The following is an 81,739-nucleotide window of genomic DNA, read 5'->3' as shown; positions in this document are numbered from 1 at the left end:
TGGCCGGCCGACCAATGATCTGAATAATTTTTTGCATTCTAGAAAAAAGCAATGATGTAAATGGTGTAGCTTCAATTGATGCGTAAGAGGCTTTGATTTGTCGCACCAACCCCTGAAAATAATGCAAAGCATCTTTTTGTTTGTCCTGAGCCTCTATGATTTCATCAATTTTTTGTTTAAGTTCATGGTATCGCGCAACCAGAATACATCAAATCAATCCCACAAGCTGTTATAATTCCATGATCACAGCTTCGTATTGAATAGCGCTTAAAATTACCAGAGTCGCGCATGACAATAAGACCACAGTCATAAAGGCGTGAAAGTAAAAAACTAACACGCGATTCACACCGTTGAATGTCATAACTAAGTTGTCGATTGCTTTTAAAAACGATAGGAACGCCGCCTTTTTCAAATGAATCTCTTGAAGCTGTATTCAATAAAGCCAAGAGAAGTTTAGCTTCTGTCTCTCGTATAAAACCAGCCCTCTCTAATTTTTTAACCAATCCAATTAATTGTCCACGACTTACAGAGCCCATTTCAGCATTTTCTGCTAATTTTCTAAATTCTATATGATGCGCACTTAACTTTCTTCCGGAGACTTTATTAACCATAATTGTTTTAACCTCTCAGTTAGAGGCAAAAAAAATGTGAAAAATACCCCTTTTCTACAAAATTTCTCTTGCAGAATCTGATAAGTTAAATTAAATTAGGAAATGATTGGTTTTAATTTAACTATGCCGTATAGGTGTTTTAGAAACCCTTCTGTTGTGGCAGTTGGGTTTTTATTTTTTTGCCATTATATTTCCCTCACTTTGAAACGACTCATAGCTTTGAAAAAAGCATGTCAAGATGACAGACTATATTAAAAAAAAGATTTTCAACATGGTAAAGATTTCAAGCAACTATTTTTTTATAACAATACAACCAATTGCAACCTGTCATAATAGCGAAGCGAAATGACGTATAGGGGAAAGGAACCCGCTCCCATATAGCGCTGTAGTGAGCAACCTATACGAGTAAGTGAGCTTTAAATAAAAACAATTTTCCAAACAGATTAATTTTCCATGATGAGAATTGTCCATCAAGCCCTATAGGGCTTTTGGTTCAACTTTAAAGCTATTAAGGCTCATGATGGAATTGTCTTCATTTTTAAAGAGCACTGAAGAGAACGCTTGGTTAATTATGATCAATGGGATTATAGCTTCCATGATCTCTTCGCCAATCTTCTGGTTGTTGAAATTGGCTCGACCACAAGCCATTTTTTTCTTTTTGAGCGGTCAATTGTAAATTTTTATAGTCTGCGGGGGATGGAAAGTTATGCTGATCTTTTGTCAAAACCATCAACCCTTCTGCAAGCCCCAAGCGTGCCAGATCAACTCCATCGACAAAACATTGTGCATAATGAACTTGTCGAATGACACGGGCTTGCCGACAGGTAACATTTTTATCGATTGTTTTTGAGACAAGCCACGCCGTGACAAAAGCCCCACAGGGCCACTTAACACCATTGCGGGTAGCAAATTGCCTCGTTTCACAGGTTTCCACACCATAGAGACGGATATCACGGACGATTCTTTTTCTCCACCCCTCATCTGTTGGTGTGATCATTTTAAAGCTCACACCACTTGTGACCTGAATAGCACCTGAATAAACAGGGACATTTTCTTCATAAAATTCTGTTGATAATGATTCTAAAGACAAAGGCATTTCTTGTTTATGATCATGATTGCGTACGGTTAAATCTGGTTCTTGAGACTGTTTTTCCACGACCTTTTTTATGTTTTGCACAACAGGGCTTTGCATAAAATCTTCAGAGTTTTGACGAAAATAAGAAACAGCTGCAAGAATAAAAAAAATAAAAATCAGATATTTAAATGCTGATCGAGAAGTTTTTTTTAAAAATATCATTTTGTATATTATAAATAATTTTGTTTATTTTACTCTAAAAAATAAAATACTATAAATGAAACAGTAGAATTTTTTATTTTATTACGTTATACATTACAGTAAATTAATGTTAAGTAATTTTTAATTTTTAATATGCGGGGAAATTTTCATGAAAAACATGAATAATTCGTTCAATCGTGAACACACCTTACAAAAATCAATTTTATCAAACACCCAAAAGAAATGGCTAACAACAGTATTAATGCTTTTTATTGCTTTCCTTGTACTCAGTGAGCCAGCATTTGCAGAAGGCTTCGAAAAAATTGAAACTGCTCTTGATAAAATAATTGAAACCTTAACAGGAAAAATTGCCACAGCAATTGCCACCATTGCGGTTGCTGGTGTTGGGCTTGCCTGGATAGCTGGTTATGTTGAAATGCGTAAAGCTTTCTTCGTTTGCGTTGGCATTGGCATTGTGATGGGTGCATCGCAAATCGTAAACATGCTTTCCCATTAATCTTTAGCATTTTCAAAAACCATGAAAGAGCGTGAGAAGTTAACGGAAGATACGTTATTTCTTGCTTGCACGCGCCCTGCAATGATTGCAGGCGTAACGGTGGAAGCTATGGGATTAAATGCGATAGGATCGATGATATTGTTTATTATGGCAGGCAATATTTTTCTTTTAACCATTGGTGTTGCCATCCATTTCATATTCAAAGAAATCCTAAAGCATGACCATAATAAATTTCGTATTCTTCTGACATGGCAAAAGACAACTATTTTTGCCAGAAATTCTAGTCTATGGGGTGGGGGAAGTATTTCTCCATTACGATTAATTCGTAATTATGAGGAATTAAAATGAAAACAGCCGAGCGCAAACGTGAAAAGCAGCCAGAGGCGATCATTCCTTATGTTCGCCATGTCAATAAACACATCATTGCGCTGGATTCACGCGCTCTCATGAGCGTTATTAAACTTGAAGGCATTAACTTTGAGACAGCAGATATCATTGATCTGAATGTGCTTCACGAACAGCTCAATAATCTGTTTAAGAACATTGCGGATGAACGGATTGCGCTTTATAGCCATATTATCCGAAAGCGTGAAACTGTTTATCCGGATGGGACTTTTAGATCAGCATTTGCCAAGCAATTAGATGATAAATATCGTGAGCGAATGGTTTCACAGGAGCTTTATCGCAATGATCTTTATCTTTCGATTTTGTGGAATCCACACGTTGATAAGACGGATAAATTAGCCGAATTTTTCAAACGTTTAGGCAAAGCCAAACAAGAAAAGACGGAAGTTGATGAAGAATCCGTTCGCAAGCTTGAAGATATTACGACAGATCTTATTCAAAATTTAGAGCGTTATGGTGCAAAAAGATTAAGTCTATATGAGCATGACGGTAACATTTATTCGCAGCAAAGTGAGTTTATTCACCAACTGGTAGGTGGTCGTCGTGAACGCATACCCCTCACATGGGGGACGATAGCGTCGACTGTTTATTCCGACCGTTTGATTTTTGGGAAAGAGGTCATAGAGATACGCACTGAGGCGGGCCAGCGTTTTGCTGGCATGTTTGGTTGGAAAGAGTATCCAGCCAAAACCAGAATAGGCATGGCGGATGGTTTGCTCACCCTTCCCTTTGAATTTATTTTTACGCAATCTTTTGTTTTTAAGAGCAAAAATGTTGCCAAGCAGATTATGGGTCGCAAACAAAACCAGATGGTCAATGCCGGAGATCGTGCGGGCTCACAAATCATGGAGTTGGATGATGCGCTTGATGATCTTGAATCGAATCGTTTTGTTTTAGGGGAGCATCATTTATCGTTAGCGGTTTTTGCTGATGAGCCACAAGAGTTAGCGGATAATCTTGCCAAAGCGCGTTCTCGTCTCACAGATGGTGGTGCAGTCATTGCGCGGGAGGATTTAGGGTTAGCGGCGGCGTGGTGGGCACAATTGCCTGGTAATTATGCCTATCGCACCCGCTCTGGCGCGATAACCAGCCGCAATTATGCAGCGCTTTCACCTTTTCATTCTTTTCCGGTTGGCAAAATAGATGGCAATGTGTGGGGACCAGCGGTAGCGTTGATGAAGACTTCAGCTGGTTCACCGTTTTATTTTAACTTTCACTTTGGTGATTTAGGCAATACCTTTGTCTGTGGTCCGTCAGGTTCTGGTAAAACGGTTATTGTTAATTTTTTACTAGCGCAACTTCAAAAGCATGATCCGAATATGGTCTTTTTTGATAAGGATCGTGGAGCAGAGCTTTTTGTCAGAGCGGGTGGCGGCACTTATATGCCCTTGAAGAATGGTAGACCGACAGGCATAGCACCGCTAAAAGGCTTAGACTATAACAATCCAGCAGATAGAGTTTTTTTACGCCAATGGATTATAAAGCTTGTTTCGTCTGAAGATCAAAAGATCAGTGAATCAGAAAGACAAGATATCACGGCAGCGGTTGACCAACTTGCTCTATTACCTAAGGAACAACGGACCATATCGGCCTTACAAATGTTTTTTGACACCACGCACAGGGAGGGCATATCGGGGCGTTTAGAAAGATGGTGTAAAGGCAATGCCTTGGGATGGGTTTTTGACAATCCGGATGATGACATAGGGATTGATGCAAAATTTATTGGTTATGATATGACGGATTTTTTAGACAATGACGAAATTCGTCCACCATTAATGATGTATTTATTTCATAGGATTCTGTCTCTGATTGACGGGCGTCGTATTATCATTGTCATTGATGAGTTTTGGAAAGCGCTAGAGGATGATTCCTTTAAAGCCTTTGCACAAGACAGGTTAAAGACCATTCGGAAGCAAAATGGTTTGATGTTGTTTGCCACGCAATCACCCAAAGATGCGATTAATTCGACGATAGCTCACACCATTATAGAGCAATGTCCCACTCAGATTTATTTTCCCAATCAAAAGGGCAACCACGCAGATTATGTAGAGGGTTTTAAATTATCCGACAGGGAGTTTAACCTAATACAAGCAGAATTAAGCCGGGAGTCACGGCGTTTTCTCATCAAGCAGGGGCAAAATTCTGTTGTAGCAGAACTGAATTTACGCGGTTTTGATGATGAAATAGCCATTTTAAGCGGCACCACGAAAAACATTGAACTTCTCGAAACGATTATGGAAGAAGTGGGTGCCTCTCCAGAAAAATGGCTTCCCATTTTCCAAGAAAGGTCAAAACAATGAAAAAACTTTTATGGGCAACAGCCTTCTGTGCAATTTCTTTAGGCTTAAAAACAAATGCATTTGCTTTTGGCGATATTGTATTTGATCCCACAGCTGCTGGAAAATTAGCTGAACAAATTCGGCAAGGCACACAACAGCTTGAACAATTAAAAGGTCAACTTGAGCAAATGAAACAACTCTATAGCTCCTTAAATGCCAAGCCTGACATTTCGGCATTGAAAGAAATGTTTAACAAGCAAGGGAGCAATGGCGCTCTACCTTCTGACTTTAACCACTTTCAACAATCGATGGGCAGTGGCGGCGGCGGCGGCGGCGGAAGCAGCAGCAAAAACGCACAAAAATGGCAAGAAGAGCTTAAATATAAAGAGCCCTCAGGCGGAGCAGGATCAAAAGAAGCGGTAGATGCTTTTTACGCAGAGGAAGTCAAAAAAGCCGAACAACGTGTAGTAGGACAAGCCGCCACAGGCCAAGACGTCTACGAAGAAGCCAGTGAAACACAAAAAAAGATTAACAAGCTTCTTGATGAACTTGGAAACACTGATGAGGCTGGAAAAATTCAAGGCATTCAAGCACAACTAGAAGCGATACAAGCAAAACTGCAAACACAAGTTCTTCAAATGCAAGCCGCCGCGATGATTCAACAAGCAGAAGAAAAAGCGGCCGAAAGACGTGAAATGGAAGAATTTAAAGCACGAACCAAAGCTTTAGCTCAAAAAATGCGTGGTCAATAAAGGGTAAAAAAGAGGGGCTTGAACATGAACAAGATCATCATCACAACATTACTACTTTGCACAGGGCTCATCACCGCTGGCTGTGAAAAAACCTATAGCGTAGAAGAATTAAAAAAAGACAAAAAACTGATGGAAGAAGTACTCGTGAAATGTTTGACATCAGGGGATCTTAAATCGAAAAATTGTAAAAACGCAGAGCAAGCTGAATTTGAAACCCGTAAAAAATGGGGAGGTTTTGGCTCTACAAATGATGAGCAGCAAAAATCTGAAAAACAAGGGGACAATCACTAATCATGAACAAGATCATCATCACAACATTGCTACTTTGCACAGGGCTCATCGCTGCTGGATGTGAAAAAACCTATAGCGTCGCTGAATTTAAAAAAGATGAAAAATTACGCCTAGAGTGGGATGCTAAATGTGGATTTGCAGGGACTTCAAAAAATTGTGAAAACATGCGGTTAGCATTCTTAGAACTTGAGAAGGAACGTCAGGCAAAAGCTAAAGAAATATGGAATGCTACATTTGGGATAAAAGAGCATGCTGAGGAAGAACAAAAAGCGAAAGAAAAAGCAGAACAACAACAGGACAATCACTAATCATGAATAAAGTTCTCATAACAACATTCTTGCTTTGCACAGGGCTCATCACCGCTGGCTGTGAAAAAACCTATAGCGTCGCAGAATTTAAAAAAGATAAAAAACTGATGGAAGAGTGGAATGCAAAATGTGGATTCGCAGGAACTGCCAAAAATTGTGAAAACTTAAGGTTAGCGCAACTTGAACTTCAAAAAGAATATGAAGCAAAAGCGGAAGAGAGAGAGCGTGAACGCGAAGAAGAATATCGCAAAGAAATGGAAGAATATGACGCAAAAATAGAAGCTGAACATCAAAGAAGACAAGCTGAAATAAAAAAACTAAAAGCTGAACAAAAAGCAAAGGAACAAGCTGAACGAGAAGCAGAAGAGCGCGCTAAAAGAGAAGCGGAGCGGAAACAGGATAATAATTAAGACACAATAAAGAGCGGAGCATCTAAATGGCTGTAGAAACAAAAGGCATATTCACTGATAGAGATGATATGTTAACGCCACCCCTTACAGAGGTAACGGATAACATCTATTGCACTTTAGCTGCTCAACTTAAAAAGCTGTACGCACTTTATACTTCATTTATGGCAACATTATGTCACTGCCCTAGATTTATCATCACTGGTTATAAAAACCAGAACACAAGCATAATTTAAAAATTGTGCTCAAACCTTGTAAAACTGAAAGAAAGAAGGGGAAATATTGATGAATAAAGTTCTCATAACAACATTGTTGCTTTGCACAGGACTCATCGCTGCTGGCTGTGAAAAAACCTATAGCGTCGCTGAATTTAAAAAAGATAAAAATTTACGCCTAGAGTGGGATGCTAAATGTGGATTTGCAGGGACTTCAAAGAATTGTGAAAACATGCGGTTAGCATTTTTAGAACTTGATAAGGAACGTCAAGCACAAGCAGAAGAAAGAGCGCGTCAAGCGGAAGAAAACAATCGCAAAAGAGATGAAGAATTTGAAGCTAAACAAAAAGCTTGGATTGAAAAAATGAGAGAAAAGAATCAGAAAAGATTAGCTGAAGAAAGAGCAAAACTACGCGCGGAAGAGGAACAAAGAGCAAAAGAGCGCGCGGCAAAAGAACAACAAAATAACCATTAAGACACAATGAAGAGCGGAGCATCTCAATGGCAGTAGAAACCAAAGGCGTATTCACTGATAGAGATGATATGTTAATGGAGCCCCTTATAGAGCTAACGGATAACATCTATTGCACTTTAGATGCTCAACTTAAAGAGCTGTACACTCTCTATACTTCATTTATGGCAACATTATGTCACTGCCCTAGATTTATCATCACTGGTTATAAAACTAGAGCCTAGCATAATGTAAAAATTGTGCTCAAACCTTGTAAAACTGAAAGAAAGAAGGGGAAATATTGATGAATAAAGTTCTCATAACAACATTGCTACTTGGCACAGGACTCATCGCTGCTGGATGTGAAAAAACCTATAGCGTCGCTGAATTTAAAAAAGATGAAAAATTACGCCTAGAGTGGGATGCGAAATGTGGATTTGCAGGAACTTCAAAGAATTGTGAAAACATGCGGTTAGCATTTTTAGAACTTCAGAAAGAATATGAAGCAAAAGCAGCAGAAAGAAGCCGTAAAATTGACGAAGAAAATCGCAAATCAATGGAAAAATTTAACGCTGAAATGGAAGCCGATCTTGCAAGAATGAGAGCTGAGACTAAAAAAAAATTAGCTGAACAAGAAGCAAAGCGACGTGCTGAGGAAGAAAGAAGAGCAAAAGAGCGCACAGCAGAAGAACAACAAAATAACCATTAAGACACAATGAAAAGGGGAGCATCTCAATGGCTGTAGAAACCAAAGGCATATTCACTGATATAGACAATATGTTGATGAAACCACTTACAGATACAATGGATAAAACCATTGTTAATCTCTCATCAAGCTTAGGTGCTCCGCTTAAACTGTCTTGTACGCTCTATATTATATTTATGGGCTATAATATCATCTATGGGCGCTCTTCCATGCCCTTATGGGAATTTATAGTGACAACTTTTAAACTCGGCATCGTTGTTGCACTTGCTACAAACGCCGCTTATTATAATGAGTGGGTCAGTGGGATATTTTTCCATGATCTGCCGAATGCCATTGCAAATGCCACCCAAGGTGCCCATGTGGATCGAAATGTATGGGATAATATGATGGGTCAAGCTGGAGCACAGGTTTTGGACGCCGCAAACAAGTACACAGGGCTGACTCAAATGGGGATGTTTATTGCGACATGGATTGCTGGTTTTATCTGCTTAATTGTTTCTGCCTTTTTTTGTCTAGTCGGTTTTGTTGTTTCATTATTTGCTAAATTGGGTTTGTTTCTTGTCCTATCAATAGGACCAGTTTTTATAAGTCTCTATATGTTTTCCTCAACCAGAAAATTCACAGAAGCATGGTTAGGGCAAGTGGCAAACTTCATCATTTTATATGTGTTAGTCGTGCTGCTTGGTGGCTTATATGTCAAGATTTCGATGAATATTTTTTCAAGAGGTGTTGACAATATCTTCACTACTTTACTTCAGTTCTTGGTTGTTGGTCTTGGTGGTATTTTTCTTTTCCTCAGACTCCCTGATATCGCATCAGGTTTAGCTTCTGGGGGGGCTTCTCTTACAGGCTCAGGACCAGTTGCTAAAACAACAGCTCAACTAACGGGTAAAGCTGCTAAAGCAACAGCCAACACGATAGAGAAGGGCTTTAAAAAATTAACATCACTCTTAAAGCATCACTTTTAAAAAAGGTCTAAGTTAAAATGCGGGAATTAAAAAAAATTGGGGTTATTTTATCATTTCTCTTTCTCAGTGGCTGTATGTCCTCATCACACACACTGAAGTCACTTCCAAAGTGTGATGGATATTCTAAACGTCCACTCAACCGCTCTATGTGGAATTGGGAAGGGAAAAAACCCACACCCACACCCATCATCATCAGTAACAACACCACCCCCTCACCCTTAAAAGAGGGAAAGCTGGAAATGCTTCTGGCACAAAAGTTAACGGATGAAGAAATGAAATCCTATAAAAATTGCGGGCAAAAAGCATGAAAAAAAAAGACGTAGAACAATACATTGCTGAAGCGCGCTCCTTTGATCAAGATCGCATGCTCGCCGCACGATGCACCACCCGCGCCTCACTCACCATCGCTGCGATAGCCGTTATCGTCGCGGTCATGTCATCCTTTGCGGTCATCACCCTCACACCACTTAAAACCGTGGAGCCTTTTGTCATCCGTGTGGACAATTCAACCGGCATCACAGAAGTGGTGGAAGCCTTAAAAGAAGCACCCACCAATGTCGATGAAGCCATCACACGCTATTTTGCCGCAAAATATGTCCGCTCTCGTGAAGGCTTTGCCGTAGAAGAAATACAAAACAACTTTAAAACGGTCTCTCTCCTCTCTTCCACTGAAGAGCAGGAAAGATTTGCCAGCTGGTACGGCGCAAGAAATCCACAAAGCCCACAAATTCTCTACAAACATGCCACCGTTACAATAACGATAAAATCAATCTCCTTTATCAATCAAGATGTTGCTCAAGTGCGCTATTACAGAACAATCCATGATAATGACAACAACAAAGAATTCATTACCCACTGGGTTGCAACGCTCACCTTCGAATATATTAACGCCCCCATCTCTGTCCAAAACCGCCTGATAAATCCTCTTGGGTTTATTGTTAATGAATATAGAACTGATCCGGAAGTGGTCAACTGATCATGACAAAAAAAATCCTTTTTCTTATTCTCAGCATCCTCGTCCTTTCTCCTACACCTTGGAGTAACGCCAGTGTTTTTCCCACCCGCGCGCCGAGTGATAGCCGCATTCGCTTTATCAATTATGATGCTTATAATGTCACAAAAATTATTGGCTCCATCCGCTCTTCCGTTCAGATAGAATTTTCTGCCAATGAAGAGATTGCGCATGTCGCCATTGGCAACAGCGTTGCATGGGAAGTCGCACCAGCAGGCAATATTCTCTTCCTCAAAGCGCGCGAAGTCCAACCCATCACCAATCTCCAAGTCGTCACCACAAAGCTTGATGGCTCAAAACGCTCCTATCAATTTGAACTGATCATCAAAGATGGAGAAATTTCCTCTGGACATGAAACCTATTTCCTCGTGAAATTTCGCTACCCCCAAGAAGAAGCAGAACAAAGAAGACTTGCCGCCCTTCTGCGACAAGAAAAAAAACAAGCCCAACAAATTGATAATGTCTTTAACGCTTATGAAACCTACGGACCACGCAATTGGGCTTACACCGCACAAGGCTCAAGCAACCTTGAACCCTCCTCTGTATACGACAATGGCAAAACCACAACATTCACCTTCCCTGAAAACCAAGAAATCCCTGCCATTTACATCGTGAGCAGTGACGGTACAGAATCGCTGGTTCCCAAAACCACAAGAGGCAACATGGTTATTGTCCATGCCATTAGCGCACGCTTCACCCTAAGACAGGGAAGAAATGTCCTCTGCATCTTTAACGAAGCCTATCAACCAAAAGGCATCAATCCAGACACCGGAACAACCTCACCATCTGTTGAACGTAAAATTGCATCAGATCTTTAAACATCTTTAAATAAAGCGGGAATTAAAGGGGACCAACACATGAGTGATAAAACCACGAACGAAGATCGAGGCTCCATTAGCGATAAACGCAACAATACCTCACAAAGCCTTGGCAAAAAAATAGTTGTCGCAATCGCCTGTATAGGAGTCTGCGCCTATGTGGTTTGGAACATTCTCTCCTCTCCCGAAGAAAAAAAAGACACTGCAAAACCTCATAAAAAACAAGAAAAAAGCTTTCGCAACACCCTCGCGCCTTTAGAGATCCTCCCCTCCACCCCGCGTGCCAAAATGGCGCCCATAACCCTCCCCCCTCCACAACCACTCGCACCAGCCCCCAAAAAAGACGACCCCTTACTTGATGCCGCAAGACGCGCCCCTGTCTTAGCTTTTGCCAAAGGCTCTAAATCTGAATTAAAAAATGTCGTCAACAATGCTTTCAACCCCCTTGAGAAATTGAATGCCCTTGAAAATCTCTCTCAGATGCAAAATTCTCCTGCCGCTCAAAACACACAAAATTTTGCAACCCTGTTAAAACCCACCACATCAGAAGAAACAAAAGCAAAACTCATCGGCAATAGAAACTTTATCATCGCCATGGGAACCTCTATCCCCTGTATCTTAGAAACCGCCTTAAACAGCGACCAACCAGGCTTTGCCAGCTGCATTATTAACCGCGATATCCTCTCTGACAATGGACGCGTTGTTTTACTTGATAAAGGTACCCAAGTGGTTGGCGAATATCGCGGAGGCATCAAACAAGGGCAATCCCGTCTCTTCGTCCTCTGGACCAGAGCCAAAACCCCAAACGGCATCATCATCCCCCTTGCCTCACCCGCAACCGACAGTTTAGGACGAGCCGGCTTTGATGGCAACATCAACACCCATTGGTGGGAACGCTTTGGCTCTTCCCTTTTACTCACCGTTATTGATAGCGCCACAACCACCCTCACCAACAGAATGCAAAACAAGAATAAAGCAGGGGCAAACAACGCTGGAGGTAGTGGTTTTGAAGGCGCAAACAACATGGGAAAAGATGCAGCAAGTATCGCTCTTGAAAACCAAATCAACATCCCCCCTACCTTAGAAAAATTCCAAGGCGAACTGGTCAATATTTTCGTTGCAAGAGATCTCGACTTTTCCTCTGTCTATAAACTAACGCTCACCCATAAAAGGAACAACGCTTACTCCCGCTCAACCCCGGGCTATTCCTTTTTTCATTAGTCACTCTCACAGTCAATAAAAACACATATAAAACATATAAAGTAATTAAAATCATAGTATGGCCACAGCAAAAAATATAGAACGAGCCTCCATCGTTTTAACAAAATTGAAAATCTTAGATGATTTTCTCAATAATGAAAATTTATTCGAAATTGTCGTCAATCGTCCTGGTGAAGTGATTGTTGAGGGTCCAAACGGTTGGCAAACCCACACCCTTGAAGAACTAACCTACAGCGAGCTAGAAGGTATCGCAAAAGTTGTTGCTGCCTACACAACACAAAAAATCAGTGTAGAAAACCCTGTTCTCTCCGCAACACTTCCCAATAATGAACGCATACAAATTGTCATGCCCCCCGCTGTTGCCCCCAATACCATCAGCATGACAATCCGCAAACCTTCATCACGCACTTTTTCCCTTGAAAGTTTACACGAAAACCAACTGTTTTCTGTAGCAAGAAATGTCACTTTCACCCCCCTTGAACAAATGAAAAAGCGTTCCTGTGAACTCTCCGACACAGAACAAGAACTAACAGACCTCTTCATCGCCAAAGATTTTTGTAAATTTTTAGAACGCGCCGTTATCACCCAACAAAACATCTTAATATCCGGCAAAACCGGCTCTGGAAAAACCACCCTCTCCAAAGCTTTAATTGCCAAAATCCCCGAATACGAACGCATTCTCACCATTGAAGACACACCAGAACTGGTCGTTCCCCATTCCAATAAAGTCCAACTTTTCTATTCAAAAGATAACCAAGGCTTAGCAAAAGCTGGCGCAAAAGAACTCCTTGAATCGGGACTGCGCATGCGCCCCGACCGCATACTCTTGCAAGAGCTACGTGATGGCACAGCCTTTTACTATATCCGCAATGTCAACTCTGGTCACCCAGGCTCCATCACCACTGTCCACGCCTCCACAGCCCTTGCCGCCTTTGAACAAATGACCCTCCTTGTCAAAGAAAGTGACGGGGGCGGTAATTTAGCACGCGATGATATCCGCGGCTTATTAATTTCCATGATAGACGTCATCATCCAATGCAAACGCCTGGAAGGCAAATTTCGTGTCACAGAAATTTACTACGACCCCTTCAAACGTCGAGACGCTTTTTAAAAAAAGCGCAAAGTCAAGTCAATAAACATGAAAAAGAAACTGAAAAGCAACGAAACTATAGGCAAAAGATATCTCTCGCAACATTATATCTGCATATCTGCGCTCTAGATTTATCATCACTGTTTATAAAAACTGAAAGAAAGAAGGGGAAATATTCATGAATAAAGTTCTCATAACAACATTGCTATTTTGCACAGGGCTCATCACCGCTGGTTGTGAAAATCTAAGATTAGCGCAGCTTGAACGTGAGAAGGAACTTAAAAAGAAATATGGAATATGAAGCAATAGACAATATATTTAACGGTGTCCCTCACACCGGACAAGGGATAAAATCATTGCCAATCTTTCATCAAGTGTAGATAGCTCCGTTTAAGGTATCTGCTACAATCTATATTATATTTATAGGCTACAATATCATCTATGGGCATTCTTCCATACCCTTAGAGGACTTTGTAACAACAGCTTTCAAACTTGGCATCATTGTTGTACGCACCACAAACGCCGCAGCTTATAAGAGATTGAGGTTTTGATGAATCAATACAGACAAATGTTCAGACTTCCCAAAATGGGCCGCAATAGATGCCTCTAGCATTTCTTGTTTCTCAACACCCTTCCAGTTGATATGATAACCAGCTTCACGAGCAAGTTGTCCCATAAATTCACGCAAGGTACGCCCATTCCCCTCTCGAAAGGGATGCAACGCATTCAACTCTCCCATGTAATATCCAGCCCTTTGGCTAAATTCATCTATATCAAGACCACGCAGATACTGTTCTTTTGCAAGCTGTTGCGTAATCTTCGGGGCATAACTTTCAATCTGATGATAACTCGCAAACATACTATTGCCTTTGGCAATATCCACTAAACGGATCTCTCCCGCCCATTCATATATGTCACCAAACAGTTTCCTATGCATCTCTTTCATGTAGCTGAGATCAAACTTACCACGAATAGCAGCATGCATAAGTTCAAAAGACCTTAAATAAGCGAAAGTAGATTCTACACGCTCCAATGTGGCTTTGTCTTTAATACCAAACCGATTATATAACACACCAGTTTCAGGATCAGTATAAGGATCACCGCTTCCCTTATACTTCTCCACGTTTTACCCGCTCCATATAATCTTTGAGGATATCACTTATTTCAAGTTCTCCAATAATAACACGCTCCATTTGCTCAACGACTTTTGGATCGGGTTCCAACCCCTCTAAACGTTGGCTTGCCAATGCATTTTTAGCAGCAAAGCGACGTCGTTTAATTTCCTCTTCACTCAACATATAAAAACCTCCCTTCGTTATTCTTCATTATAGCTCAAGTATACTACAAACATAAGGTTTTATTCCTTGCCTTACCGCATCACATCTTTCGACCTTTCACGCGCTCTCGCATTGATTTTCTCTTGTTGTCTCTGTTGCAAAAATTTAACAGCCATTTGAAACTCTTTTATGTATTTTTTATCATGAGACTGTTATTTAGAAGTTGCTTTTGATAAATTATAATTTGTTTGCAGAGCAAGCCAAGCTCGTGCTGTGCTTACACCAGACATTTCAAGCCTAATAGCAAGATGAGCACTAATCGCGGCTTTTCCATTTAAAACGCTAGAAAGGGCTTCTCGAGATATACCAAGCCACTCTGCGGCTTCATTAACCGATAAACCAAATTCTTTTATCACATCTTCACGCAATAATTCACCAGGATGTGGTGGATTTTTCATCATTTTTTAGCACTCCTTAGTGATAATCACGATAATCAACTAATTCGACATCTATGGCCTCAAAGTGAAATATTACACGACAATTTCCATTGATAATAATTAACCCATAATCTTTAAGATCACCTTTTAGCAGATGTAATCAAAAGGACGCATAACTTTAAATCTTTTGGCGATACATCTCCTTCAAGAGCACCTAAAACAGCATGGGCGGTTCTAATCCCTTTAGTCGTATCAGTATTATAGAAGGCTTCAATCCTTTTATGTTTAAATCATAAAATCATAAATTAAGAGAATGTGTAACACGACAAGATACAAAAAATATTGATTATTTTTTATATCACATGGCTTTTTTTACTTTATAAACATTAGAACTGTCATGAAAAAAATTGATTATTCTCATCACCTTATCTTTCAAGAGCAGTACTCACACATGTATCATGATGGGTGATCACATCCATCAACTCTGTCACAACCGTATCCAACACCTCTCGTGCATCCCCTTCGGCCATAAGGCGGATAACTGGCTCAGTTCCAGAAGCACGGATCACCAATCGTGCCTCTTTTCCCAACTGCTTTTCTGCTTGATCAATAGCCGTTTTGACGGGATTTTTTTTCAAAACATTTTTATTTTTAATCGTTACATTTTTTAAAATTTGTGGGACAGGTTCAAACCGTTTACACAATTGGCTCATAGGGGTTTGACTTTCTTTCATACAAGCTAAAATCTGCAAGGCTGCCACCAACCCATCACCCGTTGTCCCAAAGTCACTAAGCACAATATGCCCAGAAGCCTCACCTCCAACATTATATCCCTTTTGACGCATGGCATCGACAACATAACGATCTCCAACTTTTGTTCTGATCAAGTCCAACCCTTTGGCATTCAAAAACCGCTCCAGTCCCAGATTGGACATAATCGTTGTAACAACCCCATTGCACCGTAACCGTCCCATTTTATGCCAATTTTCAGCAATCACAGCAATCAACTGATCCCCATTAACCGCTTGTGCTTTTTCATCAACAATGAGTACACGATCGCCATCTCCATCAAGAGCAATCCCTACATCAGCACGCACTTCATGCACTTTGCGTTTTAAAGAGCTTAAATCAGTTGAGCCACATTTTTGATTAATATTGGTCCCATTCGGTTCATTATGAATAGCAAAAACCTCAGCCCCCAACTCCCATAAAGCACGAGGAGCCGCTTTATAAGCAGCGCCATTAGCACAATCCACAACAATACGCACAGCATCTAAGCGAACATCACGAGGCAAAGTCCGTTTGGCATATTCAATATAACGATAAATATCTCCCTCAACCCGTTTTGCGGAACCAATTTCGGCAGAACTTGCTAAAGATTTTGAAAGATCTGTATCGATCAATTGTTCAATTCTTGCTTCCATATCATCTGAAAGCTTAAAACCATCAGGACCAAAAAGTTTAATGCCATTATCATAGAAAGGATTATGAGAAGCAGAAATCATCACGCCAAGATCTGCACGCAAAGAACGGCAAAGCATTGCAACAGCAGGCGTTGGCACGGGCCCCAATAAAAAAACTTCCATCCCCGCAGCAGTCAATCCTGAAACCAAAGCATTTTCCAACATATAGCCAGATAATCGGGTATCCTTACCAATCACCACACGACACGATTGATGTTGTGAACGAAATAAAACCCCTACAGCCATCCCTACCTTCATGGCAAAATCAGGTGTCATGGGAAATGAATTGGCTTTTCCCCGAATTCCATCAGTCCCAAAATATTTTTGCACCATACCTCGTTCCTTTATCCTTCTTCCCTTGGCTTTTCTTTAAAACGCTAATAGCCCCTCAATAGCCCTTTATACTCCTCACCCTATAAATGATACCATTGGACTTACCCCTCATCTTTTTAGGTCATCAAAAAACCTTTCACCATTGACACATCTAAACGACGCTCAACCAATAATGTTTCTCCTCTGCACACATAAAGCAATATTATTTGCTAAACAAGCTTTACACATCCCTTGAATACACCCAAAATATAGTCTCACATCCTGCCAAACCCGCAAGTCAATTCATTATCAAACCTCACAATCCTCAGTCCAAAGCTGCAAAGTACCCCTATCACTTAACCTCACAACCTTCAGCCCAAAGCCGTAAAGCATCCCCTATCACTTAAACCTTGCAACCCTACCAATACTGTAAGAGAACAGACCGCTTTATCCCCTACTAAAGCTGTCATAATAAACGGCTTTTCTTAATTTTTTTCTTCCATGTTTTGGCAAATATTGCATCAAAGGCGCAAAGCTTTGCTCGCGCCCTTTTCAAAGAATTTAGAAGTTTTCCGAAAACATAGTCACTCAAGTGTTCTTAAAGAATTCTTATTTTCCTTTATCAGATCCCGAAGGTTTTGACTTTTTTTCAACACTGTTTTTATTTTGAGAGTGATTGACTGTTTTTATAGGACCTTTTGCGTTTTGTGCTTTTTTAGACTCAGTATCCTTGGACTTAGTATCACTGGATTTTGCTGTTTTCTTTCCAACAGTGCCTTCTGCCTTGTCGTCCTCCTCACCTTTAACGGATTCTGCTTTATGGAGCACTGTTTTAGCGTCTTTTTCATCGCCCACAGGATCCCCTGCTTTCACCGTTCCAATCTTTGGAACAGAGGAAGTCCGCGGGGCAGCATTTTCATCTTTCTGCGTCCGTGAAGGAGGCTTTCCTGCAATAACTTCGTTAATTTCAGCACCCGTTAAAGTTTCATATTCCAACAAGCCTTGAGCGAGAGCAAACCATTCTTTTCTTTTTGTTTTCAAAATATTGGTTGCATTTTTATAGGCATCATCAATAAGCTTACGCACTTCCATATCAATCATGCGTGCTGTTTCTTCAGAAACATTTTGTGTTCGCGCAACAGAATGACCTAAAAAGACTTCATCTTGGTTATCGCCATAAGCAACATTTCCAAGCAGATCCGAGAATCCCCACCGTGTGATCATGGCACGTGCTAATTTCGTTGCTTGCTCAATATCAGAAGAAGCCCCCGATGTGATATTTTCCTTTCCAAATTTTAACTCTTCAGCCACGCGCCCCCCCATCATGATGGCTAAACGAGAAATCATCCATCGATAACTCATGGAATAGCGATCGCCTTCCGGCAATTGCATCACCATTCCCAATGCCCTTCCCCTTGGAACGATTGTTGCTTTGTGGACAGGGTCAGCAACCGGAACATTGAGAGCCACAATAGCATGCCCTGCTTCGTGATAAGCCGTGAGTTCTTTTTCCTCTTGTGTCATAGCGGTTGAACGACGTTCAGCCCCCATCATCACCTTATCTTTTGCATCTTCGAATTCTTGCATTGTCACAACTCTTTTATTGCGGCTCGCAGCCATAAGAGCAGCTTCATTTACAAGATTCATGAGGTCCGCACCGGAAAACCCTGGAGTTCCCCTTGCCAAAACTTTCAAATCAACATTCGGGGCTAAAGGGACATTGCGCACATGTACTTTCAAGATTTGCTCACGTCCAGAAACATCTGGATTTGGCACCACGACTTGTCGGTCAAAACGCCCTGGTCTCAATAAAGCAGGATCCAGCACATCAGGGCGGTTTGTTGCAGCAATAAGAATAATACTCTCATTGGGCTCAAACCCATCCATTTCGACAAGCAACTGATTTAAAGTCTGCTCACGCTCATCGTTTCCCCCACCCAGTCCAGCACCCCGATGGCGTCCAACAGCATCGATTTCATCTATAAAGATAATACAAGGTGCATTTTTTTTAGCCTGTTCGAACATATCCCGCACACGGCTCGCCCCAACACCTACAAACATTTCAACAAAATCAGACCCTGAAATGGTAAAGAATGGTACATTAGCTTCACCAGCCACCGAACGCGCTAACAGCGTTTTACCGGTTCCTGGAGGACCAACAAGCAAAACACCGCGAGGGATACGCCCTCCTAAGCGTTGAAATTTTTGTGGTTCGCGTAAAAATTCAACAATTTCTTGCAGATCTTGTTTTGCTTCTTCAACGCCAGCAACATCCTTAAAGGTAACACGTCCTTGCGCTTCATTAAGCAATCTTGCCTTTGATTTCCCAAACCCCATTGCCCCGCGAGATCCATTTTGCATTTGTCGCATAAAAAAGACCCACGCTCCTACAATAATAATAACAGGCAACAAAGAAAAAAGGAGATTAAGGAAGATACTATTTCCAGAACTTTCAGGAATAGCTTTAACATTAACGTTTTTGCTTTCCAATTTTTGTATCAAACCAGGATCACGTGGTGCAAAAGTTGAAACAGTTCTCTGTTCGACAGTTTGTCCTGTTAATTTTTGACCTTGAATGGTCACCGATTTCAGCTCGTTATTCTCAACTTTTTGTAAAAACTCAGAATAGGAGACTTCTCCACCACCAGAACGTTGACTATCTCCATTAAAGAAAGAAAACGACACAATTAAAATCAAGGCAATAACTCCCCAAATGAGGAGAGAGCGGTAATTAGAATTCATATTCAGCCCACTTAATCAAATATAGATTTCAAACAGTTCCCCTTAACATATAACCTTGTCAGCCCCTTGCCAAGGGATGAGAGACGGTTTATTCTCTTTTAGAGTTATTTTTCTTTATCTTTTCACCTCAAGATTAAAAAAAGGTTCTACAACATTCACCAGCGCAGTATCTTCGCGTGAGGAAAGCCAATCAAAAGGCGCCATAATTCGCTTGATGATAACGTTTTTATGAATAATCGCTTGAGAAATCAACTCAGGAATATCACACCCTTTATCATTTGAAATCATCAGCAGTGATTGTAAAGAGGGCAAATGAGGCTTTTTAAGATTAAAATTGCTGTTTTTCAATAAAGGTTTCAGCTGTTCTAAATTTGCGGCTCCAACCTTTATAGCCTCAGATCCATGATTGGTAATCTGATAGCGCCCATCCCACATGAGTGTTTCCTCCGGCGCTACAAAAACCTCTTTCATATTGCGTTTTTCACGCCATAAAGCAATGCCATCTTTATTATATTCAATCACACAGCCCGCATAAGTAAAACGCCGCTTTTCGGAAGAATGAAGAGAGAGTTTTTGAACAAGCATGCTTAATTTTTTTGAAGGAAGCAAATAAAATCCCCCACCCATCAACACCGCAAAAAGCCCAACAACGAAAGGGAAACAGGCATGTTTGTGTAAAAGTGACGCAGGCTTTTTGATGAAACAACGCCCATATTGAACCGTAATATCCAGTGCTAAGATTAAATCGGCAATATTTTGCGCGTGTTGACGCCGCCGCAATGCAGCCTGATTTATTTTTTGAGCAATATCCGCAAGCTTTTGCGGAGGAAGAGATTGACGCACACGCACGCGTTCAAAACTGCGATCTTCATTGCTTGGATCATCAATCCACACTTTTCCTTGCACGCTTAAATAATTGCGCAATGTTTGGCGTTTTACACCAAGAAGCGGCCGAATCAAACGTACTTTTCTATGCAGCAATGACTCACGCGGGATACAAGATAAACCACGCTCATATAAGATTCCATCGTTTTTTTCGGCAATATTTTCTCTCGTTTCTCTGGCATGATCTTCATCACACATAGCACCAACTTCACTGCGCAAAGCCCCCCTACTCTTTTGGAGACCCCCCCTACTCTTTTGGAGACGTTGAGAGCGCATTTGATAGGTTTCAACCTGATCATTGAATGTATGGCCGGTCATAATAAGGGAGGCACGTTGTTTTTGTGCTTCCTGAACTAAGAGATTATAGCGTGCAATACGAGCGCTGGAAGCAATATGCGTCTTTGGTTTTTTGCCTTCCCACCGCACAGTGATATGTTTAATGTGATGGTCATGACAAATTTCCGCAACAGTTTCTGCTTCACGCGCTGATTCTTTACGCAATTGATGATCAACCGTAACAGCAATTATTTCTAAAGGAATAGAGAGCGTATCCAAATACTCTTTAACCAAAAACATCAAAGCCAAAGAATCACTTCCCCCTGAGACAGCAAGAATCACTCGTCGACACTGAATAAAATCCGATGTTTTAAAGAGATTTCTTGCTAGTCTAACGCACACCGAAAATGACCTCGTTGCTTATTTTAGAGAGTTACAAAACACAGACTCTAACATTTGATGATGTTTTTTGTTTTTTGCAAAAAGAGCACAATCCTTTTCATTTTTCTCAAGAGCGACCATACTTCTTGCTAATTTCAGCAAAATCTCGGATGTATAGAGCTTCTTTTTATCGGCATACCATGCGGACAGGTAAACTTGTGCTGCTTCATAATAGCGTTTTTGTCCCAACAAAGATTCAGCCAACCAAAACAAAGCATCATCACTCAAAGGATCTTTTTTGTAGCGATTTTGAAAAGCACAAAAGCTCCTTTCAGCCTCAACATAGTTGGCAGAACGAATAAAGTCATACCCTTCCTTATACAACGCTTTAGAAGAAGAAAGAGTGTCACTTTGATCTGCTTGAACCGTTACATCATGCGCTTTTTTAAAAATACCCCCTGTTTCCTTCACAGCATGATCTTTCACATCAGCAACCTTTGTCTGGTTATCCGCACTCAGCTCCTGCACCATCTCTTCTTTTTCAGTCTGAGATTTTTCATCCAAAGCAGCACTTTCAACGGAACAAGAATAAACAGAAGAGTCTTTTTTATCAAAAAGTCGGTGAAACTGCTTGTTAACATTTTTCAAATTGTTATGCTCAAGCACCATCCGTATTTTATGCAAAAGCTTATCTAAATCATAATCTTTAAATAAGTCCTGCTGATTCTCTAAAATAATCCCTTGATACACCGAAACCCCAGCAGCTTTTTTCACCACATCGGAAGCAGCCTTATCAGCAGCGTCTGAAGCTTTTTCCACCACATCGGAAGCAGCCTTATCAGCGGCATCTGAAGCTTTTTCCATCACATCGGAAGCAGCCTTATCAGCGGCATCCGTGGCTTTCTTCACCGCATCGGAAGCCTTATCAGCAGCATCTGAAGCTTTTTCCATCACATCGGAAGCAGCCTTATCAGCGGCATCCGTGGCTTTCTTCACCGCATCGGAAGCCTTATCAGCAGCATCCGTGGCTTTCTTCACCGCATCGGAAGCAGCCTTATCAGCAGCGTCTGAAGCTTTTTCCATCACATCAGAAGCCTTATCAGCGGCATCCGTGGCTTTCTTCACCGCATCGGAAGCAGCCTTATCAGCAGCGTCTGAAGCTTTTTCCACCACATCGGAAGCAGCCTTATCAGCGGCGTCTGAAGCTTTTTCCACTACATCGGAAGCAGCCTTATCAGCAGCGTCTGAAGCTTTTTCCATCACATCAGAAGCCTTATCAGCGGCATCCGTGGCTTTCTTCACCGCATCGGAAGCAGCCTTATCAGCAGCATCCGTGGCTTTCTTCACCGCATCGGAAGCCTTATCAGCGGCATCTGAAGCTTTTTCCATCACATCGGAAGCAGCCTTATCAGCAGCATCCGTGGCTTTCTTCACCGCATCGGAAGCAGCCTTATCAGCGGCATCTGAAGCTTTTTCCATCACATCGGAAGCTTTATCCGTATCATGTGCTGGATATTCAGAAGTCTTTCGAGCCGCACTTTCAGCAAATGAGGTAGAACAAGCTATGAAAACCGCCATATAAAAGATCGTTTTCCAATTGATTTTACGATACATTCTTTTCTCCCCTTAAGAGTTCATTGAATGGTAGAAACAAACAATTTGCTCATTTAATGACTGTTCATATCACTTAGCGTTGTCACAGCACGTCGATTTTGATTCCAACAGGAAATATCATCACACACCGCGACAGGTCTTTCCTTTCCGTAAGAAATTGTTTGAATCCGTTGCGCAGACACACCTAGAGACACGAGATAATTCCGCACAGCAACAGCGCGGCGCTGTCCAAGTGCCAAGTTATATTCACGTGTCCCTCTCTCATCAGCATGACCTTCAATCATAATAGAATAATAAGGATAATGAAGCAACCATTCTGCTTGGCGCGTTAAAATACGTTCAGCATCTGCATTCAATGAAGAAGAATCGAGACTAAAAAACACACGATCACCCACATTAACCGTAAATTCTTGTCCTGAACCTGGTAACACCTGATTTAAACCAGCATCATTCATATAAGCGCCATTCATACCGTGAAATGCACCGGTATTTTTTTTGCCACATCCACCCAAACACAGGGCGAAAAGAAAGAGTATCGCTAAGGAACGAGAGAGAGTATTTTGGGTAGAGCACATAGTCCGTTTTTCCTTTAAAGAAGGGTAAATTCTTAAAAATATTTTTAAGAATAACTGTTAATTCCTAATGAAGACGAAATTTTTTTGTTTTTTGTCATCATTTTTCAGTCTCTGCCAATTTTTCTTCCCTCCCAGTTATTCCTCTAACATTTCCATGATAAATTGAGAAACATTGCCCTGATACGTCCTACCGCTTACGCTTCCTCTTGATCTTCACGATTTTTTTGCAGTGCGTTCAATTTTGCAAAAACTTTATCAGCATCAAAAGTTTTGTGGGAATTGTCTTCACTTTTATTTTCCTCTAGAGCAGCGTTTTCCGTCACAGAGGCGGGAAGCAACGACCTATCTTCTTCTGCAGCAACAGGGCGATTTTTTGCCGCACGCTGGAGTTCAAAATCTAAATCGATTTGCGAACACAAACCAAGCCCTACAGGATCAAGAGGAGACAAATTGGCACTATTCCAATGGGTTCGAAGGCGGATTTGTTCAATTGTTGCTTTTGTTGTCCCAATCAACCTTGCAATTTGTGCATCTTTCAACTCAGGATGGTTCGTAACCAACCATAAGATACCATTGGGACGATCTTGACGTCGAGAAAGAGGGATATAACGTGCTCCTTTACGTTTTTTTTCAGGAATGTGCACCCTTGATTGAGAAATTTTCAAGCGTGCGTTTTGATCCGCCTCCACCCGTGCAATTTCACTGCGCGTCAACTGCCCAGAGTTAATCGGATTGAGACCTTTAATACCATAAGCTGCCTCACCATCGGCAATAGCTTTTACTTCCAAGACATGCAATTTACAAAATTCTGCAATCTGCTCAAAAGAAAGAGCTGTATTATCAACCAACCAAACAGCTGTTGCTTTGGGCATCAAAAGTTGCGTTGCCATTTTTATAAATCCTCTTCTGCGCCTCTTCTATGAGGCAGTTTACCGCCCACTCAAGAGCACTGGAACTTCTTCATTATATGTTCTTATATGTTCGTCTTTTCCACCCACTTTTATAATAAAGCGAGGCATGGAATAAACCACTTTGCCATGAAATTATACTCTATTATAGCGTGATTTTTGCTCAACGACAAGAGATCTCTCTTGGAATGATCCTCAATGAAGGTGTCTTTACCTTTAAGATTAATTTTCTTATAAAGGATTTATTTGATTATTTCACCTCATGCTGTGGCACATTTACTCTGGTGGGATGCGTGATTTTATCGCCTTACATTCTAAAAAAAACTAACCCAGAAGGAAAGCCCTCAAACAGGAAGGAAAACTATGGCAGGCCATTCACAATTTAAAAATATTATGCACCGTAAAGGGCGTCAAGATGCGATGCGCTCGAAAATATTTTCTAAGCTTGCACGTGAAATTACCGTCGCAGCAAAACAAGGTGCTCCTGATCCAGCCATGAATCCACGGTTAAGGCTGGCTGTTCAAAATGCTAAAGCACAGTCAATGCCAAAAGACAATATTGAACGCGCGATTAAAAAAGCGTCAGGAACCGATGTCGAAAATTATGATGAAGTACGCTATGAAGGTTATGGACCAGGTGGTGTTGCCGTCATTGTTGAAGCTTTAACCGATAACCGTAACCGCACCGCTTCAAACGTGCGCGCCGCCTTCACAAAATCAGGCGGAGCCCTAGGGGAAACAGGATCGGTCAGTTTCATGTTTAATCGGATTGGGGAAATAATTTATAAGCCAGAAGCAGGAACAGCAGACAACATCATGGATGCAGCAATTGAAGCCGGTGCCGAAGATGTACAATCCGAAGAAACCGGACATCATATTACCTGCGCATTTGAAGATATTGGTGAAGTTTCAAAAACACTTGAAGCAAAACTTGGTGAAGCAGAATCAATCAAAACAATTTGGAAAGCCACCACCCTTGCACCAATAGATGAAGAAAAAGCTTTATCCGTTTTACGACTGATTTCAACCTTAGAAGAAGATGATGATGTGCAAAATGTTTATGCTAATTTTGATGTCAGCGATGAGATTTTGGCAAAACTGTCCGTATAATTCTCATCATTGAGCTCTCTCTTCATCGATAAGGGACTGAAAAACATCTAATCACCTTGCCTCTTTGGTCATAAATATAAAAGCCCCGCGTAAAAAGCGGGGTCAATCGTGGTCGTGCCCAAGAAAACCACAATCAATCAACCGCAAAAAATAGAACCAATGGCCTCCAAAAGCAGATTGATGAAAAAAGAAAGCATAAAGCAAACCCCGCCCCCTTGAGCGCCCTTGAACACTCAAACAATTTTGATGATAAAAGCGAAAACTCCATCGTCTCACGGCTTTTTACATATCTCAAAGATGATCCCTCTATCGCCTCTCTCTTTGTTTTTTTTAAGAGTCTCCTTGTCCTCCCCCCCCCTCAAGAAGCGAAAATTTCACCCCGATCTGGTCTGTAAACCATTCAGGTTTTCTTAAAGACGCATTCTTCTTCTCACACATAAAATTTAATTGAAACTGAAAGCAATAATTTTATCACATTGATTTATAAGGGCAGTTTAGCGTTATTGAACTTGAATAAGAACCCTTACATAACGTCAAATTCTCTCATTTCAAATCTGTGTGTATGGTGCATCAATTAAAATCATACACTTGCACATTCTTCAGCAGAAAATACCTGTGTGGCATAAAGCTTAAAGGAGAAAAATACCCTTTTACGAACTGTCTCAAAGGCTGTAAGGCGGTTGTAATATGAGAGACGCTTCTTGCATGATACTGCTTGCTCCATTAAGCACCACCATCTTTACGCTTATGGCGTAACAAGGCATTACCATCACACTATTTTCCAGCGCCCAATATTGAAACAACCCTTGCATTGAAACGATTCATAAGAGACATTTTTAGTCCTTATATAATTTTTATTCACACGCTCATCCCACTTGTAACATAAAAGCGAGTGATTTTGATTGATTCAAAATAAGCAGATTTGAAATGAGAAAATCTTACAGTATTTAAAGGTTCTTATTTAAGTTGAATAAAAATAAATTATCATTATAAATCAATGATTTGTATCTGTTATGAAGCCTCAAAAACTTCTAGAGACTTCAATATTCTTTTAAAAGACGCGATTCATCGTCTTGTAAATAGAGCTTATCCACAAGCTTCCTTATCGTTTAAGGAAAACACCTTAAGGGAAAAGCAAAAAGAACCGGTTTGAAAACAACCTGGTCTTTAAGCAAACCAGATCAGAAAGGAAGTCAAAAGATCTATAGCGACAGTTTAGAAAAATAAAAGCAATCGAGAAACCTTAAAACAGCTCCATTTTTTAAGAAATGTTTTTTTAAAAAACGTTTTCGTCTCAAAAAGATTCGGCTATCGATAAATGACAGACGATGGCGGATGAAATTGATAAAAACCACCTCCCCCTCACAAGGGCATTCTTTTAACTGATTCAAGACCATTGAGATTGCGTAGACTCTATAAGTTCTCTGTTTTTATTTTTTTATCAAGTATTTTGTTTTATTGTATATTGAGCAATGGCGACCATGCTGGATCGGAAGCATCATTGGGTGTGGGGAGTTGGCGTTCATTGCGTCCCGTAATGTCAATGGTATAGATTTTGGGTCCCATGCCAGGGTTTTTACGAAAGAACATCAGCACACGACCATTGGGAGCCCAAGTCGGTCCTTCATTGTGAAAACCAGTGGTTAAAATTCGTTCTCCTTGTCCATCAGGGCGCATAACACCGATAGAAAATTGTCCACTTAATTGTTTTGTAAAGGCGATATAATCACCTCTTGGCGACCAAATAGGTGTCGAATAACTCCCTTCGTTTAAAGAAATACGCTGAATATCACTGCCATCGGCATTCATTTTATAAATTTGTGGCTTTCCACTACGGTCTGAGGAAAAGACGATTTGTGTTCCATCTGGTGAATAAGAAGCGGAGGTATCAATGGCGGAAGTTGTTGTCAATCGCGTCATTGTACGGGTCCGCAAATCCATGGTGTAAAGATTTGCACTTCCATCATTTTGCAATAAACTCATGATAACTTTTTGTCCATCAGAAGAAAAACGCGGAGCAATTGTCATGTTATGAAACGTTCCAATCAACTCTCTTTGCCCCATTTCAATTTGTTGTAGATAAACATGAGGGATTTGATGATCCTCATAAGCCATATAAGTGATTTCTTGCCTTTTTGGTGAAAACCGCGGTGTAAGTATCAATTCACTTCCATCAGACATATAAATCAAATTTGCGCCATCTTGATCCATCATAGCTAAACGTTTAATGCGTGCATTTTGGGGACCTGTTTCATCGATAAAAACAATTCTTGTATCAAAATAGCCGCTTTCTCCTGTCATTTCACTGTAGATCTCATCAGCGATCATATGGGCCACACGCCGCCAACGTTCTGTCGCGGTATAAAAACGCCGTCCTTTCAATTGTCGCTGTCCAAAAACATCCCATAGACGAAAATCAATCCTCAACCGTCCGTCGTTTTCTCTCATGACTTGCCCCGTCACCAAACCTTGCGCTTTTATTTTCTGCCACGAAACAAAATGCGGTTGTTTATTTGGATTAGAAATTTTTTCAAAAAACTGTTCCTTATCAATCGGTAAAAAAAGCCCCGATCGTTCAAGATCGGCTGTCACCACAGCCGATATTTTCAATCCAATCGAATCATTGGAAATAAAATCTGTAATTGCAATGGGAATGGGATTAAAATCAGCACTGGAAATTGTTCCTTTCAATTGCGCATAACCCGATGAAAGACTTGAAAGCCACAAACTGCAAGTGACAATAAACCAAGTAAAAACTTTATGTCTTGTTATAGTCATCATAGAATGTGTCCTTTCATTAAGCGATTTTTTCTTTATTTATCATCTTATTTCTTGGAGGGGGTCAACATTAAAGTCAAAACCTTGCCCCCACAGATCATATTGATCACGGGGGAGATCTACATAAGGTTGGCATGAAAAGACAGCCGCATAAACCTGCCTTATCATAATCGCTTGTTGGCTCTCAAGACCGCTCACAGGATCAATGATAGGATCGCCCACCACCATCCCTTCACGGTCTAAATAAAAGCGCAACCGCACGATGGGACGATTTTTTAAATCGCCACCAAGTGCCACAAGTTTAAGCTTCTGTTGAATACATCCCCCCGCAATATTGACCAATGTTTGTGCCATTTTTGTGGTATCATGAATATTTTTTCTTGCCCCCAAAGCTTCTGGTGTATGAGAACGTTTTGCGCCCCCTCCTTGTGAGCGCGCACGATTGAGTAAATTATTTTCTTCCAAAGCTAAAATATCTTCAATGGTCTTTTTCTCTTGATTTTTCTTGTTAAGCTTTGACGTCTTTTGATTCAATGCAGCCCCATTCTTCATTAGAAATTCTTCATTAAATTTTGGTTTAAACTGCGGAAGAAGAGGTTTTTCTGGAAGTGCAATTTTGGGCGCTTGCTTAACAACCTGCTCTTCTAATGCCTTTTGCACCGTTGAAGACAATTCTTTCGGCAATATCCTCTCTTCATTTTTGTGCGCAAGCTCAGGCACAATCTTAGACACTTCCTCCACTGCTTCTACGGGGACTTCAGGAATAAGCTTCGATGTTTCTTCTGGAGTGCTCAAAGGCGCCTCAGGGGTAAGTTTAGCGAGATCTTCTGGGACGCTCAAAGGCATCTGAGGCGCAAGCTTCGATGTTTCTTCCGGGGTGCTCAAAGGCGCCTCAGGGGTAAGTTTAGCGAGATCTTCTGGGGCGCTCAAAGGCATCTGAGGCGCAAGCTTCGATGTTTCTTCCGGGGTGCTCAAAGGCGCCTCAGGGGTAAGTTTAGCGAGATCTTCTGGGGCGCTCAAAGGCATCTGAGGCGCAAGCTTCGATGCTTCTTCCACTGCTTTTGAAATCTCTTCTGTTTTTTCTTCTGTTGGTTCTGTACGTTCAGATATTTCCGATGCGTGCTCACTTGGCGGGGGCGGTGTTGTTTCAACGGGGCGCGGCTTTTCCTTTGGTTGAAAAGGTGCAAGACTATCTTGTTGTCCTTCTCCAATATGGCGAGCATCTTCTATCTCTTGAGGAGAAGTGGTTGGTTTAACGGCGGGGATTGCATGGAGTGGCGCTTCTACAGCGCCTTGTTGAGAAGAAAACTCTTCGCTCAAAGGTGCAAGAGTGATGGGAATTGCTTCTAATGGTTGTGGCAAAGAAACAGAGTTTGTAAATTGAACAACCCCCCAACTGATAAAAATAACATGGACCACAAGGGATAAAGCCAAGCCTCGTTTCATACTATGATAGGAGTCTTTGTTCATTCTTTATGCCTTAATTAATACCTTGTATTTTTTGACTTTTAATCACGCTGTAATCTTTTAAAAACATTTAAAAACAACCAGTTATGGTCAGTTTTATTATTTGTTATTTATTGTGCTAGACTTGCTAGCGCAACTTGAGAAAACCCAGCCTTTTGAATATCTGCGAGCAATTTTAAGACTTGTTGATATTCAACAGTTTTAGCAACCCGCACAAAAATCCGTTGATCTTTTTGTGTAGAATCCGCTTCCAGAAGGGCTTTAAGCTGTGCAATCAACGCTTGTGAACTGTCATAATAATCTTGATGAATGGCAAAGCGCCCTTGCGCATCCAGTGAAACCGTAAGGGGTGTTTTTTGCGCACGGACGGGTCCTGCTTGACTGCGTGGCAAATCCAAAGGAACACCATTCACCAAAAGAGGCGCAGAGACCATAAAAATAATAAGCAACACCAACATCACATCCACAAAAGGGGTAACATTAATCTCACTCATCAGTTGGCTTCGTGAATGATGCCGCCTCCGTGTATTTTTTCGAGAAGAAGAAGCAACAGAAATTCCCATGGGACAAGCTCCTTTTTATAAAGGGGAAGATGCTGTGCGTGTTTCATCAATACGCCGCGAGACAATTGTTGAAAATTCATCAGCAAAATTTTCGATTTGTGCAATGATGCGCGCACTTTCATGGGTCAACTTATTATAGGCAATAACAGCTGGAATTGCTGCAAACAAACCAATAGCTGTTGCTAAAAGTGCTTCTGCAATCCCCGGTGCGACAATGGCAAGAGATGTATTTTGAGAAGCAGAAATAGAAAGAAAAGACTCCATAATACCAATCACTGTTCCAAAAAGACCGATAAAGGGTCCTGCAGATCCTAGTGTTGCAAGAAAACTTAACTTTGATTCTATTTTTTCACTTTCACGTCCCAGTGTTAGATCCATCGCCTTATCAATTCTACTTTGCAAACTGATCGAAGTATGAGTTCCTTTTTCAAGAGATTTTTTCCATTCAACCATTGCTGCCATAAAAACAGCAGATATGCTATTGGTATGTTGGCTTTTACAAGCGACATAAAGATCTTCTAGCGCTTTGCCTGACCAAAATGTCCGTTCAAATTTCTTTATTTCACGCCGTATTCTCCGGTAGGTAAAAATTTTATCAAAAATAATGGCCCAACTCCAAACGGAAGCAAGCAGCAACCCAACCATAACAACTTTAACCACGAGACTTGCTTGCATAAACAAATGCAACATTCCCATTGTTTGCGGATTCATTAGTTCACCATGCGGCATAATTTTTGTCCCTCTAAATGAAAGGTGCACTTCTTAAAATTCTATAAAGCAGATTGTTTTATAGTTTCTAAATTTAAGTAAAAAACTTTAGTCTCACATAAATCTATGCACTAAAACAAGACCTGTTTCTTAAATTTCTTTTAAAAGTGATCATCACAGACATCTCTCAAGACACCGCGCACCCCTTTCACAACGGCCTTAACGACAAGATAACCATAGAGCTTCTCCCTCCACCAATACCTATAAAGCATGAAACCCAATCCCCCTTCTTTCCGTTTATGAAAAGAACGCTCAACCATCTTGACTTGTCCCCCCCTCATCTCAAAAGACGAAAATTCCACCTCGCACCGATCTCGTGTGAACAATCCGGCTTCTCTCAGCCGATTCCTATGGCTGACCATTCATGCGGTCCACTTGCATAAGGCTCTGGAGACAAACCCTGCCCAAAATATTCTTAATCTCTTCCCCTTTCAAAGAACGAAAGTTTCTCCAATCCCATTTCTAAAGCCCCCACAAAACTTCCTTAATTTTTACAGTTCCACATTTTTACGCTTTTCTATCTTGAAAGAAATCAGCAAATAAAACGAACCCTGCACCGTTTTACAAATAATAATCTATCAACAATCCAGTTTTCCTTAAAGCGAATTCCCTCTCGTTGACTTCAGATCCCCGACTCTCAAATAGCACTATTTGACAGTATAATAGCATAGCCAATGCTTTAATTGGTCTTGCCAATCTCTTGAAAGTGCTTTATCAATCAAAAGATATTTTGATCGTCTACGCACCGATCAAGAGGGATTAAAGGTCCTAAGCTCTAGCGTACAAATAAATCCACTGTTGTGGGTGTCCCGGGATTCCGGGAGATTTTGCTATGTCCAGGTGCCAAAAGCACTAAAAGCAAAAAGCTGACTAGAGCTCAGTACCTTTAACTCCCGGAATACCAATGCGAGGGCGCTCGCAACCGGCGGGGGCTTAACATGCAAACCAAAAATTCACATTTTAACGATATTTCTATTGGCAAAAGAATTCGTCATAGAAGAATGTCAATGAGGCTTTCTCAAAAAGAATTAGGAAGCCATTTAGGTGTTAGTTTCCAACAAATCCAAAAATACGAAAAAGGGTTAAACCGTGTAAGCGCAGGACGTTTGCTAGAAATTGCCAACTTACTGGAAGTTCCGATGAGCTTTTTTTACGCGGATATTGCAACAAAAGAAGATAACCTCACAAAAGAACATCATTCCCACTATGATCAAGAAATCTATAGTGAAAAAGAACACACCCTTTTGAAAACTTTTAGAGAACTCCACCCTAAAAAACAAAAGGCAATTTGGTGGTTAATTTCCGATTAGATAAAAGCACGCACAAAGCCCAAATCCTTTATTTCATTTTTACAGATCCACGTTTTTACGCTTTTACATCTTGACAGAAATAAGCAAACGAAACTATCCCCGCACCACTGCGTATCCTCTATCAACACGCCGGCTTCTGGTTCTAGCGGATTTCTCAGCTGATTATTTTATAGGTTATCACCCTCTCTCAAAAAAAGTGTTCCCCAGCCTACCCTAAAATATTCATCCCCCCACTTTCACAAGCCCCCCCTTACATTTACATTGTGCAACGACTACCGCCCTAAAGAGCAGTGTTTTATGACATGATAGGATAAGCGTTTCCAGCTCAAAATTTGTGATCAATCTTGGCACTTAAAAAACTTTATAAAAGACATTTTATGCCTTTCTCAATCCTTTTTATATCCCCTCATCAACCCTGCGTGTGACAAGAAAAAAATGTGACATGCAAGAAATTGATTTTGGTGAATTCATAAAAGAGCTTACAAGCCTTCTCTGAAAATAACAATGTAATAAATGATCATGATTAATAAAGTTTCATCATGATAAGATGACACATTGCCTCAGGCGGATATTGTTTCTCTCATTTTCCTTCAAGTTTCATAAGCCCCCTCGAGCACAAAAAAACCAAAAATAACCCACCATAAAATGCCTCACCCCGTGCCCCTCATTCAATATCCCTTCTATGTAAATCTGATATAATTAAGTCTCATATAATCCCATGCAGCCTCATTGTGCTATGAACGCGCCCTTTTCAATGATGATCTTCATCTCTCTGGCATCATGAGATAATTTTAAAGCTTCTGTAACGTTAAAAAAGCCTTTTTATCCTCTTGACTTCATGAAAACCATCCCTTTCATTTTCTTGGCTCACTTGCAATATTAAATCATTATGACATTGAAAATTATTCATATATTTTTATATTTTTTTCAATGCCTTATATATTATTCTCTTATGAGAGTGTAAGCGAATAATTTTTATGGTTTCAAAATGGAAAAGAGCTTGAAATGAGAAAATTTTACGACACCCACGGGCTCTCATTTAAATTGAATAAAGCTATATTATCTTTATCAATCAAACTGTTGTACATTCAACAACCAAGAATTTTAACCAAGCAGTTTTGCAAAAAGCTCTTTGGGTAAACGTCGCGGTTTTGCTTCTTCATTAATCAGAGCAATTTCAACTTTTGCTGTTACCAACGTAGTCGCCTCATGCACAATCGATTGCTCCATAAAAAAGCGTGCTCCTTGGATATGATTAACACGTGTTTTAACGACTAAAAGATGATCAATTTGGGCTGGTCGTAAAAAACTAATTTCCATATGACGCACAACAAAAAATAGTTTTTCCCCTTCCCCCCCTGCAGCTAACATTTTATTATTAAAACCGGTATCCCGTAAAAACTCTGAACGTCCCCGTTCAAAAAATTCTAGATAACGCGCATGATAAACCACACCGGAAAAATCTGTATCAGCCACATAAACGCGCACCTGAAAATTATGAAAAGCATTTTTATGATTGCTCTTGAAAGGCGTTATTTCTGTCATTGACTTCATGTCCTATAAAATATTATTTAAGATGGCAAATTGTTTATCAATCAAAAGATTCAACATATTTTTGTGTTGAAGTTGTGAAAAGAAAAAACACAAAATTCTCCATCGTCCTAAAGCTTTTCGATCAGAAACAAGAACAGCAGAACACTTCCTGTGCTTATAAGAGCTTACGATAAATCATCCGCACAGTTTTTAAAAAAGATGCCTCAGTCATCTTCCCCGTCCCATAAAGTTGTCTGCAGTGATGCATTATCTTGAGCATCAGAAAGTTGCGTACGCTTTTGTATCAACGTTGAAGCAGGTGCAGCAAGTCCTAAATGGCTCCACGCCTTTTCCGTGAGAATGCGTCCTCGAGCCGTTCTCTGAATAAAGCCTTGTTGGAGAAGATAGGGCTCAACGATATCTTCAATAGCATCGCGTGGTTCTGATAAAGCAGCCGCAATGGTTTCAATTCCCACCGGTCCCCCTAGAAAAGTTTCCGCAATCAGCAGCAAATAACGCCGGTCAAGTGGATCAAGTCCAAGATGATCGACCTCAAGGCGCGAAAGCGCTTCATCGGCGATTTTTTGATCAATTTGTTTTGCTTTTTTTACCAAAGCAAAATCACAAACGCGCCGTAAAAGCCGTCCAGCGATGCGCGGGGTCCCCCGTGCTCGGCGTGCAATTTCATGGGCACCATCATCACTGATCTTGACACTAAAAAGCCGCGCATTACGCTGCACAATATATTCCAGTTCCTCTATCGTATAAAAATTAAGACGAATAGGGATACCAAAACGGTCTCTGAGCGGTGTGGTCAAAAGCCCCAACCGTGTAGTTGCTGCCACTAAAGTAAATTTAGCCAGATCAATTTTAACCGAGCGTGCCGCCGGTCCTTCCCCAATGATCAAATCGAGTTGATAATCTTCCATCGCTGGATAAAGAATTTCTTCAATCGCCGGATTTAAGCGATGAATTTCATCAATAAACAAGACATCTCGTTGTTCAAGATTGGTCAAGAGAGCGGCCAAATCTCCTGCTTTAGCAATGACCGGTCCTGAAGTAGAACGAAAATTAACCCCTAATTCTTTTGCCATAATTTGTGAAAGTGTTGTTTTTCCCAGTCCCGGTGGTCCTACAAACAAAACGTGATCTAGCGCTTCTTGCCGCGTTTTTGCGGCTTCAATAAATATTTTTAAATTGGCCCGTGCCGCCTCTTGACCAATAAAGTCATCAAGAACTTGTGGTCTTAAGGAACGATCCGGATCGTTGGGGAGGGGTGCAGCTCCTAAAAGGCGTTGATCTTCATCTTTATGCATTGTTACCTTTTATTCAAGTAGGAGAAGAAAGCAATTTGAGACTATGGCGGATCAAGAGGGCAGAAGAAATAGTTTCTCCTTCAAGGCTGTTCATGGAAAGAGCAAGAGCCCTGGCTGCTTGCTCACGTTCAAAGCCTAACTTCATCAACGCAGAAAGCGCATCCTGCGCAGGTTGATCAGCCCTCTCATGTTGCGGAATTGAAATAGTCTTGACCGCTTGTTCAAAGGGGAGCGTTTTACTTTTCAACTCACCCACAATTCTTTCGCTGACTTTTTTACCAACGCCCGGTGCTCGACTAATCATCGCTCCATCGTTTAAAGCAATAGCTTGTGCAAGTTCATCTGGTGATAAAGTGCCCAAGATTGCTAGAGCAACCTTAGCCCCTACGCCTGGAACATTTTGGAGCATACAAAACCACTCCTGTTCAGCTCTTGTTGCAAAACCAAAAAGGCGGATTGCCTCTTCCCGAACATGCGTTTCAATAAAGAGACTTAATGCCTCCCCAACAGAGGGCAAAGAAGGACGCAACCGATTTGAGATAAAAACAACATAGCCCACACCATGAACATCAAGAACGATATAATCCTCAAAGATATGTTCAAGCGTGCCCTTTAACTTGCCAATCATATCGCCATCCCAATCACATCGCCATCCTTGCCTGATAAGATTGCTCAATCCTCTTACGATGCATGCTATGGCAAAGAGCAAGAGCAAGGGCATCCGCCGCATCATTACTATCAAATTCAGCCCGTGGGAGGAGAACTTTTACCATCATATGAATTTGTTCTTTAGCGCCATGCCCAACACCAATAACCGATTTTTTCACCTTATTGGGTGCATACTCAAAAACAGGACACTTTGCCTGCGCAGGAACCAATAGCGCAATCGCACGTGCTTGCCCAAGTTTTAGCGTTGCTGTCGCATCTTTGTTGACAAACACATGTTCCACCGCGGCTTCATGGGGCATAAATTGATGCACAACCTCTGAAAGACCTTTATGGATCTGACAGAGTCTGGAAGCCAGATCACACTTTACATCGGAAGAAACTGTCCCTGCCGCAACAAACTGAAGACGATTACCCGCAAGATCGATAACGCCCCACCCCGTATACCGTAGTCCGGGATCAATGCCTATAATACGAATCGTCTCTGCCATAACCCCCAGTTTATACACTTTTCCCCCTTTTGAATAAAGGCTCGCCCATAAAGAAAACAGCAGTAAAACATAAAACCAGTAAAAAGAGGAGCATATATTATGAATTTATACAGTATAACACACGAACAAACAGAAGCTTTATGAGATGTAAAAATGCCATCAAACAAAACAATATACACCTTACAAGAAAGCAAAACCAACGCATAAAAACTCCCCTTTTATCTCATCTTTCCCCTTTTATCTCATCTTTAATGTCATAATGATTAAATCATAGAAAGCAAGCACCGAGAGAATTTTGATATATCAATGGCAAAAATTCTCCTCTCTGGATAATATATGCCACCGAGTCTTTTTTCGTTATACCGCCCAAAAGCGGTTTTTAATAATTCGATTTGTTTTGCCAGCGGATTTTCATCTTCTAAAGTACTGGAAGCAGCTGCTTCTAACCGCGCACGCATATATTTTATGCGTGCCTCTCAAACGGGCGTGAATGAGCAACAAATTGGCGGAAAATTTCCGGAAGTTCGTTCCAATGAGGCGTTTCAAATTCCAATGAGGGGGTATGAAGGGAAACTTTGACGATTTCTTTTTTTATTTGTTCTGATGACATTTCCCCTTAGACAAAAGCCAAAAGAATACCCTTTAAGAACGCCCAAAAGCGGTTTTTAATAATTCGATTTGTTTTCCTACTGGATTTTCATCTTCTAAAGTACTGGAAGCAGCTGCTTCTAACCCCGCACGCATATATTTTATGCGAGCTTCTAAACGCAGTGAATGAGCAACAAATTGGCGGAAAATTTCCGGAAGTTCGTTCCAATGAGGCGTTTCAAATTCCAATGAGGGGGTATGAAGGGAAACTTTGACGATTTCTTTTTTTATTTGTTCTGATGACATTTCCCCTTCACGCTCTGCCCGAAGAAGAAGGAGTTGAGAGGCAATTTGCATCAGTCGTGTACTTAAATACATCGCCTCTTTTGCGTAGAGTGCAGAAATTTCTGCTGAAAGGGAACGCGCGACAACTTTCCCTTCTGAATCGATATAGGCTGCTGTTTTTTCAATCAGCGCCATTGTCTCTTCATAGAGACGATTAAAAGCATTTTCAAAAGCATTATGCTCAATCATGATAATAGGTTCATCATAAGGACGTTTATGTACGCTCACGCTTTTATACTCCAAGGATCAGCACAAAACCACACTGTTCAATATTATATCACTCAATTATATCACTTAACGAACAGAGTCTTAAAAAGTTTCTTTTGTTGCTGTGTGAAATGCTTTTTTTAAAAATGACTACCTCTTTTAATTTTTTTGTGCAATGCGCTTTTTATACTAAGGTTAACGCAGCCGCACAAGGATCATGGGACCGTGTTTTTCTTATAAACGGATCAGTTTCCTTGAAAAAGCCCCCTGCAAAGACTGTCGTTTTTCACAATAATAGGCAACACCAAATTGCAGAGCTATCCCCGTTATCATTAAGAGGGTATCGGAAAAAAAGGTTGCTGTCATCACTGTTTTGATAATTTGTCCAAACATCGCAAAAATAGTTCCTGTTACAAAGACCGGTAAACTATGTTTTCCTAAGATTGCTAAAGGATGTTTTTCTGAAACAGAAAACCATTTATTGACGCACGGCAACGAAAGAATAAGAAAAGATAATGCAAGAACATGGAGCAAACGTGGCAAGCTTAAAAAAGTTTTATTAAAGTTGAGCAATGGGGAAGACCAGCCCAACCAACCCAAAACGCCCCACCAGTTTAAGCGAACCCATAACAGTGCCACCAAGAGATAGCCTGCCGCACACATCACCCAAAAAGACTTAAAAGCGATTGTTTTTCCTTGTTTAAGCGCTAAAGTACTGGTCAAGCCTATGACAAACAAGAATTGCCAAGACAAAGGGTTCAAAAACCATTTTCCCTTTATAGGATAAGAAGGGGGAGCAATTTTATACAGTCCACAGATGAGATAGAGTATAAATGAGCCCAAAAGCAGCCACTTTGTCTGTTTACGCCCCACATATAGGATAAAAGGTGCAAAAAACATCAAAACCATATAAAGCGGCAGAATATTATTATAGCCTAATTGATGTCCCAAGCTTAAACTATGCAAAAATGCTGTAAGCGGCTGTGCGACAAAAAGCCCCATATTGTTCATTGCTAACAGTTTTTCTGTTCTCCATAAGAAAAAGGCCCCTAAAAATAGGCTTAATGTGACAAAAGTAGTCAAAAGATATGCGCCATAGAGCTGCAAAGCCCTATACCAAAATTTACGTAGAATGAAGGAAAAAGGCTTCTTCTGTAACCGCGCATGAAAGCTTAAGCCCAGCGAAACGCCTGAAAGCAAAACAAAAACTTCTGCAGAATCAGAAAAGCCAAAATTTTTATGGGTTATATGCTCATAAAGCGTTCCGGGAATATGGTTGATAAAAATCGTCAATAAAGCTAAAGAACGAAAAACATCAATGCGTGTATCACGACGAAAAGGCTGCGTCTTATGATCAACAACGGCTTGGTATTTCATAAAAATGGACTCCCACGCGTCACAAAACTTTGAAGTTACATAAAATGGTGGTTACCCTTATCGCAAACAAGCATGAAAAGGATGAAACTTTAATTTTTAAGAGTCAAGTTTCTTTTTAAGTATTTATTTTTAAAAGGCAAAAGAACTAAAGTAATCATACGTATATCACAATAAAAAGGCGACATCTTATGCTTAACAATACGCTCATATATCATCAATGGATTCCCATAGGTTACAAAGCTCTTAAAGCCATATGAAGAAGGCGTTGGGATCATCGCAAACAAAGGAAGGATGAAACTTTAACTTTTAAGTATTATTTTTTAAAAGAGATATTATTTTTTTTAAGAGACTGGGATATGGTATGACACAACGAAAAAATAAACAGATTGAATCCCCTCTTTTTCCTCAATTGGTTTTAACCCTTGATGTTCGACGCAATATTCCATACAGCTTTTTGCGTCCTATTTTGCAAACAAAATCTTTTGCCTGTGTCATCCTTTACGATTCTGAACAGCAGAAAGATGATGGCTCTTTTTTACAAAAACAGGCTCAAACTTACGCAGAAGATATTCAAAACAATGATGCCGCTCTTCTTATCGCTGGTGACAGCCGCATTGCTGGACGTATAAAGGCTGATGGATTGCACATAGAAGATGATCTTAACGCTCTTGAAAGCTTTAAAAATCAGCAAAAGGAACAAAAAATCATTGGCTTTGGCAATCTACGCAATCGCCATAGTGCTATGCTTGCAGCAGAAACAGGGGTTGATTATCTTCTATTTGGCAAATTAGGGGCTGATAAAAAACCCCAAGCGCACCCTCGCAATCTTCAGTTAGCTACATGGTGGGCAGAAATTATGGAAACCCCCGCCATTATTCAAGCCGGCAGTGATTTTGCAACTTTTGATGAAGCCTTAAAAACGGGCTGTGAATTCGTTGCCATGGAAGAAGTTATTTTGGGGAACGACAATCCTTTACACCTGCTTCAACTTTGCCAAGAAAAATGTAAAAACACCCCCTTGTAATATGAGAGGGGAATTCATAGACAAAGCGCTAATAAAAATCCAAACATTAACCGTTATATCGCAATAACAAATAAAGAGGATAAAAATGCGTTTTTCTGACCTCAAAACTCAATAAAACTGCTTAATAATTCAATCAAATGAGATGAAAAGGCTAGCATCTTTTTTTGACATAATATATAGAGAGAAAGATCATTAAAATTTTCTAGTTCAATCTCTTATAAAGAGAAGCCATTATGATTGGGGAAGCTCATCATTGTTAATGTTGGTCATGAATACCAACAACAAGTGATAGAGATATGAAGGGGACATAAAAATGCAATATAACGGAACATCTGAAGATCTTAAAAACATAGTTTGCAAGTGTGGATATCAAATCAAAGAAGATAGGCTTCTACCACATCAATCCCCTGGAACACTTCAGATTAAAACCTCTAATGGAGGAGTTATTATTTGGTATAAACAAACAGGAAAACTTCAAATTCAAGGCAAAGAAAACATAAAACAAAAGTTAAAAGAAGATTTAGCAAAGAATATAGAAGAAACATCAACGACTCCTTCCCCAAAAGCTTCTTCTCATATCTCCACCCCTTCTTCAAAAATTTTTATCGTTCATGGTCATGATCATGGCTCCTTAACAAAGCTTGAAAATGCTCTTCTCAAGCTTAGACTCGAACCAAGCGCCCTACAAAATACGAGCGGTAATGGTTTACCTATCATTGAAACTTTGAAAAAAGAAATTTGTAAGGATTCTATAGGGTTTAGTATTGTATTGCTAACGCCCGATGATATAGGCTATGCTAGATCTGACGGTGAAACAAAAGCGCAATTTCGTGCGCGACAAAATGTTATTTTTGAAATGGGCATGTTAACCGCTGTGCTTCCTCTTGAGAGAATTGCTATTTTATACAAAGAAGGCATTGAATTGCCTTCAGATGTTAATGGAGTTTACTACCTTTCTTTTAAAGAAGACGTAAAAGAAACATATCTCAAACTTATGAAGCGGTTAAAGGCAGCTGGCTTCCATATAGATGCAGATGCAATTGATGCATTATGAATTTAAACAATACTCATCTTTAATTTTGAAAGTACACGCCCAAACCACATGGGCACCCCACCACTTCCCACAGACATACACATTCTGTAGACACCAAATTACCCCCCGCTCTTCTTCAAACAGCAAGCGATTGCGCAGATTTTGATGAAGAAACCGCTTGTGAATTCATTACCGTGGACGAAATCATTTTACCGCTTTCAACAAACACGGAGGTAGATGTCATGATTTTGGGGCTCGTTCCAGAGAGGTTGAGAGGCGAGAATAGCCTCTCATTAAAAAAACAAATTTTATAAGTCAAAAAACTATTTTTATTTGCCAATCTTCTAAAATTACTTTACACATCAAAAGGTGTTTTGGTCGCATACGCAACGACCAATAGGGCCTTGAAAACCCGAAAACTCAAACATGAATCTACCCCACTTTGCAGGTATCCTAGAATTCTGGGAGTTTTTGCACTGTCTAGGTGCTTACCAGCACTAAAAGCAAAAAAGGCTGATTAGGTTTCAGTATTTTCAAGCTCTCGGAATACGCATAAGAGGCGCTCGCAACCGGCGGGAGGAAAAATGCAAACCAACAATCTTAATATTGATCTTCTGGTCGGCAAAAGAATTCGCTTGAGACGAAAAAGGCTGGGAATGTCTCAAACAACTTTAGGAAACGCTTTAGGCGTCAGCTTCCAACAAATTCAAAAATATGAAAAAGGCTTAAATCGTGTGAGTAGCAGGGCGTTTAATGGAAATTTCCGATTTCCTTTTTTTATGCGGATATCATGCCAAAACAACAGCCTCCATACCACCATGATGAAGCGATCTTTAGTAGAGAAGAATACCTACTGCTCAAAAAATTTAGAGTGCTAACAACAGTAAAACAGAAAGCAATTTTGCAGTTACTCTCGGATGAGAATGCAAGCTAACATCATGTAACTCGTGCACACCACGTTCTCGATAACGCGATACACACTATAGAGCCTATACGCTCTCTTCTCCTCAACATTTCACGTTTTTCATAAGCAGTTCTTCATAAGCAGTTTATTGTGTATTTGTAAAAATAGCCTCATGGTAGACGCTTTTTTATTTTAGGGTGATGCATATTGATAAGAGAAGGTACCTCTGTTAGTCATTCTTTCATTATCGTTGTAAAGGTGTTTAAAATAGCACTGTTTAAAACAGTCTGGTTCTTATCAACGTTTATGCTATCTTTATAAAGGGACCTAAAAACCTCCCTTAACTGAAATGAAAAATAAGAAAGCCATGGGATTTTGATGCGGCTTGTAATGATGAAAAAAAAATGTGAAAATTCTGATCGATAATGAGGAGGAGATATCGATGATTAAGAGAGGTTTTAAACTGCTTATCCTAGGAATGATAGGGCTTACAAGTTCTGTTATAAATTCTGCTGGAAACACTGATGAATCCGAAAATTTTGAACACTCTTTCAATACGATTCAAGAATCTTCCCCCCCAGAAGAACCTTTTCACCCCTTAAAAGCTGGAGACTATGACCAAGCCTATGACTATTACATCCAAGGCTATTATTTAAAAGCTTTTCGAGAAGCCCTTCGACGCGCTGAAAAAAATGATCCTTTTGCGCAAACGCTTCTTGCCCGAATTTATATGGAGGGATGTGCTGTTCCTGTTGATGGGGCACGGGCTGCTTTATGGTTTGAACGCGCTGCAAAACAAGGAGAACCCCAAGCGCAACTTCGCTATGGGCTTATGTTGTTTGATGGAAATTTTGTAAAACAAAATCAAGAACTTGGTGCACAGTTTATTCGAAAAGCTGTCAAGGCAGGCGTTAAGGAAGCTTATTTTTATTATGGACAATTGCTTCTTTATAAAGCCTCCCAGGAAAAACAAAATCTTCCCGGCGTTTCTTCTTCAAGCCATGAAAATGAAGCCATCGAGCAAGCTTTAAAATGGTACCTAAAAGGGGCTGCTCTTGGAGATGCTGAAGCTGCTTTTGCGGCGGCAAAAATTCTTTCCTTAGGCACATTAAATCGACCAAAGGATGATCGTAATGCCCGCAAACTGATGGAAGCCGCGGCTCAAAATAACCACTTAAAAGCGCAACTTTATTTAGCACAATGGCTGATACAGGGCCGTGGAGGAGAAAAAGATTTTGACCATGCCTTTCATTTGCTGCTTCACAATGCCACCAACATGGTTGCCCCTGCTCAAATTTCTCTTGCAAGACTGTATCGAGACGGCATCGGAACAAAAGGCGATATAATAATGGCAGCAGCATGGTATATGATTGCAAAGGAAGCCAAAATGCAAGCCCCTGATCTTGAAAAAATGCTCCAAGGTATGGACAACAAACAACAAGAAAAGGCGCGCAAAGAAGCAATAAAACTCCTTCCTGTTTTTTAAAACGCTCTGTATCATTTGCTGAACACTATCCAATGTGCAAAATAAGCTATCCGCGACACTGTAAAATCGCGACACTGTAAAATATTGTTCTCAAAATATGAAAAGATCAGAGGATCAAAAGAGCACTGCTTTCTTTGTCTATAAATGAAAAAACATAGTACTTCTCGTTTAAAAAGCTATTTTTTATTGCCAATCTGCTGAAATTACTTTACACATTAATAAAAGGTGTTTTGGTCGCATACATGGCGACCAATAGGGCTCTAAAACCCCGAAAACTCAAACATGAATTTATCCCACTTTGTGGGTATCCCGGAATTCCGGGAGTTTTTGCACTGTCTAGGTGCTTACCAGCACTAAAAGCAAAAAAGCTGATTTGAGTTCAGTGTTTTAGACTCCCAGAATACGCATAAGAGGCGCTTGCACTAAGCGGGGGGCAAATGCAATCTCAAAATCTTAATATTGATCTTTTAGTCGGCAAAAAAATTCGCTTAAGACGAAAAATACTTAAAATGTCTCAAAAAACCTTAGGGGATGCTTTAGGCGTAAGCTTCCAACAAATTCAAAAATATGAAAACGGCTTAAATCGTGTAAGCGCGGGGCGTTTAATGGAGATTTCCGATATCCTCAATGTTCCGATTTCCTTTTTTTATGCCGATATCACCACAAAACAACACCCTCCATACCATCACGATGAAGTCATCTCGAACACTGAAGAATACCTGTTGCTTAAAAGATTTAGAACGCACACCACTCTAAAAAAGAAAGCCTTTTTACAGCTCATTATGGATGAGAATGCAAGCTAACACCACGCACTAGCACACCACATTCTCTATAAAACGAAACGCGCTATAAGGTGCACCACGCTCTTTTCTTACCTCATACACCTTTAAAGGACACAAAGCCCCTTCCCGATCCAATTTCTCAGCAATCAGGCATCTCACAGAACACAACTCCGCTTTCCGTTTCATGGGATTGATTTCACAAGATTATTCGGACAAGTTTCCCCGCACAATATCCACGCGTCATTCTCATAAAACAACGCCTCATGGTTTTACAAAATTTCTATCACCAGTATTTCTATCATCCGTCTCAATGAGATTTTACAACACAACGGAATAAATTTCCCCAAAATCCTCAAAAGTCTCAAAAATTTTTGTGCAATTTTTTAAAAAGCTTGCGTCTTGGCACTTTTTATGGTCTTGCAAAGAACTGAAAAGCAAAAATACATCAAGGTCCCTTTTGTCCTTAAGCTTTTCTCTGCAAAGCTCATAAGAAAACTTATGAGAAAAGACCATGAGAAAATCCATGGTAAGACAGATGAAAAGCCCACAAAGACCATGAGGAAACCGCAAAACGAACAAGAGGTTTTGAACCTAAAAACAACAAAAGAGTTTACTGTTAAGGCAGCAAAAAAAGCGCCGTAAGGACAAAGTAAGAAAACTCTTTTTGCAAGAAGAGAATTGGATAGAAACGATGAAAATTAATGGCAATGAAATTCGCCCTGGTAATGTGATTGAGCATCAAGGAAGCTTATGGGTTGCTGTGAAATGCAACGCCGTAAAACCTGGAAAAGGTGGTGCATTTAATCAAGTTGAACTAAAAAATTTGCTTGATGGTACAAAACTCAATGAACGTTTTCGTTCTGCTGAAACGGTAGAGCGCGTACGCCTTGAACAAAAGGATTTTACCTTTCTCTATCAACAAGGGGATGCCCTCGTCTTTATGGATTCAGAATCGTATGAACAATTGGAATTGCAAAAAGATTTTGTTGGAGAACGTGCTGCTTTCTTGCAAGATGGGATGACTGTCACAGTTGAACTTTATCAAGAAAAGCCTATCGGCATTTCCCTTCCTGATCAAGTTGCTGTCACGATTGTGGAAGCTGATCCAGCTCTCAAAGGACAAACGGTGACCTCCTCTTATAAACCCGCCATTCTTGAAAATGGGATTCGTATTCTTGTTCCCCCTTTTATGAATGCCGGTGAGCGTATCATTGTCGACACCAACGAGTTGATCTATTTGCGTCGTGCAAATGAAAAAGATAAATAAAGGAACAACAAGATGGCCCATTCTGCAATCATGAATGTCATGGTGCAAGCTGCCATGAAAGCAGGACGCTCGCTCGTGCGTGATTATGGTGAAGTACAAAATTTGCAAGTGTCTTTGAAAGGGCCAGCCGATTACGTCAGTCAAGCAGACCGTAAAGCGGAAAAAATTATTTTCACTGAACTGAGCAAAGCACGCCCTAAATTTGGTTTTCTGATGGAAGAATCTAAAGAAATCATTGGAGAAGATTCACAACATCGTTTTATCGTTGACCCTTTAGATGGCACCACAAATTTTCTCCATGGCATTCCTTTTTTTGCCGTTTCCATTGCTTTAGAAAGCCAAGGCAAAATCGTTGCGGGGGTCATTTACAACCCGGTAAGTGATGAACTCTTTACCGCAGAGCGGGGTAGTGGTGCTTTTTTCAATGACCGGCGCTGTCGTGTTTCTGCGCGGCGCAGACTAGAAGATTGTGTCATTGCCACAGGCATGCCTCATTTTGGCCGCCCAGGTCATGGAACCTATCTCATTGAATTGCGCAATGTCATGATGGAAGTTGCTGGCCTTCGCCGTTTTGGCGCAGCAGCCCTTGATTTAGCCTATGTTGCAGCAGGTCGAACCGATGGCTATTGGGAAGACAACCTGCAAATTTGGGATATGGCTGCTGGAATCTTGATGGTTCGTGAAGCCGGTGGTTTTGTCACCGATAAAGAAGGCGGTGATGACATATTCCGCAAAAAGAATATCCTCGCCGGCAATGAACACATTCGCACCAAATTAGAAAGAATTCTCAAAAAAGGTATTTAAACCTCAAAAACAATTTTTAATGTGTCATCGCCAATTCACGGGCTTATTTTAAAGAGACATCTCTCAAGACACCCAAACCCATTTCGCCACTACGTCCGTGAATAATAGATAGTGGTAAATCCATTGATCACCACCACCTCTACGCTTATGAAGTAACAAGCCAGCACCATCGTTATATTTGCCAACTCGTGGATGTTGCCGAGAGCCCTTGCATTAAGAAGGTTCATAAGAGCCATTTTTAATCCTGTCTTATACAAATTTTATCCACACACTCATCCCACTTTTAACGTACAAGCGAATGGTTTTGATTGATTTAACATAGAGAGAGTTTAAATAAGACAATCTTAAGATATTCGAGACTCTCATTCAACATACAAAACAGTGAATTATCATTATAAATCAATGTATCATTGCCATTACCCCATTTTCTGTTGCCAAAGTCATGAGCCACAGTCTCATCAAATTGCGCAATGTGATGATAAAAGCCTTAAATCTTCCTCATTTTAGCACTGCTGCTCTTGATTGAGCCTATATTGCCACTCGCCAAACCAATGGCTTTTGAGAAGACAGCTCACAAATTTGCAATAAAACGATCCACATACTGATAATTCACAAAACCACCGGTTTTGTCACGGATAAAGAAAGTAGCAATGATATCTTCCGCAAAAAAAATATCCTCGCCGGCAATGAACAGATACGCACTAAGCTAGAGAAGAGCCTTTTAAAAAAGCTTAAACTTTATAATCTTTAAAAAACCCGTTAAGGCTCCTTAAAATCGGTCCCCCTCCTTAAAATTTTATAAAATCTTAAAAAAAAACAATGTGGAAGGAAGCTCTCAATTTTCTTTACAGACACAACAGAAAATAACCCATGAGATAATGACAAAACACCTTCACCAAACAATCAACACCCCCCCCTAAAGATTCAATGACAACTTAGCCAATATTATTAAACCTCCTGTTGTTTCATCGACCTCCCCTACAAACACGCTAAAAAGAAACATCGCAACAAAACACTTCAAGAGCAACAAGCACACCAAAAACAAGTCCCCTCCTCCTCTTAAGAAATCCCCCTACACAGCGCAAAAGCTTGCCTCCAAACGCCTCTCCTCTCTGCTAAGAGCTGTCATATATGCCTCTCACTGCTTTTCAATATTTTTTATAAAAATACGCAATTATACAAGTTCCCATGAATATACTCATTCATATAACAACGACCAACCTCTCCCTCTTTTAATTCTTATTCCAAATACTGTATCAAATATGCATGGGATTTATAAAAACGCACATTTTTATTCTCGAGAATTGCTTCCTGCATTTCTCTCATAAACTGTTTTTCCTCATTTTTGAGTTCCTTTTCGAGTGCCTCCACCTTCTCATCACCGAAAATGACTTTTAATTTTTCTTTTGAATTTCCTATTTTGACAAGCATTTTCCAAAAGATCCATTGATTATCACATTTCTTACTTGCCCCCTTCGTCCATTCTCTAACACCTAATTTATAAGCTTCTTCAAATGTTGGAGTCTCTTTAGCAATGCATAAACCCTTTTTCTTTTCCTTATCTCTTTCTCTATAAACATCAATGTCATATCTAACTGTGGAAGAACGACAATCTTCATCAAAGGAAATATATCCTTCTTTCACCGTATCAATAAGCTGCTTATAGTAAATAAAAGTTTTTCTTGCCGCTTTATAAGCATTAGAAATATCATACAATAATGACAGAAGTTCTCTCTTACAAATGCACAGTTCGCAACCAGGTAGACTACCAAATCCTCTCTGTATCTTTTCTAGCGTTTCATATTCTGTGTATTTAGGTATATCTTCAAAGTAGATTTCCATAGATGCTAGCTCTTCATAGAGCCCTGAAGCTTTATCTTTTTGTTGTTGTTCGTATTCCGCTGTAATCATATCATCAATCATATATAACCACCAATGAAACAACAACATCGTAGGCTTATACTGCTTTTTTTTCGTAAGAGGATTTACAAATTTTCGCAATTTTATGCCATTCTGCCTCATTAATCGTACGACTTTACGATAAGTTTGCTTAAAAATTGGGCGCCTCATTAATTCATTTATTCTTTCAATCTGCTCAGTAGTAAATTCTACTCTCAGCGCATCCTCATAAAGAAAAAATGTATCTGCATATCCTTGAGCACAAATATCTTTCACCACCACCGGATGTTGCTGTTCGCTAATTTGAGAAAAGTCTCCAGGACTTTTTATCTCCAGTATACTTCTCTCCCATTGCCTTACTCCCTCATCCCATTGTTTAATCCATTCTTGTGATATTTTTCGCGTTTTTTGAAAAAGCCTTTGCTCTCCCTGTGCAAGAATATTTTGATATATCGCACACTCTCGATCTTTTAGCTGCAGCAATTTCTCATATTGCTCAATTTGTTCACTTAATTGCTTTTTCTGATAATTGGCAAGTGCCAGAATTAAATTCTCTATAAAATAGGCTATAATTGCTACAATTAACAAGGTCTTCATTGAGAATTCGAAATACCAAAGCGCACCGAGTATGATGATAAATAAAATCGTATCGCCGAATCCTGCATTCCAGCCTTTCTCTATTGCCTTCCAAAGTCCGTAAATTATAATTCCTGCTATGATTATTCCTACTATAACTATGACAGTATCGTGATCACTCATTTTGGCTCTCTTTTTTCCTCATCAACATTTCATACAGCTCTCTCATCAATCCCTCGATATAGTATCATTATGTGTATATATGATTCACAATATTCTACATATACTATTTTAATAGAAGTTGTATACAAAATATAGATGTTCCTATTAAGGAATACAACAATTTGTATTTAATTATACTGCTTTGGTGATTGATGCACTTTAAAGAAAAGCCAGCCCTCAAAATTGATAAGCATGACTTAAAAAAGAGTGCTGTTTATTGCCCTTAAAGAGACGGCTCTTGTATCAAGATCTCTTATTCGGGTGAAAATTGCAATTTTGCAAGATAAGCATAAGCGCCATTTTTTGCCACAAGTTCGGCATGGGTTCCCTCTTCCACAAGGACACCTTTCTCCATCACAAGAATACGATCCGCTTTTAAAATTGTTGCCAAACGGTGCGCAATCACCAATGTTGTGCGTTTTTTCATCAGCCCTTCTAAGGCTTCTTGCACAAGTCTTTCACTGTTTGCATCTAAAGCAGATGTCGCTTCATCAAGCAGTAAGAGGGGTGCATTTCTTAAAATTGCCCGCGCAATACCGATGCGCTGCTTCTGCCCCCCAGAAAGCATGGTGCCGCGTTCTCCCACTTGTGTATCCAAGCCATCAGGTAAAGATTCAATAAATTCAAGGGCATTAGCGGCTTTAGCAGCAGCAATAATATCCTCTTCCATAGCATTTTCAGTCCCGAAAACAATATTATCGCGCAATGTACCATCAAAAATAGCAACATCTTGGGGAACATAAGAAATTGCACCACGTAAATCCTTTAAAGAGAGGCGATCAATCTCCACACCATCAAGTCGAATTCTTCCACTTGTTGGGTCATAAAAACGCAAGATTAAAGAAAAAAGTGTGCTTTTTCCTGCCCCTGAAGCGCCAACAAAAGCAACCGTTTCACCAGCTTTGATAGAAAAGGAAAGCGCGCGTAAAATCTTCTCTTGCGGTCTAGAGGGATAAGTAAAATCAACATGATCAAAAACAAGTTCACCTCGAACAGGTTTTGTCAAAGAGACAGGATCTTTAGGCGCTAAAATCATGGGTTGTTCTTGCAATAATTCAGCCAATCGTTCAGCAGCGCCTGCGGCTTGGATTAATTCAGCCCCCAATTCCGATAATTGCGCAAAGGTTGAGGCACCAAAAACGGCATAAAGGACAAATTGCCCTAAAGTGCCCCCTGTCATCGTTCCATTCAAAACATCACGCGATCCAATCCACAACACAGCAACCACACTGCTAAACACAAGAAAAATGGCAAAGCCCGTAAAAAAGGAACGCAAAATCACAGAAGCCCGCGCTGTCTGAAAGGCGCGTTCTACCAACTGAGAAAAACGTGTTGCAACAAGTTTTTCAGCGGTAAAAGCTTGCACCGTGCGAATAGCGCTAACCTGCTCTGTTGCCACAGCATTGGCATCAGCAAGACGATCTTGCGCCGCACGCGTACGCGCACGAACTTTGCGCCCAAAAACCACCAAAGGAATTGCCACAACAGGAATAGCAGCTAGAACCAGCAGAGATAATTTAGCATTGGTGATCACCATCATCACGACAGCGCCGATCACGATAATCAGCTGACGCAAAGCCGTAGAGGCGGTTGAGCCAACGGCCAATTTTATTTGTGTTGTATCTGTTAGAAGTCTTGAAACAATCTCGCCTGAATGCGACCGATCAAAAAAAGCAGGAGAAAGTTTCATAATATGGACAAACACATCACGCCGTAAATCGGCAACAATCCGTTCTCCCAATGTGATAACACAATAATAACGGCAAGCTGAAGAAAAGGCGAGAATCAAAGCTAATCCAAACAAAATTGCGAAATAAAAATTGATATATCCATGGCTTGAATGAGAAAAACCATGATCAAACATTTGGCGGATCGCTATGGGCAAAGCTAATGTGACAAGAGCTGCAACAGATAAAGCAACAAAAGCAAATATAAACAACCAGCGATAGCGCAAAAGATAAGGAACAAAAATGGCAAGCGAAGAGAATGAAGATTTTTTAAGAGAAGGCTTTGTAGATTTTTCTGAATGATGATATAATTTCATAAAACTTCGCTCACTCTATTAAATGATTTAAACACGTGACACAATGATGCATCTTGAACACTTGTTTTTTGATGCATGCTCAGCTATAGGAGTAAATACTTTAATCAGTGTATCAAAAAGACAAAGGAAGCGCACTTAAAAAATCGAGTAAGTGTTCTTTCATTCTATAAACGCAAAAGGTTTGACGCATGAAAGCGAATATTCATCCTAACTATCATAAAATTACCGTTGTTATGACGGATGGAACCCAATATACAACGCGCTCCACTTGGGGAAAAGAAGGGGATACCCTTAATTTAGACATTGATCCAAGAACGCATCCCGCATGGACAGGTGGGTCGCAGACACTTGTAGACCGTGGCGGACGCCTTTCTAAGTTCAAAAATCGTTTTGGCAATATTGGTATGTAAAAAACTCATTCTCATGAGGCACAAAGATTTTAAACAAAACGATTGCCTCGTTAAGCGATGAGGCTTTTTTGTGCTGTAAAGAGTACATTTTAAGATGTTAATTTAAAAACGTATCCAACAGAAATATATCGGTCTCAAACCCTTATAAAGCGTGATGGCTGCGTTTTTTAAATTTAAAGATCATTTGAGATATCAACATAAACCTCCTCTCATGGGGCATAAACATTTCAAATAAAAGGATTGCAAACAGTTCATCTTTTTTGAACTGAAAATACCCATGAAGAGGACATTCTTGCCGCTGCTCAAGCGGCTAATACACTTGAACTTATTCAAGCTTTACCAGATGGCTTGGTGACAGAAATCGGAAAGCGTGGTACCATCCTTTCTTAAAGGCAAAACAACGCATGAGTATTGCACGTGCGATTTTTAAAATGCCCCCTTTGTTGCAATCTGGCACCATCATTAATTTGCCAAATCCCAATGTTGCTACAGCCCTTGGTACTTAAGATATTCCATTATGGGCATTTTACTTTATAGTTTTTATCCATAAGGGCTTCCCCCCGCTTGTAACGTGCAAGCGAATGGTTTTGGTTGATTCAACATAAAAACAGATTTGAAACGAGAGAATTCTCCAATGTTTGGAACTCTCATTCAATATACAAAACAATGAATTATTATAAATCAAAGCGTTGTAGCTTAATTGAGCAACATCTGCTTTAGATGCAAACAGTGAAAAGTTGGTGCAAAAAGCCTTAGAAGGCTTGATGGAAAATCGTATAACTTTGGTAATTGCTCACCGTTTGGCAATAATTTTAAAAGCGGATCGTATTCTCGTGATGGATAAAGGCGTCCTTGTGAAAGAGGGAGCCTATGCTGAACTTGTGGCAAAAAATGGTGTTTATGCTTATCTCGCAAAACTGCAACTTTCACCCAAATAAGAGCTCTTGATACAAGAGCAGTACTTTTAAGGGCATAAATACCACTCTTTACAGCTATGCTTATCAATTTAAAAGGGCTCATGGAAAAAGAGGAGCAAGAATTGAGATGTTTTTCTTCTTAAATTCTGGCTGTTCTTTTCTCTGCGTGAGAAGAATCATTTTTTATAAAAACGCTTCCTTTGTGTGCAGAATATAAAACGATAGCAAGTTAGTCTCTATGGATCATTAAGGTGTGCAAAGAGCTCTCTTCATAACGGCACTGTCATGTTGATTTATAAGGATAAATTCATTGTTTTTCATGAGAGATCATCATATCATGGGATTTTCTCATATCAATGCCTCATAGAGAGTCACACAAAATCTCTTGCTTAGAAATCACAATAGGTAATCAACTAATTCGACATCTATACCCACAAAGCGAAATATTACGTGCCAATTTTCCTTTATAGTCATTAACCAAGAGCCTTCAAAATGACCTTTTAGCAAATAGAGCTAAAAGGATGAATCATTCAAAAATTATTTTATGATATAGCTCTATCACGAGCATCTAAAATACGCCTTTGTTGCTAAATATAAACGACTTTTCCCCTTATAGCGTATTAGTTTTTTAGAAGGCTTTAGACCCTTTATATTAAAATCAAAAAATCATAATTGGATTATATTGCATAAAGATGCTTTCTCAATTTTCCATTTAGCACACGATAACATACCATTTAGGCCCCCTGAGAAGCTTTCTCCCCTTATAGCATAATTTCATAAGCCGCGTGAAAAGAACACAATAAGCCGTTTTGAGGTCTTCTTAAGGTCAAGGACACCGTTAGGCGCCCTGTAAGGTTTTCCTTGAGCTTTTAAGGTCCCCAAGATTTGTTATAGTCCCTTCATTAAATGCAGCTCTAATGTCATGATTTTTGAGAACGATTATTAAGCAATTTGAGAGGCTGTCCGCCTCTCATTTTGATTTATACACAACCAAAGTACGCTCTCTTTATTCAGGGAGAATAAGAACATACCCTGGAGGCGCTAAACGGTATAAGAGAGCATCATACCCCCACATAGCATACATGCTGCAAACAGAAAAAACGCCTTCACCAATTGCTAAGGGTAATGTGAGCGATATACCGGCTTCATCTGCTGTTGCTTCGCGACGTTCTAAGAGATATCCAAAAAAAAAGAAAAGGCACGCGAATCCACTCGCACCCGCAAAGAATTTTAGTACGATATGAACCAATCCACGCATATTGAATAGGATAAGAAAAATTGTAAAAATAAACACTCCGAATATTCCAGCGAATACCCCACATACGATATTGCAAAATTTTCGCATCATAATTGCAGAAACGCTCTTTTCTGCGTATCGATTTTTTTTGGTGCTTGTATTCTTAGAAGATATGCTGTCCACAACTCCCCCCTCGATTTTAAAGCCAAAATGCTACGAAATTAATTTTTTATAATGATATCATCATAAAAGACAAGAAAAATTTATTCATTTTAACGAAAAAAGAAGTGTTTTATTGAGATATATTTTCTTTCGCAAGAGTTATTCAACCCGTTCGTCAATGAAAGATGACCCCCATTGAAAGGAAAGCTATCCTGACGCACAAAAGCTTCATAAGCTGTATGTCTAATCTACTTAGAAATCACAACTCCCCAATCGAGCCGCTTATCTGCTTTTGAAACTGCAATCAAATGGATTCTGATGATGACAAACAGTGATAGCATGAAAAAAGAAAATATCACAATATCAAACTCTTCAATATAAGATCATCTTTATGATTTTTACTTAAAAAATAAGCCCCCCTCATGAGCGATAACACACTGCTGCGCATTCATAAATTTCCTTTAAAGCACCATCTTCCCTTCCTATAAACGCACCTATCCCGCAATCTTACCTCACAATGCCACGCATAAAGACTTTTAAAACGCCCAAGGAGAAAACTCTCTAACAAAGCTTTCAAGCCTAAAACGCTCCCATCATTTTTATCATGATGAGAGTTCCAAAATCACGCAGAAACAGGCAAAATATCCCCGCATTTAAGCATAGAGCAATTCAAACGCTTTCCTTTTCTTGGCTCTTTTGTCCCCTGTTCTTTTGTCTTCTTTTGTCCCCTGTTCTTTTGTCCTTTGTCCTAAAGCGCCAAATGGTTCATCCGCGCACGATGACAAAATGCCTTTTGGGCAACAGCAATATTTTCATGGCGACCAGCCCATGCTTTTAAAGCAGCCGCTTGCAAGGCGCGTCGATCAAGAAAAAGTCAATTTCCAAGGCAAAGCGCCCAAAGAATTCATAGCCGATAAATGTGCCGTTACTTCCTGATCAGATAGCCCGAAAGACAAGAAAAGCAATTCTTAAGAACAGCGGAAGGGACAGTTTGTTTAAGCACACGGACGGTCTTTTCAGCGACCTCTTCAACACCAGCCTTGGCGTACATCCTTATCCCCAATCACCCTATTGGGCTTTAAAATCATTCCCTCTAAAATAACACGGGCTTCAAATAATTCTTTAAAGACAGTTGTCAAAACAGTGCGTGTCACCTCAAAGCAACGAGCAATGGAATGCTGACACGATGATCCATCCATTAGCACAGACCATTCAACAATCGGCATACTCCTATCTCGAAATTATTGAACCCAAAAAAAGAACTATACTCTTATATCAAAGATATCAAAAAACACAATTCGCAAGAGCTTGTGCACTTTGATTGCCTTCTTAGCTAGCAAAACGTTTGCATCAAGGACAATCACCGCACAACCCTTATGGGAATTCAAGTCTAGAGCAATTCAAGCGCTTTCCTTTTCTTGGCTCTTTGTCCATTGTCCTAAAGCAGCCAAATGGTTCATCCGCGCACGATGACAAAATGCCTTTTGGGCAACAGCAATATTTTCATGGCGACCAGCCCATGCTTTTAAAGCAGCCGCTTGCAATGCCCGTCCATAAGAAAAAGTCAATTTCCAAGGCAATGCCCCTAAACTATTCATGGCAGACAAATGAGCTGTCGCTTCTTGATCTGATTGTCCTCCAGAGAGAAAAGCAATTCCTGGAACAGCACAAGGGACAGTTTGTTTAAGCACACGAACGGTCTTTTCAGCCACCTCTTCAACACCAGCCTTGCGCGCATCCTTGCCATCAATCACCATATTGGGTTTTAAAATCATCCCCTCTAAAACAACACGGGCTTCAAACAATTCTTTAAAGACAGTTGTCAAAACAGCGCGTGTCACCTCAAAGCAACGGGCAATGGAATGCTGACACGATGGTCCATCCATCAGCACCTCCGGTTCAACAATCGGCACAATATTGAGTTCCTGACATAAAGCAGCATAACGGGCAAGAGCTTGTGCATTTTGATTAATGGCGCTTCTTGTTGGCAGCGTGTGTGCATCAATGGCAATCACCGCACGCCATTTCGCAAAACGGGCGCCCAAAGCATAATAGTCTTTTAACCGCTCACGGAGACCATCCAACCCTTCAGTAATTGTCTCTTGGGGAAAAGCAGCCAAGGGCTTAGCACCGGTATCCACTTTAATTCCTGGCAAACCGCCCGCCTCCCGAATAAGATCCGTCAACATTTGCCCTGTTGATGCTTTTTGTCGAATGGTTTCATCAAATAAAATAACACCAGAGATAGCACTTTCCATAGCTTCTTTTGCGCTAAAAAGCATTTCACGATAAGCACGGCGGTTATCCTCATTGGACTCAACACCAATGCTTTCAAAACGCTTACCAATTGTTGCCGTACTTTCATCGGCAGCCAAAATACCCTTACCAGCATGCACCAGAGAAAGTGCTATATCTTCAAGACGTTCATTCATAAAAAATTCCTCTTTATTTTATCGCATTTTCAACATCAACAATATGATCATCATACTTGACACAGCCCATGATCTTACAGCTTTTTCAATTTTCCCTTCAACAAAGTCTTTAAGCTTGCATGAGAGCAAGAATACCAGGAAGCACCTTACCTTCCATCCATTCCAAAAAAGCCCCTCCTGCAGTTGAGAGATAAGTAAAATCATTAGCAACACCCGCATGATTAAGAGCAAAAACTGTATCGCCTCCTCCCGCAACTGAAACCAACTTGCCCATCAAACTGCGTTCTGCGGCATGGCGTGCAACGGCAATTGTTCCTTTATCAAAGGGAAGCATCTCAAAAACACCAAGAGGTCCATTCCACACAAGAGTCGCAGCCTTATCTATCGCGCTTTTGATATGAGCAATAGAGCGCGTTCCAATATCCAATATCATGCCATCCGCAGGAATATCGCTAATATCATAAAGACGATGCGGTGCATTTTTTTCAAAGCGAAATCCAACGATAGCATCCATAGGCAATAGAAGCGTACAGTGACATTCCTGCGCTTTTTTAATAATTTTTTTGATGGTTTCCATCAATTCGTATTCACACAGTGACTTCCCCACATGAATGCCTTGCGCGGATAAAAAACTATTGGCCATCCCACCCCCAATAACCAAGGAGTCGACTTTTTCCACCAAATGATTGAGAACAAAAAGCTTACTGGAAACTTTTGCCCCTCCCACCAGAGCGACCACAGGATGCGTTGGATTTCCAAGTCCTTTTTCTAAGGCCTGCAATTCTCCTTGCAGCGATCTCCCCGCATAAGAGGGCAACAAATGCGTTATTCCCTCCACCGAAGCATGGGCACGATGAGAAACCGAAAAAGCATCATTGACATAAAGATCCCCATTATGGGCCAAAGCTTCTGCAAAAGAACAATCATTCTTTTCCTCACCGGCATAAAACCGAACATTTTCGAGTAATACAACACCCCCATTTTGCAATGTCTCCACCGCTATCTGTGCAGCTGAACCAATACAGTCAGGCGCAAAAGCAACCGGCTGTTTTATGATCTTTTCCAGCACCGGTACAACAGGACGAAGTGAAAATTCTGACTCGACCTTTCCTTTAGGACGACCACAATGAGAGAGCAGAATAAGCTTGGCTCCCCGCTTTTGCAGTTCAACGAGCGTTTCTTTATGGCGTTTAAGACGCGTTTCATCGCAAACTTTACCCTGTGCCATAGGAACATTAAAATCCACCCGCACAAGCACACGCTTTCCAGCAACATCAACATCATCAAGTGTACGAAAGCCCATTCGCTATTTCCTCTTCACTTTCCGTTGTTTTAAACAAAAATGCATCGAACAAACCTGCTTAATTTTCTTTCCACTAAAACCTCTTCTTTTCTTTTATAGGTCTCCTCTTTGTTTTTGCATGAAAAGGACCAACAACAGCCCCCTTCTCTCAACTCTCTGTCTGAAAATCAAAAGTATCCATGGTCAAATGTACAAAAGCCCCACATTGCTCTTAATCTTCTCCATTCCATTGTTTCCAACAAATGCATTGGCTCAATTTTATTTTTACTAAAACATTTTTTTACTTTTATGCAAAAGAGTCTACCTTTTTCGTTTTCTGACGTTTTCTCAAAAGTTGGTCCGTGTCAGACATTACTTTTTCAAGCCTTACTCTTTCAAGCAACTTTTAAAAGCGCATAGCACCTCGTATCAAAAACACCTTCAATCTTTCAACAGCATCTTCTCTCTAGCGCATAAAAACAGTAACCTGTCTCGACTTTCTCAAAAGAATGCGCCTTAATTTGTACAAAAGCGAGGTTTTTTCCTATAAAAAGAGGACCCTAAGGTCCTTCTTATGGTATCTATATTGTCTTGGCAAAAGCCACCGCTGTATCACTCATACGGTTAGAAAAGCCCCATTCATTATCATACCAAACGAGAACACGACAGAGCTTACCATCAATCACTTTGGTTTGATCATTGTGAAAAATCGCTGAATGTGGATTATGATTAAAATCACAACTCACAAGCTTTTCTTCCGTAGTGTCCAAAATGCCCTTTAGAGGACCTCGTGCAGCAGTCGCAATAGCTGTATTAATTTCTTCAATTGTTGTGGAACGCTGAGCAGTAAATGTCAAATCAACCACAGAAACATTAGGCGTTGGAACACGAATGGATACCCCATCAAGCAATCCCTTTAATTCTGGCAAAACCAATCCCACAGCTTTTGCCGCTCCGGTTGAAGTAGGAATCATCGAAAGAGCGGCCGCACGCGCACGATAAAGATCACGATGCATGGTATCTAAAACAGGCTGATCCCCCGTATAAGAATGGATTGTTGTCATAAAGCCCCTTTCAATGCCCACCGTGTTATGCAAAACTTGTGCAACGGGCGCCAAACAATTGGTTGTACAAGAGGCATTTGAAACAATACGATGTTCTTTACTTAAAGACTGATGATTAACCCCATAAACAACCGTCAGATCTGCACCCTCTGAAGGCGCAGAAACCAGAACACGCTTTGCCCCTGCATCCAAATGAGCCTTTGCTTTATCACGCGCCGTAAAAATGCCCGTACATTCCAACGCGATATCGATATCCAAATCTTTCCAAGGCAATTGTGCTGGATCACGCTCTGCACAGACCTTTATTAAACCAGTTCCCACATCAATGGCATCGCCCACCACCTTAACATCCTCAGGAAAACGGCCATGAACTGAATCATAGCGCAACAAATGGGCATTTGTTTCCACCGATCCTAAATCATTAATTGCGACCACTTCAATATCTTTTCGTCCACTTTCTATCAGTGCCCGTAAAATATTGCGTCCAATACGACCAAACCCATTAATTGCAACACGAACTGTCATTTCACATGTTTCCTCATCTAATTTTTTAAAGCATAACATTTAAAACACAACAAATGGGCATTTTCCAATCCCAAACCATAAATTCCCAAGATGTCAATATCTCGATAAATCAATCACTTATCCACAACACTGCACAGAGTATAATACCCTACAAACACCCCGCTCATGACAGCACACACTGTCATTTTGTCTTTTCTTCTTCACTCTTTTCCAGCTCTCTTTCAACAATTGCCACGACATTTTCAAAAGTAAGACCAAAATGTGCATAAAGGTCATCAATTGTTCCACTCGCCCCAAAGCTCTCCATACCAATAAAAACCCCATCACAGCCAATAAAACGGTCCCATCCCTGAGCAACAGCAGCTTCAATCGCGATTTTAATCGGCGCATCGCCAATGAGAGCCCGCTGATAGGAGCAAGACTGTTGAGAAAAAAGTTCAAAACAAGGCACAGAAACCACACGTGTTGGGATATTTTTTTCTTCTAAGACTTCACGTGCTTTGACCGCAATTTGCAACTCTGAACCGGAAGCAAACAGTGTCACTTGCGCTTCATCACTGGCTGTTAACAATTCATAAGCACCAAGCATACAGAGATTTTCTTCTTCATACTCTTGACGCAACAGCGGTAGATTTTGTCGACTCAAAGCCAAGGTTGAAGGCGTCCCACGTGCTTTCAAAGCCAATTGCCAACACTCGATTGTCTCCATAGCGTCAGCAGGGCGGAATACAAGATGATTAGGCATAGCGCGCAGGCAAGCCAAATGTTCCACGGGTTGATGGGTCGGACCATCTTCCCCAAGCCCAATAGAATCATGGGTCATGACATAAACCACCCGCAGCCCCATAAGAGAAGACAAGCGCATAGCAGGACGCATATAGTCAGAAAAGCATAAAAACGTTCCACCATAAGGAATAAAGCCTCCGTGAAGAGCAAGCCCATTCATTATGGCGCCCATAGCATGTTCACGAATACCATAATGGAGATAGCGCCCTGAAAAATCCTCCGCCGTGATACTTTTCATCTGGCTGCTTTTTGTATTATTAGATCCTGTTAAGTCGGCAGAACCACCAATGGTCTCACTCACGACTTCATTGATCACTTCCAAAGCCATCTCAGAAGCTTTACGCGTAGCAACAACAGGAGACTCTTCAACAAGCTTCTGTTTATAAGCATCCACAGCACCATCAAATCCCCCCACAAGATCACCACGCATCAACCTTTCAAATTCCACCCGCTCTGAGACAGGAAGATCAGCCAATTTTTCTTCCCACTTTTGTCGCCTTTTAGCGGCATTAAGCCCTGCCAAGCGCCAATTATCAAGAATATCGGCTGGAATAACGAAAGGCTCTGCCTCCCACCCTAAAGCGATACGGGTCTCAGCAATTTCCCGTGCTCCTAAAGGGGCACCATGAACTTTATTGCTTCCCGCTTTATTGGGCGCCCCAAAGCCTATCGTTGTTTTACAGGCAATCAACGTTGGTTTATCACTTTTGCGTGCTGCTTCAATAGCTTGTGCAATAGCGGCTTGATCATGCCCATTTACTTTGAGTATATTCCAACCAGATGCTTTAAAACGAGCACCCTGATCTGTACTATCCGCGAGGGAAATTTCTCCATCGATAGAAATATTATTATCATCCCACAACACGATAAGCTTATTAAGTTTCAAATGTCCTGCCAAGGAAAGTGCTTCTTGCGAAATGCCTTCCATCAAGCATCCATCCCCCACCAAAGCATAAGTATAATGGTTGATAAGATCACCAAAACGGGCATTTTGCAACCGTTCTGCAAGAGCCATCCCCACGGCATTCGCTAACCCCTGTCCCAAAGGTCCTGTCGTTGTTTCAATTCCTGCCACATGCCCATATTCTGGATGGCCTGCAAGCTTTGCCCCTAATTGGCGAAAACTTTTTATATCCTCAAGTGAGATATCTTCATAACCAGAAAGATACAGCAGAGCATAAAGCAACATAGACCCATGCCCTGCTGATAAGACAAAACGATCACGGTTAGGCCAACGAGGTTTTTTAGGGTCATGAGCAAGGAATTGTGTATAAAGAACCGTAGCAATATCGGCAGCTCCCATTGGCAAGCCGGGATGACCAGAGTTGGCTTTTTCAATTGCATCAATAGCAAGAAAACGGATAGCATTGGCCATCTGATTCTGTTGGTGGGTATTTGTCATGAATGATCGACCATTTCGTTAAATACGTTATACTGTTGCTTTTTCCGTATTCTCTTAATTCTCTTTAAATTCCTTAAGAAATACTCTTTTTTCATCATCAGCGTGAGACTTTTTGTCATCACTTCACGTAACACTAATAACACATTCCCCTCACGCATCCTGTATATCCATGTCATTTATGACAATACGCGCAAAAAATCCAGCCTTTAATTTATATCTCACCCCTGCTTTGCTTGATAAAATATCCTACATACTTAAAAATAAAAGAGGCACACTATGAAAATGTAAGTGATTCGTTTTTGCATAACGCATTGATAAAAGATACAATTACTCAAAGGACAAAAGTAATGAACCAAGAGACTACGGTTCTGCAAGACGCTCTAGAGCACCTAGAAAAAGCACTGAGAACCTTAGAGATCACCATAATAAATCGCAACGCCGTTATTGATAAAAATAACGAATGGGAAGAAGAAATTCAACGCATGAATGCTGACCGCAGCCATCTTGCCCAAGCGCTTGACAAAGCTGAAGCCCAAATTGAACGCTTAGAATCCGTTAACAAAGAAGTTTCCAAACGTCTTATTAAAGCAATGGAAACGATTCGTGTCGTCATTGATAGATAAAGGTTTAGATAAATAAAGGTTTGAACGTATGGAAACAGTTTCCGTTACCATTGATGGTAAAAACTATCGCATGGCTTGTAATAAAGGACAGGAAAGTCATCTTATTGCGCTTGCAACTCAATTGGATCAATATATCACCCATTTAAAGAAAAATTTTGGAGAAATTGGCGACCATCGTTTATCGGTCATGGCGGGCATAATGATTATCGATGAAATGGAAGAAATAAAACGAGAAAATAAAAAGTTACAAGAAAACTACGATGCTCTTTTACGACTCCACAATGAAAAGGAGCGCGCTATGGGGAGAATTATGCGTGACACCACACAACGCATTGAAAAGCTCACCAACCAATTGCTCAAAGATGATCAAAGTAGCAAAAACATTCAAGAACAGGAAGACTTTTAAACGCGCATCATCACGAAAAAAAGCAAGCCGATTTGATTTCCACTCCACACCTCAAAAGGCACAAAAAACTCTCTTGAATATTTCATTGATACACAAACACTTCATACTTCAAAGCTTCCGCCTCATACCACCGCGCTTGCAATGAGATATCTCACACAACAAATGACCAAAACCAATGCCCCCAAACCAATGTCATTGTTTAAAAAATCATAATGCCTAAAGCCAATTACTTTTACATAAAAATGGTGCATGAACAGCATACTTTTTAAAATACGTTCACCCATTACTTTATTTTCATGCCTGACCTTCATGATTTTTGGGGATACATAATTTTATTCAATTCTATTTGCTCTATTTGCAAAAGTTTTATCCATTCACAAAAGCTTAAAATAAAAAAAATTTTAAAGCTCTCATTCAAATAGCAAAAGAATAAATTTTCATGATCAATGAATCTCTCGCTTATAAAACATCAATAAAGCGATCTGAAACATATCTAAAAAGATGATAGAAAAAATTTTTCACCATAGGCGCCCCTCTTCAAAAGGAAAGATAAAATTCCCATATCACCGCATCCCACCCCAAAACTAATGCCCAAACGCTATAATACCGTACTGTTTCCACAATGGAAGATCAAAGCAATAATCGGTCTATTAGGACGTTCACGAGAAGTGCGCAGACCCCGTTGTTCCTAAAACCCCATTCAAAGGCGCATGAAAAAACACCATGTGTAAACGGATCAAATCCCCTTCGTTCCATCTGGAGAGACAGAGGCAATACGCAAAAGGTTTGTTGCACCAGGCGTTCCAAGGGGAACACCAGCTGTCACAAGGAAACGATCCCCTCCTTGGCAAAAACCTTCCTGAAAGGCAATGGTAGCTGCACGATCAACCATATCCTCTAAATTCTTCGCATCCCCAGTAACCACACAATGAAGTCCCCAAACGAGTGCCAAACGCCGTGCTGTTTTCACAATGGGCGATAAAGCAATAATCGGTCTATTAGGACGCTCACGAGAAGCGCGCAGACCCGTTGTTCCTGAAGCCGTATAGGCAACGATAGCGGCAAGTGAAAGTGTTTCAGCAATCTGACGCGCAGCAAGAGAAATCGCATCCGTCCCAGTTGATTCTGGTGTTGGATGTTGTGCTCCAACCTGAGCAGCATAAGTGTGATCTTGTTCAATTTGCCGCGCGATTTTATCCATCATAAGCACCGCTTCTTCTGGATAACGACCAGAAGCAGATTCAGCCGACAACATCACCGCATCTGTTCCAGCATAAACCGCAGTCGCCACATCCGATACTTCTGCACGCGTTGGCACAGGAGATGTGATCATTGACTCGAGCATTTGTGTTGCCACCACCACTGGTTTCCCAGCTAAACGGCAAGCTTTAATCAGCTCCATCTGAATCGCAGGAACCTTTTCCAAAGGCATTTCCACCCCGAGATCTCCGCGTGCAATCATAATACCATCAGAAACTTCAATAATCTTTTCTATATGTTCCAAGGCTTGAGGCTTTTCGATTTTAGCCATCAAAGACACCTTGCCTTTTGTTAACCGGCGCACCGCTATAATATCTTCTGGACGCTGAATAAAAGAAAGGGCAACCCAATCAACAGACTGCTGTAACAAAGCCTGAAGATCAGCCTTATCTTTTAAGGTCATCGAATCAAAAGGCAAAATTGTATCCGGAAAACTTACACCTTTTCGATCAGAAATACGGGTTCCAGCAACCACACGACACTGAACAAAATGATCACCACACACTTCAGCGCGCAGTTCCAATTTTCCATCATCAATTAACAAGCGATCCCCTGGTTGAATCGCCGAAAAGACATCCTCATGAGGAAAAAAAACACGCTGTGCATCGCCAGCCACATCGCGATGATCTAACGTAAAGCTTTGCCCGACACGCAAATCTTCTTGACCTTTGTCAAAACACCCAATACGCAGTTTTGGTCCCTGAAGATCCACCAAAATACCAATGGGACGCTGAACCGTTTTTTCAACCTCCCGTATCGATTTGACCAAATCGCTCAATGTGTCACGATCCGTATGACTCATATTAAGGCGAAAAACATCCGCCCCTGCCCTAAAAAGCTTCTCAATCATTACACGAGAAAAAGAAGAAGGACCAAGAGTCGCAATAATTTTTACTTTACGGGTCCGTTTCACGGTGGAGAGTTTCCTGAAAGAGAAGAGGCAACTGAATTGTTGAACAAAGAATCATCCGTCAACTGTACCATCCAACTGGTTTGATTACCGGTATCGATTTCCTTAAACTCAGCCTTTTGATATCCACGTGGGAAACAATCATGAACCCCTTGAATGGTAAATTGGCTATCTTGCACACACATGGTGACAGAGCCTGCCCAGCTTCCTTTTTTTTGTGCTCCTTCTGCATAAAAATAATAAAACCGCGAAGCAAGAGGTCCTTCGATTAAGGTTTTACATTCTGTCACAGGAACCACCCACCAGCCTTCGCTCACCCACCCTGAAAACGTACGATATCCAAGAGCAACCCCTACAGACTGTTGCGTTGTATTACACACCCTAAAGTCAGCCTTTGCACAAACAACAAGGGGAAATAAGAGCAAAATGCTCAAAAGAAAAACCTTTAATCTTTTCTGAAATGCCCAATATTGTTTTTTCAAAATCACAAAACTTCCTCTATAATATCAATTCCCAAAACGCATCATACATCTTTTTTTTCAAAAGCCTTTCAAGTCTTAAAACATATATTTTTATATTTTTCTTTTTATAGCCCTTTTATCAATGCATATATCTTAAAAACTTTACAAAATATTTAAAGTCAATTTGTAAAAAAAACTGTGGTGCTTGATTGATTTTTTATTTTTCAAGCTTTTCCAACATAAATTTAGCATCGAAGAAATAACTTAAAACATATAACCTGGAGAAAAATACAATGAATGATACAGTAACCGATCAAACACACGCTATATCCGTCAACCAATTACGCTCTTTTATCGAACGAATTGAACGACTAGAAGAAGAAAAAAAAACTATTTCCGATGATATTAAAGACGTCTACACGGAACTTAAAGGCTCTGGTTTTGATAGCAAAGCTGTTCGAAGCATTATACGGTTGCGTAAAAAAGAAGAGCACGAACGAATGGAAGAAGAGGCCATCATTGAACTTTATAAAAATGCGCTTGGGATGAGTTAATAACATTGATAACATTGAAAAAATTTTTAAGAAAATGGAAAAAACCGCATGAATACACAAAAATTCTGCCCACTGTGGGTAGTTTGTGCAAAATAACACAAAATTCATATAACTTGTGAGAAGACAACTTCACAGGATACATAGCATTGCAACAGCCCTCACATTTAAAGGAGACCGCAGCAGAAATTCGCTAAACAAAGGTCTGAATTGTTTACAGAAGAGAGATGGTTAAGAATCTTCGTCTTGTTAAGATCGTGAAAAATTCGGCATATTTAGACATCTGGTAAAAAGCCCCTTAAGAGAGCTTTATTCAAATCTTTTATTCAAGTCTATTGACGGGCTTATAAAGGTCATTGATTAAAGAGGTTAGAATATGATCTCTCCATTTTCCAGAAATCATCAAATAATCTCTGGCATAGCCTTCTTTTTCAAAATGAAGGCGCTTTAATAAAAGTTCGCTTTTTATGTTCTCAGGTCTATAATTTGCCATCACTCTATGCAAATGATAAACATGAAAGATATGGCGTATCAGAGCCGATAAACTCTCAAACATAATACCTTTGCCTTGTTGTTTCTCATCAAGAGAAAAACCAAGATGACAGGCTTGAAAAACACCACGAACCACATTTGTGAAATTTACAACACCGATGATTGTATTTTCATTTTTGAGTCGTACGGCATATCGATAGGCTTGCCCTTGTGCGCTTTCATAAGCAAATGCATTGGCGCGTACTTTCCAAGCTCTTAGAGTGTGGTAATCGTCAGATCTCAACGGTTCAAAAGGACGCAAATGATTCGCATTACGCAAGTAATATGCAGACAGTTCAGCAGCATCTTCTACACCAATCAATGTGGAAACCGTTCGCTTTGTTTTAATTGCTATCATTTTCTCCTCCTAGACAGGTCACAATAACACGTTGATTTGTCGTGACATAACGTCAAATACTGTAAGCTTTTCAGATCACAAGGCTTCTCACATAAGAATCAATGAGGATCATTTTCTTGTTCCTTCATAAGCAGGATTGGTATGTTTAAGGTATAAGACAAAAACAAGAGAATGCTTTTTATAAATGCGCTCAAGTGCTACAAGTTATAGCAAAATTGGGGAGTGACAAAGTGTGTGAGAGTGCTGCTTTGCTTGTATACAGAGCATTTTGAAAAACGCACCGCACCACTAATTTTTTCTTTATCAAGATTTTTTTTATCAAAAATTGTGCAAAAAAGCCATTAACCAGCGTTATAATTTTTACCCGTAGTCAAAAGTATGTTTTAAAAAATCTGCTCTTTATGAGCTCAACGGCACTCTCGTAGTTCTTTAATATGTCCAAGCGCTTTATAAAAAGTGGTGACACAATACGAATCTCTTAAAATTCTTAGAGATGAATATCTAAGACTACCGTGAACACGCTTCTATTTCTTCGCGTAAAATTTCAAGTTCTAACCATTCTTCTTGCTTTTGTGTGCAAGTATTTTTCTTTTTTTCCAATGCAGTTGATAAACGCTCAAAACGTTCTTTATCACTGCGATAAAGAGTGGGGTCAGAGAGTTCTTGTTCAATTTTTTTGATTTCATTTTGCAAAACAGCGATTTCTTCAGGCAATTTTTCCAATGCATAAACCTGCTTATAGGACAATTTTTTTCGTGTTCTTTTCTCTCCCGCACTATCCAAGCTAGGATCTGTTGAGGAAGCATGTTTTCCGCTCTTCTCTACGCAAGATTTTGCAGATACTTTACGGTGCAATAATTCTATTTCTTTGCGTTGAAAGGTCAAAGCCTGTTTATTTTGCGCCATCATATCACTATAACCGCCCGCATACAAAACCCAATGACCATCGCCCTCCGGTACCAACATATGCGTTACAGTACGATCTAAAAAGTCTCTGTCATGGCTTACCAACAACACTGTTCCCGCAAAATCAGCAATAAATTCTTGCAACAAATCCAAAGTTTCCATATCTAAATCATTGGTTGGTTCATCAAGAATTAAAAAGTTTGCCGGACGCGAAAGAAGGCGCGCAAGCATGAGTCGTGCTCTTTCTCCTCCAGAAAATTCTTTAAGGGGGGTACGCGCTTGTTCCGGCAAAAATAAAAAGTCTTTCATATAAGAAACCACATGCCGTTCCTGCCCATTGATCACAAGAGTATCACCCCGCCCCCCTGTGAGATAATGTGCCAAAGTTTCTTCTTCATTGAGAATACGTTGCTGATCAAGCAATGCTATAGAGAGGTTATAGCCATGCCTCACCGTTCCACTATCCACGGCTTCTTGCCCAATCAACGTGGAAAGAAGCGTTGTCTTTCCGATACCATTAGGCCCTACCAAACCGATTCGCTCCCCCCGCTGAATGCGTAAAGAGAAATCTTTCACGATAACGCGATCCCCATAGGATTTTGAAATTTTTTTTGCTTCGAGCACCAATTGACCAGAATCATGACTTTTAGCAGCGCTCAACAGTGCACTTCCCGGTTGCCCTTTATAAGTTTTATGACGCTGTCTTAAGTTTTTTAATTCGCTCAAGCGCCTTACATTACGCTTACGCCGTGCGCTCACGCCATAACGCAACCATTGCTCTTCACGGACAATTTGACGCCCTAATTTATGCTGTTCGAGTGCTTCTTCTTCCAGAGCTTTATCGCGCCAATTCTCAAATTCTGAAAAACGCTTTTCCAGTCTTTTTGTTGTACCACGATCAAGCCATACCGTTGAACGCGTGACATTTTCCAAAAATCGTCGATCATGAGAAATCACCACAATCGCTGAACGCAAAGAAGACAAAACCCCTTCCAACCATTCAATGGTTGGTAAATCAAGATGATTGGTCGGCTCATCTAAGAACAAAATATCAGGTTTTGCTGCAATGGCCCGTAACAATGAAACACGTCTCTTTTCACCCCCCGAAAGTGTTTCTAATTTTTCCGCGCCCGAAAATCCTAAATTTGTGCGAAGCATATTGATCCACTGAACATCCGGTGTCTCGTCCAATCCTGCTTCCATATAAGCGTTAATATCTGCAAAATCTGAACAATCCGGATTTTGAGCGACATAACGAAGTGTTACGCGAGGGTGGCGAAAAATTTCGCCCCCATGAGGCTCTAATATGCCTGCGGCAATCTTTAACAGAGTCGATTTTCCACAACCATTACGGCCCACCAGCGCAATACGCGCCCCCTGCTCAACCGATAAACAAGCTTGGTTGAGCAAAGGCGTTATCCCAAAGGTTAGGGAAATGCGGTCAAGCCGCAGCAATGGCACCGCCATTAACGAACGCGACGCGGACAAGGTGCTTTATACATCCCCCCTCTTGCATCACGGTAAGTACATAATTGTCGTACTGGGACTCTTTGCGCACAAGGTGCTTGGTAAACATGTCCTCTGCGAGAACGATATGTGCATAATTGTGAGGCTTGTTTTTGTTGTCTTCTTTGATTTACAGCCTCACCCGTTACTGCTCCAGCCAAAGCCCCAAATGCCGCACCAGTAAGCGCTGCTCCAGGTGTACTTCCACCAATAGCTGTACCCGCCAAGGCACCAATTGCAGCTCCTCCTACACCGTAACGAGCAACGCGTTCATCAGTTGTCGTACAAGCCACCGAACTAAAACCAATCGCAGAGACGACGGCCACTTTTAAAATTGATTTTAACATAGTAAAATCTCTCCTTCTCAAGATCAATACATAATATATTGTTATATATCGTTTATGTCGGCACTCAATCACTAAGCCCCCCCCTGCCTTATTCAAAAATATATTGGAAGAGCTTTACGAAATAGGCACAGACGCTAACAATATAGCTTTTCCAGAACCTAAATGGCAAGAAAAGGTTCCACAAATACGGTTAGAAAGTGTTAAAGAAGAGCCAAATGACACATTTTTATCACAAATTGGCCATTTTACTCCTTCAAGCGTTAAGCCTTGTAAATCAGAAAAACCGATAAGACTAAACAAACATCCTTCAGGCAAATCATATGACACAAGTTTTGGCAAAACCGGCCAACCTTCTTCCAAACCGCTTGTCAACAATACTGAAACACCTTTTTCAGCCATCATCAACGCTTGCGTCATATGAGAAAGGCTATGATCACTTCGCTCCCCCCCCAAAGCACCGCACAAAATAAGCTTTTTAGCACCATTTTGCAGCGCTCTTTCACAAGCCAGAGCACTATCTGTCATATCTTTATCAGAGGGAAAAACTTCACGCGGAACATGGCTATATTTGTCAATCAGAGTCTGATCAGATGAATCGAAATCCCCCAACCATAACTCAGGCGACACGTTAAGTGCTGCCGCATGACGCATCCCACCATCCGCAGCAATCACCCGACTGTTTTGAATTTGATTAAGCAAACGATCAGTGATAAAAAGATCCCCATTTAACAATATCGTAAATGTTGTCATGCCACATTTTGCCTTTCACAAAATTTTCATCTCGAGCATCCCTTTATCCATGAGAGCTATTTTTTATAAACAATAACCATGATATAGCCAAATGAATCCTCATCCCTAAAGCTTCTCTCAAAAAGACACACACGCACGATACAAAGATACAAAAGATACAAATGCAATTTGCCAAATTACTCCGCAGAAATAATGTGCACCATGGTCCAACGCACCTCATTTTTCAACGAAATTTTCTTTTTCACTCGTGCCTGTATAAAGCAACTTTCATCAGTTTAACGTTTCTCCTTTCGGCTTGTCATACACCCCTTTCTCAAAATGATAGACCTTCTTCCACTTCTTCTAAAACGATCAAACATACCAACAATCACAATATCTATGTCACATTAAGTGCTCTGCAACACCCCCGTATTTTACAAATGTATGGTGGCGCCTATCATAATGCAAAACTTGAACGCTTTTTAGCAAAAATTATCCGTAAACTAACCATTGCATCCCACCATTCTCCTCAAAGCTATTCTGTCACAATTTTAAACTCAGAAAATGTCAATGCATTTGCACTCCCCAATGGCTCAATCTACATCACCCGAGGTATGCTAGCACTTGCCAATGATTCTTCAGAAGTTGCCGCAATTTTAGCCCATGAGATGGCCCATATCAGAGCCAATCATGGCATTTTACGCCTACAAAAAAAAGCCCAATTGAAGAAGATGACAAATCATATGTCTCCACATCTTTTTTCTTCTATGGGTAAAAATCACAATCCTATATACAACAAGCAACAACTTGCGCAATTTTCCCGCAATCAAGAGCTGGAAGCTGATTCCCTTGCCCTTGAAATGCTCCAACAAGCAGGATATGATCCATTTGCTTCACCGCGCTTTCTTCAAACAATGGAAGCCTATAGTGCTTTTCAGAATATTTCTGGTATCCCAAATGCTTCCTTAGACTTTCTAGCATCTCACCCAACCACCCCTCAACGCATTCGGCTTGCGATAGAAAAAGCCCATAAAATCAATCAACAAAATAGTGGAAATACTGATCGTGATTCTTTTCTCAAGAGCATTGATGGCATGACTTTTGGAGGAAGCTTTTACACAGGATTTGTACGCGACAATGAATTTATTCATCCAAAATGGCGCATCGCTTTTTCTGTTCCCAACAATTTTACAATAGAATATTCAGCACAAACCGTTTGGGCCAGCGGCCCCAATAAAATTGCGATTCGCTTTGATGCCATTCCCCGACCTGCAGGAGTGTCTGCAAGTGATTATTTGAAAAGTGGGGGGATTATCGGGCTAGACCCATCATCTATCCACCCCCTCATAATTCAAGGGCTCTCCCATCAAGGACATTTAAGTCAAAATTTACTTGGGGCACAAGCCCGTGCGACTCATGAACAATGGCAATTTGATGTGGTTGTCATTCCGTTCAATAATCATATTTTTCGTTTTCTAACAGCCGCCCCCTATAATTCTCAAAATTTTGCAGAAATTGCCCAAAAAACGGTCCAAAGCTTTCACCCTCTTTCAACTTTAGAGTTAAAAAAATTGAAACCCTTAAAGATCAGTATTATCCGCGTTAAACAAGGAGAAAATGTTGCAAACCTTGCCAATAAAATGCAACACATACCAAACAAAGAAAAACTCTTTCGGGTTCTCAATGCCCTCTCACCAACTCAAACGTTACGCGCCGGTACAAAAGTAAAAATTATCACCGAATAAGGTTTTTTTATCTGCGACAATCTTGATTCTTTTCTGTCTTTAATCACACACCCCCCAAAAAAAATATTCGTAGATGCAACCAGCTTCATCACGCCCGACATCCCCTCACCTATATCCCCTAAAAAAGCCTATCGCGGCTTATATAGTGTGAAGATCTTCCAAAATGAACTTATCAAAGAGAGCAAAACGCAATTTCTGCATAAATATTCTCAAACAAACATTACCCTCCAATCTTCTTCTGCTCATAAAGACGGGGCTCAAGGCGCCCCCCCCCAAAGGCGCCCCAAAAGGAGGCGTATAACTTGACAAAGCAAACTGGACCCTCAACCAGAGCTTCATCATGCCCTACGCCCCCACACCTACGCACTCTCCTTCCCCTTCACAAAGTCTTTCACGGCTTATATATCGTAAGCATCTTCTGAATGAACCGTAAGGAGAGCAGAACGCAATTTCTGCAAAGCTCGTGCTTCAATTTGGCGTACGCGTTCTTTTGAAATTCCTAATTTTTCACCCAAAACTTCTAAAGTAGCCCCCTCTTCATTTAAGCGACGAAAGCGAATAATTTCTAGCTCCCGTTCATTGAGAATTTGCAGCGCATCGTAAAGCCATTGCGTACGGCGTTGACCATCAATCACTTGCTCAATTAAAGCATCAGGAAGCGGACTCTCATCGACCAAAACATCCATCTTCGCAATGGGATTATCACTGTTTTCAGAAACAGAAACACTCAAAGAATTATCCGAACTGGAAAAACGAAAATCCATTGTTTCCACATCGCGTACGGAAACACCAAGCTTTTCAGCGATTGTGCGAAAAATATCCTGTTTTGATAAAGCACTATCATCTTGCACCAGTTTTGCACGCAAACGCCGCAGATTAAAGAAAAGTGCTTTTTGCGAAGAACTGGTTCCTCCTCGAACAATTGACCAATTTCGCAAAATATAATCTTGAATAGAAGCCCGTATCCACCATGTTGCATAAGTTGAAAAACGCACTTCCCGATCAGGTTCAAAACGTGCAGCAGCTTCCAACAGTCCCACATATCCTTCTTGTACCAAATCCCCTAGGGGCATTTTGAAGCGTTTAAAGCGGTTTGCAATAGCAATCACTAAACGCATATGAGCTGCAGCAATTTGATGCATGGCATCATCATCGCGTTTATCTTTCCATCGCAGAGCCAAATCATGCTCTTTTTGTCGTTCAAGATAAGGTGCTTGCATAGCAGAACGCATCATATTCCGTCCTAAGCTTTTGTCTGCATCGCTATAATTTTTGCTGCTTTTATAAACAGCATTTGAAAGATTACCCATAATAACCCCTTGCGATTAAAATTATCAAAATTGATTTGGCAACGACATCATTGTTCTTTCTTAAGTTCTTTCTTAAAAAGAACTCAAAAGTTGTCCACTTCTGAGCTCTCTACTTTAGCGTGTAAATTTATAATCGCAATTGTTTTTTTTATGACCATGGTAAAACTTCTTGCCATAAGACATAATTTCACCTGCAAAATACCCCCACAATATGCCTTTTAGTCTATGAAATATTTGAAAAAAACTTTTTCTTAACTTTTCATGACAAAACAGCAAAAAAATAAAATGCTCAGATAAAATACATGCTGTTTTTTTGATGACCGATTCCATTTCCTTTTAATTTTAGAGAATCTGTTTATGCTTTTTACGCTTTCAACTTTACATTACAACCAATAAGTGTAATCTACAAATATAAACTATCCCAACTGAATGAAAACTGAATAAAAAAGCAGCATCTAAGTTTTAAAGACGCAAAAAGAAACATCAAAAAACGACAGAATGATTGAAGCAAGCGCAACAAACGTGTTAAAGAAAGAACAGCATTATGGAGTTGTCGCAAAAGGCTTTTTAGCACTGTCACACTGAGAAAGAAAATGATCATGGATAGCAAGATTGTTCAACAGAATGAGATTCTTCAGGATGATATTCTCATTGAAAAATATGGAAGGGGTAAATTTGAAGGTTTTCGTTTTTATGCCAACAAAAATAATAGTGATCAAACAGCTGAGCATCAATACTCAATAGAGAATGAAAATTTGATTCTTGCGTTTTCCAAACGCGCAACGCGCTTTTGTTCTTGTGCAAATGGTGATTTTACCCTCAGTTCTGATGGCATTGTGCGCTGGATTGGTCAACCTGTGGGACAACTTGTTGCGACAGAAGATTTTTTCAAACCCAAACTGATTGTTTTAGCAGACACGCAACTCATCGGAGAATCCCGCGATAACGTCATAAAACGATTAGAACGCTTTGTAACCTTTCATTTTGAAACGGCTTTAAAGCCCCTTTTTGATTTGCGCAATGCTGATAATTTAACAGATTCAACCAACAATCTTGCCTTACAACTGGTCAACGCTTTAGGGGTTTTACCCCGCCGCGAAGTTTTAGACCTTGTCAAAAACCTTGGGCAAGAATCACGTGCCGTACTTCGACGTCTAGGTGTGCGTTTTGGTGCTTTTCATATCTATGTTGCAGGCATGCTTAAACCTGCTCCGGTCCAAGCCATTACCCTTTTGTGGAACCTTCAAAATGCGGGACAAGACCAAACGGGCTTGGGTGAGATTTTTACAGCGTTATCTGCCGGTCGAACCTCTTTGATTGTTGAGCCTACCTATAACCGCCAATTTTATCAATTAGCCGGGTACCGAATCTTAGGACAACGTGCCGTACGGATTGATATTTTAGAACGTCTTGCCAATCTCATCCGCCCCACCCTTCAGTGGAAACAAGGAAGTGATCCCAAACCCGATGGCGCCTATGACGGCAAAAGCTTTTTTGTGACCCCAGCCATGATGTCCATTCTTGGGGCCAATGGGAATGATATGGAAGAAATCCTCAAAGGACTTGGCTATCAATCATACAGTATAAGCAGTACTATTTTTGAACAAAATCTTCTTGCACACCAAGCCTCTTTTTCTGTCAAGGCGACAACACAAGAAACCCGACCAGCAGAGTTTGTTGGCAATCTATGGCAAACAATCAGTATTTCAGAAACAACACAAGAAGAAAAAAATACTTCATCTCTGAACAGTTTATCCTCTCATATTGAAAAACATCCCCATAAAACCAATTATTTACCAGCAGCTGAACCTGTTGGAAATTTTACCAAGCCCACTCCCCCTCTCGCGGAAGATAAAGTTATTTTATTATGGCATTATAGGCATCAATTTCACCACCACACACAAAAAAAACGTGATAAATCTGGACATAAGTGGAAAAATAAACCGAAGAGCGCTGTAAAAAGAGGGGACAGTGCAAATGGAAATTCCTCTCAAGAAGCAGCTCCACAAACAAAACGTTCTCATAAGTTTCATAAATCTCAAGGAAAGCGTGAAAATTATAAGCCTTTTCAAAAAGAAAAACCTCTTAACCCTGATTCACCTTTTGCAAAATTAGCTGTGCTACGCGATCAACTCACCAACCATAAAGACACACACACATTTTCCTCTAAAGAGCATTAAAGTAACAAATGGAGTTTGATCTTGACCCACGTCGTAACCGACAACTGCATTCACTGCAAATATACGGATTGCGTTGAAGTTTGTCCTGTTGATTGTTTTTATGAAGGTGAAAATATGTTGGTCATTCACCCTGATGAATGCATCGATTGCGGTGTTTGTGTGCCAGAATGCCCAGCAGAAGCCATTATACCTGATACAGAACCAGGACTCGAACAGTGGTTAGAACTTAATCTTCATTATGCAAACAAATGGCCTAATCTGACAACCCGAAAAGAACCCCTTCCTCAAGCCAAAGAAATGGATGGCGTTCCAAACAAATTAGAAAAGTATTTTTCAGAAAATCCAGGAAGTGGAGAAGAGTAATGCTACAGTGTACAGCGCTCTCTTGCAACAATTGAAAGACTTCTCTTGTAAAAATAAAAAATCCTCAAGCGAAATGATTGATTCTTTTGAAGTTTGATGTTAGTGTTATTCTAACATGATCATCTTTCTAAGTATTTTTCTTTGCTTTTTTTAGTAGAGCAATGTATTTTTTTTGAATTTAAAAGTACTCGGCTTTTATGCTCACTTAATTGATACAATATACTTGGTTAAAGAAAACTCAACCCTCAGGTTTATAACCTGTTTTCCGATGCATTTGTTGATCATAAGGGAGTAAACTAAGATTATGGCATCCCAACATGGAACGTCCTCAAAGACTAAAGAATTTGCAACCTCTGAATATATCGTCTACCCCACGCATGGAGTAGGACAAATTATAGCGATTGAAGATCAAGAAGTTGCTGGACATAAATTAAAACTCTTTGTCATTCATTTTGCAAAAGATAAAATGGATGTCAAAGTCCCTATTGCAAAAGCTCTTTCCGTTGGAATGCGTAAATTATCTGCTGAAGATTCCGTCGAACGCGCGTTAAAAGTTTTACATGGAAAAGCACGCGTTAAACGGACCATGTGGTCCCGTCGTGCTCAAGAATATGATGCTAAAATCAACTCAGGAGATCTTATTTGTATTGCTGAAGTGGTCCGTGATCTTTTTCGCTCTAACCTACAGCCCGAACAATCCTACTCTGAGCGTCAGCTTTATACCGCTGCTCTTGAAAGAATGGCCCGTGAAATTGCAGTTATTAATAGCCTTTCTGAAACAGAAGCAATTAACCTCATCGAGATGCACCTTTCCAATAAGCCCAAACGTGAATTTAAAACTGAAAGAGAAGAAACAGCTGAAAACAGTAAAGCTGTCTACGCTGCATAATACACTCTTTCATAACAACAGAATAGTTTGATAAAACCAGCCAAAAGCTGGTTTTATTTTTTATCATTCTCTGTATTCTCAAGGATAAAGTTTCTTAAAGCGCCAATCAACATTCTAATTTTCGACGAATTGCACTCGCCACCACTTCATGCGCTTTCATAGCAAGCTCATTGACTAATTATCATAACACATCATTTTTATATTCAATCATCAGTCTGAATCCAGAAAGATTTTCTCCCATTAAACCATTCAAATAACTCCCTCACACACCCCATGTAATTCAACATATTGATTTATAAAGATAATTTATCATTTTTTCTTATATTGAATGCCCCCCTCGAATATCGTAAGATTTTTTTGTTTCCAATTTATTCCATGTTCAATCAATTAAAAATACTCGCTTACTCGTTACAAGCGGAGAGGTTATGTGAGTAAAAACTTTACAAAAAAGGCGTGTCTATTATGAACCATTTCAAGAGTCAAAAGCTATTCTCACACCTACGAGTTCGCAAAGTGTATGAGAGTGCTAGCCTGCAATTTCATGAAGCCTAAAGGTAAATAAATTTTATATTATTTCATGGGGCTTTTGTTATACCCTTTACGAAGCACTATCGCAAAATGGGCTGAAAAGCACGTTGCAAGAGGTTCTTAAAAAAACACGAGATGATGTTACAATACAAAGATATCCCTTTTGGAGCGTTTTATTTTATATGATAGTTGTTTTCATCAAAGAACAAGGAAAGCATGAAACAAACCGTCATCTCTATTCTTTAAAAGACACTGCACACAAGCCAATCCTTTGTCGTCTCTCAAGAAAACAAGAAAATCACCTCCCACAATAGAATCATCTTCTTACGGAAAAATCTTACCCTCTATTCCAGAAAGCAGAAAATGCACGATCAAAGAGCGTGCATTCACCAAGAAGTCAAAGGAAACCTAAGCATAGAAGAGAGATAAAACACTCAATCCTTAACCACTAAAACGGAACGTCCACGATACATTCCCGTTTTTAGATCAATATGATGAGGGCGACGCAACTCACCAGAATTTTTATCCTCGATATAAGTCGGCGCCTTCAGAGCATCAGCCGAACGGCGCATGCCCCTCTTCGCTGGAGAGGTTTTTCGTTTAGGTACAGCCATAAAAAGTCACTCCAAATCCATTAAAACAGAAAAAGCAATGTCAAAAATGACAATGCTTCATTTAAAAACACCATAAAATTTGAAAGCATTATATACTGATAAAAAAGAAGAGGCAATGTCAAAATAACCTTCCTTTTAGCAAAAATGATGTCACATTGACCAAATGAAGAGTAAAAGCACCACAAAGTTTATAAGTTTTATACACCCATGAAAGTATTTTCATAAAGTTAACATTTAATTTTTTATTTGGCATTATTTTATTGAGCTTTAAAAGAGATTTGCGCATACAGTAGAGATACGCATAATAAAGAGAGATTGATTTTTAATAAAAACCTACCCCCATTGATAAAAACAAGAAAAAGCAATAGCCTCTCTTTGAACATCATCATTTTTCATTTTTGTAAAAACAAAGGAAGCAAGAATGCACGAATTTACTACCCTTCTTGCAAAACATGGCCAAAGCATTGAAAGCCGACTGAGCACACTGTTAAGTGATCAAATCCAAACTGGTGAAATTTCACGCCCTGAAAACTTAATCAAAGCCATGCGCTATGGGGTGCTAAACGGTGGAAAACGCTTGCGTCCTTTTCTCGTGATTCAAAGTGCTGCACTTTTTGATATCCCTGTAGAACATTCACTTGATGTTGCATGTGCCTTAGAATGTGTTCACTGTTATTCACTCATTCACGATGATCTTCCGGCCATGGATAATGATATCCTCCGACGCGGGAAACCCACCGTCCACATAGAATTTGATGAAGCAACAGCAATTCTAGCAGGCAATGCCCTCTTGACATTTGCCTTTGAAATCATTGCCCATAAAGCTGATGCACTATCTACAGAGATGAGAATACAATTGATCACAGCTCTTGCACAATCAGCCGGACTTGGTGGTATGCTAGGGGGGCAAATGCTGGATCTTGAAGCTGAAAAAAGACCACAAGAAAGTACTGACATCATCACACTACAACGCATGAAAACAGCTTCCCTGATAAGCTTTGCTTGCCAAGCAGGCGCCATCATTGGCAATGCGTCAGAAGAATTATCGACAAAGTTGGCGTCTTTTGGAACCTATCTTGGTTTAGCCTTTCAATTAACCGATGATCTTCTTGATGTTACTGTCAACACACAGACTTTGGGAAAAACCGCTGGAAAAGATGAAACAGCACAAAAGGCAACTTTTGTTCGTCTCTATGGCATTGAAGAAACCCAAAAAAAGCGAGATGCCATCATCACAAAAGCAGAAGCCCTCTTACACCCTTTTGGGATCAAAGCACTCCCTCTCCAACAAGCAGCGCGCTTTAGTGCAATACGCAAAAATTAACGTCATCCGCCCCCCCTATTACATTCCGCTCTATTGTACAGAGCCTACACCATCCTCTTTGTTAAATGTCCAAGAGATTTTTTTAAAAAATCTTACCATTGATCTCCATGATATTATTGAGCTCATCATACAATGGATATGACAAACCAGAGGTATATTAAAACAAGCACATGAATTTATAAAACACACGTGTAATCATAATCTCACTAAACTTTTTTGCGCATTCCTTCTAAAAAAAATACTGCCAACAAGTAAACCAATAAATAAAGAGCAAAAATATAAACGAGTGAGAAAAAGCCAGATATATCAACCATATACGCACTCATGTAAAAAAATACCAATAAGCTAAATCTCCCAACAGTTGACAAGAAAGATTCATATGTAGCCCTGAAATGATCACTAATACTATCGTGCAAAACAACTTCTACACGCAGATATGTATACTTAATGAGATAAAAAATTATACAGACTAAAATGACAGCAATTTCTTTTCTTGGTTCAAAGAAAGTCATTGTAAAAATCAGAGATGCTGAAAGAAGCAGCAATAAAATAAAATTTATCGTCTCACTTAAGTTTGTAAAGAGAAAACTAGCCAAGAGCTGAGAGAGCAATATCAGCGAAAATGTCACTCCAAGATCAAAATAAGTGACATGAATATGATGATCTTTAAAGATCCACTGCCAATATTGCGAAAAGATATTGAAAAAAATCAATGAAAAATAAAAGCATAAAGAGATATAAGGAACTTGAACAAAAATAGAGATCATCTCTTTAGTTTCACAAGCGAAAAAATTTGCCTGAAGAGAATTTCTGTGGCTAGGTCTTTTTTCTCCTTTAAGATCATCCAGAAAAAATAGACCAAAGAATGTTGTCATCAACATTAAAAATGCCGCGATATACCATATATATTGGCTCGAATAATCAGCAAAATAAGCACCAATCAAACTAAAGATAAACATGCCAATGTAATTATATTGAGAACTTAATCCCAGCACCTTTTTAGTCGATGTCACTTTTGCTTTTGCATATTGCACAAGTAAAGCATTATAAGCCCCCGCAATCAATGTCAGCGATAAGGCATTAAAAGATTCTGCTAAAAGAAAACCGTAAAAGCTTGTAGAAACTCCCATAAGAAAGAGCCATATAGCAGCAAAAGCCGCTGCTAAAACAATCGATATTTTATAACTTTTTCGATCGGCAAAATACCCCAGAGGAATATCAGTAACCATTATAATAAAAGCCTGAAATGACTTAATGATCCCGATATCAATAAGCGTTAAGCCTTTTTCAAGCATATAAAAAACAATAAAGGCGCCTGTTAGAATTCTTATACCATTAAATAAAAAGCCAAAAGCTAATATACTTTTCATGCATTCCCCCAATAACGCCAAAAAAAGGCATCTATATACATTATTTTATATCCATATAAAGCTGATTTTATGACAAATAGGACTATAACCGCTATAAGGATCTTCAGTCCTATCAATTTTATAGCTGGAAAAATGCCTCAAAATACCGGAAGAATGAAACATGTTCTTTTTATAATTTGTCAAAGCCTTCTTAATATTCCACGAACGCAAGAACCGCCAACAAGCCAGCATCCACATTTACGGATCTAGCAAAATCTTCATATCGTTTTGCTGAATAGTCTTAACAAACTCAAACGCATCGATATCAGTCATAGGCTTTTGATAACATGCCTAACAGCTGGTTTTCCTTGAGATCATAAGCAGTGCAATAGCTCTCACCGTACAAAGCAATCTATAACACACAATACATTGATTTATAATCATCATTCATTGTTTTGCATGTCGAATGAGCATCTTGAATATTGTACAATTCTTTCACCCACTCATAGTGCATCAATTCAAATTACTTAACGGATCCTATTACAAACAGAGATGATAAGTGCGTAAAAACGTTAGAAGTAAAAACTAAAATGTCTCTTATGGTACCATCTCAAATCTTAAGAACTGTATAGAAAAAGCGCAAGCATATGATGCTGCTGGTTGTTCTTTTATTAAACTTAAAAGATGGGGAACTCTATAAGTTCTATACCCTAGAACTTTACCATTATAGCATTTCATAAATCCTATCGTGAAATGGAAACCTTAGGAGATATCTCTTTAAAACAAGGTATCTCTTTTACTTCAACCTTGTGCAATTGTTTAACCTTGTCCAAAGCGTTTATGAATATAATCACTCAAAAGCCCCTCGAATTCTTCAGCAATATGATCACCGCGCAAAGTTTTTACCTTTTGTCCCTCAATAAAAACGGGGGCCGCTGGACTTTCTCCCACTCCAGGCAATGAAATTCCAATATCCGCATGTTTTGATTCCCCCGGTCCATTGACAATACACCCCATCACAGCAACCTTCAAACCTTCAACCCCAGGATATTTTTCACGCCAAACGGGCATATTTTTGTGTAAATCTGTTTCAATTTTTTGCGCCAATTGCTGAAAGACCGTTGAAGTTGTACGCCCACATCCAGGGCAAGCTGCAACCACGGGGAGAAATTGCCGAAATCCCATCACTTGCAAAAGTTCTTGCCCCACTTTTACTTCTCGTGTCCGATCCCCACCCGGTTCAGGCGTTAAGGAAATTCGTATTGTATCGCCAATCCCTTGCTGTAATAAAATGCCCAAAGCCACTGAAGAAGCCACAATCCCCTTTGTTCCCATCCCTGCTTCTGTTAAGCCCAAATGAAGAGCATAATCACAACGTTCTGCCAAGGCAATATAGACAGCAATAAGATCTTGAACATCACTCACTTTAGCAGAAAGAATAATTTTATCACGCCCCAATCCCATCTCTTCAGCCCAAAGAGCCGACTGTATAGCGGACTGCACAACCGTTTCCCGCATAACTTCAGCCACAGATAAGGGATTCTCTTGTCTCGCATTTTCATTCATAAGCTGTGTTAACAACGCATTATCAAGAGAGCCCCAATTCACGCCAATGCGAATAGGCTTATGATACCGACAAGCAATCTCAATAATTTCTGCAAATTGACGATCTTTTTTGGCACCAAAACCGACATTTCCAGGATTGATGCGATATTTGGCAAGCGCCTCAGCGCATGCCGGATGATCAGATAAAAGCTTATGGCCAATATAATGAAAATCCCCAACCAATGGGATAAAAAATCCTAACCGCTCTAATCGCTCGCGTATTTTTGGTACAGCTGCCGCTGCTTCATCACGATCAACCGTAATACGAAC

77 protein-coding genes and 4 pseudogenes (1 of these 81 running past the window's edge) are annotated in these 81,739 nt (G+C 40.2%); 38 read left to right on the top strand and 43 right to left on the bottom strand.

Annotated features, from left to right (window positions below; genetic code table 11):
• Window positions 1–182: 182 nt before the first annotated feature.
• Complete coding sequence (locus PVV59_RS05265; protein WP_273755052.1) at window positions 183–611, bottom strand: helix-turn-helix domain-containing protein; 429 nt, start codon at window positions 609–611, stop codon at window positions 183–185.
• Between the two features lie 565 nt (window positions 612–1,176).
• Window positions 1,177–1,908, bottom strand: a complete 732-nt coding sequence (locus PVV59_RS05260; RefSeq protein ID WP_273755050.1) for a nuclease — start codon at window positions 1,906–1,908, stop codon at window positions 1,177–1,179.
• Window positions 1,909–2,056: 148 nt separating this feature from the next.
• On the opposite strand from PVV59_RS05260, the gene PVV59_RS05255 reads away from it, so the two are divergent.
• The 18 genes and pseudogenes from PVV59_RS05255 to PVV59_RS05170 form a co-directional block, all read left to right on the top strand.
• Window positions 2,057–2,404 (top strand): TrbC/VirB2 family protein, encoded by a 348-nt coding sequence (locus tag PVV59_RS05255; RefSeq protein ID WP_273755049.1) that lies wholly within the window; start codon window positions 2,057–2,059, stop codon window positions 2,402–2,404.
• Between the two features lie 21 nt (window positions 2,405–2,425).
• Complete coding sequence (locus PVV59_RS05250; RefSeq protein ID WP_120121158.1) at window positions 2,426–2,752, top strand: type IV secretion system protein VirB3; 327 nt, start codon at window positions 2,426–2,428, stop codon at window positions 2,750–2,752.
• The gene (locus PVV59_RS05245; protein ID WP_273755047.1) at window positions 2,749–5,109 is read left to right on the top strand and encodes a VirB4 family type IV secretion/conjugal transfer ATPase; all 2,361 of its coding nucleotides are present in this window, start codon (window positions 2,749–2,751) and stop codon (window positions 5,107–5,109) included. The genes PVV59_RS05250 and PVV59_RS05245 overlap by 4 nt, the downstream gene beginning before the upstream one ends.
• Window positions 5,106–5,840: a type IV secretion system protein gene (locus tag PVV59_RS05240; protein ID WP_273755045.1), complete on the top strand. Its 735-nt coding sequence runs from the start codon at window positions 5,106–5,108 to the stop codon at window positions 5,838–5,840. The genes PVV59_RS05245 and PVV59_RS05240 overlap by 4 nt, the downstream gene beginning before the upstream one ends.
• A 24-nt stretch (window positions 5,841–5,864) precedes the next feature.
• Window positions 5,865–6,131 (top strand): EexN family lipoprotein, encoded by a 267-nt coding sequence (locus PVV59_RS05235; protein WP_273755043.1) that lies wholly within the window; start codon window positions 5,865–5,867, stop codon window positions 6,129–6,131.
• Window positions 6,132–6,133: 2 nt separating this feature from the next.
• On the top strand, window positions 6,134–6,439 hold the full coding sequence (locus tag PVV59_RS05230; RefSeq protein ID WP_273755042.1) for an EexN family lipoprotein: 306 nt from the start codon (window positions 6,134–6,136) through the stop codon (window positions 6,437–6,439).
• A 2-nt stretch (window positions 6,440–6,441) separates the two neighbouring features.
• Entirely contained in the window at window positions 6,442–6,849 is a 408-nt protein-coding gene (locus PVV59_RS05225; RefSeq protein ID WP_273755041.1) for an EexN family lipoprotein, read from the top strand.
• 26 nt (window positions 6,850–6,875) lie between these two features.
• Window positions 6,876–7,082 (top strand): hypothetical protein, encoded by a 207-nt coding sequence (locus PVV59_RS05220; protein ID WP_273755039.1) that lies wholly within the window; start codon window positions 6,876–6,878, stop codon window positions 7,080–7,082.
• A gap of 49 nt (window positions 7,083–7,131) precedes the next feature.
• A complete protein-coding gene (locus PVV59_RS05215) occupies window positions 7,132–7,536 on the top strand; it encodes an EexN family lipoprotein (RefSeq protein WP_273755037.1) in 405 nt (134 codons plus the stop codon).
• 280 nt (window positions 7,537–7,816) lie between these two features.
• A complete protein-coding gene (locus PVV59_RS05210) occupies window positions 7,817–8,221 on the top strand; it encodes an EexN family lipoprotein (RefSeq protein WP_273755035.1) in 405 nt (134 codons plus the stop codon).
• Between the two features lie 26 nt (window positions 8,222–8,247).
• The gene (locus PVV59_RS05205; RefSeq protein WP_273755034.1) at window positions 8,248–9,186 is read left to right on the top strand and encodes a type IV secretion system protein; all 939 of its coding nucleotides are present in this window, start codon (window positions 8,248–8,250) and stop codon (window positions 9,184–9,186) included.
• Window positions 9,187–9,203: 17 nt separating this feature from the next.
• Window positions 9,204–9,494 carry a type IV secretion protein VblB7 gene (locus tag PVV59_RS05200; RefSeq protein WP_273755032.1) on the top strand — a complete coding sequence of 97 codons (291 nt, stop codon included), beginning with the start codon at window positions 9,204–9,206 and terminating at the stop codon, window positions 9,492–9,494.
• A complete protein-coding gene (locus PVV59_RS05195; RefSeq protein ID WP_273755030.1) occupies window positions 9,491–10,162 on the top strand; it encodes a virB8 family protein in 672 nt (223 codons plus the stop codon). Before PVV59_RS05200 ends, PVV59_RS05195 begins: the two co-directional genes overlap by 4 nt.
• A 2-nt stretch (window positions 10,163–10,164) precedes the next feature.
• Complete coding sequence (gene virB9, locus PVV59_RS05190) at window positions 10,165–11,016, top strand: P-type conjugative transfer protein VirB9 (protein ID WP_273755029.1); 852 nt, start codon at window positions 10,165–10,167, stop codon at window positions 11,014–11,016.
• A gap of 39 nt (window positions 11,017–11,055) precedes the next feature.
• Entirely contained in the window at window positions 11,056–12,237 is a 1,182-nt protein-coding gene (virB10, locus tag PVV59_RS05185; RefSeq protein WP_273755028.1) for a type IV secretion system protein VirB10, read from the top strand.
• Between the two features lie 58 nt (window positions 12,238–12,295).
• Window positions 12,296–13,348 (top strand): P-type DNA transfer ATPase VirB11, encoded by a 1,053-nt coding sequence (virB11, locus tag PVV59_RS05180; protein WP_273755026.1) that lies wholly within the window; start codon window positions 12,296–12,298, stop codon window positions 13,346–13,348.
• Window positions 13,349–13,505: 157 nt separating this feature from the next.
• Window positions 13,506–13,628 (top strand): hypothetical protein, encoded by a 123-nt coding sequence (locus PVV59_RS05175; protein WP_273755025.1) that lies wholly within the window; start codon window positions 13,506–13,508, stop codon window positions 13,626–13,628.
• A 54-nt stretch (window positions 13,629–13,682) separates the two neighbouring features.
• A pseudogene (locus tag PVV59_RS05170) lies at window positions 13,683–13,860 on the top strand (type IV secretion system protein); the annotation flags it as partial.
• Here PVV59_RS05170 and PVV59_RS05165 read toward each other — a convergent pair.
• The 9 genes from PVV59_RS05165 to PVV59_RS05120 all read right to left on the bottom strand — a co-directional run bounded on the left by PVV59_RS05165 (window position 13,857) and on the right by PVV59_RS05120 (window position 24,179).
• Window positions 13,857–14,450 carry a Fic family protein gene (locus PVV59_RS05165; RefSeq protein ID WP_273755023.1) on the bottom strand — a complete coding sequence of 198 codons (594 nt, stop codon included), beginning with the start codon at window positions 14,448–14,450 and terminating at the stop codon, window positions 13,857–13,859. The pseudogene PVV59_RS05170 and the gene PVV59_RS05165 overlap by 4 nt on opposite strands.
• The gene (locus PVV59_RS05160) at window positions 14,437–14,625 is read right to left on the bottom strand and encodes an antitoxin VbhA family protein (protein ID WP_273755021.1); all 189 of its coding nucleotides are present in this window, start codon (window positions 14,623–14,625) and stop codon (window positions 14,437–14,439) included. The genes PVV59_RS05165 and PVV59_RS05160 overlap by 14 nt, the downstream gene beginning before the upstream one ends.
• A 191-nt stretch (window positions 14,626–14,816) precedes the next feature.
• The gene (locus PVV59_RS05155; protein ID WP_273755019.1) at window positions 14,817–15,065 is read right to left on the bottom strand and encodes a HigA family addiction module antitoxin; all 249 of its coding nucleotides are present in this window, start codon (window positions 15,063–15,065) and stop codon (window positions 14,817–14,819) included.
• 401 nt (window positions 15,066–15,466) lie between these two features.
• A complete protein-coding gene (gene glmM, locus PVV59_RS05145) occupies window positions 15,467–16,837 on the bottom strand; it encodes a phosphoglucosamine mutase (RefSeq protein ID WP_273755017.1) in 1,371 nt (456 codons plus the stop codon).
• A 588-nt stretch (window positions 16,838–17,425) separates the two neighbouring features.
• On the bottom strand, window positions 17,426–19,558 hold the full coding sequence (gene ftsH, locus PVV59_RS05140; RefSeq protein WP_273755016.1) for an ATP-dependent zinc metalloprotease FtsH: 2,133 nt from the start codon (window positions 19,556–19,558) through the stop codon (window positions 17,426–17,428).
• 114 nt (window positions 19,559–19,672) lie between these two features.
• Window positions 19,673–21,121, bottom strand: coding sequence for a tRNA lysidine(34) synthetase TilS (gene tilS / locus PVV59_RS05135; RefSeq protein ID WP_273755015.1), 1,449 nt, complete (start codon window positions 21,119–21,121; stop codon window positions 19,673–19,675).
• A gap of 18 nt (window positions 21,122–21,139) precedes the next feature.
• Window positions 21,140–22,714 (bottom strand): tol-pal system protein, encoded by a 1,575-nt coding sequence (locus PVV59_RS05130; RefSeq protein WP_273755013.1) that lies wholly within the window; start codon window positions 22,712–22,714, stop codon window positions 21,140–21,142.
• Window positions 22,715–22,767: 53 nt separating this feature from the next.
• Window positions 22,768–23,289, bottom strand: coding sequence for a peptidoglycan-associated lipoprotein Pal (gene pal, locus PVV59_RS05125; protein ID WP_273755012.1), 522 nt, complete (start codon window positions 23,287–23,289; stop codon window positions 22,768–22,770).
• 194 nt (window positions 23,290–23,483) lie between these two features.
• Window positions 23,484–24,179, bottom strand: a complete 696-nt coding sequence (locus PVV59_RS05120; RefSeq protein WP_273755010.1) for a DUF1013 domain-containing protein — start codon at window positions 24,177–24,179, stop codon at window positions 23,484–23,486.
• Between the two features lie 381 nt (window positions 24,180–24,560).
• Here PVV59_RS05120 and PVV59_RS05115 point away from each other — a divergent pair, with 381 nt between their 5' ends.
• Complete coding sequence (locus PVV59_RS05115) at window positions 24,561–25,307, top strand: YebC/PmpR family DNA-binding transcriptional regulator (protein WP_005774608.1); 747 nt, start codon at window positions 24,561–24,563, stop codon at window positions 25,305–25,307.
• Between the two features lie 580 nt (window positions 25,308–25,887).
• Here PVV59_RS05115 and PVV59_RS05110 read toward each other — a convergent pair.
• From PVV59_RS05110 to PVV59_RS05085, 6 genes are all read right to left on the bottom strand, one after another.
• Window positions 25,888–26,031 (bottom strand): hypothetical protein, encoded by a 144-nt coding sequence (locus PVV59_RS05110; protein ID WP_273755009.1) that lies wholly within the window; start codon window positions 26,029–26,031, stop codon window positions 25,888–25,890.
• Window positions 26,032–26,762: 731 nt separating this feature from the next.
• Window positions 26,763–28,088, bottom strand: coding sequence for a Tol-Pal system beta propeller repeat protein TolB (gene tolB / locus PVV59_RS05105; protein WP_404978356.1), 1,326 nt, complete (start codon window positions 28,086–28,088; stop codon window positions 26,763–26,765).
• A 39-nt stretch (window positions 28,089–28,127) separates the two neighbouring features.
• Entirely contained in the window at window positions 28,128–29,555 is a 1,428-nt protein-coding gene (locus tag PVV59_RS05100) for a cell envelope biogenesis protein TolA (RefSeq protein WP_273755007.1), read from the bottom strand.
• 107 nt (window positions 29,556–29,662) lie between these two features.
• Entirely contained in the window at window positions 29,663–30,115 is a 453-nt protein-coding gene (gene tolR, locus PVV59_RS05095; RefSeq protein ID WP_273755005.1) for a protein TolR, read from the bottom strand.
• Between the two features lie 15 nt (window positions 30,116–30,130).
• On the bottom strand, window positions 30,131–30,844 hold the full coding sequence (gene tolQ / locus PVV59_RS05090; RefSeq protein WP_273755003.1) for a protein TolQ: 714 nt from the start codon (window positions 30,842–30,844) through the stop codon (window positions 30,131–30,133).
• A gap of 140 nt (window positions 30,845–30,984) precedes the next feature.
• The gene (locus PVV59_RS05085; protein ID WP_273755002.1) at window positions 30,985–31,245 is read right to left on the bottom strand and encodes a hypothetical protein; all 261 of its coding nucleotides are present in this window, start codon (window positions 31,243–31,245) and stop codon (window positions 30,985–30,987) included.
• A gap of 576 nt (window positions 31,246–31,821) precedes the next feature.
• Here PVV59_RS05085 and PVV59_RS05080 point away from each other — a divergent pair.
• Window positions 31,822–32,193, top strand: a complete 372-nt coding sequence (locus PVV59_RS05080) for a helix-turn-helix domain-containing protein (protein ID WP_273755000.1) — start codon at window positions 31,822–31,824, stop codon at window positions 32,191–32,193.
• Window positions 32,194–33,297: 1,104 nt separating this feature from the next.
• Here the strand turns inward: PVV59_RS05080 and ybgC are convergent.
• The 4 genes from ybgC to ruvC form a co-directional block, all read right to left on the bottom strand.
• Complete coding sequence (ybgC, locus tag PVV59_RS05075) at window positions 33,298–33,738, bottom strand: tol-pal system-associated acyl-CoA thioesterase (RefSeq protein WP_273754998.1); 441 nt, start codon at window positions 33,736–33,738, stop codon at window positions 33,298–33,300.
• Between the two features lie 212 nt (window positions 33,739–33,950).
• Entirely contained in the window at window positions 33,951–35,042 is a 1,092-nt protein-coding gene (gene ruvB / locus PVV59_RS05070) for a Holliday junction branch migration DNA helicase RuvB (protein WP_273754997.1), read from the bottom strand.
• A gap of 13 nt (window positions 35,043–35,055) precedes the next feature.
• Complete coding sequence (gene ruvA / locus PVV59_RS05065) at window positions 35,056–35,670, bottom strand: Holliday junction branch migration protein RuvA (RefSeq protein WP_273755061.1); 615 nt, start codon at window positions 35,668–35,670, stop codon at window positions 35,056–35,058.
• A gap of 13 nt (window positions 35,671–35,683) precedes the next feature.
• Window positions 35,684–36,199 (bottom strand): crossover junction endodeoxyribonuclease RuvC, encoded by a 516-nt coding sequence (gene ruvC / locus PVV59_RS05060; RefSeq protein ID WP_273755059.1) that lies wholly within the window; start codon window positions 36,197–36,199, stop codon window positions 35,684–35,686.
• Between the two features lie 336 nt (window positions 36,200–36,535).
• Between ruvC and PVV59_RS09915 the strand changes: the two genes are divergently transcribed.
• Window positions 36,536–36,778, top strand: a complete 243-nt coding sequence (locus PVV59_RS09915; protein ID WP_404978355.1) for a hypothetical protein — start codon at window positions 36,536–36,538, stop codon at window positions 36,776–36,778.
• Between the two features lie 63 nt (window positions 36,779–36,841).
• Here PVV59_RS09915 and PVV59_RS05050 read toward each other — a convergent pair whose 3' ends face one another.
• Together PVV59_RS05050 and PVV59_RS05045 are read right to left on the bottom strand one after the other, a co-directional pair.
• Entirely contained in the window at window positions 36,842–37,360 is a 519-nt protein-coding gene (locus PVV59_RS05050; protein WP_273754995.1) for a DUF1465 family protein, read from the bottom strand.
• A 213-nt stretch (window positions 37,361–37,573) separates the two neighbouring features.
• Window positions 37,574–38,716, bottom strand: a complete 1,143-nt coding sequence (locus PVV59_RS05045; RefSeq protein ID WP_273754993.1) for an OpgC family protein — start codon at window positions 38,714–38,716, stop codon at window positions 37,574–37,576.
• A gap of 361 nt (window positions 38,717–39,077) precedes the next feature.
• Here PVV59_RS05045 and PVV59_RS05040 point away from each other — a divergent pair, with 361 nt between their 5' ends.
• From PVV59_RS05040 to PVV59_RS05010, 7 genes and pseudogenes are all read left to right on the top strand, one after another.
• On the top strand, window positions 39,078–39,740 hold the full coding sequence (locus tag PVV59_RS05040) for a thiamine phosphate synthase (RefSeq protein WP_273754992.1): 663 nt from the start codon (window positions 39,078–39,080) through the stop codon (window positions 39,738–39,740).
• A gap of 313 nt (window positions 39,741–40,053) precedes the next feature.
• Window positions 40,054–40,794 (top strand): TIR domain-containing protein, encoded by a 741-nt coding sequence (locus PVV59_RS05035; protein ID WP_273754990.1) that lies wholly within the window; start codon window positions 40,054–40,056, stop codon window positions 40,792–40,794.
• Between the two features lie 563 nt (window positions 40,795–41,357).
• A pseudogene (locus PVV59_RS05030) lies at window positions 41,358–41,707 on the top strand (helix-turn-helix domain-containing protein).
• 412 nt (window positions 41,708–42,119) lie between these two features.
• A complete protein-coding gene (locus tag PVV59_RS05025; protein WP_273754989.1) occupies window positions 42,120–43,163 on the top strand; it encodes a tetratricopeptide repeat protein in 1,044 nt (347 codons plus the stop codon).
• Between the two features lie 437 nt (window positions 43,164–43,600).
• A complete protein-coding gene (locus PVV59_RS05020) occupies window positions 43,601–43,966 on the top strand; it encodes a helix-turn-helix domain-containing protein (protein ID WP_273754987.1) in 366 nt (121 codons plus the stop codon).
• 670 nt (window positions 43,967–44,636) lie between these two features.
• Window positions 44,637–45,212: an elongation factor P gene (gene efp / locus PVV59_RS05015; protein WP_144752673.1), complete on the top strand. Its 576-nt coding sequence runs from the start codon at window positions 44,637–44,639 to the stop codon at window positions 45,210–45,212.
• 12 nt (window positions 45,213–45,224) lie between these two features.
• Complete coding sequence (locus PVV59_RS05010; RefSeq protein WP_273754985.1) at window positions 45,225–46,016, top strand: inositol monophosphatase family protein; 792 nt, start codon at window positions 45,225–45,227, stop codon at window positions 46,014–46,016.
• A 1,239-nt stretch (window positions 46,017–47,255) separates the two neighbouring features.
• Here the strand turns inward: PVV59_RS05010 and PVV59_RS05005 are convergent.
• Both PVV59_RS05005 and PVV59_RS05000 read right to left on the bottom strand, forming a co-directional pair.
• Complete coding sequence (locus PVV59_RS05005) at window positions 47,256–48,674, bottom strand: hypothetical protein (protein ID WP_273754983.1); 1,419 nt, start codon at window positions 48,672–48,674, stop codon at window positions 47,256–47,258.
• 292 nt (window positions 48,675–48,966) lie between these two features.
• Entirely contained in the window at window positions 48,967–50,757 is a 1,791-nt protein-coding gene (locus PVV59_RS05000) for an ABC transporter transmembrane domain-containing protein (protein WP_273754980.1), read from the bottom strand.
• A gap of 188 nt (window positions 50,758–50,945) precedes the next feature.
• On the opposite strand from PVV59_RS05000, the gene rpmE reads away from it, so the two are divergent.
• On the top strand, window positions 50,946–51,167 hold the full coding sequence (gene rpmE / locus PVV59_RS04995; protein ID WP_005774581.1) for a 50S ribosomal protein L31: 222 nt from the start codon (window positions 50,946–50,948) through the stop codon (window positions 51,165–51,167).
• Between the two features lie 704 nt (window positions 51,168–51,871).
• Window positions 51,872–52,105: pseudogene (locus PVV59_RS04990) on the top strand (ABC transporter); the annotation flags it as partial.
• Between the two features lie 985 nt (window positions 52,106–53,090).
• Here PVV59_RS04990 and PVV59_RS04985 read toward each other — a convergent pair.
• The 7 genes and pseudogenes from PVV59_RS04985 to tkt all read right to left on the bottom strand — a co-directional run bounded on the left by PVV59_RS04985 (window position 53,091) and on the right by tkt (window position 60,974).
• Window positions 53,091–53,432 carry a hypothetical protein gene (locus PVV59_RS04985; RefSeq protein ID WP_273754979.1) on the bottom strand — a complete coding sequence of 114 codons (342 nt, stop codon included), beginning with the start codon at window positions 53,430–53,432 and terminating at the stop codon, window positions 53,091–53,093.
• Window positions 53,433–54,231: 799 nt separating this feature from the next.
• Complete coding sequence (locus PVV59_RS04980) at window positions 54,232–54,336, bottom strand: class I fructose-bisphosphate aldolase (protein WP_273754977.1); 105 nt, start codon at window positions 54,334–54,336, stop codon at window positions 54,232–54,234.
• Between the two features lie 10 nt (window positions 54,337–54,346).
• Window positions 54,347–54,682 (bottom strand): annotated as a pseudogene (locus tag PVV59_RS04975) (class I fructose-bisphosphate aldolase).
• A gap of 201 nt (window positions 54,683–54,883) precedes the next feature.
• Window positions 54,884–55,915 (bottom strand): class I fructose-bisphosphate aldolase, encoded by a 1,032-nt coding sequence (locus tag PVV59_RS04970; RefSeq protein ID WP_273754975.1) that lies wholly within the window; start codon window positions 55,913–55,915, stop codon window positions 54,884–54,886.
• 109 nt (window positions 55,916–56,024) lie between these two features.
• Window positions 56,025–57,218: a phosphoglycerate kinase gene (locus PVV59_RS04965; RefSeq protein WP_273754973.1), complete on the bottom strand. Its 1,194-nt coding sequence runs from the start codon at window positions 57,216–57,218 to the stop codon at window positions 56,025–56,027.
• Window positions 57,219–57,778: 560 nt separating this feature from the next.
• On the bottom strand, window positions 57,779–58,786 hold the full coding sequence (gene gap / locus PVV59_RS04960; protein ID WP_273754970.1) for a type I glyceraldehyde-3-phosphate dehydrogenase: 1,008 nt from the start codon (window positions 58,784–58,786) through the stop codon (window positions 57,779–57,781).
• Window positions 58,787–58,967: 181 nt separating this feature from the next.
• Entirely contained in the window at window positions 58,968–60,974 is a 2,007-nt protein-coding gene (tkt, locus tag PVV59_RS04955; RefSeq protein WP_273754968.1) for a transketolase, read from the bottom strand.
• Between the two features lie 347 nt (window positions 60,975–61,321).
• Here tkt and PVV59_RS04950 point away from each other — a divergent pair, with 347 nt between their 5' ends.
• A complete protein-coding gene (locus PVV59_RS04950; RefSeq protein WP_005774573.1) occupies window positions 61,322–61,597 on the top strand; it encodes a DUF4164 domain-containing protein in 276 nt (91 codons plus the stop codon).
• A gap of 28 nt (window positions 61,598–61,625) precedes the next feature.
• Window positions 61,626–62,003, top strand: coding sequence for a cell division protein ZapA (locus tag PVV59_RS04945; protein WP_273754967.1), 378 nt, complete (start codon window positions 61,626–61,628; stop codon window positions 62,001–62,003).
• Between the two features lie 736 nt (window positions 62,004–62,739).
• Here the strand turns inward: PVV59_RS04945 and pyk are convergent.
• Together pyk and PVV59_RS04935 are read right to left on the bottom strand one after the other, a co-directional pair.
• Window positions 62,740–64,176: a pyruvate kinase gene (gene pyk, locus PVV59_RS04940; RefSeq protein WP_273754964.1), complete on the bottom strand. Its 1,437-nt coding sequence runs from the start codon at window positions 64,174–64,176 to the stop codon at window positions 62,740–62,742.
• A complete protein-coding gene (locus tag PVV59_RS04935; RefSeq protein WP_273754962.1) occupies window positions 64,173–64,661 on the bottom strand; it encodes a DUF1036 domain-containing protein in 489 nt (162 codons plus the stop codon). Before PVV59_RS04935 ends, pyk begins: the two co-directional genes overlap by 4 nt.
• Before the next feature lie 266 nt (window positions 64,662–64,927).
• Between PVV59_RS04935 and PVV59_RS04930 the strand changes: the two genes are divergently transcribed.
• Window positions 64,928–65,188, top strand: coding sequence for a DUF2312 domain-containing protein (locus tag PVV59_RS04930; protein WP_039760779.1), 261 nt, complete (start codon window positions 64,928–64,930; stop codon window positions 65,186–65,188).
• A gap of 319 nt (window positions 65,189–65,507) precedes the next feature.
• Here the strand turns inward: PVV59_RS04930 and rimJ are convergent, their stop codons facing one another.
• The 4 genes from rimJ to PVV59_RS04910 form a co-directional block, all read right to left on the bottom strand.
• A complete protein-coding gene (gene rimJ / locus PVV59_RS04925; protein WP_273754960.1) occupies window positions 65,508–66,074 on the bottom strand; it encodes a ribosomal protein S5-alanine N-acetyltransferase in 567 nt (188 codons plus the stop codon).
• Window positions 66,075–66,581: 507 nt separating this feature from the next.
• Complete coding sequence (locus tag PVV59_RS04920) at window positions 66,582–68,447, bottom strand: ABC-F family ATP-binding cassette domain-containing protein (RefSeq protein WP_273755057.1); 1,866 nt, start codon at window positions 68,445–68,447, stop codon at window positions 66,582–66,584.
• Window positions 68,447–68,833: a glycine zipper domain-containing protein gene (locus PVV59_RS04915; protein WP_273754958.1), complete on the bottom strand. Its 387-nt coding sequence runs from the start codon at window positions 68,831–68,833 to the stop codon at window positions 68,447–68,449. Before PVV59_RS04915 ends, PVV59_RS04920 begins: the two co-directional genes overlap by 1 nt.
• 114 nt (window positions 68,834–68,947) lie before the next feature.
• A complete protein-coding gene (locus PVV59_RS04910; protein WP_273754955.1) occupies window positions 68,948–69,583 on the bottom strand; it encodes a thiamine diphosphokinase in 636 nt (211 codons plus the stop codon).
• Window positions 69,584–69,744: 161 nt separating this feature from the next.
• Here PVV59_RS04910 and PVV59_RS04905 point away from each other — a divergent pair, with 161 nt between their 5' ends.
• Window positions 69,745–71,307 (top strand): M48 family metalloprotease, encoded by a 1,563-nt coding sequence (locus PVV59_RS04905; RefSeq protein ID WP_273754954.1) that lies wholly within the window; start codon window positions 69,745–69,747, stop codon window positions 71,305–71,307.
• 220 nt (window positions 71,308–71,527) lie between these two features.
• On the opposite strand, the gene PVV59_RS04900 is transcribed toward PVV59_RS04905, so the two are convergent.
• Together PVV59_RS04900 and PVV59_RS04895 are read right to left on the bottom strand one after the other, a co-directional pair.
• A complete protein-coding gene (locus PVV59_RS04900; RefSeq protein WP_273754953.1) occupies window positions 71,528–71,674 on the bottom strand; it encodes a hypothetical protein in 147 nt (48 codons plus the stop codon).
• 31 nt (window positions 71,675–71,705) lie between these two features.
• The gene (locus PVV59_RS04895; protein WP_005774560.1) at window positions 71,706–72,617 is read right to left on the bottom strand and encodes an RNA polymerase factor sigma-32; all 912 of its coding nucleotides are present in this window, start codon (window positions 72,615–72,617) and stop codon (window positions 71,706–71,708) included.
• Window positions 72,618–73,216: 599 nt separating this feature from the next.
• Between PVV59_RS04895 and PVV59_RS04890 the strand changes: the two genes are divergently transcribed.
• The 3 genes from PVV59_RS04890 to PVV59_RS04880 all read left to right on the top strand — a co-directional run bounded on the left by PVV59_RS04890 (window position 73,217) and on the right by PVV59_RS04880 (window position 76,049).
• Complete coding sequence (locus tag PVV59_RS04890) at window positions 73,217–74,797, top strand: hypothetical protein (protein ID WP_273754951.1); 1,581 nt, start codon at window positions 73,217–73,219, stop codon at window positions 74,795–74,797.
• A gap of 21 nt (window positions 74,798–74,818) precedes the next feature.
• Complete coding sequence (gene fdxA, locus PVV59_RS04885) at window positions 74,819–75,160, top strand: ferredoxin FdxA (protein WP_273754949.1); 342 nt, start codon at window positions 74,819–74,821, stop codon at window positions 75,158–75,160.
• A gap of 304 nt (window positions 75,161–75,464) precedes the next feature.
• On the top strand, window positions 75,465–76,049 hold the full coding sequence (locus PVV59_RS04880; RefSeq protein ID WP_273754948.1) for a CarD family transcriptional regulator: 585 nt from the start codon (window positions 75,465–75,467) through the stop codon (window positions 76,047–76,049).
• A gap of 962 nt (window positions 76,050–77,011) precedes the next feature.
• On the opposite strand, the gene rpmF is transcribed toward PVV59_RS04880, so the two are convergent.
• A complete protein-coding gene (gene rpmF, locus PVV59_RS04875; RefSeq protein ID WP_005774555.1) occupies window positions 77,012–77,191 on the bottom strand; it encodes a 50S ribosomal protein L32 in 180 nt (59 codons plus the stop codon).
• A gap of 421 nt (window positions 77,192–77,612) precedes the next feature.
• Between rpmF and PVV59_RS04870 the strand changes: the two genes are divergently transcribed.
• Window positions 77,613–78,515: a polyprenyl synthetase family protein gene (locus PVV59_RS04870; RefSeq protein WP_273754946.1), complete on the top strand. Its 903-nt coding sequence runs from the start codon at window positions 77,613–77,615 to the stop codon at window positions 78,513–78,515.
• A 206-nt stretch (window positions 78,516–78,721) separates the two neighbouring features.
• On the opposite strand, the gene PVV59_RS04865 is transcribed toward PVV59_RS04870, so the two are convergent.
• On the bottom strand, window positions 78,722–79,885 hold the full coding sequence (locus tag PVV59_RS04865) for an MFS transporter (protein WP_273754945.1): 1,164 nt from the start codon (window positions 79,883–79,885) through the stop codon (window positions 78,722–78,724).
• 798 nt (window positions 79,886–80,683) lie between these two features.
• Window positions 80,684–81,739, bottom strand: the 3' portion of a protein-coding gene (gene ispG, locus PVV59_RS04860) for a flavodoxin-dependent (E)-4-hydroxy-3-methylbut-2-enyl-diphosphate synthase (protein WP_273755056.1). The gene runs 186 nt beyond the window's last position; 1,056 of the gene's 1,242 nt are visible here — the last part of the coding sequence; its start codon lies beyond the right edge, outside the window; its stop codon occupies window positions 80,684–80,686.

The sequence above is a fragment of the Bartonella sp. MM73XJBT.G genome (assembly GCF_028618435.1).
GTDB lineage: Bacteria > Pseudomonadota > Alphaproteobacteria > Rhizobiales > Rhizobiaceae > Bartonella.
The sequence above is the reverse complement of the archived record's forward strand: the minus strand, read 5'-3'. Positions and strand labels throughout refer to the sequence as shown.

Excerpts from the sequence above, each read along its gene's own strand:
- PVV59_RS05265 (WP_273755052.1), bottom strand. The coding sequence starts at position 611 with ATGGTTAATAAAGTCTCCGGAAGAAAGTTAAGTGCGCATCATATAGAA.
- PVV59_RS05260 (WP_273755050.1), bottom strand. The coding sequence starts at position 1,908 with ATGATATTTTTAAAAAAAACTTCTCGATCAGCATTTAAATATCTGATT.
- PVV59_RS05255 (WP_273755049.1), top strand. The coding sequence starts at position 2,057 with ATGAAAAACATGAATAATTCGTTCAATCGTGAACACACCTTACAAAAA.
- PVV59_RS05250 (WP_120121158.1), top strand. The coding sequence starts at position 2,426 with ATGAAAGAGCGTGAGAAGTTAACGGAAGATACGTTATTTCTTGCTTGC.
- PVV59_RS05245 (WP_273755047.1), top strand. The coding sequence starts at position 2,749 with ATGAAAACAGCCGAGCGCAAACGTGAAAAGCAGCCAGAGGCGATCATT.
- PVV59_RS05240 (WP_273755045.1), top strand. The coding sequence starts at position 5,106 with ATGAAAAAACTTTTATGGGCAACAGCCTTCTGTGCAATTTCTTTAGGC.
- PVV59_RS05235 (WP_273755043.1), top strand. The coding sequence starts at position 5,865 with ATGAACAAGATCATCATCACAACATTACTACTTTGCACAGGGCTCATC.
- PVV59_RS05230 (WP_273755042.1), top strand. The coding sequence starts at position 6,134 with ATGAACAAGATCATCATCACAACATTGCTACTTTGCACAGGGCTCATC.
- PVV59_RS05225 (WP_273755041.1), top strand. The coding sequence starts at position 6,442 with ATGAATAAAGTTCTCATAACAACATTCTTGCTTTGCACAGGGCTCATC.
- PVV59_RS05220 (WP_273755039.1), top strand. The coding sequence starts at position 6,876 with ATGGCTGTAGAAACAAAAGGCATATTCACTGATAGAGATGATATGTTA.
- PVV59_RS05215 (WP_273755037.1), top strand. The coding sequence starts at position 7,132 with ATGAATAAAGTTCTCATAACAACATTGTTGCTTTGCACAGGACTCATC.
- PVV59_RS05210 (WP_273755035.1), top strand. The coding sequence starts at position 7,817 with ATGAATAAAGTTCTCATAACAACATTGCTACTTGGCACAGGACTCATC.
- PVV59_RS05205 (WP_273755034.1), top strand. The coding sequence starts at position 8,248 with ATGGCTGTAGAAACCAAAGGCATATTCACTGATATAGACAATATGTTG.
- PVV59_RS05200 (WP_273755032.1), top strand. The coding sequence starts at position 9,204 with ATGCGGGAATTAAAAAAAATTGGGGTTATTTTATCATTTCTCTTTCTC.
- PVV59_RS05195 (WP_273755030.1), top strand. The coding sequence starts at position 9,491 with ATGAAAAAAAAAGACGTAGAACAATACATTGCTGAAGCGCGCTCCTTT.
- virB9 (WP_273755029.1), top strand. The coding sequence starts at position 10,165 with ATGACAAAAAAAATCCTTTTTCTTATTCTCAGCATCCTCGTCCTTTCT.
- virB10 (WP_273755028.1), top strand. The coding sequence starts at position 11,056 with ATGAGTGATAAAACCACGAACGAAGATCGAGGCTCCATTAGCGATAAA.
- virB11 (WP_273755026.1), top strand. The coding sequence starts at position 12,296 with ATGGCCACAGCAAAAAATATAGAACGAGCCTCCATCGTTTTAACAAAA.
- PVV59_RS05175 (WP_273755025.1), top strand. The coding sequence starts at position 13,506 with ATGAATAAAGTTCTCATAACAACATTGCTATTTTGCACAGGGCTCATC.
- PVV59_RS05160 (WP_273755021.1), bottom strand. The coding sequence starts at position 14,625 with ATGTTGAGTGAAGAGGAAATTAAACGACGTCGCTTTGCTGCTAAAAAT.
- PVV59_RS05155 (WP_273755019.1), bottom strand. The coding sequence starts at position 15,065 with ATGATGAAAAATCCACCACATCCTGGTGAATTATTGCGTGAAGATGTG.
- glmM (WP_273755017.1), bottom strand. The coding sequence starts at position 16,837 with ATGGTGCAAAAATATTTTGGGACTGATGGAATTCGGGGAAAAGCCAAT.
- ftsH (WP_273755016.1), bottom strand. The coding sequence starts at position 19,558 with ATGAATTCTAATTACCGCTCTCTCCTCATTTGGGGAGTTATTGCCTTG.
- PVV59_RS05130 (WP_273755013.1), bottom strand. The coding sequence starts at position 22,714 with ATGTATCGTAAAATCAATTGGAAAACGATCTTTTATATGGCGGTTTTC.
- pal (WP_273755012.1), bottom strand. The coding sequence starts at position 23,289 with ATGTGCTCTACCCAAAATACTCTCTCTCGTTCCTTAGCGATACTCTTT.
- PVV59_RS05120 (WP_273755010.1), bottom strand. The coding sequence starts at position 24,179 with ATGGCAACGCAACTTTTGATGCCCAAAGCAACAGCTGTTTGGTTGGTT.
- PVV59_RS05115 (WP_005774608.1), top strand. The coding sequence starts at position 24,561 with ATGGCAGGCCATTCACAATTTAAAAATATTATGCACCGTAAAGGGCGT.
- PVV59_RS05110 (WP_273755009.1), bottom strand. The coding sequence starts at position 26,031 with ATGGAGCAAGCAGTATCATGCAAGAAGCGTCTCTCATATTACAACCGC.
- tolB (WP_404978356.1), bottom strand. The coding sequence starts at position 28,088 with ATGATGACTATAACAAGACATAAAGTTTTTACTTGGTTTATTGTCACT.
- PVV59_RS05100 (WP_273755007.1), bottom strand. The coding sequence starts at position 29,555 with ATGAACAAAGACTCCTATCATAGTATGAAACGAGGCTTGGCTTTATCC.
- tolR (WP_273755005.1), bottom strand. The coding sequence starts at position 30,115 with ATGGGAATTTCTGTTGCTTCTTCTTCTCGAAAAAATACACGGAGGCGG.
- tolQ (WP_273755003.1), bottom strand. The coding sequence starts at position 30,844 with ATGCCGCATGGTGAACTAATGAATCCGCAAACAATGGGAATGTTGCAT.
- PVV59_RS05085 (WP_273755002.1), bottom strand. The coding sequence starts at position 31,245 with ATGGTCAGCCATAGGAATCGGCTGAGAGAAGCCGGATTGTTCACACGA.
- PVV59_RS05080 (WP_273755000.1), top strand. The coding sequence starts at position 31,822 with ATGCAAACCAAAAATTCACATTTTAACGATATTTCTATTGGCAAAAGA.
- ybgC (WP_273754998.1), bottom strand. The coding sequence starts at position 33,738 with ATGACAGAAATAACGCCTTTCAAGAGCAATCATAAAAATGCTTTTCAT.
- ruvB (WP_273754997.1), bottom strand. The coding sequence starts at position 35,042 with ATGCATAAAGATGAAGATCAACGCCTTTTAGGAGCTGCACCCCTCCCC.
- ruvA (WP_273755061.1), bottom strand. The coding sequence starts at position 35,670 with ATGATTGGCAAGTTAAAGGGCACGCTTGAACATATCTTTGAGGATTAT.
- ruvC (WP_273755059.1), bottom strand. The coding sequence starts at position 36,199 with ATGGCAGAGACGATTCGTATTATAGGCATTGATCCCGGACTACGGTAT.
- PVV59_RS09915 (WP_404978355.1), top strand. The coding sequence starts at position 36,536 with ATGCCACCGAGTCTTTTTTCGTTATACCGCCCAAAAGCGGTTTTTAAT.
- PVV59_RS05045 (WP_273754993.1), bottom strand. The coding sequence starts at position 38,716 with ATGAAATACCAAGCCGTTGTTGATCATAAGACGCAGCCTTTTCGTCGT.
- PVV59_RS05040 (WP_273754992.1), top strand. The coding sequence starts at position 39,078 with ATGACACAACGAAAAAATAAACAGATTGAATCCCCTCTTTTTCCTCAA.
- PVV59_RS05035 (WP_273754990.1), top strand. The coding sequence starts at position 40,054 with ATGCAATATAACGGAACATCTGAAGATCTTAAAAACATAGTTTGCAAG.
- PVV59_RS05025 (WP_273754989.1), top strand. The coding sequence starts at position 42,120 with ATGATTAAGAGAGGTTTTAAACTGCTTATCCTAGGAATGATAGGGCTT.
- PVV59_RS05020 (WP_273754987.1), top strand. The coding sequence starts at position 43,601 with ATGCAATCTCAAAATCTTAATATTGATCTTTTAGTCGGCAAAAAAATT.
- efp (WP_144752673.1), top strand. The coding sequence starts at position 44,637 with ATGAAAATTAATGGCAATGAAATTCGCCCTGGTAATGTGATTGAGCAT.
- PVV59_RS05010 (WP_273754985.1), top strand. The coding sequence starts at position 45,225 with ATGGCCCATTCTGCAATCATGAATGTCATGGTGCAAGCTGCCATGAAA.
- PVV59_RS05005 (WP_273754983.1), bottom strand. The coding sequence starts at position 48,674 with ATGAGTGATCACGATACTGTCATAGTTATAGTAGGAATAATCATAGCA.
- PVV59_RS05000 (WP_273754980.1), bottom strand. The coding sequence starts at position 50,757 with ATGAAATTATATCATCATTCAGAAAAATCTACAAAGCCTTCTCTTAAA.
- rpmE (WP_005774581.1), top strand. The coding sequence starts at position 50,946 with ATGAAAGCGAATATTCATCCTAACTATCATAAAATTACCGTTGTTATG.
- PVV59_RS04985 (WP_273754979.1), bottom strand. The coding sequence starts at position 53,432 with ATGATGCGAAAATTTTGCAATATCGTATGTGGGGTATTCGCTGGAATA.
- PVV59_RS04970 (WP_273754975.1), bottom strand. The coding sequence starts at position 55,915 with ATGAATGAACGTCTTGAAGATATAGCACTTTCTCTGGTGCATGCTGGT.
- PVV59_RS04965 (WP_273754973.1), bottom strand. The coding sequence starts at position 57,218 with ATGGGCTTTCGTACACTTGATGATGTTGATGTTGCTGGAAAGCGTGTG.
- gap (WP_273754970.1), bottom strand. The coding sequence starts at position 58,786 with ATGACAGTTCGTGTTGCAATTAATGGGTTTGGTCGTATTGGACGCAAT.
- tkt (WP_273754968.1), bottom strand. The coding sequence starts at position 60,974 with ATGACAAATACCCACCAACAGAATCAGATGGCCAATGCTATCCGTTTT.
- PVV59_RS04950 (WP_005774573.1), top strand. The coding sequence starts at position 61,322 with ATGAACCAAGAGACTACGGTTCTGCAAGACGCTCTAGAGCACCTAGAA.
- PVV59_RS04945 (WP_273754967.1), top strand. The coding sequence starts at position 61,626 with ATGGAAACAGTTTCCGTTACCATTGATGGTAAAAACTATCGCATGGCT.
- PVV59_RS04930 (WP_039760779.1), top strand. The coding sequence starts at position 64,928 with ATGAATGATACAGTAACCGATCAAACACACGCTATATCCGTCAACCAA.
- rimJ (WP_273754960.1), bottom strand. The coding sequence starts at position 66,074 with ATGATAGCAATTAAAACAAAGCGAACGGTTTCCACATTGATTGGTGTA.
- PVV59_RS04920 (WP_273755057.1), bottom strand. The coding sequence starts at position 68,447 with ATGGCGGTGCCATTGCTGCGGCTTGACCGCATTTCCCTAACCTTTGGG.
- PVV59_RS04915 (WP_273754958.1), bottom strand. The coding sequence starts at position 68,833 with ATGTTAAAATCAATTTTAAAAGTGGCCGTCGTCTCTGCGATTGGTTTT.
- PVV59_RS04910 (WP_273754955.1), bottom strand. The coding sequence starts at position 69,583 with ATGACAACATTTACGATATTGTTAAATGGGGATCTTTTTATCACTGAT.
- PVV59_RS04905 (WP_273754954.1), top strand. The coding sequence starts at position 69,745 with ATGCAATTTGCCAAATTACTCCGCAGAAATAATGTGCACCATGGTCCA.
- PVV59_RS04895 (WP_005774560.1), bottom strand. The coding sequence starts at position 72,617 with ATGGGTAATCTTTCAAATGCTGTTTATAAAAGCAGCAAAAATTATAGC.
- PVV59_RS04890 (WP_273754951.1), top strand. The coding sequence starts at position 73,217 with ATGGATAGCAAGATTGTTCAACAGAATGAGATTCTTCAGGATGATATT.
- PVV59_RS04880 (WP_273754948.1), top strand. The coding sequence starts at position 75,465 with ATGGCATCCCAACATGGAACGTCCTCAAAGACTAAAGAATTTGCAACC.
- rpmF (WP_005774555.1), bottom strand. The coding sequence starts at position 77,191 with ATGGCTGTACCTAAACGAAAAACCTCTCCAGCGAAGAGGGGCATGCGC.
- PVV59_RS04870 (WP_273754946.1), top strand. The coding sequence starts at position 77,613 with ATGCACGAATTTACTACCCTTCTTGCAAAACATGGCCAAAGCATTGAA.
- PVV59_RS04865 (WP_273754945.1), bottom strand. The coding sequence starts at position 79,885 with ATGAAAAGTATATTAGCTTTTGGCTTTTTATTTAATGGTATAAGAATT.